106 protein-coding genes and 1 tRNA gene (2 of these 107 running past the window's edge) are annotated in these 111930 nt (G+C 67.4%); 56 read left to right on the top strand and 51 right to left on the bottom strand.

Going from position 1 to position 111930, the window contains the following annotated elements; all coding sequences use genetic code 11:
• A protein-coding gene (azu, locus tag VVD47_RS14930) for an azurin (protein ID WP_327604282.1) crosses the window boundary here: on the bottom strand, positions 1-210 show its start. Its footprint begins 246 nt before the window's first position; 210 of the gene's 456 nt are visible here — the first part of the coding sequence; its start codon is at positions 208-210; its stop codon lies beyond the left edge, outside the window.
• A 204-nt stretch (positions 211-414) separates the two neighbouring features.
• On the opposite strand from azu, the gene VVD47_RS14935 reads away from it, so the two are divergent.
• Positions 415-1578: a pyridoxal phosphate-dependent aminotransferase gene (locus tag VVD47_RS14935; protein WP_327604283.1), complete on the top strand. Its 1164-nt coding sequence runs from the start codon at positions 415-417 to the stop codon at positions 1576-1578.
• Positions 1579-1807: 229 nt separating this feature from the next.
• Here the strand turns inward: VVD47_RS14935 and VVD47_RS14940 are convergent, their stop codons facing one another.
• On the bottom strand, positions 1808-3730 hold the full coding sequence (locus tag VVD47_RS14940; RefSeq protein WP_327604284.1) for an ATP-binding cassette domain-containing protein: 1923 nt from the start codon (positions 3728-3730) through the stop codon (positions 1808-1810).
• 222 nt (positions 3731-3952) lie between these two features.
• Here VVD47_RS14940 and VVD47_RS14945 point away from each other — a divergent pair, with 222 nt between their 5' ends.
• The 5 genes from VVD47_RS14945 (at position 3953) to VVD47_RS14965 (ending at position 11484) form a co-directional block, all read left to right on the top strand.
• Positions 3953-4681: a hypothetical protein gene (locus VVD47_RS14945; protein ID WP_327604285.1), complete on the top strand. Its 729-nt coding sequence runs from the start codon at positions 3953-3955 to the stop codon at positions 4679-4681.
• 89 nt (positions 4682-4770) lie between these two features.
• A complete protein-coding gene (locus VVD47_RS14950) occupies positions 4771-5886 on the top strand; it encodes an efflux RND transporter periplasmic adaptor subunit (RefSeq protein WP_327604286.1) in 1116 nt (371 codons plus the stop codon).
• Positions 5887-5901: 15 nt separating this feature from the next.
• On the top strand, positions 5902-9030 hold the full coding sequence (locus tag VVD47_RS14955) for an efflux RND transporter permease subunit (RefSeq protein ID WP_327604287.1): 3129 nt from the start codon (positions 5902-5904) through the stop codon (positions 9028-9030).
• A gap of 4 nt (positions 9031-9034) precedes the next feature.
• Complete coding sequence (locus VVD47_RS14960; RefSeq protein WP_327604288.1) at positions 9035-9673, top strand: LysE family translocator; 639 nt, start codon at positions 9035-9037, stop codon at positions 9671-9673.
• A 194-nt stretch (positions 9674-9867) separates the two neighbouring features.
• On the top strand, positions 9868-11484 hold the full coding sequence (locus tag VVD47_RS14965) for an SGNH/GDSL hydrolase family protein (RefSeq protein WP_327604289.1): 1617 nt from the start codon (positions 9868-9870) through the stop codon (positions 11482-11484).
• An 87-nt stretch (positions 11485-11571) separates the two neighbouring features.
• Here the strand turns inward: VVD47_RS14965 and VVD47_RS14970 are convergent, their stop codons facing one another.
• The 5 genes from VVD47_RS14970 to VVD47_RS14990 form a co-directional block, all read right to left on the bottom strand.
• Entirely contained in the window at positions 11572-12606 is a 1035-nt protein-coding gene (locus VVD47_RS14970) for an alpha/beta hydrolase (protein WP_327604290.1), read from the bottom strand.
• Between the two features lie 62 nt (positions 12607-12668).
• Complete coding sequence (locus VVD47_RS14975; RefSeq protein ID WP_327604291.1) at positions 12669-13199, bottom strand: hypothetical protein; 531 nt, start codon at positions 13197-13199, stop codon at positions 12669-12671.
• Between the two features lie 189 nt (positions 13200-13388).
• On the bottom strand, positions 13389-14405 hold the full coding sequence (locus VVD47_RS14980; protein WP_327604292.1) for a helix-turn-helix transcriptional regulator: 1017 nt from the start codon (positions 14403-14405) through the stop codon (positions 13389-13391).
• A gap of 238 nt (positions 14406-14643) precedes the next feature.
• Positions 14644-16167, bottom strand: a complete 1524-nt coding sequence (locus VVD47_RS14985; RefSeq protein WP_327604293.1) for a pectate lyase family protein — start codon at positions 16165-16167, stop codon at positions 14644-14646.
• A gap of 418 nt (positions 16168-16585) precedes the next feature.
• Complete coding sequence (locus VVD47_RS14990; protein WP_327604294.1) at positions 16586-16987, bottom strand: YgiW/YdeI family stress tolerance OB fold protein; 402 nt, start codon at positions 16985-16987, stop codon at positions 16586-16588.
• Between the two features lie 653 nt (positions 16988-17640).
• Between VVD47_RS14990 and VVD47_RS14995 the strand changes: the two genes are divergently transcribed.
• The 3 genes from VVD47_RS14995 to VVD47_RS15005 all read left to right on the top strand — a co-directional run bounded on the left by VVD47_RS14995 (position 17641) and on the right by VVD47_RS15005 (position 22162).
• On the top strand, positions 17641-18915 hold the full coding sequence (locus tag VVD47_RS14995; RefSeq protein WP_327604295.1) for a hypothetical protein: 1275 nt from the start codon (positions 17641-17643) through the stop codon (positions 18913-18915).
• A 75-nt stretch (positions 18916-18990) separates the two neighbouring features.
• A complete protein-coding gene (locus VVD47_RS15000) occupies positions 18991-20631 on the top strand; it encodes a tetratricopeptide repeat protein (protein WP_327604296.1) in 1641 nt (546 codons plus the stop codon).
• Positions 20632-20695: 64 nt separating this feature from the next.
• Complete coding sequence (locus VVD47_RS15005) at positions 20696-22162, top strand: hypothetical protein (RefSeq protein ID WP_327604297.1); 1467 nt, start codon at positions 20696-20698, stop codon at positions 22160-22162.
• A 22-nt stretch (positions 22163-22184) separates the two neighbouring features.
• On the opposite strand, the gene VVD47_RS15010 is transcribed toward VVD47_RS15005, so the two are convergent.
• Both VVD47_RS15010 and VVD47_RS15015 read right to left on the bottom strand, forming a co-directional pair.
• Entirely contained in the window at positions 22185-23456 is a 1272-nt protein-coding gene (locus VVD47_RS15010) for an amidohydrolase family protein (RefSeq protein ID WP_327604298.1), read from the bottom strand.
• A gap of 153 nt (positions 23457-23609) precedes the next feature.
• Positions 23610-24317, bottom strand: coding sequence for a GntR family transcriptional regulator (locus VVD47_RS15015; RefSeq protein ID WP_327604299.1), 708 nt, complete (start codon positions 24315-24317; stop codon positions 23610-23612).
• A 141-nt stretch (positions 24318-24458) separates the two neighbouring features.
• Between VVD47_RS15015 and VVD47_RS15020 the strand changes: the two genes are divergently transcribed.
• From VVD47_RS15020 to VVD47_RS15045, 6 genes are read left to right on the top strand one after another with little or no spacing between them, the layout of a single operon-like run.
• Entirely contained in the window at positions 24459-25496 is a 1038-nt protein-coding gene (locus tag VVD47_RS15020; RefSeq protein ID WP_327604300.1) for an ABC transporter substrate-binding protein, read from the top strand.
• Between the two features lie 43 nt (positions 25497-25539).
• Positions 25540-26370 carry an ABC transporter permease gene (locus VVD47_RS15025; protein ID WP_327604301.1) on the top strand — a complete coding sequence of 277 codons (831 nt, stop codon included), beginning with the start codon at positions 25540-25542 and terminating at the stop codon, positions 26368-26370.
• Positions 26367-27827: a dihydropyrimidinase gene (gene hydA, locus VVD47_RS15030; RefSeq protein ID WP_327604302.1), complete on the top strand. Its 1461-nt coding sequence runs from the start codon at positions 26367-26369 to the stop codon at positions 27825-27827. The genes VVD47_RS15025 and hydA overlap by 4 nt, the downstream gene beginning before the upstream one ends.
• Positions 27818-28606 carry an SDR family oxidoreductase gene (locus VVD47_RS15035; protein ID WP_327604303.1) on the top strand — a complete coding sequence of 263 codons (789 nt, stop codon included), beginning with the start codon at positions 27818-27820 and terminating at the stop codon, positions 28604-28606. The genes hydA and VVD47_RS15035 overlap by 10 nt, the downstream gene beginning before the upstream one ends.
• Positions 28607-28620: 14 nt before the next feature.
• Positions 28621-29406, top strand: coding sequence for a D-glutamate cyclase family protein (locus VVD47_RS15040; protein WP_327604304.1), 786 nt, complete (start codon positions 28621-28623; stop codon positions 29404-29406).
• Positions 29403-29834, top strand: coding sequence for a GlcG/HbpS family heme-binding protein (locus VVD47_RS15045; protein ID WP_327604305.1), 432 nt, complete (start codon positions 29403-29405; stop codon positions 29832-29834). The genes VVD47_RS15040 and VVD47_RS15045 overlap by 4 nt, the downstream gene beginning before the upstream one ends.
• Before the next feature lie 7 nt (positions 29835-29841).
• Here VVD47_RS15045 and VVD47_RS15050 read toward each other — a convergent pair whose 3' ends face one another.
• The 11 genes from VVD47_RS15050 to VVD47_RS15100 all read right to left on the bottom strand — a co-directional run bounded on the left by VVD47_RS15050 (position 29842) and on the right by VVD47_RS15100 (position 42034).
• Positions 29842-31296 (bottom strand): GntP family permease, encoded by a 1455-nt coding sequence (locus VVD47_RS15050; RefSeq protein ID WP_327604306.1) that lies wholly within the window; start codon positions 31294-31296, stop codon positions 29842-29844.
• A gap of 21 nt (positions 31297-31317) precedes the next feature.
• The gene (locus tag VVD47_RS15055) at positions 31318-32358 is read right to left on the bottom strand and encodes a patatin-like phospholipase family protein (RefSeq protein ID WP_327604307.1); all 1041 of its coding nucleotides are present in this window, start codon (positions 32356-32358) and stop codon (positions 31318-31320) included.
• Between the two features lie 90 nt (positions 32359-32448).
• The gene (locus VVD47_RS15060) at positions 32449-33396 is read right to left on the bottom strand and encodes an ABC transporter permease (RefSeq protein WP_327604308.1); all 948 of its coding nucleotides are present in this window, start codon (positions 33394-33396) and stop codon (positions 32449-32451) included.
• A gap of 283 nt (positions 33397-33679) precedes the next feature.
• The gene (locus VVD47_RS15065; protein WP_327604309.1) at positions 33680-34747 is read right to left on the bottom strand and encodes an ABC transporter permease; all 1068 of its coding nucleotides are present in this window, start codon (positions 34745-34747) and stop codon (positions 33680-33682) included.
• Positions 34737-36284, bottom strand: coding sequence for an ABC transporter ATP-binding protein (locus tag VVD47_RS15070; RefSeq protein WP_327604310.1), 1548 nt, complete (start codon positions 36282-36284; stop codon positions 34737-34739). The genes VVD47_RS15065 and VVD47_RS15070 overlap by 11 nt, the downstream gene beginning before the upstream one ends.
• Before the next feature lie 10 nt (positions 36285-36294).
• The gene (locus VVD47_RS15075; RefSeq protein WP_327604311.1) at positions 36295-36864 is read right to left on the bottom strand and encodes a DJ-1/PfpI family protein; all 570 of its coding nucleotides are present in this window, start codon (positions 36862-36864) and stop codon (positions 36295-36297) included.
• A 76-nt stretch (positions 36865-36940) separates the two neighbouring features.
• Complete coding sequence (locus VVD47_RS15080) at positions 36941-37933, bottom strand: BMP family protein (protein ID WP_327604312.1); 993 nt, start codon at positions 37931-37933, stop codon at positions 36941-36943.
• Between the two features lie 187 nt (positions 37934-38120).
• Positions 38121-38783, bottom strand: a complete 663-nt coding sequence (locus VVD47_RS15085) for a TetR/AcrR family transcriptional regulator (protein ID WP_327604313.1) — start codon at positions 38781-38783, stop codon at positions 38121-38123.
• The gene (gene upp / locus VVD47_RS15090) at positions 38783-39427 is read right to left on the bottom strand and encodes a uracil phosphoribosyltransferase (protein WP_327604314.1); all 645 of its coding nucleotides are present in this window, start codon (positions 39425-39427) and stop codon (positions 38783-38785) included. The genes VVD47_RS15085 and upp overlap by 1 nt, the downstream gene beginning before the upstream one ends.
• A gap of 106 nt (positions 39428-39533) precedes the next feature.
• Entirely contained in the window at positions 39534-40796 is a 1263-nt protein-coding gene (locus VVD47_RS15095; protein WP_327604315.1) for a URC4/urg3 family protein, read from the bottom strand.
• Positions 40793-42034 carry a GTP cyclohydrolase II gene (locus VVD47_RS15100; RefSeq protein ID WP_327604316.1) on the bottom strand — a complete coding sequence of 414 codons (1242 nt, stop codon included), beginning with the start codon at positions 42032-42034 and terminating at the stop codon, positions 40793-40795. Before VVD47_RS15100 ends, VVD47_RS15095 begins: the two co-directional genes overlap by 4 nt.
• On the opposite strand from VVD47_RS15100, the gene VVD47_RS15105 reads away from it, so the two are divergent.
• Positions 42023-42424, top strand: coding sequence for a hypothetical protein (locus VVD47_RS15105; RefSeq protein ID WP_327604317.1), 402 nt, complete (start codon positions 42023-42025; stop codon positions 42422-42424). The genes VVD47_RS15100 and VVD47_RS15105 overlap by 12 nt on opposite strands.
• Positions 42425-42454: 30 nt before the next feature.
• Here VVD47_RS15105 and VVD47_RS15110 read toward each other — a convergent pair whose 3' ends face one another.
• Positions 42455-43150, bottom strand: coding sequence for an aspartate/glutamate racemase family protein (locus tag VVD47_RS15110; protein ID WP_327604318.1), 696 nt, complete (start codon positions 43148-43150; stop codon positions 42455-42457).
• A 100-nt stretch (positions 43151-43250) separates the two neighbouring features.
• Positions 43251-43871, bottom strand: a complete 621-nt coding sequence (locus tag VVD47_RS15115; protein ID WP_327604319.1) for an LON peptidase substrate-binding domain-containing protein — start codon at positions 43869-43871, stop codon at positions 43251-43253.
• 64 nt (positions 43872-43935) lie between these two features.
• On the opposite strand from VVD47_RS15115, the gene VVD47_RS15120 reads away from it, so the two are divergent.
• The 3 genes from VVD47_RS15120 to VVD47_RS15130 all read left to right on the top strand — a co-directional run bounded on the left by VVD47_RS15120 (position 43936) and on the right by VVD47_RS15130 (position 47031).
• A complete protein-coding gene (locus VVD47_RS15120; RefSeq protein WP_327604320.1) occupies positions 43936-45120 on the top strand; it encodes a class I SAM-dependent methyltransferase in 1185 nt (394 codons plus the stop codon).
• A 209-nt stretch (positions 45121-45329) separates the two neighbouring features.
• Positions 45330-46115: a hypothetical protein gene (locus VVD47_RS15125; protein ID WP_327604321.1), complete on the top strand. Its 786-nt coding sequence runs from the start codon at positions 45330-45332 to the stop codon at positions 46113-46115.
• A gap of 97 nt (positions 46116-46212) precedes the next feature.
• Positions 46213-47031: a hypothetical protein gene (locus tag VVD47_RS15130; protein ID WP_327604322.1), complete on the top strand. Its 819-nt coding sequence runs from the start codon at positions 46213-46215 to the stop codon at positions 47029-47031.
• A gap of 165 nt (positions 47032-47196) precedes the next feature.
• Here VVD47_RS15130 and VVD47_RS15135 read toward each other — a convergent pair whose 3' ends face one another.
• From VVD47_RS15135 to pyrE, 5 genes are all read right to left on the bottom strand, one after another.
• Positions 47197-47394, bottom strand: coding sequence for a hypothetical protein (locus tag VVD47_RS15135; protein WP_327604323.1), 198 nt, complete (start codon positions 47392-47394; stop codon positions 47197-47199).
• A gap of 364 nt (positions 47395-47758) precedes the next feature.
• Positions 47759-48829, bottom strand: coding sequence for a M48 family metallopeptidase (locus VVD47_RS15140; protein WP_327604324.1), 1071 nt, complete (start codon positions 48827-48829; stop codon positions 47759-47761).
• 135 nt (positions 48830-48964) lie between these two features.
• Entirely contained in the window at positions 48965-49753 is a 789-nt protein-coding gene (locus VVD47_RS15145; protein WP_327604325.1) for a TIGR00266 family protein, read from the bottom strand.
• A gap of 271 nt (positions 49754-50024) precedes the next feature.
• The gene (locus VVD47_RS15150; RefSeq protein ID WP_327604326.1) at positions 50025-50645 is read right to left on the bottom strand and encodes a hypothetical protein; all 621 of its coding nucleotides are present in this window, start codon (positions 50643-50645) and stop codon (positions 50025-50027) included.
• Positions 50646-50649: 4 nt separating this feature from the next.
• Positions 50650-51285, bottom strand: coding sequence for an orotate phosphoribosyltransferase (gene pyrE / locus VVD47_RS15155; protein ID WP_327604327.1), 636 nt, complete (start codon positions 51283-51285; stop codon positions 50650-50652).
• Positions 51286-51318: 33 nt separating this feature from the next.
• Between pyrE and VVD47_RS15160 the strand changes: the two genes are divergently transcribed.
• Both VVD47_RS15160 and VVD47_RS15165 read left to right on the top strand, forming a co-directional pair.
• Entirely contained in the window at positions 51319-52092 is a 774-nt protein-coding gene (locus VVD47_RS15160; protein WP_327604328.1) for an exodeoxyribonuclease III, read from the top strand.
• Positions 52093-52153: 61 nt separating this feature from the next.
• On the top strand, positions 52154-52711 hold the full coding sequence (locus tag VVD47_RS15165) for a hypoxanthine-guanine phosphoribosyltransferase (protein ID WP_327604329.1): 558 nt from the start codon (positions 52154-52156) through the stop codon (positions 52709-52711).
• A 25-nt stretch (positions 52712-52736) separates the two neighbouring features.
• Here the strand turns inward: VVD47_RS15165 and VVD47_RS15170 are convergent, their stop codons facing one another.
• The 6 genes from VVD47_RS15170 to VVD47_RS15195 form a co-directional block, all read right to left on the bottom strand.
• The gene (locus tag VVD47_RS15170; protein WP_327604330.1) at positions 52737-56039 is read right to left on the bottom strand and encodes an EAL domain-containing protein; all 3303 of its coding nucleotides are present in this window, start codon (positions 56037-56039) and stop codon (positions 52737-52739) included.
• 150 nt (positions 56040-56189) lie between these two features.
• Positions 56190-56909, bottom strand: a complete 720-nt coding sequence (locus tag VVD47_RS15175) for a uracil-DNA glycosylase family protein (protein ID WP_327604331.1) — start codon at positions 56907-56909, stop codon at positions 56190-56192.
• 7 nt (positions 56910-56916) lie between these two features.
• Entirely contained in the window at positions 56917-58401 is a 1485-nt protein-coding gene (locus tag VVD47_RS15180; protein ID WP_327604332.1) for an AmpG family muropeptide MFS transporter, read from the bottom strand.
• Between the two features lie 29 nt (positions 58402-58430).
• Positions 58431-59033, bottom strand: a complete 603-nt coding sequence (metW, locus tag VVD47_RS15185; protein WP_327604333.1) for a methionine biosynthesis protein MetW — start codon at positions 59031-59033, stop codon at positions 58431-58433.
• A gap of 2 nt (positions 59034-59035) precedes the next feature.
• Positions 59036-60163: a homoserine O-succinyltransferase MetX gene (gene metX, locus VVD47_RS15190; RefSeq protein ID WP_327604334.1), complete on the bottom strand. Its 1128-nt coding sequence runs from the start codon at positions 60161-60163 to the stop codon at positions 59036-59038.
• A 457-nt stretch (positions 60164-60620) separates the two neighbouring features.
• Positions 60621-61346, bottom strand: a complete 726-nt coding sequence (locus VVD47_RS15195) for a GntR family transcriptional regulator (RefSeq protein WP_327604335.1) — start codon at positions 61344-61346, stop codon at positions 60621-60623.
• A 238-nt stretch (positions 61347-61584) separates the two neighbouring features.
• Between VVD47_RS15195 and mtgA the strand changes: the two genes are divergently transcribed.
• Together mtgA and mgtE are read left to right on the top strand one after the other, a co-directional pair.
• Positions 61585-62277, top strand: a complete 693-nt coding sequence (mtgA, locus tag VVD47_RS15200; RefSeq protein ID WP_327604336.1) for a monofunctional biosynthetic peptidoglycan transglycosylase — start codon at positions 61585-61587, stop codon at positions 62275-62277.
• Positions 62278-62450: 173 nt separating this feature from the next.
• Positions 62451-63893, top strand: a complete 1443-nt coding sequence (gene mgtE, locus VVD47_RS15205; RefSeq protein WP_327604337.1) for a magnesium transporter — start codon at positions 62451-62453, stop codon at positions 63891-63893.
• Positions 63894-64514: 621 nt separating this feature from the next.
• Here mgtE and VVD47_RS15210 read toward each other — a convergent pair.
• Together VVD47_RS15210 and lgt are read right to left on the bottom strand one after the other, a co-directional pair.
• Positions 64515-65423: a dienelactone hydrolase family protein gene (locus VVD47_RS15210; protein WP_327604338.1), complete on the bottom strand. Its 909-nt coding sequence runs from the start codon at positions 65421-65423 to the stop codon at positions 64515-64517.
• Entirely contained in the window at positions 65420-66229 is an 810-nt protein-coding gene (lgt, locus tag VVD47_RS15215) for a prolipoprotein diacylglyceryl transferase (protein WP_327604651.1), read from the bottom strand. Before lgt ends, VVD47_RS15210 begins: the two co-directional genes overlap by 4 nt.
• Positions 66230-66499: 270 nt before the next feature.
• Between lgt and VVD47_RS15220 the strand changes: the two genes are divergently transcribed.
• The 4 genes from VVD47_RS15220 (at position 66500) to VVD47_RS15235 (ending at position 70221) form a co-directional block, all read left to right on the top strand.
• Entirely contained in the window at positions 66500-67681 is a 1182-nt protein-coding gene (locus tag VVD47_RS15220; RefSeq protein ID WP_327604339.1) for an HPP family protein, read from the top strand.
• 303 nt (positions 67682-67984) lie between these two features.
• On the top strand, positions 67985-69085 hold the full coding sequence (locus VVD47_RS15225; protein ID WP_327604340.1) for a ParA family protein: 1101 nt from the start codon (positions 67985-67987) through the stop codon (positions 69083-69085).
• A gap of 2 nt (positions 69086-69087) precedes the next feature.
• Positions 69088-69771, top strand: coding sequence for a RelA/SpoT domain-containing protein (locus VVD47_RS15230; RefSeq protein ID WP_327604341.1), 684 nt, complete (start codon positions 69088-69090; stop codon positions 69769-69771).
• 102 nt (positions 69772-69873) lie between these two features.
• The gene (locus tag VVD47_RS15235) at positions 69874-70221 is read left to right on the top strand and encodes an iron chaperone (protein WP_327604342.1); all 348 of its coding nucleotides are present in this window, start codon (positions 69874-69876) and stop codon (positions 70219-70221) included.
• Here VVD47_RS15235 and VVD47_RS15240 read toward each other — a convergent pair whose 3' ends face one another.
• Positions 70222-71094: a spermidine synthase-like protein gene (locus VVD47_RS15240; RefSeq protein WP_327604343.1), complete on the bottom strand. Its 873-nt coding sequence runs from the start codon at positions 71092-71094 to the stop codon at positions 70222-70224.
• A 131-nt stretch (positions 71095-71225) separates the two neighbouring features.
• Here VVD47_RS15240 and VVD47_RS15245 point away from each other — a divergent pair, with 131 nt between their 5' ends.
• Positions 71226-71852, top strand: a complete 627-nt coding sequence (locus VVD47_RS15245) for a putative glycolipid-binding domain-containing protein (RefSeq protein ID WP_327604344.1) — start codon at positions 71226-71228, stop codon at positions 71850-71852.
• A 48-nt stretch (positions 71853-71900) separates the two neighbouring features.
• Here VVD47_RS15245 and VVD47_RS15250 read toward each other — a convergent pair whose 3' ends face one another.
• From VVD47_RS15250 to VVD47_RS15260, 3 genes are all read right to left on the bottom strand, one after another.
• Complete coding sequence (locus VVD47_RS15250) at positions 71901-72701, bottom strand: DODA-type extradiol aromatic ring-opening family dioxygenase (RefSeq protein ID WP_327604345.1); 801 nt, start codon at positions 72699-72701, stop codon at positions 71901-71903.
• Between the two features lie 55 nt (positions 72702-72756).
• Positions 72757-73365: a glutathione transferase GstA gene (gene gstA / locus VVD47_RS15255; RefSeq protein WP_327604346.1), complete on the bottom strand. Its 609-nt coding sequence runs from the start codon at positions 73363-73365 to the stop codon at positions 72757-72759.
• A gap of 115 nt (positions 73366-73480) precedes the next feature.
• Positions 73481-73954 (bottom strand): DoxX family protein, encoded by a 474-nt coding sequence (locus VVD47_RS15260; protein ID WP_327604347.1) that lies wholly within the window; start codon positions 73952-73954, stop codon positions 73481-73483.
• A gap of 189 nt (positions 73955-74143) precedes the next feature.
• Here VVD47_RS15260 and VVD47_RS15265 point away from each other — a divergent pair, with 189 nt between their 5' ends.
• Positions 74144-75088: a LysR family transcriptional regulator gene (locus VVD47_RS15265; RefSeq protein WP_327604348.1), complete on the top strand. Its 945-nt coding sequence runs from the start codon at positions 74144-74146 to the stop codon at positions 75086-75088.
• 22 nt (positions 75089-75110) lie between these two features.
• Here the strand turns inward: VVD47_RS15265 and VVD47_RS15270 are convergent, their stop codons facing one another.
• A complete protein-coding gene (locus tag VVD47_RS15270) occupies positions 75111-75407 on the bottom strand; it encodes a YciI family protein (protein WP_327604349.1) in 297 nt (98 codons plus the stop codon).
• Between the two features lie 204 nt (positions 75408-75611).
• Between VVD47_RS15270 and VVD47_RS15275 the strand changes: the two genes are divergently transcribed.
• From VVD47_RS15275 to VVD47_RS15285, 3 genes are read left to right on the top strand one after another with little or no spacing between them, the layout of a single operon-like run.
• Positions 75612-76367 carry a sulfite exporter TauE/SafE family protein gene (locus VVD47_RS15275; RefSeq protein WP_327604350.1) on the top strand — a complete coding sequence of 252 codons (756 nt, stop codon included), beginning with the start codon at positions 75612-75614 and terminating at the stop codon, positions 76365-76367.
• A 10-nt stretch (positions 76368-76377) separates the two neighbouring features.
• Positions 76378-77298: a DMT family transporter gene (locus VVD47_RS15280; protein WP_327604351.1), complete on the top strand. Its 921-nt coding sequence runs from the start codon at positions 76378-76380 to the stop codon at positions 77296-77298.
• 53 nt (positions 77299-77351) lie between these two features.
• Positions 77352-77771 carry an MEKHLA domain-containing protein gene (locus VVD47_RS15285; RefSeq protein WP_327604652.1) on the top strand — a complete coding sequence of 140 codons (420 nt, stop codon included), beginning with the start codon at positions 77352-77354 and terminating at the stop codon, positions 77769-77771.
• 48 nt (positions 77772-77819) lie between these two features.
• On the opposite strand, the gene VVD47_RS15290 is transcribed toward VVD47_RS15285, so the two are convergent.
• A complete protein-coding gene (locus VVD47_RS15290) occupies positions 77820-78023 on the bottom strand; it encodes a CsbD family protein (RefSeq protein ID WP_327604352.1) in 204 nt (67 codons plus the stop codon).
• A gap of 295 nt (positions 78024-78318) precedes the next feature.
• On the opposite strand from VVD47_RS15290, the gene VVD47_RS15295 reads away from it, so the two are divergent.
• On the top strand, positions 78319-79836 hold the full coding sequence (locus VVD47_RS15295) for a phospholipase D-like domain-containing protein (RefSeq protein WP_327604353.1): 1518 nt from the start codon (positions 78319-78321) through the stop codon (positions 79834-79836).
• A gap of 148 nt (positions 79837-79984) precedes the next feature.
• Here the strand turns inward: VVD47_RS15295 and ftsY are convergent, their stop codons facing one another.
• Positions 79985-81091, bottom strand: coding sequence for a signal recognition particle-docking protein FtsY (ftsY, locus tag VVD47_RS15300; protein ID WP_327604354.1), 1107 nt, complete (start codon positions 81089-81091; stop codon positions 79985-79987).
• Positions 81092-81337: 246 nt separating this feature from the next.
• Between ftsY and rsmD the strand changes: the two genes are divergently transcribed.
• The 3 genes from rsmD (at position 81338) to VVD47_RS15315 (ending at position 82709) form a co-directional block, all read left to right on the top strand.
• On the top strand, positions 81338-81880 hold the full coding sequence (gene rsmD, locus VVD47_RS15305; protein WP_327604355.1) for a 16S rRNA (guanine(966)-N(2))-methyltransferase RsmD: 543 nt from the start codon (positions 81338-81340) through the stop codon (positions 81878-81880).
• Between the two features lie 67 nt (positions 81881-81947).
• Positions 81948-82439 (top strand): pantetheine-phosphate adenylyltransferase, encoded by a 492-nt coding sequence (gene coaD / locus VVD47_RS15310; RefSeq protein ID WP_327604356.1) that lies wholly within the window; start codon positions 81948-81950, stop codon positions 82437-82439.
• An 18-nt stretch (positions 82440-82457) separates the two neighbouring features.
• Positions 82458-82709, top strand: a complete 252-nt coding sequence (locus VVD47_RS15315; RefSeq protein WP_327604357.1) for a YfhL family 4Fe-4S dicluster ferredoxin — start codon at positions 82458-82460, stop codon at positions 82707-82709.
• 79 nt (positions 82710-82788) lie between these two features.
• Here VVD47_RS15315 and VVD47_RS15320 read toward each other — a convergent pair whose 3' ends face one another.
• Entirely contained in the window at positions 82789-84753 is a 1965-nt protein-coding gene (locus VVD47_RS15320) for a dynamin family protein (protein WP_327604358.1), read from the bottom strand.
• Between the two features lie 154 nt (positions 84754-84907).
• On the bottom strand, positions 84908-85723 hold the full coding sequence (gene mutM, locus VVD47_RS15325; protein WP_327604359.1) for a bifunctional DNA-formamidopyrimidine glycosylase/DNA-(apurinic or apyrimidinic site) lyase: 816 nt from the start codon (positions 85721-85723) through the stop codon (positions 84908-84910).
• Between the two features lie 144 nt (positions 85724-85867).
• Between mutM and VVD47_RS15330 the strand changes: the two genes are divergently transcribed.
• From VVD47_RS15330 to ychF, 8 genes are all read left to right on the top strand, one after another.
• Complete coding sequence (locus VVD47_RS15330) at positions 85868-87580, top strand: tetratricopeptide repeat protein (protein WP_327604360.1); 1713 nt, start codon at positions 85868-85870, stop codon at positions 87578-87580.
• A complete protein-coding gene (gene lolB / locus VVD47_RS15335; RefSeq protein ID WP_327604361.1) occupies positions 87580-88173 on the top strand; it encodes a lipoprotein insertase outer membrane protein LolB in 594 nt (197 codons plus the stop codon). Before VVD47_RS15330 ends, lolB begins: the two co-directional genes overlap by 1 nt.
• Before the next feature lie 7 nt (positions 88174-88180).
• Positions 88181-89062 (top strand): 4-(cytidine 5'-diphospho)-2-C-methyl-D-erythritol kinase, encoded by an 882-nt coding sequence (gene ispE, locus VVD47_RS15340; RefSeq protein ID WP_327604362.1) that lies wholly within the window; start codon positions 88181-88183, stop codon positions 89060-89062.
• A 22-nt stretch (positions 89063-89084) separates the two neighbouring features.
• Positions 89085-89161, top strand: a tRNA-Gln gene (locus VVD47_RS15345).
• A gap of 108 nt (positions 89162-89269) precedes the next feature.
• Positions 89270-90226: a ribose-phosphate pyrophosphokinase gene (locus tag VVD47_RS15350; protein ID WP_327604363.1), complete on the top strand. Its 957-nt coding sequence runs from the start codon at positions 89270-89272 to the stop codon at positions 90224-90226.
• Between the two features lie 90 nt (positions 90227-90316).
• Complete coding sequence (locus VVD47_RS15355) at positions 90317-90928, top strand: 50S ribosomal protein L25/general stress protein Ctc (RefSeq protein WP_327604364.1); 612 nt, start codon at positions 90317-90319, stop codon at positions 90926-90928.
• 47 nt (positions 90929-90975) lie between these two features.
• Positions 90976-91569 carry an aminoacyl-tRNA hydrolase gene (pth, locus tag VVD47_RS15360; protein WP_327604365.1) on the top strand — a complete coding sequence of 198 codons (594 nt, stop codon included), beginning with the start codon at positions 90976-90978 and terminating at the stop codon, positions 91567-91569.
• On the top strand, positions 91566-92657 hold the full coding sequence (gene ychF, locus VVD47_RS15365) for a redox-regulated ATPase YchF (RefSeq protein WP_327604366.1): 1092 nt from the start codon (positions 91566-91568) through the stop codon (positions 92655-92657). Before pth ends, ychF begins: the two co-directional genes overlap by 4 nt.
• Before the next feature lie 74 nt (positions 92658-92731).
• On the opposite strand, the gene VVD47_RS15370 is transcribed toward ychF, so the two are convergent.
• Complete coding sequence (locus VVD47_RS15370) at positions 92732-94639, bottom strand: diguanylate cyclase domain-containing protein (RefSeq protein WP_327604367.1); 1908 nt, start codon at positions 94637-94639, stop codon at positions 92732-92734.
• 115 nt (positions 94640-94754) lie between these two features.
• On the opposite strand from VVD47_RS15370, the gene gluQRS reads away from it, so the two are divergent.
• Positions 94755-95687 carry a tRNA glutamyl-Q(34) synthetase GluQRS gene (gene gluQRS, locus VVD47_RS15375; protein ID WP_327604653.1) on the top strand — a complete coding sequence of 311 codons (933 nt, stop codon included), beginning with the start codon at positions 94755-94757 and terminating at the stop codon, positions 95685-95687.
• Positions 95688-95699: 12 nt separating this feature from the next.
• Here gluQRS and clsB read toward each other — a convergent pair whose 3' ends face one another.
• Both clsB and VVD47_RS15385 read right to left on the bottom strand, forming a co-directional pair.
• Complete coding sequence (clsB, locus tag VVD47_RS15380; protein WP_327604654.1) at positions 95700-96863, bottom strand: cardiolipin synthase ClsB; 1164 nt, start codon at positions 96861-96863, stop codon at positions 95700-95702.
• Between the two features lie 2 nt (positions 96864-96865).
• On the bottom strand, positions 96866-97609 hold the full coding sequence (locus tag VVD47_RS15385; RefSeq protein ID WP_327604368.1) for an endonuclease/exonuclease/phosphatase family protein: 744 nt from the start codon (positions 97607-97609) through the stop codon (positions 96866-96868).
• 93 nt (positions 97610-97702) lie between these two features.
• Here VVD47_RS15385 and VVD47_RS15390 point away from each other — a divergent pair, with 93 nt between their 5' ends.
• Together VVD47_RS15390 and VVD47_RS15395 are read left to right on the top strand one after the other, a co-directional pair.
• The gene (locus VVD47_RS15390; protein WP_327604369.1) at positions 97703-99778 is read left to right on the top strand and encodes a protein-disulfide reductase DsbD family protein; all 2076 of its coding nucleotides are present in this window, start codon (positions 97703-97705) and stop codon (positions 99776-99778) included.
• The gene (locus VVD47_RS15395; RefSeq protein ID WP_327604370.1) at positions 99775-100389 is read left to right on the top strand and encodes a thioredoxin family protein; all 615 of its coding nucleotides are present in this window, start codon (positions 99775-99777) and stop codon (positions 100387-100389) included. Before VVD47_RS15390 ends, VVD47_RS15395 begins: the two co-directional genes overlap by 4 nt.
• 71 nt (positions 100390-100460) lie before the next feature.
• Here VVD47_RS15395 and nadA read toward each other — a convergent pair whose 3' ends face one another.
• Positions 100461-101564, bottom strand: coding sequence for a quinolinate synthase NadA (nadA, locus tag VVD47_RS15400; RefSeq protein WP_327604371.1), 1104 nt, complete (start codon positions 101562-101564; stop codon positions 100461-100463).
• 91 nt (positions 101565-101655) lie between these two features.
• Positions 101656-102108, bottom strand: a complete 453-nt coding sequence (locus tag VVD47_RS15405) for a rhodanese-like domain-containing protein (RefSeq protein ID WP_327604372.1) — start codon at positions 102106-102108, stop codon at positions 101656-101658.
• Between the two features lie 408 nt (positions 102109-102516).
• On the opposite strand from VVD47_RS15405, the gene glnA reads away from it, so the two are divergent.
• From glnA to zapD, 9 genes are all read left to right on the top strand, one after another.
• Positions 102517-103926: a type I glutamate--ammonia ligase gene (gene glnA / locus VVD47_RS15410; protein WP_327604373.1), complete on the top strand. Its 1410-nt coding sequence runs from the start codon at positions 102517-102519 to the stop codon at positions 103924-103926.
• Positions 103927-104091: 165 nt separating this feature from the next.
• On the top strand, positions 104092-104568 hold the full coding sequence (locus VVD47_RS15415; protein ID WP_327604374.1) for a DUF4124 domain-containing protein: 477 nt from the start codon (positions 104092-104094) through the stop codon (positions 104566-104568).
• Positions 104569-104630: 62 nt separating this feature from the next.
• Entirely contained in the window at positions 104631-105755 is a 1125-nt protein-coding gene (gene glnL, locus VVD47_RS15420; protein ID WP_327604375.1) for a nitrogen regulation protein NR(II), read from the top strand.
• A 47-nt stretch (positions 105756-105802) separates the two neighbouring features.
• Positions 105803-107227: a nitrogen regulation protein NR(I) gene (gene ntrC, locus VVD47_RS15425; RefSeq protein ID WP_327604376.1), complete on the top strand. Its 1425-nt coding sequence runs from the start codon at positions 105803-105805 to the stop codon at positions 107225-107227.
• A gap of 87 nt (positions 107228-107314) precedes the next feature.
• Positions 107315-108106, top strand: a complete 792-nt coding sequence (locus VVD47_RS15430) for a biotin--[acetyl-CoA-carboxylase] ligase (RefSeq protein WP_327604377.1) — start codon at positions 107315-107317, stop codon at positions 108104-108106.
• A complete protein-coding gene (locus VVD47_RS15435) occupies positions 108094-108822 on the top strand; it encodes a type III pantothenate kinase (protein WP_327604378.1) in 729 nt (242 codons plus the stop codon). Before VVD47_RS15430 ends, VVD47_RS15435 begins: the two co-directional genes overlap by 13 nt.
• A complete protein-coding gene (locus VVD47_RS15440; RefSeq protein WP_327604379.1) occupies positions 108819-109577 on the top strand; it encodes an SPOR domain-containing protein in 759 nt (252 codons plus the stop codon). The genes VVD47_RS15435 and VVD47_RS15440 overlap by 4 nt, the downstream gene beginning before the upstream one ends.
• Positions 109577-110185, top strand: a complete 609-nt coding sequence (gene coaE, locus VVD47_RS15445; RefSeq protein WP_327604380.1) for a dephospho-CoA kinase — start codon at positions 109577-109579, stop codon at positions 110183-110185. The genes VVD47_RS15440 and coaE overlap by 1 nt, the downstream gene beginning before the upstream one ends.
• Positions 110186-110261: 76 nt before the next feature.
• Positions 110262-111017, top strand: a complete 756-nt coding sequence (gene zapD / locus VVD47_RS15450) for a cell division protein ZapD (RefSeq protein WP_327604381.1) — start codon at positions 110262-110264, stop codon at positions 111015-111017.
• A 3-nt stretch (positions 111018-111020) separates the two neighbouring features.
• Here zapD and VVD47_RS15455 read toward each other — a convergent pair whose 3' ends face one another.
• Positions 111021-111377: a nucleotide pyrophosphohydrolase gene (locus tag VVD47_RS15455; RefSeq protein ID WP_327604382.1), complete on the bottom strand. Its 357-nt coding sequence runs from the start codon at positions 111375-111377 to the stop codon at positions 111021-111023.
• Positions 111361-111930, bottom strand: the 3' portion of a protein-coding gene (locus VVD47_RS15460) for an aminoglycoside phosphotransferase family protein (protein ID WP_327604383.1). 438 nt of this gene lie beyond the right edge of the window; 570 of the gene's 1008 nt are visible here — the last part of the coding sequence; its start codon lies off the right edge, out of view; the stop codon is at positions 111361-111363. Before VVD47_RS15460 ends, VVD47_RS15455 begins: the two co-directional genes overlap by 17 nt.

Below are 111930 nucleotides of genomic sequence, written 5' to 3' on the forward strand. Positions count from 1 at the left end.
CCAGTTGTGGCCCATGGCGTTGCGCGGCAGCTTGCCGGTATGCACCAGCTCCACGGTGAACTGCTTGCAGGCCTTCGGCACGGTGATGGCCTTGGTGTTGAACTGCATGGCGTCGTTGCTCTCGACGGTCAGGTTGCATTGCTGGGCCCACAGCGGTGCGGCGGCACTGGCGCACACGGCGGCAATCATCAGCTTGCGGATGGAAGACATGGCATTTCTCCTTGTGGGTGTGGGGCGATGATGACTACGACTACGACACCCGAGTCTGGCCGACGATCCCGGGCTCGCACCTTGTCGGACATCAACTCTCTGGCGGATCATCGGTCGGGAGCCGGTGCGCCAGGCCCGGGCCGGCCCCTGCGCACCGCCGCGGGCTGCGCGACAATGGGCGCATTGCCCTGCCCTGCCGCGACCATGCCTCACTTTCCTGCTGCCATCGAATCCCGCCTGCCGGACGTCGGCACCACCATCTTCACCGTGATGTCGCGGCTGGCCGCCGAACATGGCGCGATCAACCTGTCGCAAGGCTTCCCGGACTTCTCGCCGCCGGCCTCGCTGGTGGAGCGGGTGGCGCACCATATGCGTGCCGGTGCCAACCAGTATCCACCGATGGCCGGGGTCCTGCCGTTGCGCGAGGCCCTCGCCGCGAAGATGGCGGCGCTGTACGGCACGGCCTACGACCCGGAGCACGAGATCACCGTCACCGCCGGTGGCACCCAGGCGCTGTACACGGCCGTGGCCTGCATGGTGCGGCCGGGCGACGAGGTGATCGTGTTCCAGCCGGTGTACGACAGCTACATCCCGGCCATCGAGCTGAACGGCGGCAAGACGGTGGTCGCCACGCTGCAGTACCCGGACTACCGGCCGGACTGGGCCGCGGTGCGTGCGCTGGTGACGCCGCGCACGCGGCTCATCATGCTGAACACGCCGCACAACCCCAGCGGCAGCGTGTGGACGGCGGACGACATGGCGCAGCTGGCCGACGTCGTGCGCGGCACACGCATCGCCATTGTCAGCGACGAGGTGTACGAGCACATGGTGTATGACGGCGCGCGCCACGAGAGCTGTGCGCGTCACCCGGAACTGGCGTCACGCAGCTTCGTGTGCAGCTCCTTCGGCAAGACGGTGCACGCCACCGGCTGGAAGGTCGGCCACGTGGCCGCGCCACGTGAGCTGATGGCGGAGTTCCGCAAGGCCCACCAGTTCACCGTATTCACGGTGAACACGCCGATGCAGCTGGCGCTGGCCGACTGGATGCAGGACGCGTCCGGCTACCTGGAGCTGGCGGACTTCTACCAGCGCAAGCGCGACTTCTTCCGCGACGCGCTGGCGTCGTCCCGCCTGCAGTTGCTGCCCTGTCGCGGCACCTACTTCCAGCTCGCCAGCTACGCGGCGATCAGCGACGAGGACGACGCCACGCTGGCGCGCCGCTGGACGCAGGAGATCGGCGTGGCGAGCATTCCGGTGTCGGCTTTCTATACCGATCCGGTACAGGGGCAGCACAAAGTCTTGCGCTTCTGCTTTGCCAAGAACGAGGACACGCTGGCGCGGGCCTGCGACAAGCTGGTGGGGCTGTAGCGACGACTGAAGGTGATCGTGTTGGGCTTGCTTCGGCAAGCTCAGCACAAGTCGCTGCGCTCAACCCAACCTACGCCCACTATCGCCCATGTTTCGCTTTGCAAGGCACGAGAAGGCACGGCGTCGAGGGTCTGCAGGCTGCGGGGCTGGCTAGGCGCGCCGACGAAGACAGTACGGTTGGTACGGCAAGGAGGCGCAACAACGCCAGCCCCGCTGCCTGCAGACCCCTCTAGACCTCGCCGATTTCTTCCAGCTCGGTCTGAATCTCCAGCCAGCGCATCTCCGCCTCGTCGATGCCATTGGCCAGTTCGCCCTGACGCTTCAGCAGGGACTGCACTTCGCCGCTGTCCTTGCCGGCGTACAGCGCCGGGTCGGCGAGGCGCTCGTCCAGCGTCTTTTTCTCGGCCTGCCAGGCCGCGAGTTTCCGGTCGAGCTGCTCCACTTCCTTCAACAGCGGGCGACGGCGTTGCAGTTTCTGCTGGCGTTCGGCGGCGGCGTTCTCGCGCGCGGCGATGCGGGCGGCCTTGTCCTGTGCGGCGTCGGTGTTCTGCAGCGCCGCCTGTTCCTGGCTGCGGCGGGCGTCCAGCCATTGCAGGTAGTCGTCCACGTCGCCGTCGAAGGCCTGCGCGCGGCCGTCGGCGACCAGCAGGAAGTCGTTGCAGACGGTGCGCAGCAGCGCGCGGTCGTGGCTCACCAGCACCAGGCTGCCCTCGTATTCCGACAGCGCCAGCGTCAGCGCGTGGCGCATTTCCAGGTCGAGGTGGTTGGTCGGTTCGTCGAGCAGCAACAGGTTGGGACGGCGGCGGATCAGCAGGGCCAGGGCGAGGCGTGACTTCTCGCCGCCGGAGAACGGGGCGATGTTCGCGTCGGCCATGGCGCCGCGGAAGTCGAAGCCGCCCAGGTAGTCGCGCAGGTCCTGCTCGCGGGTCTGCGGCTCCTGCCGGACCAGGTGCTGCAGCGGGCTCTCGTCCGGGCGCAGCTGTTCGAGCTGGTGCTGGGCGAAGTAGCCGATGGCCACGCCCTTGCCGACCAGCGAGGTGCCGCCCTGCGCGCCGATCTCGCCGGCCAGATGACGGATGAGTGTGGACTTACCGGCGCCGTTGGGGCCCAGCAGGCCGATGCGCGCGCCGGGGCGGACGGTCAGCGTCAGGCCCTGCACGATGCGCCGCTCGCCATAGCCCAGCGCCACGTCGTCCAGCGTCAGCAAGGGGTCGGGCGCGCGGTCCGGCTCGGCGAAGGTGAAGCTGAACGGCGTGTCGACGTGGGCGGCGGCAATGCGCTCCATGCGGTCCAGCGCCTTGATGCGGCTCTGCGCCTGGCGGGCCTTGGTGGCCTGGGCGCGGAAGCGGTCGATGTACTTCTGCAGGTGGGCCACCTCGCGTTGCTGGCGCTCGAACATCGCCTGCTGCTGCGCCAGTTGCGCCGCATGCTGGTCCTCGAAGCCGGAGTAGTTGCCGCTGTAGAAGTTGAGGCGGTTGTTCTCCAGGTGTGCGATGTGCGTCGCCACGCCGTCCAGGAAGTCGCGGTCGTGGGAGATCAGCAGCAAGGTGCCGCGATAACCGGACAGCCACTTTTCCAGCCACACCACCGCGTCGAGGTCGAGGTGGTTGGTCGGCTCGTCGAGCAGCAGCAGGTCGCTGCGGCACATCAGCGCCTGCGCGAGGTTCAGGCGCATGCGCCAGCCGCCGGAGAACTCGGACACCGCGCGGCGCAGGTCTGCCTCGGCGAAGCCCAGGCCGTGCAGCAGCGTGCTGGCGCGGGCCTGCGCCGAATAACCGTCGATGTCCTGCAGGCGGGTGTGCAGCTCCGCGACTCTCAGTCCTCCGTGCTCACCGTCGTGCGCGGTCTCAGCGTCGGCCAGCGCGCGCTGCACGCGGCGCAGCTCGGCGTCTCCGTCGATCGCGTAGTCCAGCGCGGAGGTCTGCAGGGCCGGCGTTTCCTGCGCCACGTGGGCGATGGTCCAGGCGGCGGGCATCTCCAGGTCGCCGGCGTCCTGGTGCAGCTCGCCGCGCAGCAGGGCGAACAGGCTGGACTTGCCGCTGCCGTTGGCCCCGACGACACCGACCCGCATGCCGGGGTGGATCTGCAGGCTGAGGTCTTCGATGAGGCGGCGTACGCCGCGGGACAGGCTGAGCTGACGGAACTGGATCACGATGGCGAGGCCTGAAGCAGGCAGGGAAAGTGGGCGGCTGGGAGCGGCGGCTTGTAACAGCGCCAGGGCAAGGTGGGCAGGACAGTGACGTAAGACAGTGAGGTAGGACAGCGCCGACAGGAATATCCGCCACGGCAGGATGGCGGTCCCACCCCAAAACCGGGGACAATACCTGCCTCCGCGCGCAGGCGCGGTCACGCGCCCCGCATTGTAGACAAGTCGATGAAACGAAGTCCGATTCGAGTCCCGCTCCACGCTCTTCTCCGCGCAGCACTGCTGCTGCAACTGGGTACCTGTCTTGCACAGGGCAGCGAGCCGCTCGCCACGCCCAAGGGCATGGAGGCCGAGTACCAGCGCGCCACCGCCATGCGCCGCCAGGCCTCCGGCATGCAGGAGGCCGCCCTGCAGGCACGTACCCGCGAAGAGTACGAATGCCAGTCGCGTTTCCTGGTGAACCGCTGTCGCGAGAAGGCCCGTGACCGCTACCTCGAAGTGGTGGAGGAGGCCCGCAAGCTGACCGCCGAAGCCGCCAGCATCGAGACCGCGGCGCGCCAGGCGGAAGTGGCCGAGCGCGATCGCGAGCTGGAGCGCCGTCGCGCGGAAATGAGCGCGCCTGCCAGTGCGCCCATCACCGACACCCCCCGCGTACCCCTGCCCAGCGCAGCGCCGTTGCCGCCACCGGCAGCCCCTCGCCAGGCCGAACCCACCGTCGCTCCCTTACCGTCCGCCGCGGAGCAGAAGCAGCGCGAAGCCCAGCGCCAGGCCGAACGCGCAGCGCAGGAAAAGGCCGCGGCCGAACGTGCCGCCGCCGCTCGCGAAAGCGCGGCCGACTACGATCGCCGCAAGGCGGAGGCAGCCAAGCGCAAGGCTGACAACGAGGCCCGCGCCGCCCGCAAGGCGGCCGAGAAGAAAGCGGCGGCCGACCGTGCCGCGACGCCCTCGGCCCGCTGAGCGCTGCCGAGTACGCCGCCCGTTCACACAGACTTCCCGAACCGATGGCCCGCAACCGCAAGGGCCACCCAATGACCGGATAACCCCCCATGAAGCGATTGCTGTCGCGCAAGTTGTGGATCGTGCTGGCCGTGCTGCTGGTCCTCGTCGTTGTCGTCATGCTGGTTGTGCGCGGGCGCCCGGGGCCTGCACCGGAGGCCGCTCCCGCCCAGGTCGTCCCGGAGATCGCCGCGGTGGATCTCGCCACCGTCAGCGACAAGCCGCTGTCCAGCAGCGTGCCGCTCACCGGCCTGCTCAAACCGGTGCAGCAGAGCCAGCTTACCGCCGAAGTCGAGGGCCGCATCCAGGAAGTGCTGGTGCGTGCCGGCCAGAAAGTGACGAAGGGCCAGGTGCTGGCGCGCATGGACACACGCGACCTGGAGAGCCGCGCTGCCGAAGGGCGGGCCAATCTCGCCAACGCACGCGCGCAGGTGGACCTCGCCGAAAGCACGCACCGCCGCAACGAGCAGTTGCTGGCGCGCAACTACATTTCCGAAAGCGGCCTGGACACCAGCCGCAGCAACCTGGACGCGGCCCGCCAGAGCCTGCGCGCACGCGAGGCCCAGCTCTCGCTGCTGCAACAGGCCCAGGGCAAGGCGGTCGTCCGCTCGCCGTTCGCCGGCGTGGTGTCGGAGCGCAAGGTCGATCCGGGCCAGCACGTGGGCGTCAATGCGCCGATGTTCTCGGTGGTCGACCTGTCCGTGCTGGAGTTCGAGGCCAAGATGCCGGTCACCGAGGTCGGTTCGGTGCGCCCGGGCCTCAACGTCACCCTGAATGTCGATGGCATCGACGACAGCTTCGCCGGCCAGGTGGAACGCATCTCGCCGGTGGCTGACGAAGCCTCGCGCATGATCCCGCTGTACGTACGCGTGCCCAACCCGCAGGAAGTCCTCAAAGGCGGCATGGTGGCGCAAGGGCGGCTGGCGCTGGCGGAATCGCGCAAGGGCCTCAGCCTGCCGCTGCAGGCCATCCGCGAGGAAGGCGGGCGCGCCTACGTGCTGGCCGTGGTCGGCAGCAAGCTGGAGCGGCGCGAGGTACAGCTCGGGCTGGAGGACGAGTCCGGTGGCCAGGTGGAGGTGCGTGGCGGCGTGGCGGCGGGCGACCGCGTCGTGCTGGCCAGCGTCGGCGGCGTGAGCGCCGGCCAGACCATCAAGCTGATGCCCTGACCGGGAGCCGCCGCCATGTGGTTCACCCGCGTCAGCATCAACAACCCCGTCTTCGCATCGATGATGATGCTGGCCCTGCTCGTGCTGGGCCTGTTCTCCTACAACCGCCTCGCGGTCGAGGAGTTTCCCGATGTGAAGTTTCCGATCGTCGTGGTGGTCACCGCCTACCCGGGCGCTTCGTCCGAGGTGGTGGAGACCGACGTGTCGCGGCGCATCGAGGAGGGCCTGTCATCCATCAACGGGATGAAGAACCTCTTCTCGCATTCCTACCAGGGCAGCTCGGTGGTGATCGCCGAGTTCGAGCTGACGGTGGACCCGGAGTCCGCGGTGCAGGACGTGCGCGAGAAGGTCGCCGCGGTGCGCGCCACCTTCCGTCGCGAGATCGAAGAGCCGACGATCAGCCGCTTCAGCCCGGATGACCGTCCCATCGTCACCGTGTCGCTCACCTCCGACACGCTGGACCTTCGCGCGCTCACCACGCGGGCCGAGCAGTTCGTGCGCAAGCAGTACCAGACGCTGACCGGCATCGGCCAGGTGAACGTCATCGGCGGTGCCAAGCGCGAGATACAGATCCTGCTGAACCCGGCCGCGATGCGCAGCGCCGGCGTGGGGGCAGACCAGATCGTCAATACCTTGCGCGCGGAAAACCAGGAGTTGCCCGCCGGCAGCATCGTGGTGCGCGCCGAGGAATACCAGGTGCAGTTGAAGGGCCGCCTCGGCACGCCGAAGGATTTCGAGCGCCTGGTGGTCGGCAAGCGTGGCGATACCACCATCACCCTCGGTCAGGTTGCGCAGGTGATCGACGGCGAGGCGGAGCGTGAGTCGGCCTCGATGATCAACGGCAAGACCGCGCTGACCCTGGACATCGTGAAGGTGCAGGGCGGCAACACCATCGCGGTGGCCGACCTGGTGCGCAAGCGCACCGCCGAGCTGGCGCGCGAGCTGGAACCGGAAGGCATCAAGCTGGCCGTGCTGAACGATAGTTCGGAAGGCGTGCGCAACTCGCTGTCCGGCGTGCGCGACAACCTGCTGGAAGGCGCGCTGCTCACCATCATCATCGTCTTCCTGTTCCTCGGCTCCTGGCGCAGCACGGTGATCACCGGCCTGACGCTGCCGGTGGCGCTGCTGGGCAGCTTCTTCATGATCTACCTGTTCGGCTTCACGCTGAACGTGATGACGCTGATGGCGCTGTCATTGTGCGTGGGCCTGCTGATCGACGACGCCATCGTGGTGCGCGAGAACATCGTGCGCCACGCCGCGATGGGCAAAAACGCCTACGACTCGGCCATGGACGGCACCCGCGAGATCGGCCTCGCGGTGCTGGCCACCACGCTGTCCATCGTCGCGGTGTTCCTGCCGGTGGGCTTCATGGGCGGCATCATCGGGCGCTTCTTCTTCGCCTTCGGCATCACCGTCGTCGCGGCGGTGATGATCTCGATGTTCGTCAGCTTCACGCTGGACCCGATGATGTCCTCCGTGTGGCCGGACCCGGACGCGCACAGCCATACCCGGCGCGGCATCCTCGGCCGGGTGCTGAACCGCTTCGAGGCCTTCCTGGAATGGCTGGCCGACCGCTACGGTCATCTCATCGCCTGGAGCCTCGGGCATCGCAAGACCGTGCTGGCGGTGGCGTTGGGTTCGCTGGTCGGTGCCTTCGCGCTGGTCGGCGTGGTGGGTGCGGAGTTCGTGCCGACGCCCGACCTGTCCCGCCTGCAGGTGCGCATCGACGCACCGGACGGCGCCTCGCTGGAGTACACCGAAGCGAAGGCACGCCAGGTGGAATCCGCGCTGCGTGAGTTCCCGGAAGTCATCGAGACCTATGCCAGCGTCAACGTCGGCGGCGCGATGGGCAAGAACGCCGCCAACATCGAAGTGCGCTTCAAGCCACGCGCCGACCGCGAGCGCAGCCTGGCCGTGCTGACGCCACTGGTGCGCGAGCGCATCCAGCGCATCGCCGGCGTGCGCCTCAAGAGCATCCTCGTCGCCGAAGGCCCGGGCGGCGACCAGAAGCCGATCTACCTGTCGATCCAGGGTGGCGACTTCCGCGAGCTGAAGCGCATCTCGGACGAAGTCACCTCGCGCATGGCGAAGATCCGCGGCGTGGTGGAACTCGACACCAGCCTCGCCGCCTCCCGCCCGACGCTGGACGTGTCGCTCAACCGCGAGCTCGCCAGCCAGGTCGGCCTGTCGCTGAACAGTGTCGGCGCCGCGCTGCGTCCGCTGATCGCCGGCGAGGCCGCCACCAGCTGGCTGGCCCCCGACGGCGAGACCTACGACGTGAAGGTGCGTCTGCCGCGCGACGAGCGCAGCTCCATCGGTCACCTTGCCGAGATCCCGCTGGCCAGCTCGCAGATCGACAGCACGGGACGCCCGGTGATGATCCCCTTGTCGCAGGTCGCCTACGTCACCGAAACGACGACGCCGGCGCAGATCAACCGCCGCTCGCTGCAGCGCGAGATCGCCATCACCGCCAACCTCGACGGCCGTCCGCTCGGCGAGGTGAGCGCGGAGATCAAGCAGATCACCGACAGCGTGAAACTGCCGCCGGGCTACCGCTTCGACGTACAGGGTTCGTCGCGCGACATGGAGGAGTCCGCCGGCTTCGCACTGTCCGCGCTGCTGCTCGCCATCCTGTTCATCTACATGGTGCTGGCCAGCCAGTTCGGCAGCTTCATCCAGCCCTTCGGCATCATGAGCTCGCTGCCGCTGTCGCTGATCGGCGTGATGCTGGCGCTGCTGCTGTCGGGCAGCACGCTGAACATCTTCTCCATCATCGGCGTCATCATGCTGATGGGCCTGGTGACCAAGAACGCGATCCTGCTGATCGACTTCGTGAACCAGGCACGCCACGAGGGAAAGCGCCGTAGCGAGGCCATCATCGAGGCCGGACGGGTGCGCTTGCGCCCCATCCTGATGACGACCTTCGCGATGGTCTTCGGCATGCTGCCGATCGCGCTGGCCGTCGGCGAAGGCTCGGAGCAGCGCGCGCCGATGGCCCACGCCATCATCGGCGGCGTCATCACCTCCACGCTGCTGACGCTGATCGTCGTGCCGGTGGTGTTCACCTACCTCGACGACCTGTCGCACAAGTTGCGCCGCAAGCCGGTGGACCCTGTGGCGGCGGACAACGCGCCGCCGGTGTAGACGCATGGTGCCCCTCGCCGACCTGCTGCTGTTCGCTGGCGCTGCGCTGCTGATCGCGCTGACGCCGGGACCGAACATGCTGTACCTGCTGTCGCGTTCCCTGTGCCAGGGGCGGCGTGCGGGCTTCATCTCGCTGCTCGGCGTGGTAGCCGGCTTCATCGTGCACATGCTGTCGGCCACGCTGGGCATGACGGCGCTGTTCCTCGCCGTCCCCTTCGCCTACGAAGTGCTGCGCTGGGCCGGCGCGGCCTACCTGATGTGGCTGGCCTGGCAGGCGCTGAAGCCCGGTGCGCGCTCGCCCTTCGAGACCCGCGAACTGCCGCACGATTCGACGCGCCGCCTGTTCGCGATGGGCTTCCTCACCAATCTGCTGAACCCGAAGATCGCAGTGTTCTACCTGTCGATCTTCCCGCAGTTCGTGTCGCCCGCGCACGGCCCGGTGTTCGCGCAGAGCATCGTGCTCGGCTGCACGCAGATCGTCCTGAGCTTCGGCGTGAACATGCTGGTGGTACTCGGTGCCGCACGGCTGGCCGCATGGTTCACGCAGCGACCACGCTGGCTGGCCACGCAACGCTACGTGATGGGCGGCGTGCTGGGTGCCCTCGCGGTGCGCATGGCGCTGGAGCCGCGCAGGGCGGTCTGAGCCCCGGGCGCCGTCGTCCGCATCGCATCGCCGTGTCGCAACGGTGATGACCGCCCGCCCACGCCGGCGAATAGCAATCCCCATCAGGACATCGCTCCGGCACTGGTTCATCGTGTGACGCCCCGCGCGGCTGTCCCGATGCTGCATGCCGTTTGCATCCGCAGGCCCGCGCACACAGCAAGGAGGAGATGCGCATGAAGGGTCTGTACCTTTTCGGACTGATCGAGGCCGTGACGCTGGTGGTCGCGCTGGCGGCCTGTGGGGGTGGCAGTGAGGCCGCGGCGGACACCACACTGGGTGGCGTCGTCGCGCAGGGCGCCGCGATGGCCGGGGCGCAGGTCACCGTGGTGGACAGCCAGGGCGTGCGCAGGCAGGCATCGACCGACGCCGCGGGGCGCTACGCCGTCAATGCCGACGGCCTGCGCGTGCCCCTGCTGGTCTCCAGCATTCCTGCGGGCGGCAACACGAACTGCCGCTACAACGACCGTCCCCGCGCGGCCTGCATGGCCGCCTACGTGGTGACATTGCGCGAAGGCAGCAACGTCGCCAACGTCAATCCGCTGACCGACCGGATTGCTTCGGACATCGCCGTGGCGCTGAAGTACATCGGCCCGCAGCAGCTGGTGGACAGCGGCAAGGCGCCTGCAGTTGACGCAGCCGTGCTGCAGACAGCCATCACCGAGATGCGGGCCGGCTTCTCCGCCGCGCTGACGGCGGCCGGCGTGACGGAGGTCGCCGGCTTCGATCCGGTATCCACGCCGATGAACGCGGATGGCCGCGGCGTGGACGCCGTGCTGGACCTCATCAACCACACGCGCAACTACGACAACAACAGCGGCGAGTCGGCGCATGCCGTGCTCACCGACATCAGCTTCCGGCCCATCGTCGGCCTGCTGGGCAACGGCGCCTACGAGCCGCTCGACTTCGCACGCGCGCAGCGGGAGCTGGCGGAGATCCGCAACGCCAGCGTGCGGGTGCTGGTGGTGGGGGATTCCACCGCCGCCACCTACGAGCTGGGCCGCCTGCCGCGCATGGGCTGGGGCCAGGTGTTCGAAGGCCGCTTCAAGGCAGGCAGCAGGGTGAAGGTGCTCAACGGCGCGCGCGCCGGCCGCGCATCGCGCGATTTCTACAACAGCGGCTGGTATGGGCAGATGGCGCGCTTCATGAAGCCGGGTGACTACGTGATCATCAACCACGGCCACAACGACCAGAACTGCGACGCCAGCAAGGCCCTGCGCGGGGCCGCCGACGTGGCCAACCTGTGCAGCTATCCGAACGATGCCGGCGGCCACCGCCAGCACCCGGCGGGTGCGTCCGACATGTCGTTCCAGACCGCGCTGGAGCGCTACGTCACGCTGGCGAGGATGGCCGGCGCGACACCCCTGCTGATGACGCCGACCACACGCTACTGGAACGTAGATCGCAACACCGCCTACCAGGGGAGCGACACGCGCCCGGTGGTGCCGAACCACGTCACGCGGCAGAACGCCGCGAACGGCTTCGCTTTCGTCGGCGACTACAGCCAGACCATCCGCGACACGGCGAACGCCCGCGGTGTGCCGCTCATCGACCTGGAGGCGAAGACCATCGTCTTCGCCAATGCGCATGCGGCCGACTGGAAGGGCTACTGGCTGGCGGTGGACCCGGCCGACCCGCGCTACCCGTACTACCGCACGCAGACCACCGGTACGCTCGCCAGCCCGGACACGACGCACTTCCAGCAGGCGGGGGCGGAGGCGGTCGCGGACATGGTGGTGCAGGGCATCAAGGAGACGCCGGCGCTGGCGTCCATGGCAAACCTGTTGCAGTGATGCCACTGAAGTGAAGAAGCCCGCGTCCCCGGCAGAAGCCGGGCGGCGCGGGCTTGCCTGCAACAGCCAGCGCGAGGCTGGCCGCCGTCAGTGCAGATTGCGCTTGAACGCTTCGTTCAGGCGTTCCGCCGCGAATTGCTGCGCTTCGCGGGCACGGCTCACCACGTCGCCCATGCCGAAGAACTCGTGGGTCACGCCGTCGAAGTTGCGCAGTACGCTGCGCGGGCTTTCGGCCTGCAGGCGGATCGCGAGCGTCTCGCCTTCGGAGCGCAGGGGGTCGACCTGCGCGGTGATGATCGTGGCCGCGGGCAGGCGCGACAGGTCGGCATCCACCACATTCAGCAGGGGGCTGTCCTTGCCCACTTCGCCCGCCACCACCTTGTCGGCAAACCACTGCATGCCGGCCTTGTCGAGCGGCTTGGCGTTGCGGTGCTCATGGTAGGACGGCGTCTCCATGTCGGTGGACACGAAGGGGTACACCAGCACCTGGTGCACCGGCATCTGGATGCCGGCATCGCGCGCGCGGATCGAGGTGTTGATGGCCAGGTTGCCCCCGGCGCTCTCGCCCATGATCGCCACGTTGGCCGGATCGCCGCCCAGTTGCGTGGCATTAGCGAGCACCCACTGCCAAGCGGCGAAGGCGTCGTCGTGCGCCGCAGGCAGCGGATGCTCCGGAGCCTGGCGGTAGTGGACGGAAATGACGATCGCGTTGGCGAGATGGGCCATCGCCCGCGGCGTCGCGTCGTAGGTTTCGAGGTCGGCGATCACGAAACCGCCGCCGTGGAAATAGACGACGACCGGCAGTGCGGCGCCGTCCTTCGCGTCAGCCGGCTGGTACAGCCGCGCCGGGATGGAGCCGCTGGCGCCGGCGATCATGAAGTCGCGGACTTCCAGTTGCGGACGCACGGCAAAGGCGGCGTCCAGCGCGCGGATCTTGTCCACCGCGTCGGCCAGCGAAGGCTGCGTGCGTGCCTCTTCCACGGACAGTTGCGACAGCGGCTTCGCGCCGAGATCGGCATGTGCGTCCAGCACGCGCTTCATGTCGGCATCCAGGTCGCTGTCGTCGCGGTCGGCGATGCCCATGGCGGATTTGATGTTGCCCAGCAGTTGCGAGATTTGCATGATGCGTTCTCCTTGGTTCTCGTCGATCAAGGGCTAGAGCCCCGTGGTGGGTGCGGCGCGTTTCAGAAGGAACGGATCGGCGTGGCGCCGGCGATGCGCAACGTGCGCATGCTCGCGCGGGTCTGCTCGGTGTCTTCCGGGTGGATGACCACCGCCCAGCGGCCGCTGCGGTTGGCGTGCGTCACGCGGTCGATGACGAAGGTGTGGTCCGGCCGCAGCGACAGCAGGCCGCCGAGCATCAGGCCGGCGAGCATGCCGAAGGCGGCGATCACCAGCGTGCTGATCAGGGGCGCACTCAGCGACCCAGGCCAGCCCGAGGCCACCAGCCACATGCCGGCGGCCAGGCCGACCAGCATGCCGACCAGGCCGAGAAGGGCATGGGTACGCAGCAGGGTGCGGGCGATGCCGGCTTCCTCCGGCTCCAGCTTGCGGCTCAAGGCCGGTTCGCCGGGGCCGGTGATGGCCACCTGCCAGGTTGCCAGCGGGCAGCGCTGGCGTACCAGGGTGGCGGCCATGCGTGCCGAATCGCGGTTGTCGAACGTGGCGGCGACGAGGGTCAGCGATCGTTCGCCGAAGAGGTGCAGGCTATCCATGAGCGGCTCCTTCCGAACGGTTGGCCTGCTGCGCTCATCGAAGCGGGCCTTCAGTTCATTGAACACCGCCCGGGGCATGAGGTCGCCTGAAGATCTCCGAAATGCCTGTGGGTTCTCTCCTACATCGTCTTAAAATATGCAATACGGCTAATGGGTGACGCGGCGGGCACGCTGCGCGCGAGGCCCGTCTCAGAGCGCGCCCACCTGCATGCCGGCGGCCGCCAGGCGGCTGGCCAGGGCGCCGCTGTCACGCACTTCCAGCCGCTCGTAGATGCGGCGCACATGGTCGATCACGGTGCTCTCCTTCACGCTCAGGCTGCGGGCGATGTCGCGCTGGGTCATGCCGTGGGCCAGGCGCAGGCCGACGATCTGCTGCTGGGCGCTGAGCCCGAGTTCGTGGGCGCCGCGCGCCACGACGATCTGGCGCGCTTGCTGGTGATGGACGTGCAGCATGAACTGGCTTGCATCGCCATCGGCGGGCGCGATGACGGGATAGCCACGCCACACGAAGCGGCCCCAGCGGTTGCTGATGTCGATGCGTGCTTCCGCGGCCGGCGCACCACTGCCGATGCGTCGCAGGCGTTCCAGCAGCGGCTGCAGCGGGAGGGGCAACAGGCTGGCCGGCCCGCGTGCGGGCAGCGTGTCGTCCTGGGCGAAGCGCAGCAGGCGCTGCGCCAGCGGGCTGCACTGCTGCAGGCGGCCCTGGCGGTCCACCAGCATCGCCGCACCCTGCTCGCTGTCCACGTATTCACCGGCGACCTGCTGTGGCGGACGCAGCGCATGCATCAGGTGGCTGCGGAAGCTGTCGAGCAGGGCCTGCTCCGTATCGCTGAAGGCCGGGCGGCCGGGGCCACGCGTGAGCATCACCGCGCCCCAGCCACGCCGGCCGTCATGGACGACCGACACGATGACGTGGCGGCAGCGACAGGGCCTCATCACCTCCCAGTAGAACGCGCTGTCGGCAAAGGCCGGTTCGAGGTGGGCGGAGTTGCGGAACTGGCGCTCGCCCCGCATCCAGTCGCTGAAGTCACCGTGCAGTCGCCTCAGGTGGCCATTCGCCCGCAGGGCAGCGTAGGCCGGGTAGCTGGCATACACCTCCTCTTTTTGTGCATAGACGGCCGAGATGTCGTGATCCTCGCCGGCCCAGAAGAAGCTGCCGGAGTCCGCGTTCACCATCTGGCGCAGGGCGTCGACGATGTCTGGCATCACCGTGGCGTCAGCCACACCCAGGGAGCATAGATGACGCACATAGGCGTGCGTGCGCGGAGACTTTGCCAGGCCCATGACGATGGTGTACCGGAAGCGGGAGAGACCCGATGCGGTTCAGCGTGGTTGGCGGGTGTCGCCTCCGCAAGGCGACCTTGGGGCAGGCGGCCGTGAACGGGAAACGGGAGCGTCCGTTGCCGGACGCTCCCGTTCAGGGTGCTACGTGCTGCTCAGCGACTCAGTTCTGGTAGGCGCACTTGTTGGGCGAGCCACCGGGGTCGCTGCCGAAGGAGGCCACGGTGCAGGCGATGCTGTTGCCGACGCCGACATACTTCGGTGCGGTCCACTTGCCCTTGCGACCGAATGCCACCCAGCCGCCGCCCTTGCTCACCGAGCAGGTTGCGCCTTCGTCGGAGCACTTGGAGAAGCCGGTCGGGTAGTCACCCGTACCGCTCAGCACCGGCGCCATGCCGCCACCCGACGAGGACGAACCACTGCCGGACGAAGAGCTGGAAGAGCTGCTGGAGGAACTGGAGCTGCTCGACGAGGAGCTGGAAGAAGAACTGCTGCTGGAAGAACTCGACGACGAGCTGGAGCTGCTGGAAGAGCCCGTGCCGGACGAGGAGCCCGCACCGGACGAAGAGCTGCTCGACGACGACGAACCGGAGCTGGAGCCGCCACCCGGGCACGAGCCGCTCGACTCGGCCAGGTTCTTGCCCGCACCCGCGGTGGCTTCCACGATGGCCTTCACGCAGGCCGCACCGTCCAGCGCGTAGCTGTAGCCGGGGGCGCTCATGGCCTTCGAGGTGGTCCAGTTGGTCGCATTCACGTAGGGCTTGCTGGTGGATTCCGGCACGTCCCAGGTGATGCTGCCCGTCGCGAAGTTGTTGCGCAGGTCCCAGTAACCGATGGCTTCGCTGTCACGCGAGGTCACGGGGTTCTTCACGTTCTCGAAGTAGTTGTTCTCGATCAGCGACTGGCCGCCCATGCGCACGTTGATGCCCGAGGTGCCGACATCGCCGAAGTAGTTGTTGTAGATGTGGGTCACGCCACGACGCTGCAGCGGCAGGCGCGACTTCACGTTCACGAAGCGGTTGTGGTGATAGGTGGCGCGCATCGCGTCGTGCGCGGTGTCGCTGTCGCTGAAGCCGTTGAGGCTGACCTTCTGGTAGTCGTACACATAGTTGTACGAGATGGTGACGTTGGTGACACCCTTCTTCATGTCGATGCCGCCGTCGAAGCTGGCGTCGCCGGCTCCCGGGCAGTCGATGTTCTTGGCGAAGATGGTGTTGTGGTCGATCCAGATGTTCTTCGGCACACCGCTGGACACGCCTTCCATCGAGATGGAGTCGGCCGACTCACCGCCCTGCAGCAGGCCGATGGTCATGTTGCGGATGATGATGTTGCTGGATGCGCCGACGATCTTGATGCCGAAGTTGGCCGACGAGCCATGCGCACCGATGATCGAGATGTTGCCCTTGTTCTTGATCTCCAGCGTCTGCGCCGACTTCTGCCACTGGGCGCACACGTCGGTGATGGTCGCGAAGTTGAAGCTGCCGGTGTAGTTCAGCACCAGGCCGCCGCTGCCGGAGTAGGAATCGATGGCAGCCTGCGCGGCCGACAGCGAGCTGACGTTGACCGCCGTGGCGCTGCCGCCACCGGTGGTGCTGGCGCCGTAGCCGATCGGGCCGGCGATGCTGGCGCCCGCGGCAAGGGTCGTGGCGCAGGCGATGACGAGTTGCTTGAGTTGCAGGTTCTTCATTGTTGTGGTCTCCCGGTTCCGTGTCGTCCAACTGTGGGTACTGCCGTGGATCGCAAATTAATCGTTTTTGACGAATCCACGCGTGCAGTCTTTAACGTTTGTTGTTTGGTCGAACTTGGGGAAAGCACCTATTCAGGACGGCCTCGTCAGCAAGCGGCACGTCTGTTTGGATCCGCAGGAATGCGCCCGGAATACCCGCCATATCGGGCTTTCCGCCTTGCGTGACGCGGGCCGGAGGGAAGTGGACGGGATGTGCAGGCAGGGCGGCCGCGCCGGTCATCGCGCCTGGCGGGCGGCGCGGCGGCGGACGGCCATCGACCCGGCGGCCGACGGACGGCGCGGGTATGTTCGGGGCGAACGAAAATGAAAAGGGCAGCAGGCGCTGCCCTTGCCGGGGTTTGCTGGACGTCGCTGGCGTTCAGCCCGCGGTCTTCTGGATCGTCCTCACGTCGATCTCGAATTCCCGCCAGTCCTTGTCGACCTCGCCTTCGATGCGCAACTCGTCCTGCGGCGTCACCGTCAGGCCGCTCCAGCGCTTGTCGTCGATCTTCAGGGTGATGCTGCCCGTCGCGTCGCGGAACTCGTAGCGTTCCTTGCCCAGGCTTTGCGTGATGCGTCCGTGCAGCACCACCCAGGTGTCATCGGCGAGCTTCTGGGCTTGCGCCACCGTCGTGGCCGCGGCCGCCGGGCCGACGAAGCCACCGCGGGTCGCGGCGGCCGGCGCACTGGCAGCCGGGCCGGTGAAACCGCCGGGCTGGGCGGCCGCCAGCGTGGCGGTGGAAACGAGAACGGCGGCAATCAGGGGTTTGATGCTGGGCATGAGTGGCTCCTCTTGTCAGAACGTCGGGTCTGAAGGTGGGATCGATCCCTGCCGCCCGTGTTCCGCCAGAGGAGGTGAAACTTGATGTCGCACAAGCGCAGGGCTGGCCGCAGCCACGCCTCCTGGCCACAGGGCGAAGCCGCCTGCGAGTAGCGCCCGCACCGGCGGCTCCGGCGTCCCGTCGCGTCCTCGACATGAGGGCAGCGGCACCTTGCTACCGCGCCCCGCGCCCGCCTGCGTATCGCAACTCGATCCGTCGCACCGCAGGGCGCCGTGGTGGGCGCGAAAATTCCATCCACCGCCCGAGGCGGCACCGCCAGAACGACGGCATGTGCCCCGGAGCACGCCCCGCCCCGAAGGAATGAATACCCGTCACCCGGCCGGGTGATGGCGGAAACCGGCCGCCACGGGACCGGATGCCGTCCCGCGGCCACCGGATCGCACGGCATGCGTCCCGACCCGGCATCGTCCTTCAAGCCGTGCCCGGCGTGGACATGCCTGCACACGCTTCATGTTCACCATGCACCGCCGTTATAGCCACCAGACGCGCACACGAGTGTTGCCGATGTCACGCCAGGCCCGGTGGGCGGGAGCGTGCCGCAAGGAAGGACGACGTAAGCTCACCGCCTATGCAGCACCCGGGAATCCGTTCCATGCCCTCTCTTCATCCCATGCGCATCGCCCCTGCGCTGGCCGCGCTCCTGTTCCTCATCCTGCCCACCGCCCGCGCCGACGACATGCTGGAGATGAGCGAGAAGCTCGACCAGCTGGACCGCCTGGAACTGGAAGAGGCACTCGGCAAGGCCGACCGCTGCACCCGCGCACGCAACTTCAGCTGCACCGAGACCGAGTTGCGCCAGGCCCGCAAGTACGCCCACAGCGCCAGGGACCGCAACGACATCCAGCGCGTCACCCTGGCCCTCGCCGCCGAACGCAAGCGCGTCCAGGACGAGGAGGACGAGCTGGCCGAACAGGAACGCCAGCTCGCCCTGGCCGAAGCCCGGGCCCAGCGCGACATGGAGCGTGCCCAGGCCGAGGCCGAACAGAATGCCGGGCCGAGCCTGGGTGAGGCTTTCGTCATCGCGGGCATGCACGGCCTGCAGACCTACCAGCAGAACCGCGCCGCCCAGCGCAGCGCCGAGCTGGCCGCCAACCAGCGCTACGCCCAGATGCAGGCCGACCTGCGCGCCGCCAACCAGCGGCAGCAGGAGCGTTTCGCGGCGGAACGGGAGCGCATCGCGGCTGCACGCTCCGGCATGCAGCGGCCGGTCACCGAGACGCCACGCAGCACGCCGCCGACCCGTAGCGCAGCGGCGCCCACGACCGGCACCGGCAGCGCTCCCGGTACCACGGCTTCCACCGGCTCCAGCAGCCCGTACACCACCGCCGCCAGCGCCGGCGCCACCAACGACGAAGCATTGCGCCGAGGCCTGCAGCTCGCCGGCATTCCGCCCGGCGCCCTGACCCGTGACACGCCAGCCCAGACCGGCACGACACAACGCGACGCTGCGGCACCGCGGGCGGCGCAGCCCGCCGACCCGGCCAGACGCGACGCTGCCGCTACGCCGCCACAGGATGCGGCACCAGCCGCCCGCACCGAAGCGCCGCGATACGTATTCCAGTGGCCGGGCAGCCTCAACTCCGACCCCCTGCATGCCACCGAGGCGGACGCCCGCGCCGAAGTCGCACTGCTGGCCGAGCGGGCGCGCCGCGGCGAGACAGAACCGCTGAAGATCCATCGCGGCCTGATCCTCGCTGCCGTGTCCTACGAATGGGTGAAGACCGGCCCGACCTCGTGCAAGGAAAGCCAGTACGGTGCAAAGACGGTCTGGCGCTGCTGGGCGGAGACCGAATACCGGGTCGTCTCGCTGCAGCCGCGCCCTGTCGACAGCGGCCCGGTTACCTCTGCCGGCGGCGTCACGCGCTGAACGCTTCCTGCACCGGGGAAAACCGGTTCCGCTGCCGACGTAGTTGAATCATTCCTTGCAGATCAAACGATGCCCATGACGAATGCAAACCTCCGCGCGCTTGTGCTGGTTCTTCCTGTCGCTCTCGGTTCACTGCTGATAGACATTCCCGCCGCCTTCGCGCAGTCCGCCGGTAACGCCACCTTGCGCCTGAGCTGCGACGATGACAGCCAGGGTGCGGAGGTCAGCATCAACGGCAAGTTCCGCGGCGAGTGCCCGTTCGATGCCGTGGTGCCGGAAGGCGTGCTCACCATCCGCGCCGTGAAGGCCGTGAGCTCCGACCAGGAGCGCGTCTTCGAACAGCAGCTGCGCATTGGCGCCGGCACCGCGGTGCGCCGCGAGATCGTGCTCGGCCCGCCTCAGCCCAGCGCGGCCGCACGCCAGCGCGAAGCCGACGCCCTGCGGGCGCGGGAGGAGGCACAGCGGCGCGAACAGATGGCTGCGCAGGCTGAGCAGCAAGCCGCGGATCGCGGCGACATCAAGGCCATGCTTGCACTGGCGGATCGCTACACGCGAGGGCGAGGCGTGGCGGCCAGTCCCGAGCAGGCCCGCCACTGGTTGACCCGGGCCGCGGCCGGTGGCGACGCCGAAGCCATGTTCCGCCTGGGCGAGGCCTACGAGATCCGCTGGTACCCGTTCGACTACGCGCAGGCGCTGCAGTGGTACACGAAGGCAGCCGCCAGCGGCCATGCCGGTGCGATTGCAGGACTGGGGGCGCTGTATTCGAATGGCGAAGGTGTTGCGCAGGACGAAGTGCGGGCGCGTGCGCTCTTCGAACAGGCTGCCCACGCCGGCAATGGCCGTGGCATGAACGGCCTGGGAGCGCTTTATGAAGAGGGCGCAGGGGGTCTGCCGAAGGATCCGGCCCTGTCGCTGTCGTGGCGCGAAAAAGCTGCCGCCGCCGGTGAGCCGCGCGCGATGCTCTTCATCGCCGACCTGGTGGCGTCCGGCCAGCGCAGTGGGCGCGAAACACCGGCGCAGGCGCTGGTGCTGGTCCATCAGGCCATCGACCTCGGCTTCCCGCGAGCGATGAACTACCTGGGCTGGCTGTACGAAAACGGCGGCCTGGGGTTGGCGAAGGACGGGCGCCTGGCGATGGACTGGTATCGCAGGGCTGCCGAACTCGGCGAGGGACGCGCCATGAGCAACATCGGCCTGTCCTACCAGAACGGCACCAACGGCCTGTCCAGGGACAGCCGCATGGCGATGGAATGGTTTGTCAAGGCGGCGGCACAAGGCGAGCCCAGGGCGATGCTGGAGATCGGCTTCATGTACTACACCGGCTCGGTGGGCGCCGACAGCACGCCCGCGCCGAATTCCGGCCACCCGCTGCAGGCCCTCGGCGCGGCCGCGCAGGGCGCTGGCGGCAAAGCCACTGCGCTGGATTGGTTCCGCAAGGCGGCAGACCTGGGCGACTCACACGCCATGCTCAACATTGGCATCATGAACAGCAACGGTGAAGGCGGGCTGGCCAAAAGCAGCGCGCAGGCACTGGAGTGGTACCGGAAGGCTGCCGCGAAAGGCAACTCGGATGCCATGAACAACATCGGCGCCGTCTATGAAGACGGCGGCCCCGGCGTGGCGAAGAATCCGGCATTGGCGCTGGAGTGGTACAGCAAGGCCGCCGCCTACGGCAACGCAAAGGCGCGCGCGAACCTGAAGAGACTGGGTCATTGAGACCTGCAATCCCTGCTGCGTCGGGCCGCCACCAGGCCCCACGAGGCATCTCCCGATCGACTCCATGACAAACCTCCTGCCACTGCCCATGACGCTGATTGCACGGATCGCGTCGTCATTCTGCGCGGCACTGCTATGCCTGGGCGCCGCACAGGCCCAGCAGGCCCCGGCGCGTACCACTACCACCGGCGAGCGCGCCACCCTGCGCATTGCTTGCGAGGGCGATGCCATGGATGCCGAGGTCATCGTCAACGGCGAGTTCAAGGGTGAGTGCCCGCTGGACTTCAGCACGCCCGCCGGCACCATCGAGCTGCGCGTCGTCAAGAAGCTGGGCAGCACGCAGGTGCGCAGCTTCGAGAAAAGCCTGCGCATGGGCGGTGGCACCGCGCGACGTATCGACGTGGAACTGGGCCCGCCGACCCTGACCGAGGAAGGGCGTCGCATCGAGGAGGCGCGTCGCCAGCGCGAACAGGTCGAAGCCGCGCGCCTGGCTATCGAGAAAGCCGAGGCCGCGCGCCGCGAGCGCGCACAGGAACGCGCACGCATCGACGCCGAGGTGGACCAGATGCTGGCCAGCGCACGCGCGCGCAACGGCATCTCGCCCATCGAAGGCTGCCCCGACTGCCCGCCGACCTTGCGGCCCGCCAGCCGCCCGAAGGTGGAGATGCCCGCGACGAGCGAGCCGACGCTGGCCGTCTGGTTGCCGCAGGCGCGCGCCGAGGTCCAGGCCTACCTGGCCGACGATGGCGCCAGCTTCCGCCCGCCGGCGCAGGCCCAGCCATTGCCCTGCGAGTCCGCAGCCTTCGCGATGCGCAAGCTCGCCGGCCTGCTCGACCCCGAGGAGCGCACGCCCGAAGAGCAGCACGAGTGGCGTGAGCGCATCAAGCCGCTGCAGCTCAAGCGCTACGTGGAGTACCTGCGGGACGTGAAGCTGTGGCTGGTGCAGGCGCAGTGCGAGCAGGGCAGGTTGAGCGGCCCGCTCAGTTTCTGGGCGTCCGGCCTGCTGGTCACCGACACAGAGGTGTACTCGAGCGTCGAACCGCGCCTGGTGCGCGTTGACGCGAACATGGTGGCCGGCGAGGCCGAGGGCCTCGTCCGGCAGGTCACGCGCCGGAGCGGTGCCCTCAGCCGCTTTGCGGGCCGGCCCGACGCGGGCTCGACCAACCCGCCCGGCACGCGCCACGAATGGATCAACCTGACCTACCGCCATGCGAATCCGGGACTGGCCCCGCAGGCGCTGACGATCACCTTCTTCCTTGGCGAGAAGGCGGACGTGAGCAGGTTCTTCGAGCACACCCGCACGATCTTCAGTGTGCCGCAGGGCAACGGTCGCAGCGAGAACCTGGAGTACGACGGCCTGCGCCCCGCCGCGCGCAGCTTCAGCCGCAACGGATTCCTGCATGGCGAGATGACGATCTTCGCCTTCTCCCAGCCCACCGGTCTGCTGACTCCGGACATCAAGTATCCGGGGCAGACCGTGTGCTACCGCAACGGTGCGGCGGTCGTGATGAATCCCTGCCGCGTGGACTGAGCCGGCGGCAAGTCTGCGGGGCTCAGGTCATGAAGCTCGTCCTGTCCGGACGCCCCGGCAGGTCGAGCGTTGCCGTCGCCGCCGGCGTGCTCGCCACCAGCCTGCCCGTGCGCCACACCTTGAGCCGCGTCGCGCGCAGGCGGATCGCTTCCACCGGGTTGCGGGCCTGCAGCAGCACCAGGTCGGCATTGCAGCCGACATCCAGCCCGTAGCCTTCCAGGCCGAGGATCTTCGCGGGCGTTGCGGTCACCGCGTGGAAGCACTGGCGCATCGCGTCCTGGCCGGTCATCTGGCCCACGTGCAGCCCCATGTGCGACACCTCCAGCATGTCGCCGCTGCCCATCGGGTACCACGGGTCCATCACGCAGTCGTGGCCGAAGGCGACCGGCACGCCGGCGGCGAGCAGCTCCGGCACGCGGGTCATGCCGCGACGCTTGGGGTAGGTGTCGTGACGGCCCTGCAGCGTGATGTTGATCAGCGGATTGGCGATGGCCGCGACGCCGGCCTCGCGCATCAGCGGGATGAGTTTGGACACGTAGTAGTTGTCCATCGAGTGCATAGACGTGAGATGCGAGCCGGCGACGCGGCCATGCAGGCCGAGGCGCTGCGCGTGGTACGCCAGCGTCTCGATGTGGCGTGACAGCGGGTCGTCGCTCTCGTCGCAATGCATGTCCACACGCAGGCCACGCTCAGCGGCCAGTTCGCACAGGATGCGTACCGACTCGGCTCCGTCGTTCATCGTGCGTTCGAAGTGCGGAATGCCACCGATGACGTCCACGCCCATGTCGAGCGCACGGCACAAATTGTCCAGCGCGCCCGGGCTGCGCAGCACGCCGTCCTGCGGAAAGGCGACGAGCTGCAGGTCCAGGTAAGGCTTCACCTTCTGCTTCACGTGCAGCAGCGCTTCCACCGCCAGCAGGCGCGGGTCGCAGATGTCGACGTGTGAGCGGATCGCCAGCAGGCCCTTCGCCACCGCCCAGTCGCAGTAGGCCAGGGCGCGCTCTACGATGGCCTCCTGCGTGAGTTGCGGCTTCAGTTCGCCCCACAGCGCGATGCCTTCCAGCAAGGTGCCGGACTGGTTCACACGCGGCAGGCCGTAGCTCAGCGTGGAGTCCATGTGGAAATGCGCATCCACGAACGGCGGACTCACCAGCAGGCCGCCGGCGTCCACCGTCTCGCCCGCCTGTGCGGCGAGTGCCGGGCCGATGGCGGCGATCTTTCCGCCGGCGATACCGATGTCGATGCCGCTGCGGCCGTCGGGCAGTGTGGCGTTACGGAGGATGAGATCGAGCATCGGAAGCTCCGCCCAGGAATTGTCGGATGGCAGGGATCATGACACAGCGGATCGGTGTGCCCTTGTCTGGCACCGAATGAGTGCCATGCGATCCGTCACAGGCGGCTCTGCACCGCGCGCGGGCATCATCGGTGGTCTGTCCGGTGCGCCGGGCTAGCGCTCGCCGCGCCGGAAAATTGTGCGCAAATCGGTACTGGTGTCGGCCTGCGGGGTGAAAACCAGGCTCTCTTCCAGATGGTCCAGGTGGCGCTGCATGAGGCTCATCGCCGGGCGCGCCTTGTGCGCCCGCAGGTGCTTCAGCAGGGTCGCGTGGTCACCATGCCAGCATGACAATCCGTTGGGGTTCTCGTACAGGCTGACCACCAGCGAGGTGCGCGCCACCAGCTGCTTCATCAGGTCGCAGAGGATCGGGTTGCCGGTGATTTCCGCCAGCAGGATGTGGAACTCGCCGGAGTGCTTGATCGCCTCGCGGATGCGGCCGGCATGCCGGCATTCGTCCTCGCGCGCGATGTTCTGCTCCAGCCGCTTGAAGTCCGCGCCGCTGGCACGCAGCGCTACCGCCTCCACGATGCCGGCCTCCACCGTCTTGCGCGCCGACAGGATCGCGCGTGCCTCGTTCGCGTCGGAACTGGCGACGAAGGCTCCGCGATTCGGGATCAGGGTCACCAGGCCATTGAAGCTGAGCCGCAACAGCACCTTCTCCATCTCGCGGCGCGACACCTTGAATACTCCGCACAGGGCGAGCTCGTTGAGACGCGTGCCGGGCAGGATGCGCTGGTCCACCAGCGCGTCGACGATCTGCTCGTAGATGTCGCCCTGGCTGGGCGGGCTGTCCGTCTTTCCGGCGGGCCGACGTGGCATGGCTGAAGTCCTCTGGAATTGCGCGCAATTTATAAGATGAATGTCGCGCAAATCAGTTTATCTGTTCTGCGCAATATTCACGATGGCGTGGCATGCCGGTTGCTATGAAGGGTCGGTCACTTACACCGCAGGGAGATTGGCATGAACGCAGTAACAGGATGGGTAGGAGGATGGGTCGGGCGCATCGCTGCCCTCATAGCAGGAAGCGTGCTGGCCATCGGCACGAGCGCGGCGGCCACGCCGGTGAAGGTCACGCTGAACGCGCCGTTCGACGGTTCCAATGCAGCGTTCTTCCTGGCGCAGCAGAGGGGTTACTACGCGGCCGAGGGGCTGGATGTGCAGTTCGACCCATCGGGTGGCTCGGGCGAGGTCGCCACGCGTATCGGCAGCGGGGCCTACGACTTCGGCTTCGGCGATATCAACGTACTGATGGAGTTCAACGCCAAGAACCCGAGCGCGGCGGGCAAGGCGGTGTACATGCTGTACTACCGCTCACCGCTGTCGGTGGCCAGCTTCGCGAAGACAGGCATCAACAAGCCCGCGGACCTCAACGGCCGCAAGCTGGGCGGCGCGTTGACCGATGGCGCCTTCAAGCTCTTCCCTGCCTACGCGGAACTGGCGGGCGTGAAGCCGGAGACGGTGAAGTGGGAGTACGGTGACCTGCGCCTGCGCGAGGTCATGCTGCTCAAGGGCGACGTCGATGCCGTGCTGGGTTTCGACTCCACCATGTACTTCAGCTTCGTACGCCAGGGCATCAAGCCGGAGGACATCAAGTTCCTCTACTACGCGGACATCGGCCTGGACATCTACGGCAACGGCATCGTCGTGTCGAAGAAGATGCTCGACAGCAACCCGGCTGCGGTGAAAGGCTTCGTGGCAGCCACGGCGAAAGGATGGCGCGACGCGATTGCCAACCCCGGTGCCGCCATCGCCGCGCTGAAGGGCAAATCGGCCCTGGTCGACGAGAAGCTGGAGATGGCCAAGCTGGAGTGGCTGATCAAGAACCAGATCGTCACCGCCGAGTCGCGCGCCGACGGCATGGGTGGCGTGCGCACGGACCGCATGAACAAGGCCATCGACACGCTGACCAAGGCCTTCGCCCTGCCCGTGAAGCCGAAGCTGGACGAGGTGTTCAGCAGCGCCTTCCTGCCGCCGGCCGACATCCGCAAGCTGCCCTGACATGCCCACCACCAGCCAGACACACCCGCCCGGACATCCGCCCGTGGCAGCTGATGTCGCAACCAAGGCCGCAACCGACGCCACCGGCGGAGCAAGGAAGGGGCTGAGCACGCGGCAGCAGGAAGCCCTGCTGCCGTGGCTGTTCATCGGCAGCATGGTCCTGCTGTGGCAGTTCGCCTGCATGGCGCTCGATCTGCCCGCCTTCGTGCTGCCCAGCCCGGTGGCGGTTGGCGCGTCGATCCAGAAGTGGGCGCTGCCGATCCTGCAGAACGCCGCCTTCACGCTGCTGGCCACGCTGTGCGGCTTTGCCATCGCGGTGGTGCTGGGTGGTGCGCTGGGCGTGGCGATCGGCTCGTCGCGCTTCATCTACCGCGGCATGTACCCGGTGCTGATCGGTTTCAACAGCATTCCGAAGGTGGCGGTGGTGCCGCTGTTCGTCATCTGGTTCGGCGCCGGCACAGTGCCGGCGATCCTCACCGCCTTCCTCGTGTCCTTCTTCCCGATCGCGGTGAATGTGTCGGCCGGTCTCGCCAACGTGGAGCCGGAACTGCTGGACGTGCTGCGCGCCCTGGGCGCGTCGCGCAGCGACATCCTGCGCAAGGTGGGCCTGCCGCGCACGCTGCCGTATTTCTTCGCGTCGCTGAAGGTATCGGTGACGCTGGCCTTCGTCGGCGCGATCATCGCGGAGACGGTGGCGGGGCGTGACGGCATCGGCTACCTGATGATGGCGGCCACCGCCAACTTCGATACCGCGCTGGTGTTCGCCGGCCTCACCATCATCTCGCTGATGGGCATCATGATGTACGCCATCTTCGCGTTCATCGAGAACCGCATGACCCGCTGGGCGCAGCGCGACGGGGGGATGATGTCATGAGCACCGCCACACCCGTGTTCGACACCATCATCCGCAACGGCACGGTGGCCACCGCTGCCGACGTGTTCCGCAGCGACGTCGGCATCCGTGGCGGGCGCATCGTCGCGCTCGGCGAAGGCTTGCGCGGTGCTACGCGCGAGATCGACGCCACCGGCATGTATGTGCTGCCCGGTGGCATCGACGCGCATTGCCATCTCGACCAGCCGAAGGCCGAAGGCCTCGCCGCGGCGGGATCGGTGATGGCCGACGATTTCCTGTCCGGTTCGCGCTCCGCGATCTTCGGCGGTACCACCACCATCGTGCCCTTCGCGGTCCAGCACCGCGGCCAGTCGGTTGTCGCGGCGGTCGAGGACTATCACCGGCGCGCCGCAGGCAAGGCCTACTGCGACTACGCCTTCCACCTCATCGTGTCCGACCCGAGCGAGAAGGTGCTGCGCGAAGAACTGCCGCAGCTCATCGCCGGCGGCTACACCTCGGTCAAGGTGTACATGACCTACGAGGCGATGCGGATCTCCGACCGCCAGATCCTCGACGTGCTGGACGTGACCCGCGAGCACGGTGCGCTGGCGATGATCCATGCCGAGAACTTCGAGTGCATCAGCTGGCTGACGGAAAAGCTGGAGGCGGCCGGCAAGACGGCACCGCGTTACCACGCGACTTCCCGTCCGCAGGCGGTGGAGCGCGAGGCCACCCATCGCGCGATTGCGCTGTCCGAGGTGGTCAGCGCGCGCCTGCTGATCGTGCATGTGTCGGGTGGCGAGGCCATCACGGAAATCCGTCGCGGCCGCGAGCGCGGCGTGCCGATCTTCGCGGAGACCTGCCCGCAGTACCTGTTCCTGTCGGAGGACGATCTCGACCAGCCGGGCTTCCACGGTGCCAAGTGCGTGTGCAGCCCGCCGCCGCGCGACAAGGGTAACCAGGAGGTGGTGTGGCGCGGCATCGAGGATGGCCTCTTCGACATCTTCTCCTCCGACCACGCACCTTACCGCTTCGACGAGAACGGCAAGCTGCGCCATGGCCCCGACGCGCCGTTCCGGAAAGTTGCCAACGGCATTCCCGGCCTGGAGACGCGCGCACCGCTGCTGTTCTCCGAAGGCTTCATGGCCGGTCGCATCGACCTGTGCCGCTTCGTCGCGCTCAACTCTGCCAACGCGGCCAAGCTGTACGGCATGTATCCGCGCAAGGGTACGATCGCGGTGGGGGCGGATGCCGACATCACCATCTGGGATCCGCACAGGCAGGTCACGATCCGCAACGAGATGCTCCACCACAACGTGGACTTCACGCCCTACGAAGGGCGCACGCTGCAGGGCTGGCCGGTCACGGTCATGGTGCGTGGCGAACTGGTGTGCCAGGACGGCGAGCTGCTGGGCCGGCCGGGCTACGGTGAATTCATCGCACGTCGCAGCAGCGCGCGCGATATCCAGGACAGGTCTGCGGAGGCAGCATGGATCTAGGCATTGCAGGAAAGCGGGCGCTGGTGCTCGGCGGCAACCGCGGCATCGGCCTCGGCATTGCCCGGGCACTCGTGCAGGAAGGCGTGGACGTGGCAATCGCGGCACGCGATGCACAGCGTCTGCAGGCGGCCAGCGCGGAGTTGTGTGCCCTCGGGCCCGGCAAGGCGGCCGGTTTCGCGCTGGATCTCGGCGAGCCGGACGGACTGGCGGCATTCGTCGAACACGTCACACAAGCCTTCGGTCCCATCGACATCCTGGTGAACAACACCGGTGGTCCGGAGTACGGCGGCGCCAGCAACCGTGGCACGACGGCATGGCGTGACAGCTTCGAGCAGATGGTGATGTCGGTCATCGCGCTGACCGATGCGGTGCTGCCGGGCATGCGTGAGCGCCGCTGGGGCCGCGTGCTGACGGTGGTTTCCTCTGGCGTGGTGCAGCCCATTCCGGTGCTGGGTATTTCCAACAGCCTGCGCGGCGCCTTGCTGGGCTGGTCGAAGACGCTGTCGAGCGAGGTCGCGGCCGATGGCGTGACCGTCAACGTGCTGGTGCCCGGCCGCATCGACACCGAGCGCGTGCGCCTGACCGACGAGGCGGTGGCGGAGCGGGAGGGCATCAGCGTCGAGGAGGCGCGGCGTCGCTCCACCGGCATCATCCCGCTGCAGCGCTACGGCAAGGTGGAGGAGTTCGCCGCAGTCGCGGCCTTCATCGCCAGCGAGCGCGCGAGCTACGTCACCGGCAGCATGGTCCGTTGTGATGGCGGCATCATCCGCAGCGTATGACGCATGAGGGCGTTGTGAGCGATGCTCAACGCTTTCGCCAGGCCGTTCGCAGCGGCGCGCACGACGGGCTCACCACCGGTTGCGCGCCGGGCTTCGTGCAGGCGAACCTGGTGCTGCTGCCACAGCGACACGCGCATGACTTCCTCGGCTTCTGCGCCGCCAACGCGGCGGCCTGTCCGGTGCTCGCCGTCGGCCAGCCGGGTGATGCCGCGTTGCCCGAGCTCGGTGAGGACATCGACCTGCGACGCGACCTGCCGGGCTACCACGTGTATCGCGGTGGTCGCTTCAGCGAGGCGCGACGCGATGTGCGGGACCTGTGGCAGGACGACCTGGTCGGCGTGGCCATCGGCTGCTGGTTCTCGATGGAGGACGCGTTGCGCGAAGCCGGCGTGCGCCTGCGTCATGTCGAGCTCGGCATCCAGGGGCCCCTGTTCCGTACCAACGTCCCGGCGCGTAGCTTCGGGCGGATGCAGGGGGCACTGGTGGTCTCCATGCGGCCCTTCCGGCTCACCGACCTCAGCCGCGCACGCGCCGTGACTGCCCGCTTTCCGCGTGTGCATGGCGCGCCCATCCACGAGGGCGACCCTGCCGTGCTGGGCATCACCGACCTGCAGGCGCCAGACTTCGGCGAGGTGCTGCTACCGTTGCCGGGTGAGCAAGCGCTGTACTGGGGCTGCGGCCTCACTGCGGTGTGCGCACTGCAGGCCCTGCAGACCGACTTCATCACTCACGCGCCTGGCAGGATGCTGGTCACCGACCTGCTCAACCAGTCAATCGCCGAAACCGAGGAATCGCCATGACGATCACTGTCCCCCGTCTCAAGCTGACCCACGAGGGTGCCTTGCTGCTGTTGAACGCTGCTGTTGCCAAGGCGCTGGAGATGAACACGCCGCAATGCATCGCGGTGGTGGACGACGGCTGCAACCTGCTGGCCTACCTGCGCATGGACGGCGCCAAGGTGTTGTCCATGGAGTCGACGCTCAGCAAGGCGATGACCGCGGCATCCGACCGCAAGCCGACGGGCGAGATGGATCACGAACTCGGCACCAAGCTGGCGCTCGCCACGCGTGGGCGCAAGACCCACCTCAAGGGTGGCCTGCCTGTCATCGTGGACGGCCAGGTCATCGGTGGCATCGCGGCTGGCTCGGGCACGGGCGAGCAGGACCGCATCGTCGCCAATGCCGGACTGGCGGCCTTTCCCGGCGCGCAGGTGTTCGACTACGTCTGAGTGGAGCTCAGAACGACCCGAGCAGCGTGCCCAGCACGATGACGGTCGCCAGCGCGAGGATCGCACTCACCACTGCCGCCATCACGATGTCGAAGTAGCTGTCCTTGTGCGTGCAGCCGCATACCGCCAGCAGCGTCACCACCGCGCCGTTGTGCGGCAGGCTGTCCAGCGTGCCGGCGCCGATCACCGCCACGCGGTGCATCAGGCCGGGGTCGATGCCCGTGCTGTGCGCGATCTGCATGTAGGTGCTGCCCAGTGCATCCAGCGCGATGGACAGGCCGCCGCTGGCCGAGCCGGTCAGTGCGGCGAGGATGTTGGTGGCCACCGCCAGCGACACCAGTGGCCCGCCGTCGATGCCCAGCACCCATTCGCGCACCGTGGCGAAGGCCGGCAGCGCCGCGACGACTGCACCGAAGCCGACCAGGCTGGCGACCGACATTACCGGCAGCACCGCCGCGTTGGCGCCGGCGTCCATGCTCTCGCGCAGGGCCGTGATGCGGCTGTGGTTCAGCACCACCAGCACGGCGATGGCGGCCAGCAGGGCGACGATAACCGACCATACCCCGCCCACCGCGGCCATGCTGGTGTTGCCCCAGGCCGGCGTGGCGAGATAACTCGTGTCCAGGCGCGGCAGTACGACGAAGCTCATCAGCAGGTTGACGCCGACCACCACCCCCAGCGGCAGCACGGCGATGCCGAAGGAGGGTGGATCGCTGCAGCGTGCCCCGCCGTCGATCTCGCCGGGATCGAACTCGCGCGCGGTGGTGATGCGCTCGCGCAGCAGCGGGTCGTCGGCGACTTCCTGTGGCGTGCGCGCAATGGCGCCACCGTAGCCTTCGTGGCTGCGTCGCGCCGAGGCCGCGCGCCACTGCAGCCACCACATGCCGAAGCCGAACATCACGCCGGCAGAGATGATGCCGAGGCCCGGCGCAGCGAAGGGCGTGGTGCCGAAGAAAGGCATCGGGATGGCGTTCTGGATCGCTGGCGTGCCCGGCAGCGCGGACATGGTGAAGGTGGTGGTGCCCAGCGCGATGGCCGCCGGCATCAACCGCGCGGGAATGTCGGCGGCGCGGAACAAGGCCTGCGCCATCGGCGCCAGCACGAAGAAAGCGACGAACAGGCTGACGCCGCCATAGGTGACGAGGCCGCCGGCGAGCACCACCGCGAGGATTGCGCGACGCGTGCCGAGCTTCTCCGTCATCGTGCGTGCGATGGCCTGCACCGAACCGCTGTCGTCCATCAGCTTGCCGAACAGCGCACCGAGCAGGAACAGCGGGAAGAACTGCGCGACGAAACCGGCCGCGCCCTGCATGAAGGTCAGCGTCCAGTGCGCCAGCAGCGGCTGGCCGGACAGGCCGGCGGCGATCAGCGCGGCCAGTGGCGCCAGCAGCAAGACGCTCCAACCGCGGTAGGCCAGCCAGATCAGCAGGCCGAGGGCGATGAGGATGCCGGCGAGTCCCATGTCGATCTCCTGCGGTGGGGGCTACAGCACCGCGTCCAGGTCGACGCTGCACTGGCGGCCGAGATTCGGCGCCTGCTCCGTCAGGAAGGTCTCGGCGCTGCGCCGGCCTTCGTCACGCAGCATGCACAGGAAATCCCATTCGGCATTCAGCTTGGACGAGTAGCCGAGCTGGCCCATCGTCTCGGTGGCGATGCGGTGGATGCGCGTGCGCGCCCACAGTGCACCCTCGCAGTTGCCGGGGTTGGCCACCTGGCGCAGCACGGCGATCATGCGCAGCTCCTTCAGCAGGGTGGCGTTGAAGGACACCTCGTTCACGCGGTTGGCGATCTCCTGCGCGGTGCGTGGGGTGCCGGCGCGTTCCACCGGATTGATCTGCACCAGCACGATGTCATCTGACGCGCATTCGCGCACCAGCGGGGTGATCGTCGGGTTGCCGGCGAAGCCGCCGTCCCAGTAGGGCTCACCGTCGATCTCCACGGCCTGGAACATGGTCGGCAGACAGGCCGAGGCGAGCAGTACCTCGGGGGTGATCTCCGCATTGCGGAACACCCGGCCGCTGCCAGTGCGCACATTGGTGGCGGTGACGAAGAGCCTGACCGGCGCGTGGTGGAGGCGATCGAAATCGATGCAGGCATCCAGCACTTCGGTGAGTGGATTGCGTCCCTGCGGATTGAGGTCGTAGGGCGAGAACAGGCGCGCGGCGAGGTCGAAGGCGATGAACATCGGCGAGGTGTCCAGCGTCCACCTGCCCAACAGCACGTCCAGCGGGCTGCGGCGGAAGGGGCTCAGCAGCGCAGCCTGCGACACGCGCCGCCAGAAGTCCTCGAGCGCGGCCTTCGCCGTGTCGACGCCACCACGCGCGAGGCCATCGGCCAGCACCGCAGCGTTCATCGCCCCGGCAGAAGTGCCGGAGATGCCTTCGATGCGCAGCCAGGGTTCTTCCAGCAGGCGATCCAGCACGCCCCAGGTGAAGGCGCCGTGGGCGCCACCACCCTGCAGGGCAAGATCGATCGGCATCGCCCCGGTTGCGGTGTCTGCCTTGCTGCGCCTCTGCTTCGCCATGCCTGCTCCTGCTGGTGATTCACTGTTGCCCGCCACCGATTGTGCCGTAGCGGGCCGCCCTTCTTCATGACAAGTCGATGAAGCGCAGGTTCAACGCTCGCCCTTGCGGTAGGGTTTCATCAATGCCTGCGGATACGAGGCGCGACGCGCCATCACGATCAGCGCGAGGATGGACAGCAGGTAGGGCAGCATCAAGTAAAGCTGGTAGGGCAGCGCGCCACCGCCGGCCTGTTGCAGGCGCAGCTGCGCCGCGTCGAAAGCCGCGAACAGCAGCGCGCCCAGCAAGGCCTTGCCCGGCCGCCAGGACGCGAACACCACCAGCGCCACGCAGATCCAGCCGCGCCCATTGATCATGTTGAAGAAGAAGGCGTTGAAGGCCGACAGCGTCAGGAAGGCGCCGGCCAGGCCCATCAGCGCCGAGCCGGCGACGATGGCCGCGGTGCGCACCGCCACCACGTTCATCCCCTGTCCCTCTGCCGCAGCCGGGTTCTCGCCGACCATGCGCAGCGCGAGGCCTGCCGGCGTGCGCTGGATGAACCAGCCCACCAGCGGCACCAGCGCGATGGCCAGCAGCGTGAGCGCCGTCTGGCTCGCCAGCACCGGCCCGATCCACGGCACGGCAGCCAGTGCCTGCAGCGGCGCGAAGGGTTCGATGGTGGGCGGCGTCGTCACCTTGGGAAAGCTCACCCGATAGGCGAAGTAGGACAGGCTGGTCGCGAACATCGTCAGCCCCAGGCCGGCGACGTGCTGCGACACCGTGAGCCACACCGTCAGCACCGCGTGGAGCAGCCCGCAGGCCGCACCGGTCGCCATCGCCACCAGCACGCCGGTCCACAGGCCGGCGCCCTGGTACACCGCCAGCCAGCCGGTGAAGGCGCCGGCGACCATGATGCCTTCGATACCCAGATTGAGTACGCCTGCGCGTTCACAGATCAGCACGCCCAGCGTGCCGAGGATCAACGGCGTGGCGACCCGCAGCGTGGCGATCCAGAAGGCGGAGCTGCCGAGCATGTCGATGAGGGTAGAGAGGAGTTCCATCACGCGAACTCTCCATTCGCCGTCATTCCTGGGTAGGCAGGAATCCAGGGACTTTGCAGTTGCGGCGTAACGACACTGGATTCCTGCCTACCCAGGAATGACGGTGCGTGAGCGTGGTGCCCGTGGCGATAGCGGCGGTAGGTTGGGTTGAGCATAGCGAAGCCCAACACCCCAACCGTGGCATGCCGCGCTGCCAGCGAGGACGACGAAAGATTGTGGTGCGCTGCATGTTGGGCTTCGCTGCGCTCAACCCAACCTACGTCCACCACGAAGGACTCGCGTCTCACGCCCGCCCCCAACGCACGCGGTAACGCGTCAGCAAGGTGGCGACCAGCATCGCCAGCAGGGCGGTGGCGACGATCACGTCGGCGATGTAGTTCGGTACGCCGATGGCGCGGCTCATGCTGTCGGCGCCGACCAGCACGGCGGCGATGAATACCGCCGACACCACCACGCCCAGCGGATGCAGGCCGGCCAGCATGGCGATGACGATGCCGGCGTAGCCGTAGCCCGGCGACATGTCGAGCGTGACGTAGCCCGCACGACCCGCCACCTCGCCGACGCCGGCGAGCCCTGCGAGCGCGCCGGAGATCAGCGCGCAGACCAGCATCGTGCGTTGCACCGGCAGGCCGGCGAAGGCGGCGGCACGCGCGTTCGCGCCCACCGCACGCAGCGCGAATCCGAAGGTCGTGAAGCGCTCCACCCCCCACACGACGACCGCCAGTCCGCAGGCGAGCAGCAGGCCGCTGTGCACCCGCGAGCGCTCCATCAGGCGCGAGAATTCCAGCTCCGGATTGATGGTGACGGACTGTGGCCAGCCCATCGCCATCGGGTCCTTCATCGCGCCGTCCAGCATCAGCGATACGCACAGCAGGGCGACGAAGTTGAGCAGCAGGGTAGTGACCACTTCATCCACACCCAGCTTCGTCTTCAGCCAGGCCGGGCCGAGCAGCCACAGCGCGCCCGCCGCGGCGCCGGCCAGCAGCATCAGCGGGAAGAGCAATACCGGCGACAGGTCCCAGCCCGTGCCACCGTGCAGGCCGCCGACCGCCACCGCCGCCAGCGCACCGAGGTAGAGCTGGCCTTCGGCCCCGATGTTGTACAGGCGCGCGCGGAATGCGACCGCCGCGGCAAGGCCGGTGAGGATCAGCGGCGTGGCGCGGGTCAGCGTCTCCGACAGCGCGAAGCGCGACCCGAACGCGCCTTCGAACAGCAGCGCATACGTCTGCCCGATCGGCGCGCCGGCCCAGGCCACCAGCAGCGCGCACACCGCCAGCGTGAACAGCACGGCGGCGAAGGGCGCCAGCAACAGGGCGATGCGCGAACTGCCGGCGCGTGCCTCAAGCCGCATGCGGCACCTCCGCCGGTGTACTGCCGCCCGCCATGGCGAGACCGATGTCGGCCAGCGTCCAGTCCTCGGTCGCGCGCGGTGTGCCGAGATGTCCTTTGAACATCACCGCGACGCGATCGGCGATGGCGAACAGTTCGTCGAGGTCTTCGGAGATCAGCAGCACTGCAGCACCCGCGGCAGCCGCATCCAGCAGGCAGCGATGCACGTAGGCCACCGCGCCGATGTCCAGGCCCCAGGTCGGCTGGTTGGCGACGATGAGTGAAGGCGTGACGCCATCGCCTGCTACCGACAGCGCGCGGCCGAGGATCAGCTTCTGCATGTTGCCGCCGGACAGTACGCGGGTGTTCGCGTCGATGCCGGACAGGCGCACGTCGAAGCGTTCGACGAGCTGTCGCGTGAAGGCGCGCGCTGCCTTGCGGCGTACCACGCCCCAGCGGGAGAACGCCGGCGTGTGCAGGCGCTCCGACACCGTGTTCTCCCACACCGGCAGGTCGCCGACGATGCCGACCGCGTGGCGGTCCTCGGGAATCCGTGCGACGCCGCGGGCCAGCCAGGTGCGCGCCTGCGCCGGCATGGGCTCGTTCTTCAGATGCACGCTGCCTTCGTCGGCGGCCAGCGTGCCGCACAGCAGCTGCGCCAGCGCGAGCTGGCCGTTGCCGGACACGCCGGCGATACCGACGATCTCGCCGGCATGCACGTCGAGATTCACGCCGTCCAGCGCGGCTACGCCACGTTGCAGCGCGCGCACGCCTTCCAGTTTCAGCACGGCATCGCCGCGCGGTCGGCGTTCACGCCGTGGCAGGCTCACCTCGCGGCCGACCATCAGCGCGGCCAGTTCGGCCTTGTCGGTGTCGCGCGTCGAGCGGGTGGCGACCAGCTTGCCGGCACGCAGCACCGCGACGCGCTGCGACACGCGCAGCACCTCGTCCAGCTTGTGGCTGATGAAGATGATGGACAGGCCCTGCGCCACCAGTTGCGCCAGCGTGGCGAACAAGGACTCGCTTTCCTGTGGGGTCAGCACGGCAGTGGGCTCGTCGAGGATCAGGATGCGCGCGCCGCGGTACAGCGCTTTGAGGATCTCCACGCGCTGCCGCTCGCCCACCGACAGCGTGCCGACACGTGCATCCGGATTCACCGACAGGCCGAAGCGCTGCGCCGTCGCCACCAGCTTCGCGCGCGCTGCGCGGCGGCGTGAGAAAAGCTGCCACAGTGGTTCGGTGCCGAGCATCACGTTGTCCAGCACCGTCAGGTTATCGGCCAGCGCGAAATGCTGGTGCACCATGCCGACGCCAGCCGCCAGCGCAGCCTTCGGGTCCCCGGCCGGCAGCGGCTGGCCGGCGACTTCGATGTCGCCGGCATCCGCGACGTAGTGGCCGAACAGGATGCTGACCAGCGTGCTCTTGCCCGCGCCGTTTTCGCCCAGCAGGGCGAGCACTTCACCGGAGGCGAGCTCCAGCGAGATGTCGTCGTTGGCGACGAGGCTGCCGAAACGCTTGGTGATGCGCGACAGGCGCAGGGCGGGTGGGGTCTGGGTCATGGGTGGGGGCTCATCCGCGGATGTCCTGCCACAGCGTCTGCGCATCCCGCGGGTCGGCGTAGATGCCCAATGCATCGAACAAGGCCATGGAGAAGTCGACGAAGGCACGCCCCTTGGCGGTGATGAGCTGGCCGTCGCGCACGACGCGTTCCGCCTCCAGGTAGTTTGCGCGCGGAAACGGATCGGGGGTGGCGAGCCGCGCCGCGGCCTGGATGCTGCAGGTCGTGGTGTAGCGATGCGTGTCGAGCAGACCCGCGCGCGCCAGGTAGTGCGGGCCGTTGCAGATGGCGGCGATGAGCACGCCGCGTGCATGCAGGCTGCGGATGAGGGTCAGCATCGCATCCGGCGCCGGCTGGACGGGACCGCCGGGAATCAGCAGGGCGTCTACATCCGTGAAGTCCATCGCTTGCGCGAGCGTTGCGTCCGGCAGGTAGCGCAGGCCGGACTCGCTGGTCACCGGCGCCAGCGCGTCCGCGACGCCCACGATCTCGCGCTTGCCCACCTGTCTGAGTTTGTGACAGGCCAGCGTGATCTCGAAGTCCGCGAAGTCCGGGTAGTAGAAGCAGAGGATCTTGCTCATGAAGGGCATGAAAGCACAGGACAGCGTCGCGCGCCCGGTCGCCGTGAAAGGGCCGGGTGCGCGACGCTGGCGTGCATCAGTTCGACTTCGGCTCGCTGTCGTTCACCTTCACCGTGAACTTGCCGTCGAGGATGGCCTTCTCCTTCGCCTTCACCTTGGCGACCACGTCGGCCGGCACCTTCTTCTCGAAGGTTCCCAGCGGCGCGAGTTCGCTGCCCTTGTACTTCATCGTCGAGTACTGGCCGTAGTCCTCGGCGGCGAACTTGCCGTCCTTCACCTTCTTCAGCGCGACGCCGATGGTCGGCTCCATGTTCCACAGTGCGGAGGCCACCACGGTGTCCGGGTACTGCGGCTGGGTGTCGATGACGTTGCCGATGGCAAGTTTGCCCTTTTCCTTGGCGGCGTCCGACACACCGAAGCGCTCGGCGTAGAGCACGTCCGCGCCCTTGTCGATCATCGCGAAGGCTGCCTCCTTGGCCTTGGGCGGATCGAACCAGGAGCCGATGAAGCTCACCGTGAACTTGGCCTTCGGGTTGATCTCCTTCGCGCCTTCCATGAAGGCGTGCATCAGCCGGTTCACTTCCGGAATCGGGTAGCCGCCCACCATGCCGATGTGGCCGCTCTTGCTCATGCCGGCGGCGATCATGCCGGTGAGGTAGGCCGGTTCCTGGATGTAGTTGTCGAACACCGAGAAGTTGGGCGCCTGCGGCTTGCCGGAGGAACCGAGCAGGAAGGCGGTCTTCGGGTAGTCCTTGGCGACCTTGCGCGCGGCGGCTTCCACCGCGAAGGCCTCACCGACGATCAGGCCGTTGCCCTGCTCGGCGTACTGGCGCATCACCCGCTCGTAGTCGGCGTTGGTGACGTTCTCCGAGAACACGTAGTCGATCTCGCCACGCGTCTTGGCGGCGTTCAGTGCCTTGTGGATGCGCGACACCCATTGCTGCTCCACCGGCACGGTGTAGATCGCGGCGACCTTGAGTTTCTGCTGCGCGAAGCCTGCGGGCGACATGAGCGCGACGGCGGTGGCGAATGCGGCACACAGCAGGCCGCGACGGGTGAGGGAGCTCATCGACAATCCTTTCCTGGCAGATCAGTGAAACGTACGGAACAGGGTGAAACGCGCCATGAGATGCGCGGGTGGAGCGCGTGAATTGCGGAATGCATGGAGAGCTTAGACGCCGCGTGACCGGCCCGCCATCGCCGGACACGCATGTCCATCAGCGGCTGGACGCATGATGCCGAAGGCATGGCGGTACTCAGTCCGACAGGCCGCAGGCACGCAGGACGAAGCCTTCGACATGCGTCGTCGCGCGGGCCACCAGCTTCGGTCCCATCGGGGCGCCGACCACTGCACTGACCTGCGGCTCGAAATCGGCGTAGGTCTGGGTCATCGCCCACAGCGTGAAGAACAGGTGCACCGGGTCCACCGGCGCCATGCGGCCTTCGGCGATCCATGTCTCGACGATGCGCGCCTTGCGGCGCACCAGCAGGCGCAGCTCGCTACGCAGGATGTCGCCGATCTGCGGCGCGCCGTGCAGCAGTTCGTTGGCGAACACGCGGGAGGCATCCGGCCGCTCGGCGGTGAGGCGCATCTTGTGGCGGATGTAGCGCGACAAGGCCTCGCGCGGCTCGGCGCCGGCCTGGATGGCGTCCGTGCCCTCCAGCCACAGCTGCAGGATGTTGGCGAGTACCGCGCGATGCAGCGCCTGCTTGGTGCCGAAGTAGTAGTGCAGCGTGGCCTTGGGCAGGCCGGCCGCGAGCGCGATCTCGTTCATCGTCGCGCCCGCGAAACCGGCGCGCGCGAACACCTGCTCGGCCGCCTGCAGGATCGCGCTCTCCTGCGCCTGGCGGATGCGGCCGGTCCGGGCGCGGGGGGCGTCCGGCTCCGCGCCTTCCGTGATGCGCGCGGCACGCGCCATCACTTCGTTCCGAAGATGCGGTCGCCGGCGTCGCCGAGACCCGGCACGATGTAGCCGTGGTCGTTGAGGTGCGAGTCGATGGAGGCCAGTGTCACCGGCACGTCCGGATGCGCGGCGGTGAGGTTCCGCAGGCCTTCCGGCGCGGCCAGCAGGCAGGCCAGCTTGATGCTGGTGACGCCGACTTCCTTCAGCCGGTCCAGCGCGGCGATGGCCGAGTGGCCGGTGGCGAGCATCGGGTCCAGCACGATCACCAGGCGGTCCTGGATGTCGTCCGGCACCTTGAAGTAGTACTCGATGGCTTCCAGCGTGTCCGGGTCGCGGTACAGGCCGATGTGGCCGACGCGCGCGCCCGGCAGCAGGTCGATCATGCCGTCCAGCATGCCGGTGCCGGCGCGCAGGATGGACACCAGGCACAGCTTCTTGCCGCTGATGACGGGCGAATCGAAGGTGGTCAGCGGCGTGGTGATGGAGACCTTCTCGGTCGGCAGATCGCGGGTGATCTCGTAGGCCATCATCTGCGCGATCTCGCGCACCAGCCGGCGGAAGTTGTCGGTTGTCGTGTCCTCCCGCCGGATGAAAGTCAGCTTGTGCTGCAGCAGCGGGTGGTCGATGACGGTGACATTGGGAAAGTCGGTAGCAGGCATGGTGGATTCTCCGGTCATCGTGGGTCGGGATCGTCAGGATCGGTCGGGGTCAGCGCGCAACGACGTGCGCACGGTGCGCAATGAGCGGAGCGGCGCAAGCATGCACTCAGAACACCGTGCCGTCGCTGACAAGGGTCAAGGGTGGCCCGCCACCGGGCCGTTTTTCCGCGGCGATGCGCCGGCCCGCGGCCCAGGTGCCGCCTTCCAGCACGCGCGCCAGCGGGAATTGCGCTTCGCTGAGTTTCAGGCGCTGGCGTACCGCGGCGGCGATGCGATCCAGCGCCACCACGGTGACGGCGCGCCATTCGACGATGGGCTCCGCGCTCACTTCCCAGGCGGTGCCGAAGAAGGCCGGGTCGCGTGGCTCCAGCAGGCCGATGTCGATCAGCAGGCCGCCGTTGCGGTACTCGGGCAGGCCGGTCAGCGCGTCCAGTCCTTCCACGCGCAGGCCGGCTTCCTCCAGCGGCTCCAGCAGCGAGTAGGTGAGCCACTGGGTCAGCTTGTGGAAGGGCACGTAGCCGTCGGCCAGCGCCGGGTGCTCCCAGCAGTCGCCCAGCGGCACGCCTTCCAGCGTCATGCGGCCGGGCCACACCGGGCCGAGCGCGCGCAGCAGGGTGCCGAGGATGAAGGCGGCATTCACGCGCCCGTCGCGCGCATGCGCCAGCAGGTAGTCGTAGAGGTTGCCCAGGCGCGCCGGGCTGCCGAACACCGCGGGCGTCCTGGCGATGACATGGCCGAGCGAACGCAGCAGGGCCGCACGCCCCTGGATGCCCACCAGCGGGCTGCCGCCACCGGCCTGGAAGGCCTTGGTGATGTGCGCCGGGCCGATGGCCTGCAGGCCCGTGGCGTCGCTGCGCAGCGGATGCTTCGCGTCCGCCGAGAAAGCACCGGCCTCGAACATGCGCAGGCTGGCGACGCCCAGGCCTTCGGAGCGTTTCAGGGTCTGGCCGGTCGGTGCGTCGAAGAACCGCCAGGCCGCACCGGCGCCGGCGTCCAGCAGCACGCTGGGAATCACAAGGTCGATGGCGACGCGTGCACGCTCTGCCACGTCTCCCGCCAGGCCGTGCTTGTCCACCAGTTGCGCCCAGCGGTCGACCTCGCCGGATTCGAAGTGGCGCCAGCGGCTGTGGTAGGGCACGTCCAGGTCCGGGTAGCGCTCGTGGATGGTGTTGGCGACGTAGAGCGACGCTGCCTCCATGCGGTCCGGGTGCCAGGTGAAGTGCGGCGAGCCGCCCTGTTCCACCCAGCCCATCACCGCCTCGCAGCGCATGCGCACCGCGCTGGCCGACAGCAGCATGGCCGCGGGGTGCGTGCGCGACACCGGCGTGTGCCAGCCCTCGCCGCTGCCGTCCGAGATGCCGGCCTTCATTCTTCCAGCCCCCGCCCCTTGGCGACGGCAAGCTCGGCCGTCGCCGGCACGCTGTCGCTGAAGTAGCCGGCGGCCTTCTTGGCATCCATCTCCACCTTGGCGTCGGCGGGAATCAGTTCGTCCGGGATCGGCACGCGCTCCACCACCTCGATGCCCTGCGCGGTGAGCGCGCCGTGCTTCATGTTGCTCATCGAGGCCCAGCGGTCGATGCGGGTGATGCCCAGCCAGTGGAAGACGTCGGGCATCAGTTCCTGGAAGCGCATGTCCTGCACGCCGGCCACGCACTCGGTGCGTTCGAAATAGGTCTCGGCGCGGTCGCCACCGACCTGCCGCTTGCGTGCGTTGTAGACCAGGAACTTGGTGACTTCGCCCAGCGCGCGGCCTTCCTTGCGGTTGTACACCACGAGGCCGACGCCGCCCTGCTGCGCCATCTCGATGCACACCTCGATGCCGTGCGCGAGGTAGGGCCGGCAGGTGCAGATGTCGGAGCCGAACACGTCGGAGCCGTTGCATTCGTCATGCAGGCGGCAGGCCACTCTGGTTTCCGGCTGGCCGAGCTTCTCGATGTCGCCGAAGAAGTAGAGCGTCATGCCACCGATGGGCGGCAGGAAGACCTTCAGGTCGGGCCGCGTCACCAGTTCCGGGAACATGCCGCCGGTCTGCTCGAACAAGGCGCGCCGCAACGCGCTCTCCTTGATCTTGAAGCGCTCGGCGACGCCGGGCAGGTACCACACCGGATCGATCGCAGCCTTGGTGACGCGTACGTCGCCGTTGGCGGAGAGGATCTGCCCGTCTGGCTTCAGGCGCCCGGCCGCGATGGCCGCGCACAGCTCCGGCATGTTGATGTGGGCACGCGTGATGGCGATGGTGGGGCGCACGTCGATGCCAGCCGCGATCTGTTCGGCGAAGGCCTCGGCCACGCGGTGGCCCCAGGGGTCCAGCGAGATGATCTTCGCCGGGTCTGCCCATTGCGGATGCGGACCAATGCTGGTGACGGGCGAGGTATTGGTGAGGTCGGGCTTGTGGTCGCGCTGCAGGTGGCCGGCCGCCACCGCGAGTGCGCGATACACCGAGTAGGCGCCCGAGTGCGTGCCGATGACGTTGCGCAGCGCCGGCTGCGCCAGGCCGCCGATGAGCGGGCCGCGTTCCTGTGGCGTGCTGGCGCCCCAGTGGATGCCCGTGGCGTGCGGGGTCTTGCTGGCACGCGGGTGGGAGGTGAGCACGATGTGATCGGGCATCTGCAATCTCCAGAAAAACCTGACCGGTTGGTCAGCTTTTGCAAAAGTAGAAGCCAGTTCCATGCCACGCGGAAATGGCGGTTTACCGCAGGAAAACCATTTGCCGGGGCGTTCCGATGCACCGTGCGCAGGCAGCGCGGCATCAAGCCGGCGCCGCGCTGGTGCGCCGCCTACAATCCAGCCATGGAAGAAAAGCCCTTCAGCAAGCCGGCCACCGCCACGTCGCCCTCGACCGAGGGCAAGGATGAGGACAAGGACGGGGGCGCCGCCGCTCCCGCCATCCCTGCACCCGCCAGCACGCCCGGCCTCGACAAGGCTGACGCCGAACTGTTGCGCAAGGATTGCCGGCCGGATTCGGCGCGCCTGCGCCGCCTGCTGCAGCGGTGCTGAGGCCACCCGTCCGTCCCCCTGCCGGAGGGCTCAGCTCGTCATCGCCCAATGCGCCGCCTGCGCAGCGTGCAGCGCGGTGGTGTCGAACAGCGGTACCGGCGAATCGGCCTCGGCCACCAGCATCGAGATTTCCGTGCAGCCGAGGATGACCCCTTGCGCGCCCTGTGCGACGAGGCCGCCGATGATGCGCCGGTAGGCCTCGCGTGAAGCGTCCAGTACGCGGCCCAGGCACAGCTCCTCGTAGATCACGCGGTGCACGCTCTGGCGGTCGGCCTCCGGCGGCACGATGACCTCCAGCCCGTGGTGTTCGCACAGGCGGCCGACGTAGAAGTCCTGCTCCATGGTGAAGCGCGTGCCGAGCAGGCCGATGCGGCGCAGGCCCTGCGCGCGGATGGCCGCTGCGGTCGGGTCGGCGATATGCAGCAGGGGCAGGTCCACCGCTGCCTGGATGGCCGGTGCCACCCGGTGCATGGTGTTCGTGCACAACACCAGCATGTCGGCACCGGCGAGCTGCAGCCGTCGACCGGCATCGGCGAGCATCCTGCCCGCTGCCTCCCAGTCGCCCGTGCGTTGCATCGCCTCGATGTCGTGGAAGTCGACGCTGTACATCAGCAGCCGTGCCGAATGCAGGCCGCCCAGCTGCGCTTTCACGGCCTCGTTGATGAGGCGGTAGTAGTGCGCGGAGGATTCCCAGCTCATGCCACCGATGAGGCCCAGCGTCTTCATGTCAGCTCCAACGCAGCCTCACGACTGCTCTACGAACGTGGGCGGCATTGGAGCAGCCGGCCTGCGACGGGCACAAGTGCCCGGAAGACGTGTGTCGCGCTCAGCCGGCCGGTTTCAGCAGGCCGCGATCGCCGAGGAACTGCTGGATGATGTCCAGCCGCATCACCGGGTCGTCCAGCTCCAGCAGGCGCTGGCGGGCGAGCGGCGGGATCGGCAGGATCTCGGCGTAGCGATAGCCGATCCATGAGGGGTCGTCGAAGTGGTGCGGCGGCGGCATCACCTTGGCACCGCCGTCGGCGGCCACCGCCTGCAGCAGCGGCACCAGTTGCTGGTGGGTCGCGGACAGCGCCGTGGCGGGCGCTTCGTCCAGCCAGCGCACGGCGGCGCGTACCAGCCCCTGCGTGTCCGCGCGGTGCTCGACGATGCGGAAACGCCGCATGCCGCGCACGGTGATGCCGAGCAGGCCGGGCTGGCTCATGTCCCAGTCCACCACCCGGGCGGACACGCCCACCTTGTGCGGCACGGCCGGCGTGCCGACTTCCTGCCCCTCGACGATCAGGCACACGCCGAACTCGCTTTCCTCGCGCATGCAGGTGGCCACCATGTCCATGTAGCGCGCCTCGAAGATGCGCAGGCTGAGGCGGCTGGCGGGGAACAGGACGATCTGCAGCGGGAAGATCGGCAGTGTCTGCGGCAGGCTGTTGGCCGGGGTGTCGGACATGGATGCGGGGACGAGGCGGGTCGGACGGGCAGGACGATTGTACGCGGCCGGTAGAATGCGGCCCATGCAGTCCATCCATCAGCTTCCCGCGCCCGGCGCCGACGCCCTGGCGCATTCCGACGTCCTGCTCGCAGAGATCCGCAGCCACATTGCCAGCGAAGGCGGCTGGATCAGCTTCGCCCGCTACATGGAGCTTGCGCTGTATACGCCCGGCCTGGGCTACTACAGCGGCGGCTCGCAGAAATTCGGCGCCGACGGCGATTTCATCACCGCGCCGGAAATCACCCCGCTGTTCGGCCAGGCGCTGGCGCGCCAGGTCGCGCAGGTGATGGCGGCATCCCGTGCCGAAGTCATCGAGGTGGGAGCGGGCAGCGGCGTGCTGGCCGTGGACCTGCTGCGCGCCCTGGCGGAGCTGGAGGCGCTGCCGACCCGCTACGCCATCCTGGAACTGTCCGGCGAGTTGCGCGCCCGCCAGCACGCGACGCTGGAGCGCGAGGCGCCGCAGTTCCTCGACCGGGTGGAATGGCTGGACCGATTGCCCGAGCAGTTCAGTGGCTGCGTGGTGGCCAACGAGGTGCTGGACGTGATGCCGGTGCACCAGCTGGTGTGGCGTGCCGAGGGCATCTTCGAGCGTGGCGTGGTGGCGCCGGTGGAAGGCGGGCTCGCGCATGCGGACCGTCCGGCCACGGGCGCCGTGCTGGCGGCGGCGCAGGCGCTTGCCGTGCAGGTGCCCTCGGAGGGCGAGTATGAATACGTCAGCGAACTCTGCCTCGCCTCGCGTGCCTGGGTGTCGGAGTGGGCGCAGCGCCTGCAGACCGGTGCGCTGTTGCTGATCGACTACGGCTACCCGCAGGCCGAGTACTACCTGCCTTCGCGCAGCACCGGCACCCTGCAGTGCTACTACCGCCATCGCACGCACACGGCGCTGCTGCACTGGCCGGGTCTGAACGACATCACTTCGTTCGTGGACTTCACTGCCACCGCCGACGCGGCCTTTGCCGCCGGCCTGCAGGTGCTGGGCTACACCAGCCAGGCGAGTTTCCTGCAGAACTGCGGCTTGCTGGAACTGTTGCTGCGGCGGGGCGAAGGCCGCAGCGAGTCGCCCGACTACATCCGCGCCGCGCGTGCGGCGCAACGCCTGATCGCGCCGCACGAGATGGGCGAGCTGTTCAAGGTCATGGCGCTGGGGCGCGGCATGCCATCCGCGCTGCTCGGCTTCGGACGCGGCGATCGCCTGCATGTCCTGTAGGCATTGCGCCTACACCCCGGCCACGGCGGCATGGCTACGACTTTAGTCATACTAATTCCGTAGCGTCTACATATTAGGCGGTGAGCGGTGAACGCCACCGCCTGTCGGCTGTTGCAGCGCAGCACCCTCTTTCCCCCGGGGGTTATGCCGTAGAAAGGCCTGCAGCACCGAAGCACCGTCACAAGAATCCGAAACGCCGGGGGATCACCATGACTTTCGCCAAGTTGCTGCTGGCCTGTAGCCTTGCAGCCATCCAGTTGTTCGCCGCGCCTGCCCAGGCGCAATCCGCAGCCGTCACCGCTACGCTGAGCGCCAACGAGGCCGCCAGCCGCCTGCGCGTGGTGCCGCAACGACTCTCCAAGCTCTACCTGCAGACGCGCCTGAACATCGACCGCGAGCTGTCCACGGTGCGCATCGAGGATGGCATCAAGCAGTTCGACGGCCTGCTCGCCGTCGTCCAGCGCAGCCAGCCCGGTGGCAAGGCGCAGGCCACGCTGCTCACCATCGAGCAGAAGTGGGCCAAGATGCGCGTCGACCTCACCGAGTTGCCTAACGACGCTGTGGCCCAGCGCCTCAGTGCCGATGCAGAGCAACTCGCCGCCGCCGCCCAGTTGCTGACCACCCAGCTGGACGCCGACCCCTCGCCGATCGCACGCCTCGCCGACATGGCCTTGCGCAACGACATGCTGGCGCAGCGGATGGCGCGCCTGTACATGCAGGTGAAGGCCGGCGCGGGCGGCAACCAGAGCGCCGACATCGAGAAGATCCGCAAGGAATTCGCAGAAGCGCTCACCGCGCTGTCGGAAGCGCCGCAGACCTCCAACACCATCCGCAGCAACATCGACCTGGCGCGCCTGCAATGGGGCTTCTTCGAGGCCGCCGTCGGCACCAAGGGCTGGGACGAAGCCAACGTGCGCAACGTGGCCACCACCAGCGAACGGATCAGCCAGGTGCTCAGCGACATCGCCATCAGCTACCGGAAGATGCGCGCCTGAAAACTGCGCCGCATCCGTTCGCAAAACCCCCGGCTGGTCCGGGGGTTTTGCTTTCCGGTAGTCCGCTTTAATCAATCCGTAACGCCAGGGCGCCACCATGAAACGTTTTCGTTACACCTGCCGCACGATGATCCGCAACACCCTGCTCGCCTTCAGCCTCGTCGGCGCGCTGTGCCTTACCCCTGCAGTCGCCCAGTCCGTCACCACCGCTGCCCCGATCAGCGGTTTCGAAGCCGCCAGCCGCCTGCGCGCGATGCCGCAGCGCCTGTCCAAGCTGTACCTGCAGACCCGTCTCAACGTCGATCGCGAAACCTCGCAGCTGCGGCTGGAGGAGGGCATCCGCCAGTTCGACACCATGCTGGCCCAGTTGCAGCGCAACCGGCTGGAAGGTAGCGCGCGGCGCAACCTGGAGCGCCTGGAGGGCCAGTGGGCCGACATGCGCAACACCTTGCGCCAGCCACCCAGCGATGCCCTGAGCCAGCGGCTGGGCAGCGAGGCCGAGCAACTGGCGCTGGGCGCCCAGCGCCTCACCCTGCAACTCGAATCACCGGACGAGAGCAGCGCCAACCGGCTGGCCGAACTGGCGCTGCGCAACGACATGCTGGCGCAGCGCCTGGCGCGGCTGTACATGCAGTTGAAGGCGGGCGTGAACACCACCAGCCACTACGTGGACATGGAGCAGACGCGCAAGGAATTCCTGACCACCCTGCGCGAGCTGGGCAGCGCGCCGCAGAGTGCCGGCAGCGCCAGCCGCAACCTGGAACTCGTGCGCCAGCAGTGGAGCTTCTTCGAGCAGGCGGTGATGGAGCGCAACTGGGACGAGCGCGCCGTGCGCAACGTGGCCACCACCAGCGAACGCATCAGCCAGGTCATGAACGAACTGGCCCAGAGCTACCGCCGCGCACCGGGCGCCTGAGACGCGTCCGGCTGAGCCGGGAAGAGCGCACCGGAAAAACGCACCGGGAAAAACAAAGGCCGCGCACTTGCGCGGCCCCAGCACCAACGGCTCCTCCGCCTTGTCAGGCGAGGAGCCTCGTCGTCCGGTGCGACCCGCAACGGGTCGCAGACCTTACGGAACGGATCATTCCTGCGACAGGTACAGTCGCTTCAGGAAGGAATCGGGATCGGCCAGCATCGCCGCACTGAGCGTCGCGCGCGTGCTGCTCACGGCGCTCTGCAAACCGGCTTCCAGCATCGGTTGCGGCAACCAGCTTGCGTTCAGCACTTCGTCGCCGTAGCGGTCGAACTGGTTGAGGGCCTCGCCTGTCGTCATGTCCATGATCGTCACCATCTCGTTGACTCCCGGTGTTGGGGTGCTGCGGTGAGCAACGCTGCTGCTCACACTCTTCATAACGGACTATGCGACCGAAGGTTAAAAGCCCTGACGACAAAGCCGTGTCAAAAGAATCACGCTTGACAACCGGAACTACATTCCCGGAAAGCCGCGCCAGCACTGGCTTTGACAAAAGTCACACTGCCTTGCTGGACATGGGTGGAACACCGCTACGCACTTTCCGTAGCCGTATTTTCCAACGCCGGGATGACATGAATTGCAGCAGGCGTGTTTGTTCAATACAAGCTGGCGGAAAGGGCAAAACGCCAAAAACGCCAGGCTTTGCCCGAACGTCCGCCGCACCCGGTCGTCATGGCGCCGGTGGCCACGGGCGATAGGGCAGGGGCTCGAAGCGCTGGCCAGCAACGGCCGTGAGGCGGCTGGCGAGCGCATCGCTGCGTGCCCCGGACGCCGGGTGGGTGGAGAGCAGCTCCGGCGCGCTGCCGGCCTGCTTTGCCAGCGTGTCGAAGAACGCCGGCATGCCGGCCGGATCGATGCCGGCGCGCAACAGCGCATCGAAGCCCGCGCTGTCCGCTTCGCGCTCGGCATCGCGCGAGAAGCCCAGGCTCATCATGCGCTGCGCGGCCTCGCCGGCCAGCGCGCCGCCGAGGTCGCCGGTGGCGAGCGCCCACAGTGCGGAGAGCCCCGTCTGCTTGATGAGCGCCTTCAGGCTGTGGCGCAACTCGATGTGCTGCACTTCGTGCGCGAGCACGCCGGCCAGTTCCTCCGGCGTACGCGTGGCGGCGATCAGGCCGCTGTGCACGACGACGATGCCGCCCGGCATCGCGAAGGCGTTGATCGCCGCATCGTCGACGACGTGGAAGCGATAGCGGTAGCTGGAACCTGTCGTCAGCCTGCCGCCGATCTCGCGCACGATGCGCGCCGACTCCCCATCGTCGCGTAGTTTCAGCGTGGCCTGCATGGCCTTGAAGCTGGCGTCGCCCAGCGTTTCCTCCTGCGCCTGCGGCACGCGGCTGGCCACCCAGCCGGCGATGTCGTCGGCGAACACGAAGAAGGCCGCCAGCATCAACAGCGGGGCGGCGATGAACAGTGCCAGCGCCGACCAGCCGATGGCCCGCCCGCCGCGATGACGCCGCGTCGTGCCGGCGAGCTGTGCGAAGGCGGCCTGCCAGCCCGCGGGCGGTGCTGCGCGCACCTGGGACGCATCGGCGGCGTCCAGCACCTGCAGTGCCCAGCCCCCGGCGTCGTCGGCCCAGGACAGCTCCAGTCCCTGCAGGTCGAACCCCGCGATGCGCACACCGCCGGCGACGGCCGGCAGGCGGGTTTCACCCGTGGGCCAGGTGATGAGGCCGGTGTCGGGCTGCCAGTCGCAGGCCTGGCCGGCAGCGGCCAGGCCGGGTCCGAAAAGTCGTGCTTGCATGGAAGAAAACAGGGGGCTGGAAAGGGTCAGGACGGCGAAGAGGGCCGTGGAGCGATGCCGGGTCGGACGCCGCCAGCGGAGACGCCCGACCCGTTCTGCGTGCCTCCGCCGGACGGAGGCCGCACGTGGCGTGACTTATTCGTTGTCGCCGTCGAACAGCCCGCCCAGCAGCGAGCCCTCGCCGCGGCTCTGGCCACCTGCTGCCGGCGCGGCCATGACGATGCGGTTGGCCAGGCGTGACAGCGGCAGCGACTGCAGCCACACGCGACCGGGGCCGCGCAGCGTGGCGAAGAACAGGCCTTCGCCACTGAACAGCGCACTCTTCAACTTGCCGACGTACTGGATGTCGAAATCCACGCTGGGCTGGAAGGCCACCACGCAGCCGGTATCCACGCGCAGCACTTCGCCGGGCGCCAGGTCCTTCACCGCCAGCGTGCCGCCGGCATGCACGAAGGCCATGCCGTCGCCTTCCAGCTTCTGCATGATGAAGCCCTCGCCGCCGAACAGGCCGGTGCCCAGCTTGCGGTTGAAGGCGATGCCCAGCGACACGCCGCGCGCGGCGCACAGGAAGGAATCCTTCTGGCAGATCAGCGTGCCGCCCACGGTGGTGAGGTCCACCGGCACGATCTTGCCCGGGTAGGGCGCGGCAAAGGCCACGCGCGACTTGTCGCGACCCTCGTTGTGGAAGATGGTGGTGAACAGCGACTCGCCTGTCAGCAGGCGCTTGCCGGCGCCCATCAGCTTGCCGAACAGGCCGCCCTGCTGTGCCGAGCCGTCACCGAAGATGGTGTCCATCTCGATGCCGTTGCCCATCATCATCATGGCGCCGGCTTCGCCGATGGCCGCCTCACCCGGATCGAGCTCGACCTCCACGTACTGCATCTCGTTGCCAAAAATCTCGTAGTCGACGACGTCCATCGCCATGGCGGTGCTCCTGCTGGATCAAGGGAAAGGGGATCGGATTCTGGCGCCAATCGCGTGACGGATGTAAGAGCCCTGACAAAATGATTCCGGCCTCGATGTACCGCCTTGCCGTACCAGGCGTGCTGTCCGGGGCGGCACACCTGGCCACCCGTTTGCAGCACGGCCTTACTTCATTCTGTCGGGGCTTCCAGGCGTCCCGCGTGGCGCCAGCGACTGGGAATGAAAAAAGGCGCGGAGGTTCCCGCGCCTTCTGGTTTGCCGACCAGCGTGTTCAGCGGCGGCCGTTGGGCTTGGTCGTCAGCTCGATGTAGCGCGTGCGGTCGGCGTCGAAGCGGGCGCGCAGGATCTCGATGTCGCGCTGCTTGCTGGCGATCACGCTGCGCGTCGCGGACAGTTCCGAACCGATCGTGTCGAGGTCTTCCACCAGGTCGCGCGGGATCGGGCCGGATGCCGGCTTCAACTTCTCCAGCTTGGCGCGGTCGGCCAGCAGCGACGATTCGCGCGACTGGGCGCGCTTGAGGTCGCCGTCCACGTTGGCGACCTCGCGGTCGCGACGTTTGTCGATCTCGTCGACGCTGGCGTACGAGTCCACCAGCACGCGGTCGCGGCGCTTGGCCTCGGCTTCGCGGGCGGCGCGTTCGCGCTGGGCGCGGATTTCGGCTTCGCGGGCGGCGCGTTGCTCCGGCGTCATCGGGGCTTCCACTTCACGCAGGGTGCGCCCGCTCGGCGTCACTTCCTTGTAGGCCTTGTCGAAGCAGGCCTGCGGCAGGGTGTCGCCGCACATGCGCTGGCCGCTGGCATCGTTGCAGCAATACACCCGCGACGACTGGGCCTGCGCGGCACCCGCGGACAGGAGGAGAAGCGACAGGGGCAACAGCGTGCGCAGCATCAAGGCATCACACTCCGTAGGTGTCGCGATAGCGCTGTACGGCCGGCAGGTGGGTTGCCAGTTCCGGGCTATCGGCAATGAAAGCCATCAGGTCGCGCAGGTTAGCCACCGCCACGACCGGCACGTCGAACTGCGCCTGTACTTCCTGCACCGCGCTCAGTGCGCCGGTGCCGCGTTCCATGCGGTCCAGCGCAATCAGCACGCCAGCCACTTCGGCGCCCTGGCCGCGGATGATCTCCACCGATTCGCGTACCGAGGTGCCCGCCGAGATGACGTCGTCGAGGATCAGCACGCGGCCCTTCAGCGGTGCGCCTACCAGGGTGCCGCCTTCGCCGTGGTCCTTGGCTTCCTTGCGGTTGAAGCAGAACGGCGTGTTGCGGCCGGCGGCGGCCAGCTGCATGGAGGTGCCGGCCACCAGCGGGATGCCCTTGTAGGCCGGCCCGAACAGCATGTCGAAGCCGATGCCGGAGGCCTCGATCGCCTGGGCGTAGTAACCGCAAAGCTCGCCGAAGGACGAACCATCGTCGAAAAGCGCCGTGTTGAAGAAGTACGGCGACAGACGACCGGCCTTGGTCTTGAACTCACCGAAACGGAGCACACCCTTGCGCACCGAGAGTGCGAGAAAATCGCGGCTAAAATCCACGTTCCTGTCATTCCTCTGGACGAAACCCGGCCGATGTTACGCGTCATCACGTTGAACCTCAACGGCATCCGATCTGCCGCCAATAAGGGCTTTTTCGAATGGCTGGCACAGCAGAACGCCGATGTCGTCTGCCTGCAGGAGGTCAAGGCGCAGGAGGCCGATCTCGCTGCGCACATGCTGGCTCCGGCCGGTTTCCATGGCTATTTCCACTGCGCCGAGAAGAAGGGCTACAGCGGCGTGGCCGTCTACTCGAAGCAGAAACCGCTGGCCGTGAAGAGCGGGGTCGGGGTGCCGGAGTTCGATGCCGAGGGGCGCTACATCCAGGCCGATTTTGACGATTTCAGCCTAGTCTCCCTCTACCTGCCTTCCGGCTCCAGCTCCGAGGAGCGTCAGCAGGCCAAGTTCCGCTTCATGGAAATCTTCCTGCCCTTGCTCGCCACGCTGGCGGCCAGCGGGCGCGAAACCATCGTGTGCGGCGACTGGAATATCGCCCACAAACAGATCGACCTGAAGAACTGGCGCAGCAACCAGAAGAACTCCGGCTTCCTGCCCGAGGAGCGCGCCTGGCTGTCGCGCGTGCTGGAGGAGCTGGGCTGGGTGGACGTCTATCGCCGCCTGCACCCGGACACCACCAGCGAGTGCTACACCTGGTGGAGCAACCGCGGCCAGGCCTGGGCCAACAACGTGGGCTGGCGGCTGGACTACCAGCTGGCCACGTCCGGCATCGCGGAGCGTGCGCAAGCGGCCAGCATCTACAAGACGCAGCGGTTTTCCGACCACGCACCGCTGATCATCGACTACGCATGATGCGTATCAGGTTTCCAACCGACCCACGCCGTATCCTTCCGCCATGAACAAGGAGCCCGCCATGCCCAGCCCCCTCGACGATGCACGCCAGGCCATGGCCGAAGCCGACTGCCTGGTGCCCGATCGCGAAGTCGAGACCGCGCTGGACACGATGGCCGCGGCCATCACCGTCCGCCTGAAAGACAGTAATCCCCTGGCCTTCGTGGTGATGAACGGCGGCCTCGTGCTGGCAGGCCGCCTGTTGCCGAAGCTGCCTTTCCCGCTGGAAGTCGCCTACCTGCATGCCACCCGCTATGGCCACGCGCTCAACGGCAACCTGCTGGACTGGCGCGTGCGTCCCACCCAGGACCTGCGTGGCCGCAGCGTGCTGATCCTCGACGACATCCTCGATGAAGGTCACACGCTGAAGGCCATCGTCGAGCACCTGCAGAAGGAAGGCGCGGCCGAGGTGCTGACCGCCGTGCTGGTGCACAAACAGCACGAGCGCAAGGCGGTGCCCGGCATGCGCGCGGACTTCACCGGCGTGGACGTGGCCGACCGTTTCCTGTTCGGCTGCGGCATGGACTACAAGGGCTACTGGCGCAATGCTCCCGGCATCTACGCGCTGAAGGGGCACTGAGCGGCCCTGCGCGTCTGGGGACGGCTCAGCCTTTGGCGGCGATGCTGCGCGCCCGGTACCAGCCTACGAACTCCTCCGCCGGCATCGGCCTGGCCAGCAGGTAGCCCTGGATGCTCTGGCAGCCGCCGCGCTTCAGGTAGTCGCACTGGGCCTCGGATTCGACCCCTTCGGCCACCACCTGCAGGCCGAGGTCGCGCGCCATCGACAGCGTGGCGGTGGTGATCGCCGCGTCTTCCACGTCGCCCGGCAGATCCATCACGAACGAGCGGTCGAGCTTCAGGCGCTCGATCGGCAGGCGCTTGAGGTAGGCCAGGCTGGAGTAGCCGGTGCCGAAGTCGTCCAGGGCCAGGCCGATGCAGGCGGCGCCCAGGCGATGCAGGTTGCTCATCAGCTCGTCGGTGGGCGCCATCAGCGCGCTCTCGGTGATCTCCAGTTCGATCATGCGCGGATCCGCCGCGGTCTCGGCGAGGATCTGTTCCACCCTGTCGACGAAGTTGGCCTGCGCGAACTGCAGGGCCGAGATGTTGATGCCCACCCGCATGCGCAGGCCGGCCTGGGCCCAGCGCACCTGCTGGCGGCAGGCCTCTTCCATGACCCAGTCACCCAGCGGCACGATCATGCCGCTGTCCTCGGCCAGCGGGATGAACTCCATCGGCGGCACCAGGCCGCGTTCCGGATGGCGCCAGCGCAGCAACGCCTCGCAGGCGGTGACCTGCTGCGTGGCGAGATCGAGCTGCGGCTGGTAGTAGAGCGTCAGCTCATGGCGCTCGATGGCACGGCGTAGCGCGGATTCGGTCTGCAGGCGGTCGACCGCGCGCTGGTTCATCTCGGGAATGAAGAAGCGGTAGGTGTTGCGGCCCGCCTGCTTGGCGCCGTACATCGCGACGTCGGCATGCTTGAGCAGGGTGTCGACGTCGTTGCCGTCGTCCGGGAAGGCCGCGATGCCGATGCTCACCGCCACGTTCAGCTCGATCTGGTCGATCAGCACCGGGGCGCGCAGGCTCTCGATGAGCTTGTTGGCGACGATGGCGACGTCCTCGGCGCGGCCGATGCGTGGCAGCAGCACCACGAACTCGTCGCCCCCCAGCCGCGCCAGCACGTCGTAGTCGCGCAGGCACTTGCCGAAGCGGTCGGCCACTTCCGTCAGCAGGCGGTCGCCCACCGGGTGGCCGAGCGAGTCGTTCACCATCTTGAAGCGGTCGAGGTCGAGGAACAGCACGGCGCAACGGTCACCGTGGCGCTGCGCCACCAGCAGGCTGGCGCGCGTGCGCTCGGTCCAGTCCATGCGGTTGGGTAGGCCGGTGAGTGCGTCGTAACGGGCGAGGTACTGGATGTGCGCCTCGGCCTCGCGGGCGGCGGTGACGTTCTGCACCGTGCCGCGCAGGTGCAGGCTGCCGTCGGCGGCCGGCGCGCTCTCGATCTGGAAATGCAGCACCAGCGTTTCGCCGCGCGCGTTGCGCACGGTGCCGTCCAGCGCGGCGGAGCCGGCCTCGTTACGCAGGTGCACCACGGCCAGGTCCAGCGGCGTCTGGTCCTGCGCGGCCACCATCGCCACCAGGTCGGGCCAGTGCAGCAGGCCGCTGTCCGGCAGGCCGAACATGCGCCGCAATTCGTCGGAGCCGTCGATCTGGTCGCCGCTGCCGACCTGCACCCAGCTGCCCATGCGCGCGAGTCGCTGCGCCTCGGCCAGCGTGGCCTGCTGGTCGTGCAGGCGTTCGCCGGCCAGCGCCAGCTCGGAGGTACGGATGCGCACCTGCTCTTCCACGCGGCGGGTGTAGCCGGTGGTGACCAGCAGGAAGATGCCCAGCATGGCGACGATGCCGACGCCGACGGCCAGCGTGGACCACACGGCCCAGCTCGTCACGGCGCTCATGTACTGGTCGTTGGCGCGCAGCACCAGGCTCCAGGGACGGTCGGCGAAGGTGATGGGCACGAACTGCTGCAGGCGCGTGCCGCGGGCGTCCGGTTCGTCGCAGCCTTCCTCGCCGTAGAGGCGCCGGTTGCCGGGCTTGCCCACCATGTCGACGATGCACAGGTCGATGCCGCTGACCGGCATGCCCATCAGCACCGCCGACATTGCGTCGCCCATGCGGAAGGCGCCGGTCACCATGCCCTTGAGCTTGCGGCTGCGGCCCTGGTTGCCGTTGCCCGGGCGTTCGAAGACCGCGAGGTACACCACCACGCCGCGTTGCGAACCCTCTTCCTGGACCAGGCGGATCGCCGCGCTGGCCGCGGGCTGGCCGGTCACCCGGGTCACCGCGATGCCCTCGGTGGCCGCGGGCAGCGACAGCGGGTTCATGCCGACCGCACGTTCGTTGCCGCGCATGGGCTCGACGTAGGTGATCGGCAGGTATTCGTCGGCCTCGCGGGCCGGGAACAACTGGCCGGCATCGTCGCGGTCGAGGACGCGGAAGTCCTGCAGGCCGGCCGCGCGCACCGCACGCTCGAAGCGCTCGCGGTCGGTGGCGGTGACGTAGGTGTTCCACGAGAAGTTCTGGGTGCCCGGGTAGCGCTCCAGCAGGGGCATCACGAAGTCGTGCCACTGCTCGCGGGTCACGTTGTCGCTGACGCTCATCAGGCGCTGCAGGGCGATCAGCATGTCGAGCTGCGCTTCCAGGCGCCGGCTCACCAGGCTGGCGAGGTTCTCGGTGTCGCGCCGGAACTGTGTTTCCACCCGTACCTGTTCCCACTCGCGCACCTGCACGAACGAGAAGGCCAGCACCGCCAGCGCCACCAGCAGGGGCAGGGCCACCACGTTGCGGCGCGGCCGCCATTTTTCGGCCGGTTCGCCGATGAAGGCCAGCACCAGCGGCGCGAAGACCATCACCCCGAGCGTGTCGCCCAGCCACCAGTTCCACCAGCTGAACAGCGCCTCACCGGGATGCAGGGCGCCGCTGAGCACCAGCGTGGGCACCGCCAGGCTGGCGCAGACCAGGCAGCCCAGCGGCGCGACGACGCAGAAGAACAGGACGATGGAGCGGTGGGTGTCCAGCGCGTCGCGCAGGCCCACCAGGCGACGCGCCAGCCAGGTGCCGGCGAGGGCCTGCAGGGTGGCGAACGGGGCCACCAGCAGTGGCCCCCACCAGGCCGGGCCGCTGACGTGGGTGTTGACGCCGGCGGCCAGTTGCACGATCAGCGAGCCCACCAGCACGGCCGGCCACAGGCGGTAGCCATACACCAGCAGGGCCGCCAGGGCGATGCCGGCGGGGGGAAACACCGGCGCGGCGTAGCCGGGCGGCACGGCGATCTGCAGCGACAGCCAGCCCGTCACGGCATAGATCGCCGCGAGCAGGGCGCCCGTCATGCCGGGAAGACGCAGGAGCTTCATCGACGCAGTCGGCAGGTCCGGCTCCTTGGCCGCGTGGTTGGAGGGAGCGACCGGTCGTGTCGCGCAGCCGCGCGTCACCCGGTGCCTTCACTGGTGTTATCGGTCACTCTAACGGACCGGTCACCTCAAAACATGAGTCGGGATCAAGCTTCAGGCGTGCCAGATGCCCTGTTCCACGAGTTGTTTCGTCGCGGCGGCCGACCAGCCGCGATTGGCCGCCGGGCTGGCCGGGCTGGGGTGCAGCACGCGGCCGAACCTGACCGACAGGCCGGCGCAGGCGGCGCGGGCGCGGGTTTCGCTCCAGGCGCCGACCCCGATCACCCACTCCGCCTGCAGCGCCTCGACAAGCGTGCGCAGGTGGGCGTCGCAGGCTGCCAGCAGGGGCACCTGCTCGGCGGCCGGCAACTTGTCGGGCGTGGCATTGCGGCCGCCCTCGAAGAACGCCAGCGGACAATAGTTGGCCACGAAATGATCGGCGAAGAAATCGTCCGCCGCGCCGAAGCGTTCGGCGAACAGGCCCCACAGGCGGCGCCCGCTGACTTCGGAGCGCGGGCAGGCGAAGCCCTCGATCGGGCGGGCGGGGTTCTCCACCGGCGGCTTCGTCACCGCGGCTTCGATGCCCATCCAGTCGCGCACCGCGGCGATCTCGCCGAAGGGCACGCCGGTCTGCACCATGCCGAAGGGGCCCGGGTTCATGCCGAGGAACACCACCCGCCGCGGCGCGTTGCCGAAGCGGCGCAGGTAGAGCTCGTGCGGCGCCCAGGCGTAGGTCAGCGGGTCATACACGTGGGTGATGGGCGCGGCGAAGCGCATCGGCGCCAGTGCTTCGGAAAGCGTGCGGGCTGCGGCGATCAGGGTGTCGGCAATCATGGACGGATCAGTCGTCGGCGGGGCCGCTGGTGGCGGGCGCGGTGAGCGCGCGGATGGCCGCACGCATCCACCACACCATGACCACGCCGGGCACCGCGATCAGGATGGAGAACAGGAAGAACACCGGCCAGCCCAGGCTGGCCGACAGCACGCCGGACAGCGGGCTGACGTAGATGCGGCCGACCGCGGCGAAGGCCGACAGCAGCGCGTAATGGGTGGCGGTGAAGCGGCTGTTGCACAGCCCCATCAGCAGGCCGACGAAGGCCACCGTGCCCATGCCGCCGGTGATGTTCTCGCCGGCGATCACCGTCATCAGCAGCCAGTCCAGCGCCGCCGGTTCGGTCAGCGCCATGAAGCCCCAGTCGAAGGGCTGCACCATCACCGAGCCCCAGGCGCCGCGGCCCAGCGAGGCCAGCACGTAGAAGCCGAGGTTGGAGACGAGCTGCAGCACGCCGAACAGCAGCAGTGCGCGGTACAGCTTGAGGCGCAGCATCAGCAGGCCGCCGAGGATGCCGCCGAGGATGGTCAGCCAGAGGCCGATGAGCTTGTTGGCGATGCCGACTTCCGCCTGCGTGAAGGCCATGCCCTTGATGAGGAAAGGCGTCGTCAGGCTGCCGGCGAAGGCGTCACCCAGCTTGTAGAGGATGATCAGCAGCAGGAAGGCGCCGGCCCCGCTCTGCGCGAAGTAGCTGGTGAGCGAGGCGTTGAGCGTTTCGAAGCGCGCCTTCTTCGCCGCCCACCAGGCCATCGGCAACGCCACCGCGATCTCGGTGACGACGAACAGCAGCTGCACCCAGCGGTTCCTGTCGTCGATGTCGAAGCCCAGCCCCTGCAGCGCCAGGCGGGCGATCCAGTAGCCGGCCAACACGCCCAGCAGCATGGCGAGAAAGCCGCGCAGGTCGTTGCCGGCGTCGGTCTTCAGCGGCGCGTTGCCGGCGATGCGCGGGGTCGCCAGCGCGGTGACGAGCGCCAGCCCCAGCATGATGGCGGCCATGGTGCGATACACCGTAGGCCAGTCCCACTGGTCGGCCCAGATCAGCGCGATGCCGCCGGACACGATCATCGCCAGGCGGTAGCCGAAGACGTGCACCGAGGCACCGAGGCCGTGTTCCGACTTGTCGGCGAGCAGGTCGGTTCGGTAGGCGTCTACCACCACGTCCTGCGAGGCCGACAGGAAGGCCACCAGCACGGCCGCCGCCGCGAACAGCGCCGGCTGCGCCGCCGGTGCGACGCCCGCCATGAAGAACAGCGTCGCCGCCAGGCCCAGTTGCGACAGGGCCACCCAGCCGCGCCGCCGGCCGAGCCAGGGCGGCTCGAAGCGGTCCATCAGCGGGGCCCACAGGAACTTGAAGGTGTAGGGCAGGCCGACCAGGCCGAGGAAACCGATGGTGACGATGTCGACGCCGTCCACCGTCAGCCAAGCCTGCATGGCCTGCCCGGTCAGCGCCAGCGGCAGGCCGGACGCAAAGCCCAGCAACAGGATGGCGGCCATGCGCCACCCGCGCTGGAGCCGTGCGGCGTTCAAGCGGCTGCCCGCCCCAGGCGGTAGATCGCCACGCTGGCGAAGTTGTTCGGGTCGATGGTGATCTCGCGATCCTCGTCGAAGGCGAAGCGCTCGCGCACCACGATGCCGCGCTGCGCGCACAGCTCCTCGAAGTCCGACATGGTGAAGAAACGGACGTTGGGCGTGTTGTACCACTGGTAGGGCAGGCTGCGGCTCACCGGCATGTGCCCTTCCGCCAGCGAATCGCGGTGCGGCCAGTAGCCGAAGTTCGGGAAGCTGACGATGGCCTCGCGGCCGACGCGCAGCATCTCGGCGAGGATGCCTTCGGTATTGCGCACCGCCTGCAGCGACTGGCTCATCACCACCGCGTCGAACTGCGCGTCCTCGAAGCCGGCCAGGCCCTGCTCCAGGTCGATCTGCAGTACCGGCACGTCGTTGCGGATGCACTCCACCACGTGTGCCGTGTCGCGCTCGATGCCGTAGCCGCTGACGCCGCGTACGGTCATCAGGTGGCGCAGCAGCGTGCCGTCACCGCAGCCCAGGTCCAGCACGCGGGCGCCCTGCGGCACCCAGCGGGCAATCACGTCATGGTCGAAGCGGACGTCCTGAAGATGCACCATCGTCACACCTCGATGTTCTGGAAGTAGGCCCGCAGCGCCGCGTGGTAGTGCGCGTCGTCGAGCAGGAAGGAGTCGTGGCCGGCGTCGCTGTCCAGCTCCGCGTAGGTCACGCGGCGGCGGTTGTGCAGCAGCGCGAACACCAGCTCGCGCGAGCGTTGCGGCGAGAAGCGCCAGTCGGTGCTGAAGCTGGCGATGAAGAAGTCGGCCTGCGCCCGCGCCAGCGCCGCCTGCAGGTCGCCGTCGTAGGCGAAGGCCGGATCGAAGTAGTCCAGCGCCTTGGTGGTCAGCAGGTAGGTGTTGGCGTCGAAGAAACCGGCGAACTTGTCACCCTGGTAGCGCAGGTAGGACTCGATCTCGAAGTCGATGTCGTAGTGGTACTTGTGCTCGCCGTGGCGCAGGCGCCGGCCGAATTTCTCGGCCATCGCGTCGTCGGACAGGTAGGTGATGTGGCCGATCATGCGTGCCAGGCGCAGGCCGTTGGTGGGCACCGTGCCCTGCGCGTAGTAGTCGCCGCCGTAGAACTCCGGGTCGGTCAGGATGGCCTGCCGCGCCACTTCGTTGAAGGCGATGTTCTCGGCCGACAGCTTGGGCGCGGCGGCGATGACCATGCCGTGGCGCACGCGCTTCGGATAGCGCAGCGTCCAGTCCAGCGCCTGCATGCCGCCCAGGCTGCCGCCGAGTACCGCGGCCCAGGTCTGGATGCCCAGCTGGTCGGCCAGGCGCGCTTGCGCGTCCACCCAGTCTTCCACCGTCACGAAGGGAAAGGCGGCGCCCCAGGGCTTGCCGGTCGCCGGGTTGAGCGACATCGGGCCGGTGCTGCCGTAGCAGCCGCCCAGGTTGTTCACGCCGACGACGAAGAACTTGTCGGTGTCCAGCGGCTTGCCGGGGCCGACGAGGTTGTCCCACCAGCCCAGCGATTTCGCGTCATGCGCATAGGTGCCGGCGACGTGGTGCGAGCCGGACAGCGCATGGCACACCAGCACCGCGTTGTTCGCACTGGCGTTGAGCGTGCCGTAGGTTTCGAAGACGAGGTCGAAGGCCGGCAGCACGCCGCCGCTTCTGAGCGTGAGCGGGGCATCGAAGTGCGCGCGCTGCGGGGTGACGGTGCCGACCGATCCGGGTGCAGTCATGAGGGGAGCGAATGAAACGCGGGTACCAATGAAAAAACCCGGTGCGAGTCAGGAGGCTCGGACCGGGTATGTCCTCGATTTAGCTGGATTTGTTACGCGCCCGCAATCTGAGCCAAATCGGCGCGATGACGGGAAGCTACCCCCGCAGGGTGGCGCTTGTCAAACCGGAGGCGTCGGTGGAAGGGCGGCCGGAAGGAGGCGGTGCGCGCCGCAAAAAGAACGGGATGACGATCGCCATCCCGTGCTGAACCGCGAGGGGTCGCGGTCTGGAGCCAACAAAAAAAGCCATCGCGACGAGCAGGTCGCCATGGCTGGGAGCGAAGCTACCAAAGGAGTCCGGCGCCAGATCGTGCGCGGGGAAATATATGTTTGGCCGCGCATGGGCGGCCTCTCGTGGCGCGTGACGGCCAGCGTGTTGTGGCCCCGGGGTTGTCGATCTTCCCGGCGCGCTGCGACTTCAGTCGGCGCTGACCACGATGCCGTTCACCACCACGTGGTTGGCGTTGCCGAAGCGCGCTTCCAGCAGCATCAGGGTGCGGCTGAAATGCTCGCGCAGCAGGCGGCTGGCCAAGGCGGCATCGCGCCCGATCGCGGCCTCCATGATGGTGCGGTGCTCGTCCGGCGTGTTGCGCTGGGACTCGCTGTGCACGTCACCGAGAAAGCGGTAGCGGCCGGCCTGGAACATGAGCTCGTCGGACAGTCGCATCAGCCAGGCCGAACCGGCCGCGCCGATCAGGGCGCGGTGGAAATCACAGTGCAGCGACTCCCAGTGGCGACCGGCTTCGTCCAGGCCGGTGCCGCGTTCGGCGGCCAGCAGGGCGGCGTGCGCCGCCACCAGCGCCGCTTCCCACCTGGGGTTGGCATTCGCCACGGCCTGTTCCAGCGCCTGGCAGTCCACCAGGCAACGCGCCTGCACCAGCTCGCGGAACTCCCGCAGGCTGGCGGGGCGCACGTAGAAGCCGCGCTGCTCGCGGTGCTCCACGAAGTTCTCGCTGGACAGGCGGTTGAGCGCCTCGCGCACCGGATTCACGCCGATGCGGTAGCGCGCCGCCATTTCGTCGATGGCCAGCTTCTCGCCCGGCGCCAGCAGGCTGTGGATGATGTCGCTGCGCAGGCGGTCGTAGACGGCCTTCACGGCGGTGGGCTTGGCGGTGACGCTGGCGGGGGAGATGGCGATATGCATGCTGCGGCTCGGCTGTGTCGGTCCTGTCCGTGGCCGGCGGAATGACATTGCCGCGACGAACAGCGCGCATTTTGCCAACCAGCGAACAATTAAGGCACAACTCTGTCACGCCGTCCGGCGGGAACCGCATCAGGGCTTAGCCTTACATGCGACGGCAGCCTGCCGTCGCACAGGCTTGAAGACGCCCGCGCCGTCTGCCAAGCTCGCGGCCTCGCCACCGCATCGCCAACCCGCGCACATGAAGAAAGCCGGCCACTGGGTCCGCCGCATCCTCCTCGGCCTCGTCCTCCTCGTGCTCGTCTACCACTTGTGGCTGCTCGGCCACGTGCTGTGGTGGAAGTGGATGCCGCCGGGCGAAACCAGCTTCATGGACATCCGCCTGTCCGAGCTGCGCGAGAAGGACCCCAAGGCCGAGCTGCGCTACACCTGGGTGGCCTACGAGCGCATCTCGCCGCACCTGAAGCGCGCCGTCATCGCGGCGGAGGACGACAAGTTCGTCGACCACGAGGGCTTCGACTGGGAGGGCATCCAGAAAGCCATCGAGAAGAACCAGAAGAAGGGCAAGCCGGTGCGCGGCGGCTCCACCATCAGCCAGCAACTGGCCAAGAACCTGTTCCTCACGCCGGCGCGCAGCTACGTGCGCAAGGCCGAGGAAGCGATCATCACCCTGATGATCGAGGCCCTGTGGGACAAGCGCCGCATCCTCGAGGTGTATCTCAACGTGGTGGAGTGGGGCAACGGCGTGTTCGGCGCGGAGGCGGCGGCCCGGCGTTACTACAACACCTCCGCCGCCCAGCTCGGCCCCGGCCAGGCCGCGCGCCTCGCGGTGATGCTGCCCAACCCCCGGCGCTACGAGAAGAGCTTCGGCCCCCGCCTGGCCGCCCATGCCGCTCGCATCGAATCGCGCATGCGGTACTCCGAGATTCCCTGAGCCGCGTTAGTCGCCGGGCGCGGGCAGCCGGCTCGCGCACCAGGTGCCGGGCCGCAGGCCGTGCGTCACGCCACGCGTCACGTGCCCGGCCTTGCTACTCCTGACTGTCACAACTTTGCAGCTACACTCGGGCCTTGCACCGCAGCAAGCCCGACGAAGGGAATCGCCTCCTCATGGCCCAGGTCGAACCACTCCAGCACAGCGACGACGTCCAGCACACCCTGCGTGAAGTGCAGGCCCTGCTCGGCCGCCAGAAGCTGGAGGAGGAGCTGGTCCATCGCCAGAGCGGGCCGAAGCACGACCTCGTCGAAGGCCTGGTGCACAAGCAGAATATCGCGCGCATGAGCAAGAAGCTCGGCTCGCTGCACCCGGCCGACATCGCCTACATCCTCGAAGCGCTGCCGCTGGACGACCGCCTGTTCATCTGGGACCTGGTGCGCGGCGAGAACGACGGCGAGATCCTGCTCGAAGTCTCCGACGCGGTGCGCGAGACGCTCATCGAGACGATGAACAACGCCGAGCTGGTGGCCGCCGCCGAACAGCTCGACGCCGACGAACTGGCCGACCTCGCGCCCGACCTGCCGAAGGACGTCATCGAGGACGTGTACCTCGGCATGGACGCCGAGGAGCGCGAGCAGCTGCGCGCCGCCATGTCCTACCCCGACGACGCCGTCGGCGCGCTGATGGACTTCGAGATGGTGACGGTGCGCGAGGACGTCACGCTGGAAGTGGTGATGCGCTACCTGCGCCGCTTCGACGAGCTGCCGGACCACACCGACCAGCTCTTCGTGATCGACCGCGAGGAGCGCCTGCGCGGCGTGCTGCCGCTGGGCACCCTGCTGATCAACGACCTGGAGGCCACGGTGGGCGACGTGATGCTCACCGACATGCTGAGCCTGCACCCCGCCGACAACGCCGAGGACGCCGCGCGCGCCTTCGAGCGCTACGACCTGGTGTCGGCGCCGGTCATCAACCGCGACCGTTCGCTGGTGGGCCGCGTGACGGTGGCCGCGGTGGTGGACTTTATCCGCGAGCAGTCGGAAGTCGAGCTGCTCAACCAGGCCGGCCTGAAGGAAGAGGAAGACATCTTCGCGCCGGTGATCGACTCGGTGCGCAACCGCTGGCGCTGGCTGGCGATCAACCTCGTCACCGCCTTCGTCGCCTCGCGGGTCATCGGCCTCTTCGAAGGCTCCATCGAGAAGCTGGTCGCGCTGGCCACGCTGATGCCCATCATCGCTGGCATCGGTGGCAACTCCGGCAACCAGACCATCACCATGATCGTGCGTGCCATCGCCATGGACGCCGTGCGCCCCGACATGCTCAAGCAGCTGCTGCGCAAGGAGATGGGCGTGGCGATGATCAACGGCGTGGTGTGGGGCGGCGTGCTCGGCGTGGCCGCCTGGCTGCTCTATGGCAACTGGGAGCTGGGCGCGGTGATGACGGTGGCCACCACGCTGAACCTGATGCTCGCCGCATCGATGGGGGTGCTGATCCCCTTCGCCATGATGCGCGCCGGCCGCGACCCGGCGCTGGGCTCGTCGGTGCTGATCACGGCCTGCACCGATTCCGGTGGCTTCTTCATCTTCCTGGGGCTGGCGGCGCTGCTGCTGATGTGAGGTCGTCGCCCACGTTGTCGGTGCGCAGAACGTGGGTGCCCAGCGCCACTGGATATTGCAGGAGAGGTGGTTGCGACCGCTGCGTCACGCGGCTGTGTCCGGCGCCTGTCGCGGGGCAGTCACCCCTGTCATCTCGAACCCCGTCATTCCTGCGGAGGCAGGAATCCAGCGACGCTGGTTTTCGTCTTTGGTTTTGTTCTGCCGGCTCGCGCCATGGGGAGTTGGTTGATCCTGAAGCTGATGCCGGGACTCGCCCCGGCGGGCGAGGTACTTTCTTTGTGCGGACAAAGAAAGTACCCAAAGAAAGCCGCCCCGCTTCCGCCGCCCCTTCGGGGTCCCCTGCGCTGCGCGCCATGACGAGCGGCTGCGCAACTCGCCCTCGCTGCGCTCGCAGCTCAGACATGCTCGCCGTCGCGCTGCGCGCGATCCCTCGTCACGGCTGTGCTGCTCGGCGGCTGCAGAGGGGGAGGGGGGCGTGCCCATAGCGCCGCGTCGGGTGTCAGTGGCAGTAGGTTGGTGCTGAGCGTTGCTAAGCCCAATAGGCGGGCAGGGTGCCGGCGATTTTCATCAAGGGCGAGCGACGCAGGAGTGGCGGATCCGGAAGAACCGACCTGCAGCGCCTTATAGCTGGCGCTGCAGAAACTCCATGACGGTACGGCGCATCGCTGTGGTCTCCACATGCGCGCAGTCGAAGCGCGCGAGCTGCCAGCCCTCCGGCGCGCCGGCCCGGGCATACACCTCGCGCACGTGGGCGTCGACGTGCGCAACGCCTTCCAGCGGTGCCTTCGGGTCCTGTTCGCCGACACAGGCGAGGTGCGCGCGCGGGGCGATCAGGCCGACGATGTCGGCGGTGTTGAACTGCTTCAGCAGCCTGGGCACGTAGCAGTAGAAGTTGTGCTCGCTGAGCTTGCCGGCATCCACCAGGGTGGCGTAGTCGACCAGGCAGCACATCTCGGCGCACACCTTGATGCGTGGTTCCAGCGCCGCCAGCCACCAGCTCGCCAGGCTGCCCATGGAAAAGCCCGTCGTGGCGATGCGCGCGGTGTCCACGTCGTCGCGCGTGTGCAGGTAATCCACCGCACGCAGCGCGTCGAAGACCATCATTCCCCACAGCACCTGGCCGCGTAGCAGCATGGCCTTGAAGGTGTCGTGCTCCGAGCTGTGGTTGCGCTGGCCGAAGCACCAGGCGTCGATGCACAGCGCGGCGTAGCCGGCCTGTGTCAGCGTGCGGGCATAGGGCTCGTCGAGCAGTACGCCGGCATGGCTTTCCAGCAGCTCGTTCTTGCCCAGCGCGTGATTGCCGCCATGCGCGTGGTGATAGATCACCGTCGGCAGGCGGCCTTCCGCCTCCAGGGGCCGCACGAAGAAGGCGGGCACCTTCTCGATGCCGTTGAGATCGAGCTCCAGCTTTTCCAGCCAGTAGCCGTCGTGTTCGCCGGCCTCGACCACCCGCGCCTTCACCGCGGCGTCGCGCGGCGGCAGGTCGCCCAGCAGGGCCAGCAGCGCGTCGCGCCGGGATGCCGCGCTCATCGTGCCGGGCGGGTGGTGCCGGAATAGTCGGCGCGGCGGTAGGCCCACACCATCATGAGGATGCCGGCGATGATCATCGGCAGCGACAGCCACTGGCCCATCGACAGGCCGAAGCCAAGCAGGCCCAGGAAGTCGTCGGGCTGGCGACCGAACTCGGCGAGGAAGCGGAACACGCCGTAGCCGGTGAGGAAGAAGCCGGACACCGCCGCGCGCGGCCGTGCCTTGCCGGAGAACCACCACAGCAGCGCGAACAGCAGCAGCCCCTCGCCGAAGAACTGGTAGAGCTGCGAGGGGTGGCGCGGCAGGTTGTCCACCTGCGGAAAGATCATCGCCCAGGGCACGTCGGTCACGCGGCCCACCAGCTCGCCGTTGATGAAGTTGCCCATGCGCCCGGCCGCCAGCCCGGTCGGCACCAGCGGCGCGACGAAGTCGCCCACCTGCAGGAAGCTCCGGTTGGTCTTGCGGCCGAACAGCCACAGCGCCACCAGCACGCCCAGCAGGCCGCCATGGAACGCCATGCCACCCTGCCATACGTAGAGGATCTCCAGCGGGTGCTGCAGGTAGTACATCGGCTTGTAGAACAGCACGTAGCCCAGGCGCCCGCCCAGCACCACGCCCAGCACACCGTAGAACAGCAGGTTGTCGAGGTCCTCCGCCGTCCAGCCCCGCTCCGGGCCGCTGCGGGCGCGGTAGCGGCCCAGCACGATGAACAGCACGAAGGCCACCAGGTACATCAGCCCGTACCAGCGGATCGCCAGCGGGCCGACGGACAAGGCAATGGGGTCGAATTGCGGGTGCACCAGCATGGGCGTGACCGGTTCCATGAAAGAGGCGCCGATTGTCGCACACCCCCCGCGGACGCCCTGCGCGCGGCCCTGCCGGCGGGCGGGCAGGTAAGTAGGCAGCTAAGTAGGCAGGTAAGATGCGCGCCTACCCGACGGTGCCGTCGCCGGCGGGTGCCTGCTGCGTCAATGTTGCCGCTGCGCGTTGAATGGTTGAATGGGCTGTGTGCGTGCTTTCCGCGCGTGCGTGCCCGTCGTTCGCCCACTGTTCCCCATACCCGCCAGGCACCGCCCATGACCTTCCAGGCATCCGACGACGCCGTCCGCCAGCCGGACATTCCCCCGCCCTCCTTGCGCCGCCGCCTGCAGGCCTGGCTGCGAGCCTTCCTGCCCGCACCGGTGCGCATCGACGCCCGCGAACGCTGGCGTGCCTGTGGCGGTGCCGCGCTGGGCATCCTCGTCGCCGGCCTGCTCAGCCACTGGCTGGCCGGCCCCGCCGCCAATGCCTGGCTGGTCGCGCCGCTGGGGGCCAGCGCCGTGCTGGTCTTCGCCGTGCCGGCCAGCCCGCTGGCCCAGCCCTGGTCGGTCATCGGCGGCAACACGCTGTCGGCGGCCATCGGCGTGGCCTGCGCGCTGTGCGTGCCGGACACCGATCTCGCCGCCGCGCTGGCCGTCAGCCTGGCCGTCGGCCTGATGTTCGCCGCGCGTTGCCTGCATCCTCCCGGCGGCGCCTCGGCGCTGCTCGCGGTGCTGAGCCAGCAAAACAGCTTCGAGTTCGCGCTGTTCCCGGTGCTGCTGAACTCCGCCCTGCTGGTGCTGGCCGGCGTGCTCTACAACAGCGCCACCGGCCGCCGCTACCCGCATACGCAGCAGACGCCCGGCACCACGCCCACGCGCTTCAGCAGCGCGGATCTCGACGCCGCGCTGGCCCACTACAACCAGGTGCTCGACGTCAGCCGCGACGACCTGCAGGCCCTGCTGCACCACGCCGAGACCGCCGCCTTCCAGCGCAAGCTGGGCGACCTGTCCTGCGCGGACATCATGGCGCAGCCGGTGTTGTCGGTAGAGTTCGGCACGCCCCTGCGCGACGCCTGGGCGCTGATGCGCGAACGTCGCATCAAGGCCCTGCCGGTGATCGACCGCGTGCAGCGCATCGTCGGCATCGTGACCGTGGCCGACTTCATGCGCCACGCCGACCTCGACGCCCCGCACGACGGTATCGCCGCCCGCCTGCGCGCGCTACTGCGTCCCACCGGCACCACGCACTCCGACAAGCCCGAAGTCGTCGGCCAGATCATGACCCGCCAAGTCCGCGTCGCCAGCGCCCACCGCCCGGTGATGGAACTGGTGCCGCTGTTCTCCGAGGGCGGCCACCACCACATCCCGATCATCAACGACGAACGCAGGCTGGTGGGGATCATCACGCAGTCGGACCTGGTGCGGGCGCTGTATGGCGCTGTGGAGGTGGGGCGGTGAGGTTGTGCCGGGTTGCGAGAGTCGTGTGGCGCGTCAGCAGCCTTCTCTGAGCTGTTCACTGCATACCCGATTGGCATGCGTCGTGAGTAGTGGTTACACTCGCCACGCCTTTTGCGGGCTTACACCTGCCACCACAGCGCTCTTTGCGTGAAGCACTTCCTTGGCGATGGTTGTGGGCCATAGGTATCCAGAAGGCACCGGGTTATTCGGTCGCTGTGTGGAACTAATCCACAGCTAAGCCGCGCGGTCCATGAACGAAACTCATCCGATGCATGCTGACTCAGCTTCCCTCCGGAGCTCAACTTGAAAATCATCTCTGTGTTCAATAACAAGGGTGGCGTTGGTAAGTCCACCTTGAGTTTCCATCTCGCGCATGCCCTTGCAGAGCAAGGCATCAAGACACTGATGGTAGATCTTGATCCGCAGTCAAACTTGACGGTTCAGTGCATAGATGCCAGTGCTTTGGAGGCTCTTTGGACAGAAGAAGAGCCATATATCGAGGACTTTCAGGACGCCCAAGAGAACAGCAGCAAGACGTTCGCTGAATTCATTGCCACGCCACGCTCAATTCACTGCCTCTTGAAACCTGTGGAAGACGGCGTTTTCGATTCATTCGGGCTGGGAGAGGTACACAAGCTATCCCCGAAGCTTGGATTAATTCCTGGTCGATTGAGTTTGCATATGTTTGAGGACAAGTTGGCCAAGTCTTGGAGCGATGCATTTTTGGGTGATCCTCAGTCGCTTAGATTGTTGACTGCGATCAGGACAATTTGTCTTGAAGCACAGAAGAAGCACGGCTACGAGGTAGCCATCCTCGACACATCGCCGAGTCTGGGCATGCTCAATCGGGTCATTATTTCGATGTCGACGGGGTTTTTTGTGCCATGCATGCCAGACATGTTCTCTACTTTTGGGCTTACCAACATTGGGCTCGCTCTGAAAACATGGCGCTCGCAATTCGCAACCATGTACAGCGTACTTTCAGACAAAAAACGTGGCGCGTTTCCTGCCCACTTTGTCAAGTTTCTTGGTTATACGCTCTACAATGCTCGGAAACTGGCTGGCCAAAACGAATACGATATTGCAACGGCGCACTACGGCTACGCCAAAAATCTGCCAAAAGTAATTGCGGCGCGCATTCCGGAAGAGTGCTATTCGCACCTAAAGCTAGGCGTCATTGGTAATCCAATTGGCGGCACGTCAATTATCCACTCGCACAACACGCTCCCCGCGATGGCGCAGAAATACCGCTCTCCAATGTGGAAGGTTCCAGCACACCCAGGGCTTCAGCACGAAGACAAGAGCACCGTATCAGGAAATCGTGCGATCTATGAGGAGAAGAAGGCGATGTACCACGCTTTCGCTACCGATCTGATGGCGCGCCTCGAAAACCTGGAGGACTGAGCGTGGAGAAAAATGAACTTCGCGAAAAGTACAAATGCGTTCTCGAAAAATACGAAACGAATCTCGAAGCATTTGAGTTATTTCACAAGCACGTTCGAAATTTTTTTGAAGGTAGGAGTCTGACCAAACACGTGCACTCTGTTAGGCACCGCATGAAGGACATAGACCACTTACTCGAAAAAATAGAACGAAAGAACATTGAGGATGCCGAACTTCCGGACGAGCAGCAGAAGGGGGCTATTGATCAAGATAACGTGTTCTCCCGCATCACGGATGTTGCTGGCGTCAGAGTTCTGCACCTTCATAGATCTCAATTTGGCGCAATTCATCAGGCGCTCATGGCGAAGGTCTCTGATGGCGAGTTCACGTTGTTCGAGGAACCAAAGGCGTACACCTGGGATCCCGAATCGGGGCACTACTTTCAGGGACTTGGACTTCAGAAGGAACTTAAAGATAGCTACTACACCAGCATTCACTATGTACTACGGCCTAACTCAAAGTCCTTGGCTACATGCGAAGTTCAGGTCCGTACATTGCTAGAAGAGGTTTGGGGGGAGGTGGATCACACGATGAACTACCCTGCGCCGACGGCGGACGAGCATTGCCGGGAACAGATTCGAATTCTTGCTCGGCTGGTTGGCGCAGGTACGCATCTCGCTGATTCGATCATGCGACGGTATGGGTAAGCAGGTTCAGTGCGGCCTGATCCGTTCTCACAGCGGCTGCTTTCAGCTCCCAAGGAAATCAGACAACCGAGCGGCAGCCTTGGAAACGTGCGAGCCATAACCATGATCACCCAGCACGATACGTACATCGTCGCGCCCGGGCCCTCTCGGCCCTCGCTGGAACACTTGCGCGAACTGCTGGCCCGCACCCTGCCCGAAGCGGAGGAGGTCGTGGCCTACAACATGCCGGGCTTCCGCATCGGCGGCACGGTGTTCGCGGGCTATGCGGCGTTCAGCAAGCGGTGCGGGCTGTATCTCCTGCCGGGCGCCGTCGCCGCGCATGCCGAAGAGATCGCGGCGGCTGGGCTGAAGGCGACGAAGACCGGCATCACCTTCACGCCCCGCAAGCCGATCCCGGACGATCTCGTGGAACGGCTGGCGCGGGCGTCGCGTCAGGAAGCCGGGAGCTGATCAGCGCCGCCGCCGATCCCGCTGCACGCTGCGCTCCAGGTCCCGCAGCAGGCGCATGAAATCGCAGGGGTGGGCGTCGCTGAGCATGCGGGCGGCGCGGGTGAGGCGTTTCCAGTCGGGGGGGAAGGTGGGGTCGTTGAAGGCGTAGACGATGCGGTTGCCGTCGGTGCTGACATCGGCGATGGCGATGCGGCCGTTGAAGGCTTCGCGCATCAGCGCGATGTGCGTCTCGGCGGTCTGGCTGTGGCCGGAGATATTGGCGACCAGCACGCCGCGCGGCTTGAGGTGGGCGCGTGCATCGGCGTAGAAGGCGGCGGTGCACAGCTGGGGGGCGACGCCGTCCTCGTCGTAGGCGTCCAGCAGGATGACGTCGGCACCGTCGGGCGGGCCGGCGAAGTAGTCGGCGGCGTCCTGCTGGCGGATGCGCAGGCGTTCGTCGTCAGGCGGCAGCAGGAACCAGTCGCGGCAGGCGATGACGCCTTCGCTCACTTCCACGGTGGTGATGCGGCTGCGCGGGCAGTGGCGGTGGCAGTACTTGGTGAGCGAGCCGCCGCCGAGGCCGACGATGACGATGTGCTTCGGTGCGGGCTGGAACAGCAGGAAGCCGAGCATGGCCTGCGTGTAGGCGACCGCGAGTTCCCACGGCGCGGCTATGCGCATCTCGCTCTGCACCAGGCGTAGCGTGAAGTGCAGGCGGCGCACCTTGCCGTCGTCCAGCACGAAGGGGTGTGGGTAGATGCCGTCCAGCAACTGGCGCACCAGCAACTGGCGGTTGCGCTCGGGGCTCTCGCGCAGGCGCACGACGCCGGCTTCGTTCAGCAGGCTGGCGGGGAGGCTGATCCAGCCGGGAGGATCTGGGGACTCGTCATTCATCGCAGGGGCTGCACGCTAGCGCAAGGCGGGCGGCGCGGCAAACGGCCGCTGTGGCGGGGGGGGCTTGCCGTGGGCCGCGGGCGGTCTCAGCATCCGCCTTGCCTGTCTTCGCTTTCCATGGAGGAGCTTCGATGCCGGATCGATCCTGTCGCGCCATCTGCTGGACGCCGCTGTGGCATGCCCGCCTGCCGGGCGTGGGCCTGGAGCAACTGCTGCTGGGCGAGGGCTGGGCCGATGGTTGCATCCTCGCCTTCGACGAGGCCGAAGGTGAAGGCAGCGGAGGAGAGAGCGGGGAGCCGCCATTCCGCCTGGACTACCGGCTCGACTGGGATGCGGGCTGGCGCCTGCGCAAGGCGCAGTTGGGCCTGCGGCGCGTGGAAGCGGCGCACGGCCTCGTCGAACGCAGCCTCGTGCTGCACACCGATGGCGCGGGGCGCTGGTGGGGGGATGACGATGCGCTGGACGCGCTGGCGGGTTGTGTCGACATCGACATCTGGCCGACGCCGTTCACGAACAGCTTCCCGATCCGCCGCGTGCCGCTGGCGGTGGGCGAGCGCCGGGAGTTCCGCATGGCCTGGGTCAATGCGCCGGCGCTGACGGTGGCCCCGCAGGCGCAGGCCTACACGCGCCTGGCGCAGCACCGCTACCTGTTCGAGAGCCTGGACGGCAGCGGCTTCCGCGTCGTGCTGGAGGTGGATGACGAAGGCATCGTGGTCGACTACCCGGGTTTCTTCCGGCGTGCGCCGGCACAGGCCTGAGCCGGCGGGCGCTCAGGTGGCGGGTCGGGCGGCGGTCGGGCGGCGGGGTCAGGCCGCCTGGGCGAAGCGGTAGGCATCCATCGCCAGCACGTCGCCGGTGTAGCCCTGCACCAGCAGCTGGCTGTCGTAGTGTGCACCGGCGGCACCGAGGGCCACGAACAGCGGCATGAAGTGCTCCGTCGTCGGATGCGCGCCGCGCGCATAAGGTGCCTGCGCCTCCCAGGCGGTGAGTGCGTCGAGGTCGTGGGCGGCAATGTGCGCGTCCACCCAGTCGCGGAAGTCGCGGTTCTGCTGCACGGCGCTGCGGTCGCGGTGGAAGTACTGGCGCAGGTTGTGGGTCATGTGGCCGCTGGCGACGATGAGCACGCCTTCGCTCGCCAGTGGCGCGATGGCACGACCGAGCGCGACGTGGTGCGCCGCGCCCAGCGAGGGTTGCACCGACAGCTGCAGCACCGGGATGTCCGCTTGCGGGTACATGTGCAGCAGTGGCACCCAGGCGCCGTGGTCGAGGCCGCGGGTGCCGTCGATGCCGGCGCAGAAGTCCGCCTCGCGCAGCAGGGCCTGCGCGCGTTGCGCGATGTCCGGTGCGCCGGGGGCGGGGTAGCGCAGGCGGTACAGCTCCGGCGGAAAGCCGCCGAAGTCATGGATGGTCTCGGGCTGCGGGCTGCCGGTAAGCAGCGGGACGCCGCTCTCCCAGTGGGCGGAGACCATCAGGACCGCGCGCGGCCGTGGCAGGGTGCGGGCCTCGGCGGCCCATGCCTGGCTGACGGCGTCGTCCTGCACTGCCTGCATGGGCGAGCCATGCGACAGGAAGAGGACGGGAAGGGTGTCGCGGGGTGCTGCGGTCATGATGATCTCCGGGTGATGCAGGGGCACGCATGCCCCGCGTGTATCGCGTGTCGCCTTACTTCAGCAGGCCTTCGGCACGCAGGGCTTCCTGCACCTTGGGGCGCTGGGCGACGCGTGCCATGTAGTCGGTGAGCACCGGCCAGCGGCTCATGTCGATCTTCAGCGGGCGGGTCCAGCTGAGGATGGTGAACAGGTAGGCATCGGCGGCGGTGAAGGTGTCGCCGGTGAGGTACTGCCTGCCGTCCAGTTGCGTCACCAGCCAGTCGAAGCGGGTGGCCAGCTGGTTGCGGCTGATCTCCTTGTATTCCTCCGGCGTGGTCGGCTTCCACAGCGGGCCGAAAACCTTGTGCAGCTCGGAGTTGATGAAGCCCAGCCATTCCTGCTGGTGGTAGCGCGCCATCGTGCCGGGCGGCGGTACCAGTTGCGAGGCCGGGGCCTGGTCGGCGATGTACTGCACGATGGTCGGGCCTTCGGTCAGGCGCTCGCCGTTGTCGAGTTCCAGCACCGGCACGTAGCCCTTGGGGTTGATGGCGTTGAAGTCGCTGCCGTCTTCCAGCTTGTGGGCGCGGATGTCGGCCTTGACCAGTTCGAAGTCCAGGCCGGCCTCGCGCAGCACGATGTGCGGGGACAGGGAGCAGACGCCGGGTGCGTAGTAGAGCTTCATGGGTGTGGTTCTCCTCGTTGTTGGAGCGGGCACCTGTGGGGCAGGGCCGCGGGGACTTGCAAAGGCGGACGTGCAAGCGCGCGGCAACCCGCTGTCACGGGTTGCCGCGCGGTACTCAGGCTGCGGCGAACTTGACGTTGCTGCGACCACTCTGGCGGACGTTGTCGATGGCATACGCGCCACTACCGAGCAGGGCTTGTGCAGCAGCCAGCACCACGAGGTAGACCGGGAATTCCCAGCCGCCGTTCGGTGCGCTGAACACCCAGCCGTTGCCGGCGTGTGCCCAGGCGGCGCCGAGCAGGATCGGCAGCGACAGCAGCGACACCAGGCGGGTCTGGAAGCCGGCGATCAGCGCGATGCCGCCGAGGACTTCGCCGAACACCACCGGGTAGGCCAGGAAGCCGGGCAGGCCGATGGAGGCGAAGAAGCCGGCAGTGCCGGGCAGGGTGAAGACGACCAGCTTCAGCAGGCCGTGGGCCAGCAGCAGGGTGCCCAGCGCCACGCGCAGGACGAAGATGCCGTTTGCCACCGAGGCGGCGGAGGCCACTGAAGCCACTGAGGCCACCGATTGGTTCGATTGATTGCTCATGATGTTTCTCCTGATTTCGGGTCGGGCGGGATTGCCCGGTGTCTGGTTGCATCGCCCCGCAGACAGAAGCCAACGGGCGGTAGCGATGGAGCGGATTCTGCTCATCCCTTCTTTGGAGATAAACTGGCGTCCGGACAAATGTTTGTTGCTTTTTCCGGGATAGTTCCCGGTCGGATGCAAGGAGCTGTGATGGATCGCTTTGACGCCATGAACGTGTTCAGCAAGGTGGTGGAGCTGGGCAGCTTTGCCGCTGCGGCGGACCGGCTGGGCATGTCGACTTCCGCCGTGTCGCGCCAGGTCGCGCAACTGGAAGGGCTGCTGGATGCGCGCCTGCTCAACCGCACGACGCGGCGCATCAGCCTTACCGACAACGGCCGCGCCTACTACGAACGCTGCCTGCAACTGCTGTCGGACCTCGAAGAGATGGAGGAACAGGTCGCGCACAGCACCGCACGCCTGCGCGGCACGCTGCGCTTCACCGCGCCGACCAGCTTCGGCATCCACCGCCTGCCGCCCGCCTTGGGCGAGTTCTCTGCGCGGCATCCGGAGCTGGGCTACGACCTGGCGTTGTCCGATCACGCGGTGGACCTCATCGAGGCCGGCCTCGACCTCGCCATCCGGGTCGGCAACGTGGGCACGCAGAACGTGGTGGCACGCCCCATCGGCCATGCCCGCATGCTGGTCTGCGCCGGCGAGGCCTACCTGAAGCAGCGCGGCGAACCGAAGCATCCGCGCGACCTGCTGCAGCACGAATGCATGATGTACGCGTACTCCTCGACGCCGGAGTGGGTGTTCCAGCGCAAGGCGAAAGCCAGGGAGAAAGGGAAGAAGGCCGGCGAGGACGAGAAGGAAGGTGCGCGCGAGGCCGTACGCGTGGCGGGCCGCATCCAGGGCAACAACGGCCTGCTGCTGGGCGCGCTCGCGGCGCAGGGCCTGGGCATCACCGCGGCGCCCGACTTCATCCTGCAGCACATGGTGGACGAGGGTTCGCTACGACGCATCCTCACCGACTGGGACGCGCCGCTGCTGACCATCTACGCGGTGTATCCGACGCGGCGCCACCTGTCCGCCAAGGTGCGCGCCTTCGTGGATTTCATGGAGCAGTGGCTGAAGGCGCACCACCCGGTGAGCTGAGTGAATCGCCGTGCGCGTCGCTTCAGGCCTGCGGTTCGAGGAAGTGCGCGAGGTCCGGCGCCGAGCGGTTGGGCAGGAACTCGATGATCCGGTAGTCGGCGATTTCCTCGCGGTGGAAGGGGTCGTCGCGGATCAGTGCTTCCAGCGCGTCGCGGGTGCAGCCACGCGCGATGATCACGCCGCCGGTGCGCGGTTGCTGCGGGCCGGACACCACGAAGGTGCCGGCCTCGTAGTGGCGTGCCAGGAAGGCGCGGTGCTCGGGAACGAAGCGGTCCACTTCGCTGAGCGGCTTCTTGTAATTCACCAGGACGACGAACATGGGCGGCCTCGACGTGGTTGAAAGACGGGGCTGCGAGTCTGCCACGGCAGCGCCGCGGTCGGCACCCCTGCGCCCACGCGCTACACTCTCACCCCCGGCACCACGGCCGGGCGGCCATCCGGGCTCCTGACCGGCGCCATCCGTTTCACTGACCGGGCGCCGCCGCGGTGTCCGGCCACCTGCATCCCCTTCCGGCTTCACATCATGTTCGAAACCTTCGGCCCCACAGCCTGGGCCATTGCTGTCACTGCGGTGTTGCTCACCGGTATCTCCAAGGGTGGTTTCGGCAGCGCGCTGGGTGGCGTGGCGGTGCCGCTGCTGGCGCTGTTCATGCCGGCCAGCACGGCCGCCGCGCTGATGCTGCCCATCCTCTGCCTGATGGATGCCTCCGGCATACGCGCCTACTGGGGCAAGTGGTCGAAGGAAGACCTGTGGGCCACCGTGCCGGGCGCGCTGTGCGGCATCGTACTGGGCACGCTGGCCTTCGGCCTGCTGTCGGACCGCGCGCTGAAAGGCGTCATCGGCACGATTGCCATCGTCTTTGTGGCAGATCGCCTGTTCGGCCTGCGTGCGAAGTTGAAGATGAACCATGCACCCGGCCGCGTGGCGGGCGGCATATGGGGCGGCATTTCCGGGGTGACCAGCACGCTGGCGCATGCCGGCGGGCCGCCGGTGCTGGTGTACCTGCTGGGCCGCAACCTGCCCAAGCAGACCTTCGTGGCCACCACGGTGGTGTTTTTCGGCTTCATCAACCTCGCCAAGCTGCTGCCCTACGCGGCGCTGGGCCTGTTCACACCGGACGTGCTGCTGACCGCCGCCATCCTCGCGCCGCTGGCACCGCTGGGGGTGTGGCTGGGCGTGCATGTGCAACGCCTGGTGCCGGAGCGGCCGTTCTTCTTCATCGCTACCGCGGGGCTGGGGCTGTCGGGCCTGAAGCTGCTGTGGGATGCCTTCAAGTGAGCGTGCGGGTATGAGTGCCACCCCGTCTGCGCACAGCGCCCGCAACGCCTCCATCGGCATGACCTGCGCCGTGTTCGGCGCACTGGGTTTCGCGATGAAGGCGATCTTCATCAAGCTCGCCTACGCCCACGGCGTGGATGCGGAAACCCTGCTGGCGCTGCGCATGGGCTACGCGCTGCCTTTCTTCATCGGCATGGGCGTGGCGGTCGCACTCAGGAATCCCATCACGCTGAGCCGGCGCGACATCGGCATGCTGTTCCTGCTGGGCGTGCTGGGTTACTACCTCGCCAGCTATCTGGATTTCCTCGGCCTGAAGTACATCACGGCGGCGCTGGAGCGCATCACGCTGTTCATCTACCCGACGCTGGTGGTGGTGCTGTCCGCCATCTTCCTGCGCAAGCCGCTGACCCGACCGGCCGTTGTGGCGCTCGCCATCTGCTATGCCGGCGCCATCCTCGCCTTCGCGCACGACCTGGGTCAGCCGCATGGCGACGAAGTGATGAAGGGCACGCTGCTGGTGCTGGGCAGCGCACTGTCGTACGCGCTGTACATCATGCTGTCCGGCGAGGAGGTGGGCCGGCTGGGCAGCACGCGGGTGGCGGCCTGGGCCACCGGTTTCGCCTGCCTGCTGAGCCTGACCCAGTTCGTCGCCATCCGGCCGCTCGTCTCCATCGTCGAGCAGCCCTGGCAGGTGCACGCGCTGTCGCTGGCCATGGCGGTGTTCTCCACGGTGCTGCCGATCTGGCTGACCTCGGAGGCGATCCGCCGTCTCGGTGCCGGCCCGGCCTCCATGGTCGGCACGCTGGGGCCGGTCATCACCATCCTGCTCGGCTGGCTGATCCTCGGCGAGTCGCTGGGGGCATTGCAGATCGTGGGGGCGGCGCTGGTGATCTACGGTGTCAGCCGCATTCCGAAGGCGGGCAAGGCTTGAGCCGGCCGGTGGCGGACCCGGCAACACCCTGGCACGCGGAGCAGGTCGCCTTGATGCTGTCGTCGTACCGGCGCCTGCTCGGCGAGCCGCTGCTCGACGCATCCCTCGCGCTGGCGGATGCCGCGCGATGGCTGTACCGGGAAGCGCCTTACTGCCTGCTGGCGCATGACACGCAGGCCAGCCCCTGCTTCACCTATGCCAATCTCGCCGCGCAGCGCTGTTTCGGCTACGCCTGGAACGAGTTCGTCGGCATGCCCTCGCGCCTGTCGGCGGAGGCGCCTGACCGCGCGGAGCGTGACGCCCTGCTGGCAGCGGTGGCACGCGACGGCTTCGCCACCGGATACCGCGGCCTGCGCATCGCCAAGGATGGCCGCCGCTTCTGGATCGAGGACGTGACGGTCTGGAACCTCGTGGACGAGGCCGGGCGCGTCCACGGGCAGGCGGCTGCCTACCTGCGGACGCGCCCGGCCTGAGCGCGGGGTGATGCCGGCCTGGCCGGCATCACGGGCGCAGCAAACCGCTCAGTGGCGGATGCTGTCTTCCCATTCCTTCACGCGCTTTTCGGCCTCGTCGCGGCTGACGCCGTAGCGTTCCTGGATCTTGCCGGCCAGTTCCTCGCGGCGACCTTGAATGACGTCGAGGTCATCGTCGGTGAGCTTGCCCCATTGTTGTTTCGCCTTGCCGACGAGTTGCTTCCAGTTGCCTTCGATGATGTCGCGGTTCATGACGCTCTCCTTGTCGATTCGTGGAATGCGTGCCTTGGTGGCAGCGCATGGCTCCACTTTAGGGAGCCGGCGCCGTGCGCGGTCTCGGTGCAGGCTGATTGGGCTGTGAGATTTGTCCGATCAGGTTTGCCCCAACACAGATCGGACGGAAATCCCTGCTGCCCCTGCCTCGCAGCCTGACGCCTCCGCCACGTAGGAGGCAACCGATAGGCGAATAGGTTGGCGCTGACCGTCGCCGCTCGCGCGCCCCGGCACAGTTCGGCCATGGCTGCGCTGAAGACCGGCCGGAGGAGACATGGAACAAGGCATTTCCACGACCGTCGTGCGGCAACTGCGCCTGGGCGTCGCAAGCCTGGGGGCACGGCTTGCATGGCTGCTGCGCTGCGGGCTGCTGTTCATCCTCAGCCTGTCCGGCGCCGCCTGCCAGACCTTGCCGGAGGTGCCGCTGCAAGCTGCGCAGGCCAGCACGGGCGCTGCCACGGGAGGCGCTGCACATCCGCCCGTGCTGGTGGCGGATCGCCAGGCCTCGGCCGGGCAGGCGCAGCGCGTCGTCAGCCAGCTGAAGGTGGAAGGCCGGCCGCGCTTGCTCGAACGCCAGCTGCAGGCGATGGCCGACTCGCCCAATCCCCTCATCGCCGGCAACGCGGTGGACCTGCTGATCGATGGCCCGGCGACCTACAAGGCGATGTTCGCGGCGGTGGAGAAGGCCCGCCGCAGCATCGTCCTGGAAAGCTACATCATCGAGGACGCGGAAATCTCGCAACGCCTGGCGGACCTGCTGCTGCGCAAGCGGCAGCAGGGGGTGCGGGTCAACATCATCTATGACGGCATCGGCTCGCTCACGACCTCCGCCGAGTTCTTCCAGCGCTTGCGCGACGGCGGCGTGGCCGTCTGCGAATTCAACCCGGTGCATCCGGCGCGGCCGCTCCACCTGCTGAAGGTCAACCATCGCGACCACCGCAAGATCCTGGTGGTGGATGGCAGCACGGCGTTCACCGGTGGCATCAACATCAGCAGCGTGTACAGCTCCGGCTCGTCGTCCATCGGACGTCGCAACCGCGGCAGCAGCGGCTTGGGCAGCGGTGGCAGTGGTGACAAGGAAGGCCGCGAACCGACCAAGGACGATGGCTGGCGTGACACGCAGGTGGCCGTGCGCGGCCCTGCCGCCACCGCCTTCAACAACATGTTCGCCGAGACCTGGCGCCAGCAGAAGTGCGCCGGCGCCGCGCCGCTATCGGAGGCGGTGGCCGCCCCGGCCGGCGACAAGGTGGTGCAGGTGATCGCCAGCGGGCCGAGCGAGCAGGAGGTGGCGGCGATCTACAAGGCCTACATCGGCGCCATCGACGCCTCGCTGGAAAGCGTGCTGATCACCATGGCCTACTTCGCGCCCGACGACCGCACCATGGCCGCGCTGAAGACCGCAGCCCAGCGCGGCGTGAAGGTGCGCATGATCCTGCCCGGCTTCAGCGATTCCGGCCTGATCCTGCACGCCGGCCGCGCCCACTACAGCGCGCTGCTGGAGGCTGGCGTCGAGATCTACGAACGCCACGATGCCCTGCTGCACGCCAAGACGGCGGTGGTCGACGGCGTATGGTCCACCGTCGGCTCCACCAACCTCGACTGGCGCAGCTTCCTGCACAACAACGAGGTGAACGCGGTGGTCATGGGCGAGGAGTTCGGCAGTGCGATGCGCGCCCAGTTCGAGCGCGACCTCGACGGTGCGAAGCGCATCACGCTGGACGCCTGGCGTGATCGTGGCGTGATGCCGCGGATGAAGGAGACCTTCTCCCGCATGTGGGAGTACCTGCTGTAACGGAGCTTCCTTCTTCACCACGCAGGGCGGGAGGTTGCACAAAGAGCTGAACAGGGCTGAACAAAGGGCCACGAAGAGAACCCCTTGCGGATTTCTTCGTGGCCCTTCGCTTTTCTTTACGCCCTTCGTGTGAAGAACGCGATTGCTCTCAAGCCGCCGGCTTGCTCTCCATGTCCAGCAGCGCCTCGACGAACTCGCGGGCATCGAAAGCCTGCAGGTCCTCGATGCCTTCGCCGACGCCGATGAAGCGCAGCGGCCGCGGATGCTGGCGGGCGATCGCCGCGATGACGCCGCCCTTGGCGGTGCCGTCCAGCTTGGTGACGATCAGGCCGGTGACGCCCAGCGCGGCGTCGAAGGCCTTGAGCTGGGTCAGCGCGTTCTGGCCGATGTTGGCGTCCAGCACGAGGATGACTTCATGCGGACCGCTGGCGTCGGCCTTGCCGATGACGCGCTTCACCTTGGCGATTTCGTCCATCAGGTTGAGCTGGGTCGGCAGGCGGCCGGCGGTGTCGATCATCACCACGTCGATGCCGCGCGCCCGCGCGGCGTTGATCGCATCGAACGCCACCGCGGCCGGATCGCCGCCATCCTGGGAGACGACCGTCACGTCGTTGCGGCGGCCCCACTCCTGCAGCTGCTCGCGCGCGGCGGCGCGGAAGGTGTCGCCGGCGGCCAGCAGCACGCTGCGTCCCTGTTGCTGGAAATGGCGCGCCAGCTTGCCGATGGAGGTGGTCTTGCCGGCGCCGTTCACGCCCGCCAGCATCACGATGTAGGGCTTCTGGCCCTCGATCTTCAGCGGTTGCTGCAGGGGCGACAGCAGTTTGTACAGCGCATCCGCCAGCGCCTCCTGCAGCTGTTCGCCGGTCTCCAGCTTGTCGCGCTTCCAGCGCTGGCGCAGCTCGGTGAGCAGGGCGGTGGTGGCCTCGACGCCGCAATCGGCCATCAGCAGCGTGGACTCCAGCTCTTCCAGCAGGTCTTCGTCGATCTTGCGACGCGAGAAGATGCTGCCCAGCGAACCGATCTGGTCGCGGGTACGCGACAGGCCGGCCTTGAGGCGGTCCATCCACGAGCTGCGGGCGGGGGCCGCGGCAACCGCAGGCGCTGCCGGGGTGGCAACGGCGGGTGTGGGCGCAGGGGGCGGGGCAACCGGCGCCGGCGCGGCGGGTGCCTGGTCGGCGGCGGGCGCGGCCGGGGCAGGGCTTGCGGCCGCTTCAGGCGCAGGGGTGGCGGCCTTCTTCTTGAAGAAACTGAACATGGGGTCTGCGGATCGGGGGAGATCGGTGATGTGGCCCGGGACCGTCTGGCGCGGCGAGGGCGGTTTGCGTCTATGATGCTGCGCCCCGCCTGCCTTGCGGCCGTTCATTGCGGGGCCGCACGAACGGAAACGAGTCTAGCAGATGCCTCCCTTGCCCCCGCCCCGACTGCCATTGCGCCGCTCGTTGCGTCGCCTTGTGTGCGGCCACGGGACGGCTGCCTGGGTGGCCGGCACGAGGGCAGGGCAATGAACCAGTTGCGCATCATCGGCGGCCAGTGGCGCTCGCGCCGCCTGCCGATCGCCGACCTGCCCGGCCTGCGGCCGACGCCTGACCGGGTGCGCGAGACGCTGTTCAACTGGCTGGGGCAGGACCTGGCCGGCTTGCGCTGCCTGGACCTGTTTGCCGGTAGCGGGGCGCTGGGCTTCGAGGCGGCATCCCGTGGCGCGGCCGAGGTGGTGATGGTGGAATACAGCCCGGTGGCCGCCGCCGTGCTGCAGAAAGGCGCCGCCACGCTGGGCGCGCGCAATGTCAGGGTGGTGAAAGCCGATGCGCTAAACTTCCTGCGCACGCCCGGCAACTGTTTTGATGTGGTGTTCCTCGACCCGCCGTACCGGCAGGACTGGCTGTCCCGTGTGGAGCCGCTGCTGTTGCCCTGGCTGGCTGAGGATGCGCAGGTCTATGTGGAGGCCGAGCAGCCGATGTCGGCCTTTGCCGGCCTGGCGCCGACCCGCGAAGGCAAGGCCGGGCAGGTGTGCTACCAGTTGTTCCGTCGGGATGACGGGGCCTGACACGATTCGCGATCTTTCCACCCGAACCGACGCCTGCGTCCACCATCGAACCCAGACGGAACTGCCCATGACTCATCGCCTTGCGGTATATCCCGGCACTTTCGACCCGCTGACCCGCGGCCACGAGGACATTGCCCGCCGCGCTGCCGGCCTGTTCGATCGTCTCGTGGTGGGGGTGGCGGCCAGTACCGGCAAGCGCCCCTTCTTCACGCTGGAAGAGCGGGTGGAAATGGCGCAGACGGTGCTGGCCGACCTGCCGAACGTGCAGGTGGTGGATTTTTCCGGCCTGTTGATGGATTTCATCCGTGAGCAGGGCGCCCGGGTCATCGTGCGCGGCCTGCGCGCGGTGTCCGACTTCGAGTACGAATTCCAGATGGCGGGGATGAACCGCCGTCTGCACCCGGACGTGGAAACCATCTTCCTGACGCCGGGCGAGGAATACATGTTCGTGTCCGCGACGATGGTGCGCGAGATCGGACAACTGGGTGGCGACGTCGGCACCTTCGTGCGGCCCGTCGTCGCCGAGCGCATCCGCGCCAAGGTGGCCGGTGCGGCGTAGCAAGAGAGAGCAGCAATCATGTCCCTGATCATTACCGACGAATGCATCAACTGCGATGTCTGCGAGCCTGAGTGCCCCAACGAGGCCATCTCGCAGGGCGCGGAGATCTATGAGATCGACCCGTCGAAATGCACCGAGTGCGTCGGCCATTTCGATGAACCGCAATGCCAGCAGGTCTGCCCGGTGGACTGCATCCCGCTCGACAAGGACAACGTCGAGACCAAGGACCAGCTGATGGCGAAGTACATCCGGCTCACCACTGCGCCCTGAACCAGCGGCTGAGGTGGCTGAAAGCACAAGGGCCGGGGCGCATGCGCGCCACCGGCCCTTGTCATTGCGGCGGAAGGTGTCAGGCCGCCAGCGAGTGTTCGTCCTGGTCGGTGCCGTTGAGCGACTGGCCCAGCGAGGCTTCCAGGCCGCGGCGGATCGCACCGAGCTCCTCCAGCTGGCGTAGCAGCGCCGTCTCGGCCTGCTGCAGTTCGCCCAGGCGCTCTTCCAGCGTGCCGGTGGCCTCATGCACCCGCTTCACGCTTTCCAGGCGGCGCTTCAGTTGCAGCTGGTACTCACGCACCTGCGTTTCCAGCGGCGCCATGACGGCACGCAGCCAGTGCTCGACGTCGCGGTTGGCGGTCTCGAAGGTCTTGCGGGCCTCGACGGCGATGGTCTCGAAGAAGCGCTGCGTCACCGTGCCTTTCCACTGCGTGATCATCGCGCCCAGCGTGTTGAGCTGGTCTTCGAAGGCGCGCTCCAGACGGGCGATGTCGCGCTCGTAACGCCAGGTGGAGAAGCTGGCCGGCGCAGCCAGCTTGAGGCCGTGCTCGACGCTGAACTTCTTGTACATCGCGTCCAGCATCTCGGTGATCTCGGTGATCTCGTTGCCGGAGCGCTTGAGGTTGTTGCGCAGGTTGCCGAAGTATTCGCGCATCGCGTCGCGCAGGCCGCGCGAGAAGTTGGAGTCCACCATCGCTTCGCGGGTCCGGCGCGTCTCGCTGCGCAGGGTGTCCATGCCCAGGTGCGCGAACAGGCGGTTCTGCAGGTTGGTGAACACGCTGCGGGTGGCGTGGTACTTGGCCAGGCCCTGTTCGAACTCGTCCTTCTCGGCGCGCACCTTGCGCATCATGTACTCGATGACGCTCTGGTTCTTGCCGCGCAGGTCGCCCATTTCCTTGAGCTGTTCGCGCAGGTTCTTGTGGCGGGCCACCAGCAGCTCGGTCGCACGGCGCAGGATGTCGCCGGCCTCGGCCGTGGCGTTCTCGCGGATGATGGACTGGCGGGTCGGCAGCAGCTCGGTGGACAGCGCCTGCTCCAGTTCGGCGATGCGCGAACGGGCCAGCAGGGTGACATCGCTGTTCACCTTGGCGAGCAGCGCCTTCTGCGCCGACACGGGGAACACCAGCGCGGGCTCGATCGACAGGGTCTGCGCCACGGTGGCGACCTGCCGCTCGATCTCGCTCTCGATTTCCTCTTCGCTGCGTAGGCCGTCCCACAGGCCGTCGATCTTGTTGAGCACGACCACGCGACCGCTGCGCTGGCCGCGACCGATATTCACGTGCTTCTCCCACACCGCGAGGTCGCTCTGGGTCACGCCGGTGTCGGCGGCCAGGATGAACAGCACCGCGTGCGCGTTCGGCAGCAGGGACAGGGTCAGCTCGGGTTCGGAGCCGATGGCGTTCAGTCCCGGGGTGTCAACGATGACCAGGCCTTGTTCCAGCAGCGGATGCGGAAACTGGATGACGGCGTGGCGCCAGGCGGCCACCTCCACCATGCCGTTGGCGTCCGGCTTGGCGCCATCCAGGCCGGTCTCGTCAACCGGGAAGCCCATCGCATCGGCGTCGGCGCGCGTTACCAGGCGGGTCTCGGAGACGCGCGCCAGGGCGGTCTGCAGGCTCTTCGCGTCATCGACATCGACCGGCTCGAAGACCCATTCGGCGGGCTTGCGGCGCAGGTCGGCGACGCTTTCGTTGTTGCGACGGGTGTCGATCGGCAGCAGGCGCACGCCCGGGGTCTGGCCGGCTTCCCACTGCAGCTCGGTCGGGCACATCGTGGTGCGGCCGGCGCTGGAGGGCAGGATGCGGCTGCCGTACTGCGAGAAGAACACCGCGTTGATGAGTTCGGACTTGCCGCGTGAGAACTCCGCGACGAAGGCCACCACCAGCTTGTCCTCGCGCATGCGCTCCAGCAGGTGCTGCAGGCGCAGGTCGGACTGGGCGTCGCCGATATCGTTGTGGGTCAGCCAGTTACGCAGTCCCATCACCGAGCCGGCGACTTCGGTACGCCACTGGGTGTAGGCAGAAAACTGATCGGTCAGGACCATCCTGGACTCCGGGTGGGAGGTTCGTGGGGCCTCCGCGCGCTGCTGTGGCGGATGTCACGAACGAAAGTCAAACAAATGCCAGCAAGCATAACGGTTGTCTCCCGGGGCGCAAGCCGCCCTGAAAGCCAGCCGACAGCCGGCCTGTGGGAGTTATCTACGGCTTCTGGCAGCCCGGACAGTAGAAGGTCGCCCGCTGGCCCATCACGCTGCGCTGCACGACGCCACCGCAACGCGGGCAGGGCAGGCCATCGCGGCCATACACGGCGTACTGCTGCTGGAAATAGCCCGGCTTGCCGTCGCTATGGAGGAAGTCGCGCAGGCTGCTGCCACCGGCCGCTAGCGCGTCGGTCAGGGTTTCCTTGATGGCAGAGGCCAGCCGTTCGCAGCGCGGGCGGGACAACCGCCCGGCCGGCGTGCGGGGCAGGATGGCGGCGCGGAACAGGCTTTCGGATGCGTAGATGTTGCCCACCCCGACCACCTGGGCGGCATCCATGATGAACAGCTTGATTGGCGTGTTGCGCCCCCGGCTGGCCGCGTACAGCCAGGCGCCGTCGAACGCGTCGGACAGGGGCTCCGGGCCGAGACGGGCCAGCAGCGGGTGGGCGTCGACCTGCCCCGGCACCCACAGCGCAGCGCCGAACCGACGCGGATCGCGCAGGCGCAGGGCGACTTCGTCGAACACCAGGTCGAGGTGGTCGTGCTTCTCCGGCAGGGTGGTGGCCGGCAGCACCCGCAGGCTGCCGGACATGCCCAGGTGCAGCAGCAGGGCGCCCTGGGCGAAATCCAGCAGCAGGTACTTGGCACGGCGATCCACCTTTTCCAGGCGGAGACCCTGCAGCAGTCCGGGCAAGCCGGCATCCACCGGGTAGCGCAGGCGAGGCTGGCGCACGATGACCTGGCTGACCGTGCGCCCCAGCAGCGGGGGCGCGATGCCCCGGCGGGTGGTTTCGACCTCTGGAAGTTCCGGCATGGGCTCTCGGGTATGATGGCCGCAACGGCGCGAACCAAGCCTCGGCGGCTTGTTCAAAGCCTGCTGGAGTCCGGCAAGCCCGCCTGCTGCGCACCGTGGTGCGTGGTGACAAATCAGCCGCAAATCTTCGCACGAGTCACGTACATGCTGCCTCCGCTCGTCAAAAACCTGGCCCTCGTGCTGGCACTCGCCAGTACTGGCGTACATGCCCAGGACGTCCTGCCCGATTTCGACAGCCCGCCGCCCGCCAACCTGCCCGCGCAGGAGTTGAGCGGTGCGGTGCTGTTCGAGGCGGTACTCGCGGAGCTGGCGGCCTTGCGGCGCGACCTGCCGACCGCGACGGCCATCTACCTCGATCTGGCGCGCAAGACCCGCGACCCGCGCTATTCGCGGCGCGCCACCGAACTGGCCCTGGTCGCGCGTGACTTCAAGTCGGCCGGCGACGGCGCCCGCCTGTGGCTGGCGCAGGAGCCCGGCAATATCGATGCGGCGCGCATCCTGGCGGGTGTGGTGGCGAGTTCCCGCGGCCGCATCGAGGAGCTGGAGTCGGCCCTCGTGCGCGTGCTGGCCGGTGACAGCGCCAAGCGCGGCGCGCTGCTGGTCGAACTGCCCAGCGTGTATGCCGGCTTTACCGACAAGGCCGCAGCGCTGGCCTCCGTCGAACGCCTGACGGCGCCCTACCTGAACACGCCCGAGGCGCAATTCGCGCGCGCCAGCGCCTACGCCGACGCCAAGCGCAATGACGCGGCCGGGGCGGCGGCCGGCGAGGCCCTGAAGCTCAAGCCGGATTTCGAACAGGCCGCCATCCTGCGCGCCCAGGCTGCGCCCTCGGTGCGCCGCGCGGCGGCGATGGAACAGCTGGGCGAGTTCGGCAAGCAGTACCCGCAAGCGCGCGAAGCCCGCATGAGCTACGGCCGCTGGCTGGTCAGCGAGCGCCGCAACCAGGAAGCCGCCGAGGTCTATCGCAAGCTGCTGGCGGACTTTCCGGACAATCGCGAGTTCGCATTTGCCGTGGCCCTGTTGTCGGCCGAGGTTGGCGACAACGCTACCGCCGAGGCACAGCTGCGCCGCCTGATCGCCGAGGGTTACCGCCCCGACCTGCTGCACCTGCAGCTCGGCCGGCTGCTCGCGAGCACCAATCGCGACGATGCGGCCGTCATCGAGCTCAGCCAGGTCGGCGTCGGCGAGCACTACGCAGCGGCCCGCATGGGGCTTGCGCAGATCGAAGTGAAACGCGGCCGCATGGATGCAGCGCGTGCGCTGTTGCGTGCCGCCTCGGAGCAGGACACCGGCAACTTCGAGAACTACCTGCTGGCCGAAGCCCAGCTGTTGCGCCAGAGCCAGCGCGACGCGGATTCGCTCAAGGTGCTCGATGAACTGCTGGCCCGCCGGCCGGACAACCAGGATGCGCTGTACGAGTCCGCGCTGACGTCCGATCGCCTGCAGAAGTACGACGTCATGGAGTCGCGCCTTCGTCGCCTCATCGTGCTGCGTCCCGATGGCGCCCATGCCTACAACGCGCTGGGCTATTCCTTCGCCGATCGAAACGTACGCCTGGACGAAGCGGAAAAGCTGATCGCGCAGGCCCTGAAGCTGCAGCCGGAGGACCCGGCCATCCTCGACAGCATGGGCTGGGTGAAATACCGGCGTGGTGATTTCAAGGGCGCGCTCGACTACCTGCAGCGGGCACATGCGATCAACCAGGATGCCGAGATCACGGCCCATCTTGGCGAAGTGCTGTGGGCGCTCGGTCGTCGTGACGAGGCGCGCAAGACCTGGCAGAACTCACTGAAGGACAACCCCGAAAGTACCGTGCTGCGCACGACCATGTTGCGCCTGACCGGCGAAAAGCCCTGATGCACCCATCCACCTTCGTTTCCTGGCGCGCCCGCCTGTTGCTGGTCGGCGCAGCCCTGCTCATGTGTGCCTGTGCCGGCACGCCGCAGAAGAAGACCGACATTCCGCCGCGCCCGGCCCGCGAAACCATCAATGCCTTCCAGTTCGACGCCCGCGCCGCCATCCGCTACGGCCAGCGCGCCGAGAACGTGCGCATCATGTGGCAGCACGCGCCGGAGGCCGATGCCATCGGTTTCGCGAACCCGCTGGGTTCGGTGCTGGCCGAATTGCAGCGCGACGCCCAGGGCGCCCGCTGGATCACCGATTCCGGCGAGCGCTATGACGCACGTACGCCGGATGTGCTGATCGCGCGGATGACCGAGGTGCCGGTGCCGATCGCGTCGCTGGCGCTGTGGGTGGTGGGGCGTGCCGGCCCATCGGCCCAGGTGCTGAACCGCGACCCCCAAGGACGTCCGCTCAGCCTGCAGGACAAGGAGTGGACGATCAGCTACCTCGGCTACGAGAGCGAGCAGCCCAACGCCTTACCCAGCCTGATCGAAGCCGAGAACGGTCCCTTGCGCATCCGCCTCGCCATTGAAGAATGGCTGTTGTGAGGGTGTCTTGAGCGAGCGCGTGTTGCGCGGGCTGGCGCCTGCGAAGATCAACCTGTTCCTGCACATCACCGGCCGCCGCGAGGACGGCTACCACACGCTGCAGACCGCCTTCCGCATGCTCGACCACGGCGACATGCTGAGCTTCGTCTTGCGCGAGGACGGCGAGGTGCGACGCGTGAGCGAGCTGGCGGGTGTCGAACCGGAGCACGACCTCGTCGTGCGTGCCGCGCGCCTGTTGCAGGCACGCACCGGCTGCAGGCTCGGCGTGGAAATCGGGGTCGAGAAGCGCCTGCCGATGGGCGGTGGCCTGGGCGGGGGCAGTTCGGATGCCGCGACGACCTTGCTGGCGCTGAACCGTCTATGGGGGCTCGGCCTGCCGCGCCAGACCCTGCAGGAATGGGCGCTGACCCTGGGTGCGGACGTGCCTTTCTTCGTCTTCGGACGCAGCGCCTTCGCCGAGGGCGTGGGCGAAGCCCTGCGTCCGCTGCGTATTCCGCCGGCCTGGTATGTCGTCGTCGAGCCCCCCGTCAGCGTTCCCACCGTGGAGATTTTCGCGGCGAAGGATTTGACGCGTGACACCAAACCCATCATAATCGCTGGCTCCTTGGCTGAGGGGTCGCCAAGCTTGTTCGACAGCGGGTTGTGGAATGCAACGCGCAACGACATGGAAGCCGTGGCCTCTCGTCGCTACCCGCAAGTGGCAGCAGCGCTGGAAGCGCTGAAACCCTTCGGGACGCCGCGAATGAGTGGTTCAGGCGCCTGCGTGTTCCTGCCCTGCCCGGATGAGGCAAAGGCAAGACAGGTAGTCGAAGCACTGGATCATGACTGGCGGGTGTGGGCAGCAGCGGGGCTCGATGAGCATCCCTTGCTGACCTGGGCGGAAGACTGAGGAAAAGGTTTTAAAGGTTAATTGGGGAGTCGCCAAGTTGGCTAAGGCTCCGGATTTTGATTCCGGCATTCGAGGGTTCGAGTCCTTCCTCCCCAGCCAATCGATCGGGCAGACCCTTCAGGGGTCTGCCCGTGTGTTTTTGGGCGCCGATGGCGTCGGCATACTGAGTCAAAACGTGCTTCGCCGCGCGTGTTCGAGAGGCTAGTCATGGCTTACCGCAGCCTGATGGTGTTCACCGGCAACTCCAATCCCAAGTTGGCAGCCGATGTCGTCAAGCGTTTGGGCATCCCGCTCGGCGCTGCCACCGTAGGCCGTTTCTCGGACGGTGAAGTCAACGTCGAGTTGCTGGAGAACGTGCGCGGTCGCGACGTGTTCATCCTGCAGCCGACCTGCATGCCGACCAACGAGAACCTCATCGAGCTGCTCGTGATGGTCGACGCGCTGAAGCGTGCGTCCGCCGGCCGGATCACCGCCGCCATCCCGTATTTCGGCTACGCCCGCCAGGATCGCCGCCCTCGCTCGGCGCGCGTCGCGATCACCGCCAAGGTGGTGGCCAACATGCTGCAGGCCGCCGGCGTGCAGCGCGTGCTGACGGTCGATCTGCATGCCGACCAGATCCAGGGTTTCTTCGACATCCCGGTCGACAACATCTATGCGACGCCGATCCTGCTGGATCACCTGCGCAAGACCGAGCCGCTGGAAGACCTGATGGTGGTGTCGCCGGACGTCGGCGGCGTGGTGCGTGCCCGCGCGGTCGCCAAGCACCTGGAAACCGATCTGGCGATCATCGACAAGCGTCGTCCCAAAGCCAACGTGTCCGAGGTGATGAACATCATCGGTGACATCCAGGGCCGCACCTGCGTGATCGTCGACGACATCGTCGACACCGCCGGCACCCTGTGCAAGGCGGCCCAGGCACTGAAGGAACATGGCGCGAAGCGCGTCGTCGCCTATATCACCCACGCGGTGCTGTCGGGCGCGGCGATCAGCCGCATCAACGATTCGGAACTGGACCAACTGGTGGTGACCGACACCATCCCGCTGCGCGACGACGCGCGCGCCAGTTCGCGGATCAAGCAGATTTCCATCGGTGCGATGCTGGCGGACACCATGCTGCGCATCAGCAACGAAGAGTCGGTGAGCTCGCTGTTCACCGACGAGTAAGCAGAAACAGTTTTTGCGGCGGACATGTCGTCCGCCGTTTTGTGTAACGCAAACCTGGTCGCGGGTGCGCGTTTAATCTGGAGAAAGACCATGCAATTCAACATCACAGCCGCCAAGCGCGACGACAAGGGTACGGGTGCGAGCCGCCGCCTGCGTCGCGCCGGTTCGGTGCCCGGCATCATCTACGGTGGCGCTGCCGACCCGGTCCAGATCTCGCTGGATCACAACGACCTGTTCCACGCGCTGCGCAAGGAAGCCTTCCATGCGTCCGTGCTGAACATCGACGTTGCCGGCAGCAAGGAAACCGTGGTGCTGCGTACCACCCAATGGCACCCGTACAAGCAGCAAGTGCTGCACATCGACTTCCAGCGCGTCGACGCCAGCAAGAAGATGCACATCAAGGTGCCGCTGCACTTCATCAACGCCGACATCGCCCCGGGCGTCAAGCTGGAAGGCGGCATCGTGTCGCACGTGCTGAACGAAGTGGACGTCGAGTGCCTGCCGGGCAACCTGCCGGAGTTCATCGAAGTCGATCTGAAGGATCTGACGATCGGCCACTCCCTGCATGCTTCCCAACTGCAGCTGCCGGCTGGCGTGTCGCTGGTGCAACACGGTGAAGGCGACCCGGTCGTGGCGACCGTCCTGCAGGTGCGTGGCTCCGTCGCCGACACCGAAGGCGACGCCGCTGCCCCGGCAGCCTGATCGCACGGGCGCGTGCCGCGCAGATTGCACGGTTGCACTGACGCTGCATGACGCAAGCCGCGCCCAAGCTGATCGTCGGCCTCGGAAACCCCGGGGCCGAGTATTCCGAAACCCGGCACAACGCCGGGTTTTGGTTTTGTGAGCGGCTGGCGCGCGAACTCGGCGCGCCGCTGAACCACGAGTCGCGGTATCACGGCTTCGTCGGCCGTGCCGGCAATGTGTGGATCCTGCTGCCGCAGACCTACATGAACCGCTCGGGCCAGGCCGTGCAGCCGCTGGCGCATTTCTACCGTATCGCACCGGCTGAAATGCTGGTGGTGCATGATGAGCTGGACATTCCGCCCGGCCAGTTGCGCCTGAAGTTCGGTGGCGGCCTCGGCGGTCACAACGGACTCAAGGACATCACCGCGCGCCTGGCTACCCAGGATTACTGGCGCCTGCGGATCGGCATCGGTCACCCCGGCGACAAGGCCGAAGTGGCGAACTACGTACTCAACCGCGCGCGACGCGAAGAGCAGGAAGACATCGACGCGGCGGTGGATCGCGCACTGCTCGCCTGGCCGAAGATCGCCAAAGGCGAATGGAACGCGGCGATCCAGACCCTCAATACGCGCCCTGCGGCGCCCAAGGACAAAGCATGAGCCTCAAATGCGGCATCGTCGGCCTGCCCAACGTCGGCAAGTCCACCCTCTTCAACGCGCTGACCAAATCGGGCATCGCGGCCGAGAACTATCCGTTCTGCACCATCGAGCCCAACGTGGGCATCGTGGAAGTGCCGGACGCACGCATGCAGCAACTGGCCGAGATCGTGAAGCCGCAGAAGATCCAGCCGGCGATCGTCGAGTTCGTCGACATCGCGGGCCTGGTGGCGGGTGCGTCCAAGGGCGAAGGCCTGGGCAACCAGTTCCTCGCTAACATCCGCGAGACGGACGCCATCGTGAACGTGGTGCGCTGCTTCGATGACGACAACGTCGTGCACGTGTCCGGCAAGGTCGATCCGCTGGCCGACATCGACACCATCCTGACCGAACTGGCGCTGGCCGACATGAGTGCGGTCGAGAAGGCCGTCCAGCGCGAGAGCAAGAAGGCGCGCGCCGGTGACAAGGACGCGCAGAAGCTCGTCGCACTGCTGGAGGGCATGCTGCCGCACCTCAACGAAGGCAAGCCGGCACGTACGCTGAAGCTGTCCAGCGACGACGTCGCGCTGCTCAAGCCGCTGTGCCTGATGACGCTGAAGCCCGCGATGTACGTGGGCAACGTGATGGAGGACGGCTTCGAGAACAACCCGCACCTGGACCGCCTGCGCGAACATGCGGCCAAGGAAGGTGCGCCGGTCGTGGCGCTGTGCGCCAAGATCGAGCAGGAGCTCGCCGACCTGGAAGACGAGGACAAGATGGCCTTCCTCGCCGACCTGGGCCTGTCCGAGCCCGGCCTCAACCGCCTGATCCGCGCCGGCTACGACCTCCTGGGCCTGCAGACCTACTTCACCGCGGGTGTGAAGGAGGTGCGCGCCTGGACCATCCACAAGGGCGATACCGCGCCGCAGGCCGCCGGCGTGATCCACACCGATTTCGAGAAGGGTTTCATCCGCGCTCAGACCATCGCCTTCGATGATTTCATCCAGTACAAGGGTGAGGCCGGCGCCAAGGAAGCGGGCAAGATGCGCGCGGAAGGCAAGGAATACGTCGTGAAGGATGGCGACGTCCTGAACTTCCTGTTCAACGTCTGAGGTTTGCCCCCTGCAGAAAAGAGAAGGGCCGCGACAAGCGGCCCTTCTCTTTTCTGGCGTCCCAACGCCTGCGTTCAGGCGTCGAGGTGGCGCTTGCCCGGCTCGGTGGGGAAGTTGAGCGGCAGCTGCTGCCCGTCCGGCACGGGCGCGATCTGGACGCTCGCGCCGCCCTCGCTCTTCGAGCGGTACATGGCCTTGTCGGCCAGCGCCAGCAACTGCACCGGCGTGTCGCCATGGTCGGGATACATCGCGATGCCGATGCTGACCCCCAGCCGGTATTCGCAGCCATCCACGAAGACCGGTTCGCGCACCGCGTCGATGATCTTGTCGGCGACGGGGCAGGTGTCCAGGCGTTCGTCGGCCTCGTTGAGCACCACCACGAACTCATCGCCCCCCAGGCGCGCGATGGTGTCGCTCTCGCGCACCGTGCGGCGCAGGCGTTCCGCCACCGTGCGCAGTGCGCGGTCGCCTGCCGCATGGCCGGCGCTGTCGTTGATGAGCTTGAAGTCGTCCAGGTCCAGCAGCATCACCACCACCCGCTGACCCCAGCGCCGCGCCTGGGCGATCGCCTGCTCCAGCCTGTCGTCGAGCAGGCGGCGGTTGGGCAGCCCGGTCAGGGTGTCGTGGTGGGCGAGGTGGCGGAAGCGCGCGGCATTGTCCATGCGCTCGGTGATGTCGGTGCCGACGCCGTGGTAGCCGCAGAAGCGCCCGTGCTCGTCGAACATCGGGTGCCCGCTGCTCGACACCCAGCGCAACTCGCCTGCGCGCGAAGGCATCTGGTAGACGAAGTCGGCAAAGGGCTCGTGTGCATCGAGCTGGGTCCTGTGGGCGGACCACTGTTCCTCGCTCACGCCGGCGATGCCGGGCAACTCCCAGCGTCGCCGGCCGAGGGCGTGATGGCTGGGGGTCAGCAGGGCGTCGAGGTGGGCACCGTTCAACTGGGTGTAGCGGAACTCCGCGTCCTGCTCCCAGTACCAGTCCGAGGACAGCGCGGCGAGGTGGCGGAAGCGACGCTCGCTGGCGCGCAGTTGCGATTCGGCGTAGAGCCGCTCCGAGATGTCGGACACCAGCCACACCACGCCGCGCGCCAGGTCGCCGGGCTGCAGGGCGCGTGCCGACAGTTCGGCCCAGAAGCGACGGCCATCGCGACGCAGCAGGCAGGCGGTGTAGTCCAGGCTGCCGTCGGGGCGCTGTTGCAGCGCGGTGTCGCGCTCGGCCCATTCCCCCGGGTTCTCGTGCAGCGCGCCGAGCATGCTGCCGATGAAGCTGTCGTACGGACACGCGAACAACTCCGCCGCGCGGCGGTTGCATTTGACGACGCGTCCCTCGCGCACCAGCAGCACGCCTTCGGCGACGGCATCCAGGATCAGGGCCTGCTCACGATTCGTGGCTTCGCTGCGCTCACGCAGTTCGATCAGCGCGACGGCGCGACGATGCAGCGCACGGTGCGAAAGTGCGAGCACCAGCGTGGCGGCAAGGATTCCCCAGGCGGACAGCCGCATCGCGCTGCCTTCGGAGGCAAGCCGCCAGGCCAGCGGCAGCATCATGGGCAGCAGGAAACACAGGTAGGCATGGCGGAACAAGGCCATCAGCAGACCCGCCATGGTTGCCGAGGTCAGCAGGATGATGACCAGGGCCAGCAGGTAGCCGTCCGGCACCGGGCGTTGTGCGAGGAGCGGCAGGGCGCCCCAGCACTGGCCGGCAATCAGGCACTTGGCCGCGTAGAATCGTTCCGCCTGCGCCAGCCGCAGCCGGTCGTTGCCGGCGGCCTGCATCAGGCGGGCGATGAACAGCGAGCACAACGAGAGGCCCAGCAGGACCAGGCCCCACGTCCAGAGGGCCGGTGCCGTGGCTACGCCGGCCAGCCAGGCGAGGCCGATCGGCGCGGCCAGCGCCACGCCCGACAGGCCGATGCGTACGCTGGCGACCATCAGGAGATGACGTTCGCATGAATCGGGCAGGATGCGGGGCAGGCGGTTCATCGCTTCAGGGATGCGCCCTGCGCCCACGAATGGCGCGAGAAAATATGGAATGTCGACAGCATCTGCCGTGCCCCCGTCACCTCTGCCCGTCGGAGCCGTGGATCGCGCCACCCACATGACGAATCCGGCTTCCGATCATTCTGTCTCTTGCCGCGACTACGTTGGTCGCTTCGCCCCGTCGCCTACCGGCCCCCTGCATTTCGGGTCGCTGGTGGCGGCGTTGGGCTCCTGTCTGGACGCCCGCCATGCCGGTGGCCGCTGGTTGCTGCGCATGGAAGATGTCGATGCGCCGCGCTGCGTGCCGGGGGCCGCAGACACCATCCTGCTGCAACTGGAAGCCCTCGGCTTCGAGTGGGATGGCGAACTGCTATGGCAGAGTCGTCGGGAACGACATTACCACGCAGCGCTGACACGCTTGCGTGACAAATCTGCGGTTTATCCATGTGCCTGCACGCGCCGCGAGATGGCCGATTCGGCACTGGCCCGCGACGGTTCGCGGCGCTACCCCGGTACTTGCCGGTCCGGGCTGCCCGCGGGGCGCGAGGCGCGCGCCTGGCGGCTGCGCACGCAACCCGGCGTGTTGCGTTTCGTCGACCTGCTGCAGGGCGAGGTCAGCGAAGACCTCGAGCGCGATGTCGGCGACTTCGTGCTGCTGCGGGCCGATGGATTGTTTGCCTACCAGCTGGCGGTCGTCGTGGACGATGCGGAGCAGGGCGTGACGCATGTGGTCCGCGGTGCCGACCTGCTGGACTCCACGCTGCGCCAGATCTACCTGCAGCAGCAACTGGACTACCCGACGCCGCAGTACCTGCATCTTCCCGTCGCGACCAACATGCAGGGGGAGAAGCTGTCCAAGCAGACCCTCGCCCGCGCCCTGGACGTCACCGCGCCGGCGCGGACACTCGCCGGCGCACTGCGCTTCCTGGGCCAGCCCCTGCCGGCCGACTGGGCCGATGCCAGCCTTGCCGAACTGTGGCGCTGGGCGATCGCCCACTGGGACAGGGCGCGCATTCCACGCATGCGCGCGGTGGCCTGGCCAGAAGGCTGAGCAGCCCCGCTGTCAGCGCTCCGGGCGTTCCCGGGCATAGCCCGCCACGCCGATCAGCAGCCGCACCAGGCCATACGCGGCCCAGCTCAGCCCGCGCACGAAAAAGGGTTGGCGGCGCCAGCGCTTGCGGGTGAGATTCTCGCCCCCCTCGGCCATCGCGCGCTGCAGGCTGACCCGCAGTTCAGTGGTGAAGCCGATGTCGCGCACCACCACGTTGGCCTCGCGCGCCAGCATCAGGCTGAACGGGTCGATGTTGCTGGACCCGACGGTGGCCCAGTCCTGGTCCACAACCGCCACCTTGGCATGCAGAAAGCTCAGGCGGTATTCGATGATGCGCACGCCGGCGTCCAGCAGCGTCGGGTAGAGGGCGCGGCAGGCATGGTGCAGCAGCCAGTATTCGACGCGGCCCTGCAGCAGGAGCGTGACCTTCACGCCGCGCGCTGCGGCATCCATCAGCGCACGCCGGAAGCGCCAGCCGGGCAGGAAATAGGCGTTGGCGAGGATGACCTCGTGGCGGGCCTGCTCGATGGCGTCCAGGTAGGCGACCTCGATGTCGCGACGGTGACGCAGGTTGTCGCGCACCACGAATGCAGCCCGGCGCGTCCCGACGCTGCGCGTCACCGGCTGCAGCCGCGGCTGCTCGTCGGGGCGGTGGTGAAAGTCGGCCCAGCGCAGGCGCATCCACAGGCTCAGCGCCGCCTGGTGGATCTCCGACAGCAGAGGACCTTCTATCCGTACGGCATAGTCGAAGCGCGGCGGTATCTGCGCCGGGGTGTTCATGTCGTCGATGATGTTGATGCCGCCGACGAAAGCCAGGCGGGCATCCACCACCACCAGTTTGCGATGCAGGCGGCGCAGGCGGTGGCGGCGCATGTTCAGCGCGGCGATCTCGCGGCGGAAGATCATCACCTCCACGCCCGCATCCAGCAGGCGCAGCGCGGTGTCGCGCACAAAGCTGCGGCCACCGAAGCCGTCCACCATCACCCGCACCGCGATGCCACGCTTGACCGCGTCGATCAACGCGGCGGTGATGCGCTCGCCCGTCGCGTCGGCTTCGTAGATGTAGGTTTCCAGATGGACCTCGGAGCGTGCTTCGGCGATGGCTGCCAGCAAGGCCGGAAAGTACTGGGCCCCACTTTCCAGCAGCCGGATGTCATTACCGCCGAGCACCTCCATGCTCAAGCAACCAGCTCCAGTTCGGCAGTCAGTGGCGAGTGGTCGGACAGCTTTGCCCAGCGCGATCCGGAATGGACCTGTGCGTCGCGCACGCGCAGGCCGCGCAGGTAGATGCGGTCCAGCCGCAGTACCGGCATGCTGCTGGGAAAGCTGCGCGCGGGCTGCTCGTCGAACTCGGTGAAGGCCTCGTGCAGGCTGAGCCGTTCGGCCAGCCAGTCGCTGGCGTGCACCCGCCAGTCATTGAAGTCACCGGCGATGATCAGCGGCGCATCGTGCGGGATGTTGTGCTCCACGTGCTCGGCCAGTAGCTCCAGCTGGCGCCGGCGCTGGTACTCGGTCAGCGACAGGTGCACGCAGATGCCATGTACGGTGCGCTTGCCCAGTTCCAGCTCGCAATGCAGCAACCCGCGCCGCTCCAGACGTGTCAGGCTGACGTCATGGTTGGCGGCTGCCGTGATCGGGAAACGCGACAGCACGGCATTGCCATGGTGGCCATGACCATACACGGCGTTGTGTCCGTAGGCGGCCTGCCAGTTGTCCTCCGCCAGGAACTCATGCTGGCCGTGTGCGGGCCAGTCGTTGTGGCGCAGGGCATGGCGGCTGTGCTGTCCCTGGACTTCCTGCAGGAAGAGGATGTCGGGGTTGAGTCCGCGCAAGCGCTCCCGCAATTCGTGCACCATGAGGCGGCGGTTGAACTGCGAGAAACCCTTGTGGATGTTGTAGGTGCAAACGCTCAGTGTCTGCATGGATTGCCTGTGCGGCCGCGATGGCGAAACTTTGCCATCATCTTGTAGTCTCCGGCTACATCGTCGTGTAGTCGTCCTGCGTCGGGAAAGTGCATGTCCATCCGTCTCTGGCTGTTGGTCTGTTTGCTTGGCCTGACCCGTGCAGCGTGGGCGCAGGATGCGCACGTGCTGCAGACGCCGCATGTGCGTGCCAGCCTCGTCACCTTGCAGCAGGCCGTCGTGCCGGGCCAGCCCCTGCGTGCGGGGCTGCGTATCGAGCATGCGCCCGGCTGGCATACCTACTGGCGCAACCCCGGTGATTCGGGCGAGCCTCCAACGTTGACATGGAATCTGCCCGAGGGGTTCTCGGCGGGCGAGATCGAGTGGCCGGCGCCGCATGCGCTGCCTGTGGGGCCGCTCACCAATTACGGGTATGAGGGCGACCACCTCCTGCCTGTCAGCATCGCGGTGCCTGCCGGCCTGACGGCACCCGGGGTCACGTTGCGACTGGCTGCGACCTGGCTGGTGTGCCAGGTCAAGTGCATTCCGGAAGAGGGCGAATTCGAACTGCGGATGCCCGTTGCGGCACAGGCCGCAGCGGGGCCCTTGCAGCCTTTGTTCGCGGGCGTGGATGCGCGGCGTCCACAGGCCGTTGCCGGCTGGACGCTGTCGGCCAACCGGCATGAAGGCCACGCCCGGCTCGTGGTCCGCACGCCGGGCGAGGCCGGCGTGAGCCAGGCGCAGTACTTCCCCTATGGCGAAGGCTTGGTCGAGGCGTCCGGCCGGCAGGTGCTGCAGGTCGATGCCGCTGGTTTCACGCTGGATGTCCCGCCCGCCGTGCAGCCTGTCGGCCCGCTGGATCGGCTGCACGGCTTGCTGGTTGTCGAGGACGCTGACGGGCGGGCGCGGGTGCTGGAGGTCGATGCATCGGTCGATGCACCGGTCAGCGCGGCACCAGTGGTGTCGCCGGCACCGTCTGGTGGCCTGTGGGGCGCCCTGCTGCTGGCGTTTCTCGGCGGCGCCATCCTGAACCTGATGCCCTGCGTCTTCCCGGTGCTGTCCATCAAGCTCCTCGCACTGGCGAAGGATGAACAGCCCCGGCAGGCGCGCATGCATGCGGCCGCCTACGCGGTGGGCGTGGTGGCGAGCTTCCTGCTGCTGGCATTGTTGCTCATCGGCCTGCGCGCGGCGGGGCATCAACTGGGCTGGGGCTTCCAGCTGCAGTCGCCGGCCTTCGTGGTGGCCCTCGCCATGCTGTTCTTCGTGATGGGCCTGAATCTCTCCGGCGTGTTCGAGTTCGGGCAGGCCGCGTCGGTGGGTGCAGGTAAGCATCAAGGGGCCGCGCAGGCTTTCGGCACCGGCGTGCTGGCGGTGTTTGCCGCCTCGCCCTGCACGGCGCCGTTCATGGGCGCGGCGCTGGGGTATGCGATCGGCCAGTCCGCGTGGCAGGCGCTGTGGGTGTTCGCGTTCCTCGGCCTGGGCATGGCCCTGCCATTCGTCGCACTGGCCTGCTGGTCCCGGGCCCGGCGCTGGTTGCCGAAGCCCGGCGCCTGGATGCAGCGCTTCAAGCAGGCGCTGGCCTTTCCGCTGTATGCCACGACGGTCTGGCTGGCCTGGGTGCTGGGCGAGCAGCGCGGGGCCGGCGCGATGGCCTGGCTGGGCATGGCGCTGGTGCTGGTGGCGTGCGCCGCATGGGCCTGGCGACAACGGCAGGGCGGCGGTGGGCGGGCCTGGCAGTTCGTCAGCGTCGCGGTGCTGGCCTGCACGCTGGCCGTGCTGCTGCAGGCTGCGCGCGACGACGAAGGCGGCGAGCGTGGCGCGACGGCGTCGGCCCGTGGCGCCGCAGACAGCTGGGCGGTCTGGTCGCCGCAAGCGGTGCAGGAACACCTGGCGGCCGGTCGTGGCGTGTTCGTGGATTTCACCGCGGCCTGGTGCGTGACCTGCCAGGTCAACAAACGCCTGGTCCTGCATCGTGAGGACGTCCGTGATGCCTTTGCCCGTGCTGGTTTCGTACCGCTGCGGGCGGACTGGACACGCTATGACCCGGCCATCACGCAGGCCCTCGACGCACTGGGCCGCAAGGGCGTGCCGGTCTATGTTGTACAGAGACCCGGCCAGGCGCCGGTGCTGTTGCCCGAGATACTCACCCCCGACATCGTGCTGGATGCACTCACGGAGACCTCACCATGAAGAATCGTACGAAGGTGGCGATGAAGCCCCTGCTTGTCTGCCTGCTGTTGAGCGCCGTGCCCGCCTGGGCGGTGAGCGTCGGCCAGCCCGCGCCGGATTTCACCCTCAGCAGCACTGACGGCAAGCCGGTGAAGCTGTCGGACTATCGCGGCAAGTACGTGGTGCTCGAATGGAACAACCCGCATTGTCCGTACGTGCAGAAGCACTACGACAGCCAGAACATGCAGAGCCTGCAGAAGACCTACACCGGCAAGGGCGTGGTGTGGCTGGCGGTCAATTCCACCAACACCGTATCCAGCGAATACATCAAGCCGGCGGACCTCGGCAAATGGGCGAAGGACAAGAATGCGGCGATGACCGCGCTGCTGATGGATGGCAAGAGCGAAGTCGCGCGTGCCTACAACTCGCAGAACACGCCGGCGATGTACATCGTGGACCCGCAGGGCAAGGTGGCCTACTACGGCGCGATCGATGATCGCCGCAGCGCCAACCCCGACCATGTGAAGACCTCGAAGAACTACGTCAGCGCGGCGCTGGATGAATCGCTGGCGGGCAAGCCGATCACGGTGGCGACGACGCGTGCCTATGGGTGCTCGATCAAGTACGACTGAGCCCGCCGGGCGAACGCTGCAAACGACGAGGGCCAGCATCTGCTGGCCCTCGTCGTTTGCGCTGCGATGCTTCAGGACACGGCCAGCATGCGCTCCAGCGACAGCCTGGCCAGCGCGGCCTCGTGTTCCGGCACCGTGATGCGGTTGACCACCTTGCCCTCGGCGAGATTCTCCAGCGTCCAGGCGAGATGCTGGGGGTCGATGCGCTGCATGGTGGAGCACATGCACACCATGGGCGCCATGAACTCGACGATCTTGCCTTCGTGCTTCACTTCCTCGGCCAGCCGGCTGACCAGGTTCAGCTCGGTGCCCACCAGCCAGCGCGTGTTCGGCGCAGCATCCTTCACGGTCTTCAGGATGTACTCGGTGGAGCCGACGTAGTCGGATTGCTTGCAGACTTCGAACGCGCTTTCCGGGTGCGAGATGACGATGCCATCCGGATACTTGTTGCGCCACTTGATGATGTGCGAAGGCTGGAACATCTGGTGCACCGAGCAGTGCCCCTTCCATAGCAGCATCTTCGCGCGCTTGATGTCGGCCGGCTCCAGGCCGCCATGCGGCAGGTCCGGGTCCCACACCAGCATGTCTTCCAGCGGAATGCCCTTCTTGTAGCCGCTCCAGCGGCCCAGGTGCTGGTCCGGGAAGAACAGGATCTTCTCGCGCTGCGCGAAGCTCCAGTCGAGGATGGTCGGCGCGTTGCTGGAAGTGCACACGATGCCGCCATGCTCGCCGCAGAACGCCTTCAGGTCTGCCGCGGAGTTGATGTAGGTGACGGGCGTGACGAGCTTGTCGGGATCTTCGCCCAGCACCTCGGCGAGTTCGCGCCAGCTGCGCTCGACCTTCGCGAGGTTGGCCATGTCGGCCATCGAACAACCGGCGGCGAGGTCGGGCAGGATGGAAATCTGCTCGGGCTTCGACAGGATGTCCGCGACTTCCGCCATGAAATGCACGCCGCAGAAGACGATGAATTCGGCGTCGGTCTGCGAGGCCAGCCGCGACAGCTTCAACGAGTCGCCGGTCAGGTCGTGATGCTGATAGACGTCGGCGCGCTGGTAGTGGTGCACCAGCAGCACGACGCGCTTGCCGAGTTTGGCCTTGGCGGCGCGGATGCGCTCGTGGGCCTCCTCGTCGCGAAGCGTGTTGAAGCGGTCAAAACTGATGGTGGCGACTTGCATGACGACTCGATGGCGAAGTGGCGGCCTGGGTGTCGGCCGCTCAGGCCCGCGATTCTACTCCTGAGCGCTACGACGCACCTTGCCTTGGGTCTCAGCTCTGTGCCCACGGCAGCCCGGCGTAGCGCCAGCCGCCCAGCTGGCCGCGATGGCCCTGCGGGTCGCGATCGCCCTCGAAGCCTTCCAGCACGTTGAAGCTGCTGGCGAAGCCGGCGGCACTCGCCGCCACCGCTGCAGCGTGCGAGCGTGCGCCGCTGCGGCAGATGAACAGCACCGGCACTTCCGGCTCGATCTGGCGACGAAGCTCGCCGACGAAATTCGGATTGGGAACGCTGCCGGGCCAGGAGTTCCATTCGATCTCGATTGCGCCGGGAATCCGGCCCACCCAGTCCAGTTCGGCGCGGGTGCGCACATCCACCAGCTTCGCACCGGGCTGCCCCTGCAGCAGGGCATGGGCCTCCGCAGGCCTCACGCAGCCGGCATAGGGAACACGCAACTGAGTGGCGCGCGATCTGGCTTGTTCAAGGATTTCGGACAAGGCGGTCATGGGCGGTGATTCCAGCGTCTGAAGGGATGATTGAGGAATGTAGGGATGGCACCGACGCTGTGCAAGGCACCGGAATTCATGACGGCATGCCTGATGCGAGGCAGGCGACGCAAGCCCAAAACGCACCAAACTGGAGCGTCTTGCGATTGATCGCACCAATGAGGTGCATTCTGTGAGTCGCAACTGTAGGAATTTGCTTATGGCACAATGGGCAGATCGCGGCTTGCTGTGGCATGGTAAGTGCTTCCTCTGCTGCGGTCGCCTGCCGCCGCAGCTTCATCGCAAGACGAAGCCATCGTAGTTCCGGCGCAACGGTTGTCGCATCCCCGCTTCGGTTTTGCTGCAGTCGTACCCCGCGTGCGGCTGCGGACAAGTTTTCGGAAATCTGGCTTAACTCTAGGAGTGATTATGACCCCTCAAGACGTGATCAATCTGGTCAAGGAAAACGACGTCAAGTTCGTCGATTTCCGTTTCACCGACACCCGTGGCAAGGAACAGCACGTCGGTGTGCCCATCAGCGCTTTCGGTGAAGACAAGTTCACCGACGGCCATGCTTTCGACGGTTCGTCGATCGCCGGCTGGAAGGGCATCCAGGCTTCCGACATGCTGCTGATGCCGGATCCGGCCACCGCCTACATTGATCCGTTCTTCGACGAAACCACCGTCGTCATCACCTGCGACGTCGTCGAGCCGTCCGACGGCAAGGGCTACGACCGCGACCCGCGCTCGATCGCCAAGCGTGCCGAGGCCTACCTGAAGAGCACCGGCCTGGGCGACACCGCCTATTTCGGTCCGGAACCCGAATTCTTCATCTTCGACTCCGTGGAGTGGAAGGTGGACATGTCCGGCGCGTACCACAAGATCTTCGCTGAAGAAGCAGCCTGGTCCTCCGGCGAGAAGTTCGAAGGTGGCAACACCGGTCACCGTCCGGGCGTGAAGGGTGGTTACTTCCCGGTTCCCCCGATCGACTCCGCCAACGACATCCGTGCCGCCATGGTGCTGGCACTGGAAGCCATCGGCATTCCGGTCGAAGTGCACCACCACGAAGTGGCGACCGCCGGTCAGAACGAAATCGGCACCAAGTTCAACACGCTGGTGCGTCGCGCCGACTGGACCCAGGTCCTGAAGTACGTCGTGCACAACGTTGCACACCAGTACGGCAAGACCGCCACCTTCATGCCGAAGCCCATCGTCGGCGACAACGGTTCCGGCATGCACGTTCACCAGTCGATCTGGAAGGACGGCAAGAACCTGTTCGCAGGCAACGGCTACGCCGGCATGTCCGAGTTCGCGCTGTACTACATCGGCGGCATCATCAAGCACGCCCGCGCGCTGAACGCCATCACCAACCCGCTGACCAACTCCTACAAGCGTCTGGTCCCGGGCTACGAAGCGCCGGTGAAGCTGGCCTACTCGGCCAAGAACCGTTCGGCCTCGATCCGCATCCCGTTCGTGAACAGCGACAAGGCCCGCCGTATCGAGACCCGCTTCCCGGATCCGGGCGCGAACCCGTACCTGTGCTTCGCCGCCCTGATGATGGCCGGCCTGGACGGCGTGCAGAACAAGATCCACCCGGGCGACCCGGCCGACAAGAACCTGTACGACCTGCCGCCGGAAGAAGACGCGAAGATCCCGACCGTCTGCTCCAGCCTGGAACAGGCTCTGGAGTACCTGGAGAAGGATCACGAGTTCCTGACCCGTGGCGGCGTGTTCTCGGAAGAGATGATCGGTGCCTACATCGACCTGAAGTACGAGGAAGTGCAGCGTTTCCGCATGACCACGCACCCGGTCGAGTTCGACATGTACTACTCGGTCTGATCGCAGGTCGATCACTGCGCCGTGGGGCTTCTGCTCCGCGGTGGCGGGCCGGAAAGGACGGGCCTTGTGCCCGTCCTTTTTCATTCGTCGGCCGGCAGGCCGCGCAGGCTTTGCGTTTCCGGGTGGCGGGCCTACACTCCGAGGATCGGCATCCCAAGGTTGAACATGAACCGATTGCATGTACTGATCCTGCTGGGCCTGTTCATGGCCGGCACTGCGCAGGCGGACATCTACAAATGCACGGACGACGCCGGCCATGTCACCTATACCAACGACAAGCCGGGTCCCGGGCAGAAGAACTGCACGCTGATGTCACGCGAGCAATCGGTCAGCACGGTGACCATGCCCAAGCGCGCACCGGCAGCCAGCACCCCCACGCCGTCGAGCTTCCCGAAGGTGGATGGCGATACCCAGCGTGCCCGCGACAACGACCGTCGCAAGATTCTCGAAACCGAGTTGTCCAACGAAGAGAAGTTGCTGGACGAAGCGAAGAAGGCGCTGGCCGAGCAGGAGTCGATCCGCAACGGCGACGAGAAGAACTACCAGCGCGTGCTCGACCGCCTGCAGCCCTTCAAGGACAAGGTGGCGCTTCACGAGCGCAATACCGAAGCCATCCGCAAGGAAATCGGCAACCTTCGCTAGTGCCCCGCGCGCACCGGGGGCTCGTGCCCCATGATGGCGCGCTTCTTGCTCGAAATGCCCTCATGACCGAGTCGAGCATGCACCCGCATAGCGCCAACGCGCCGGCAGACGTAGCGCCGGCGCAGGCCCCCCAGCCCACTGAGTTTGCACGCGCGACAGCCGGCCTCGAACTGCTGTCGTCGGCCGTGGTGCTGATCGACGCGGCCGGCGCTGTCTGCTACCTGAATCCGTCGGCCGAGAACCTCTTCGCCGTCAGCACCCGCCAGCAGATCGGCCGCCCGCTGTCGGCCATCCTTGGTGACCCGCCGGGCCTGCGCCCCGCGCTCGACAATGCGATGTCCAACAACTGGAGCTACACCGGCCAGAACGTGACGGTCCGTCGCAACAACCAGTCGCAGATCCAGCTCGATTGCACGGTGACGCCGGTGAATGTCGCGCCCGCCCGCCTGTTGCTGGAGTTCCGGCCGATCGATGCGCAGCTGCGCGTTGCACGCGAAGAGCAGTTGGCGCAGCAGCAGCAGGCCAACCGCGAACTGGTGCGCAACCTGGCGCATGAGATCAAGAATCCCCTCGGGGGCATCCGTGGCTCCGCCCAGTTGCTGGAGCGCGAGCTCGACGACCCGCAGTGGCGTGAGTACACCCAGGTCATCATCGCCGAGGCGGACCGCCTGCAGGACCTGATGAACCGGCTGCTGAATTCGCATCGCATGATGCATCCGGCGCCGCTCAACATCCATGATGTGCTGGAGCGGGTGCTGAAGCTCATCCAGGCAGAATTCCCCGACATGCGCATGCGTCGCGATTATGACGTCAGCTTGCCCAAGCTGACGGCCGACCGTGAACAGCTGATCCAGTCAGTGCTGAACATTGCGCGCAATGCCGCGCAGGCCATGGATGGCGACGGCGAAGTCACGCTACGCACGCGTGCCGTGCGGCAGGTGACACTGGCCAAGCGCCGCCACAAGCTGGCACTGGAATTGCAAGTGATCGACAACGGCCCCGGTATCCCCGAGGACATCCGCGACAAGATCTTCTACCCCCTGGTGTCGGGGCGCGAAGGCGGTAGCGGACTGGGCTTGTCGATTGCGCAGAGCTTCATCGAGCAGCATCAAGGCACGATCGACGTCGACAGCGTTCCGGGGCGTACCCGTTTCACCATCCTGCTGCCCATATCGCAGGGTGTCTGAAGCACAATAATGCCAAGTGAATTGGCTGCAACGAACTGGATGACCCCATGAATCCTGTCTGGATTGTCGACGACGATCGCTCCATCCGCTGGGTGCTGGAAAAGGCACTCGCTCGCGAGAACATCGCTTACCGAAGTTTCCAGGCTGCCACCGAGGCGCTGGCCGTTCTCGACTCCGGCGCGCCGGGCCCGCAGGTGCTGATCTCCGATATCCACATGCCGGGCGAGTCCGGACTGGTCCTGCTGCACAAGGCCAAGGAGCGCATGCCGACCCTGCCGGTCATCATCATGACCGCCTACTCAGACCTGGACAGCGCCGTGGCCGCTTTCCAGGGGGGCGCTTTCGAGTACCTGCCGAAGCCTTTCGACGTGGATCAGGCGCTGGACCTGTTGCGGCGTGCGCTCGAGCAGAGCATGCACCGCGCTGGTGCAGAGGAGGCCACCACGGCGGTGCCGGAAATCCTCGGCCAGGCCGGTTCGATGCAAGAGGTCTTCCGCGCCATCGGGCGTCTGTCGCAATCGCATGCCACCGTGCTCATCAACGGCGAGTCCGGCACCGGCAAGGAACTGGTGGCGCGTGCGCTGCATCGCCACAGCCCGCGCCGCGAAGGTCCGTTCATCGCGATCAACACGGCGGCGATTCCGCGCGACCTGCTTGAATCCGAGTTGTTTGGCCACGAGCGTGGCGCGTTCACCGGCGCGACCAACCAGCGTCGCGGCCGTTTCGAACAGGCGGAGGGTGGCACGCTGTTCCTCGACGAGATCGGCGACATGCCGGCCGAATTGCAGACCCGGCTGCTGCGCGTGTTGTCCGACGGGCATTTCTATCGCGTCGGTGGCCACACGCCGGTGAAGGCCAATGTGCGGGTCATCGCGGCCACTCACCAGAACCTGGAGCACCGGGTGCGCGACGGCCTGTTTCGCGAGGACTTGTTCCATCGCCTCAACGTCATCCGCCTGCGCCTGCCTCCGCTGCGCGAGCGTCGTGAGGACATCCCGCTGCTGGCGCGCCACTTCCTGGCCAAGAGTGCGCAGGACCTGGGTGTCGAGCCCAAGCGCCTGTCGGAGGCCGCACTGAAGTTCCTGCAGCAGCAGGACTTTGCGGGCAACGTGCGCCAGCTGGAAAACCTGTGCCATTGGCTGACCGTCATGGCGCCCGGGCAGCTGGTAGATGTGGCGGACCTGCCGTCCGACATGCGCGAGAGTGCACCGGCTGCCGCGGCGGCGCTGGGCGGCGACTGGCTGTCCGCGCTGAATGGCGAGGCTGACCGCCTGCTGACGGCGGATCCTGGTCATGTCTTCGATCGCCTCAACCGCGATTTCGAGAAAGCCCTGATCCTGCGGGCGCTGGCCGCTACCGGCGGACGTCGTGTCGAGGCTGCGCAGTTGCTGGGCATCGGTCGCAACACCATTACCCGCAAGATCCAGGAGCTGGGTATCGATGGTGGCCACGCGGATACCGCGGGCGAGTGAGCGCATGAGCGCTTCGCGCCGCTGAGCCGGCGCGCATGGCGGCGGCTGGCGTAAACTGCGGGTGTTCCCGCCCGTACCCGCCGCCCCGTGACTGTTGCCTTCGACTACGATCAGCTGCGCCTTGCCCTTGGCCCGCTGGCAACGCGCTTCGATGTCGATCATCTCGACGCCTGTGCTTCCACCAATACCGAACTGCTGTCCCGTGCCCAGGCCGGGGCGGGGTCCGGCACGGTCGTCGTGGCGGCTACCCAGAGTGCCGGCCGTGGGCGGCGCGGACGGACCTGGGTCAGTACGCCGGGTGACAGCCTGACCTTCTCCCTGTTGTGGCGTTTCGATGATGCGCGGGCGCTTGCCGGCCTCAGTCTCGGCATCGGCATCGCGATCGCGCGGGCGCTCACCTCTCTGGGTGTCGCTGACGTCTGGCTGAAGTGGCCCAACGACATCTGGCTGGCTGGTCGCAAGCTTGGCGGCGTGCTGGTGGAGAGCTCGCTCACCGGTGAGCGCGCCGCCGTCGTCATCGGCATCGGCCTCAACCTGCGCCGTAGCGCAGCGCTGGACGCTGTCGACCAGCCCGTGGCGGCGCTTGATGATGCGGGGTCTCCGCCATCGCGGGAGGTGCTGCTGGCGGTCTTGCTGTCTCAGCTTGCGCTTGTGCTCGACCTGTTCGAGCGGCACGGCTTCGCGCCGTTCCACGAGGAATGGCAGGACCTGCATGCCTTGCAGGAGCGGCCGGTGCGCCTGGTGGACGACGAGCGCGTGCTGCGCGGTATCTGTCGTGGCGTGGACGAGCACGGCGCCTTGCTGCTCGATACCGAGGCCGGCATGTTGCGCTTGCTGGGCGGAGAACTGAGCCTGCGCGAGGACCCATGTACCTCCTGATCGACGCCGGCAATTCACGGCTCAAGTACGGCTGCCACGACGGCACGCGCTGGCTCGTGCAACAGGCCCAGCCACATGGCGCGCCGCTGTCGCTGCCAACCGGTTTCGCGCCGCAGCGTGTACTGGTGGCCAACGTGGCGGGCGAGGCCGCGGCCGGGCATTTGCGTGACGCCCTGGCCGGCTACGAGATCGACTGGTTGCAGAGCAGCGAACGATGCGCAGGCCTGCAAAATGGCTATGCCCGTCCGGCGCAGCTGGGGGTCGATCGCTGGGCGGCGGCCATCGGCGCCTGGCAAAGGATCGGGGATTCCTGCCTGGTGGTGGGTGCGGGAACTGCAACGACAATCGATGTGATCAGGCGGCAGCAGGACGGCAGCGGGCGCTTCGTGGGCGGCCTGATCCTGCCCGGCCTGGCCATGATGCGGGCGGCACTGTCGCAGGGTACCGCCGACCTGCCGCTGGTCGAGGAGTTGGGTCGCGCCGCGTCGGCCATTCCGGACAACACCGCCGATGCCATCTCGGGTGGTTGCCTGCAGGCCACGCTGGGTGCCATCGAGCGCATGGCTGCCCAGGTGCCCGGTGCGCCGATCGTGCTGCACGGAGGCGCTGCCGCAGCGCTGGGGGGCCACATGCCCGCAGGAACGATGGCCGAGCCGGCGCTCGTGCTGGAAGGTTTGCTGTGCGCCGCCCGCTCGCGGGATAATCCGCCGCGATGAATGCTGTGACGCGCTTCTTCTTCTTTCTGCTGCTGGCTGTCAACCTGGTGATCGGAGGCATGGTCCTGGCGCCGGCCTTCGGGCTCGATCTGTTCGGTGCAAAAGGAGGCGAGTCCGAGCGCCTGCGGAACCAGCTGCATCCGGACAAGATCCGGGTGGAGAATCCGCCGGCCGTTGCCCAGGGCGCGGCTCCCGCTCCCGTCCCCACTGAGCCTGCTTTGGCGCAAGCGCCCCAGGCATCCGTTTCCGAGCCGGCCGTGGAGCCCGCCAGTGCGCCCGCTGTCGTCAACGCGAATTCGGCGGCGCTGTGCCTGCAATACACCGGCATGACTTCGACGCAGGCGCAGGGCGTGTTGCAGGCTGCCCGTGGCGTGACAGCCTTGCGGGTCAGGACCAGTGGCGGTGCGCCGGGCGCGTGGTGGGTCCACCTGCCGCCGCAAGGCGATGCGGCGGCGGCCGAGCGGCGCGCCGCAGAGCTGCGCGCGGCCGGCGTGCAGGAGCTGTTTGTCGTACAGGACGTCGGCCCGACCCAGAATGCCATCTCCCTGGGCTTGTTCCGTACGGAGGAGGCCGCCAAGCGCCAGGTCGACGCGCTGGGCAAGCGCGGCGTACAGGGCGTGCGCGTCACCGCGCGGGAAGGCCCCGGCGCGGCTCAGGTGGAGCTGAGCGGTCCGCCGGACGTGGTCGAGCGCTTTGTCCGCGATGCCGCGGCACGCCTGAAGGGCGCCGCCCGCAGCGATTGCGCGAGCGCCTGATGCCGGCGCTGCCCGTTGTCGGCCTCACCGGCGGCATCGGCAGCGGCAAGAGCGCTGCCGCCGACCGCTTTGCCGAACTGGGCATCACGGTGGTGGACACTGACCGCGTCGCCCACGGACTGACTGCTGTCAACGGCGCGGCCATGCCGGCGATCCGGGCAAGCTTCGGTGACGGGGTGCTGGGGTCAGACGGTGCGCTCGATCGCGCCGCGATGCGCCGCCTGGTGTTTGCCGACCCCGCACAGCGCTTGCGCCTGCAGGCCATCCTGCATCCGCTGATCCGCAGTGCCGCCGAGGCCGAGCTGTCGGTGGCGGGCGGCTCTTACGCGCTTCTCGTCGTGCCCTTGTTGGTCGATTCCGGCCCGCACTATCGCGAGCGTTGCGCCCGGATCGTCGTCGTCGATTGTCCTGAAGCGGTGCAGATCGCAAGGGTGATGCAGCGCAGCGGGTTGTCGGAGACTGAGGTCCGCGCCATCATGGACAGCCAGGCCAGTCGCGCCGAGAGGCTCGCCATTGCTGACGATGTCATTGACAACGGTGGCGATTTTGTTACCTTGCGGGCACAGGTGGATACATTGCACGCCGCATATGTCAAGACTTGGGGCTGAGCCCTGTCATCACGCATGCTATGATCGCCAGAAGACCATTTATCCAGAAAATCAATAGCACTATGGTCGGTACGCGGTGATCACCTACGAGTATCCCTTCAACGAGCGTATCCGTACGCTGCTGCGCCTTGAAGACCTTTTCGACAAGGTGCTGCATTTCTCGTTGTCGGATGGTGCGTACGAGCACCACACCGCGTTGCTCACTCTTTTCGAAGTCCTCGACGTTGCCGGCCGTGCCGACCTGAAGGTCGATCTGGTGCAGGAGCTGGAACGTCAACGCCAGATCCTCTGCGCCTTCCGCGACAACCCCCAGATTTCCGAGGAAGCCCTGTCCGGGGCGCTGTACGAAATCGAGAACGCTTCGGCGGCCTTGCTGGCGATGTCGGGCAAGATCGGCCAGTACCTGCGCGAGAGCGAATGGCTGATGAGCATCCGTTCGCGCTCGGCGATCCCGGGCGGCGTCTGCGAGTTCGACCTGCCGTCCTATCACCACTGGCTGAACAACGATGCGGAGACGCGTCGCCGCGCCTTGCAGGGCTGGGTGGCGCCGATGCTGCCGATCCGCGACGGCATCGTCATCGTGCTGCGCCTGCTGCGTGCCAGCGGCCGGCCGGAGGAGCAGGTGGCACGCCGCGGGGCCTTCCAGATGATGATGGGCGGTCGTTCGGCGCAGATGGTGCGGGTGCGCATTGCGCGCGGCGAGCCCTGGGTGCCCGAGATCAGCGCCAACAAGTACGCCTTCAACATCCGCTTCGTGGCGCCTGACGTCGCCGCCCGCGCTCGCCAGGCGGACAGCGACATCGCCTTCGAACTGACCTTCTGCAACCTGTAAAGGTTACGGCCCGGCCGTGCCTCGCGGGTACTTGGGAGGGTATTTCAGCGCGTTCAGCGCCATCTTGTCGCGCACCGCGGCATCCACGTCCACCCCCAGTACCATCGCCAGCCGCATCAGGTAGAGCAGCACGTCGGCGATCTCCTGCCGCACGTGTTCGGCCTCGCTGCCCCGCATGATGGCGGCGGACTCGGCTTCGGTCTTCCACTGGAAAATCTCGGCCAGTTCGCCGAGCTCGCCGGTCAGCGCCAGCAGCAGGTTGCGAGGGCTGTGATGAACGTCCCAGTCACGCTCGCGCGAGAATTCCGCGAGCGCGGCTTCCAGCGCGGAGGTGTCGATCAGCCTAGAAGCTGTAGCCACTTTGCGTCTCCTGTGGATCGAGGCGTTCCAGCAGTCGGGCGAGCGGGCGCAGTTCGTCGTAGCGCTGGCAGGTCCTGCGCAGATATTTCATCACCAGCGGCATGTCCTTGAGGTAGCCATCCTTGCCGTCGCGGTGATACAGCCGCGCGAAGATGCCCAGGACCTTGATGTGGCGCTGGGCGCCCATGAACTCGTAGTCACGGTGGAAGTCGGCGAAGCTCTCGCGCACCGGCAGGCCGATGGCGCGGGCGGCATCCCAGTAGCGCGCCAGCAGGTCCAGCGTGAAGTCTTCTTCCCACTCGATGTAGGCGTCCTTCAGCAGGGAGGCGAGGTCGTAGGTGAGCGGGCCGTAGACCGCGTCCTGGAAGTCCAGCACGCCGGGGTTGGGCGAGGTCAGCATCAGGTTGCGGGAGTGGTAGTCCCGGTGCACGAAGACTTTCGGCTCGGCCAGGTTCACCGCGAGGATGCGTTCGAACACGTCGTAGAGCTGGGTGGTCTCGGTGTCGCTCAGCGTCACCGCCTTGTGGCGGCCGACGTACCACACCGGGAAGAG

The organism is Uliginosibacterium sp. H1, assembly GCF_036017065.1.
In the GTDB taxonomy this organism is placed as follows: domain Bacteria; phylum Pseudomonadota; class Gammaproteobacteria; order Burkholderiales; family Rhodocyclaceae; genus Uliginosibacterium.

Bases quoted from the DNA above. Each gene is read 5' to 3' on its own strand.
- nadA (WP_327604371.1), bottom strand. From the start codon at position 101,564: ATGCAAGTCGCCACCATCAGTTTTGACCGCTTCAACACGCTTCGCGAC.
- VVD47_RS14975 (WP_327604291.1), bottom strand. From the start codon at position 13,199: ATGGATAGCCTGCACCTCTTCGGCGAACGATCGCTGACCCTCGTCGCC.
- VVD47_RS15220 (WP_327604339.1), top strand. From the start codon at position 66,500: ATGACCTTCCAGGCATCCGACGACGCCGTCCGCCAGCCGGACATTCCC.
- VVD47_RS15135 (WP_327604323.1), bottom strand. From the start codon at position 47,394: ATGGACATGACGACAGGCGAGGCCCTCAACCAGTTCGACCGCTACGGC.
- VVD47_RS15035 (WP_327604303.1), top strand. From the start codon at position 27,818: ATGGATCTAGGCATTGCAGGAAAGCGGGCGCTGGTGCTCGGCGGCAAC.
- VVD47_RS14965 (WP_327604289.1), top strand. From the start codon at position 9,868: ATGAAGGGTCTGTACCTTTTCGGACTGATCGAGGCCGTGACGCTGGTG.
- VVD47_RS15170 (WP_327604330.1), bottom strand. From the start codon at position 56,039: ATGAAGCTCCTGCGTCTTCCCGGCATGACGGGCGCCCTGCTCGCGGCG.
- VVD47_RS15390 (WP_327604369.1), top strand. From the start codon at position 97,703: ATGTCCATCCGTCTCTGGCTGTTGGTCTGTTTGCTTGGCCTGACCCGT.
- VVD47_RS15010 (WP_327604298.1), bottom strand. From the start codon at position 23,456: ATGCTCGATCTCATCCTCCGTAACGCCACACTGCCCGACGGCCGCAGC.
- VVD47_RS15180 (WP_327604332.1), bottom strand. From the start codon at position 58,401: ATGGCCGCCATCCTGTTGCTGGGCTTTGCGTCCGGCCTGCCGCTGGCG.
- VVD47_RS15060 (WP_327604308.1), bottom strand. From the start codon at position 33,396: ATGGAACTCCTCTCTACCCTCATCGACATGCTCGGCAGCTCCGCCTTC.
- VVD47_RS15240 (WP_327604343.1), bottom strand. From the start codon at position 71,094: ATGAATGACGAGTCCCCAGATCCTCCCGGCTGGATCAGCCTCCCCGCC.
- VVD47_RS15440 (WP_327604379.1), top strand. From the start codon at position 108,819: ATGAATGCTGTGACGCGCTTCTTCTTCTTTCTGCTGCTGGCTGTCAAC.
- VVD47_RS15065 (WP_327604309.1), bottom strand. From the start codon at position 34,747: ATGCGGCTTGAGGCACGCGCCGGCAGTTCGCGCATCGCCCTGTTGCTG.
- VVD47_RS15175 (WP_327604331.1), bottom strand. From the start codon at position 56,909: ATGATTGCCGACACCCTGATCGCCGCAGCCCGCACGCTTTCCGAAGCA.
- mutM (WP_327604359.1), bottom strand. From the start codon at position 85,723: ATGCCGGAACTTCCAGAGGTCGAAACCACCCGCCGGGGCATCGCGCCC.
- VVD47_RS15245 (WP_327604344.1), top strand. From the start codon at position 71,226: ATGCCGGATCGATCCTGTCGCGCCATCTGCTGGACGCCGCTGTGGCAT.
- VVD47_RS15250 (WP_327604345.1), bottom strand. From the start codon at position 72,701: ATGACCGCAGCACCCCGCGACACCCTTCCCGTCCTCTTCCTGTCGCAT.
- glnL (WP_327604375.1), top strand. From the start codon at position 104,631: ATGACCGAGTCGAGCATGCACCCGCATAGCGCCAACGCGCCGGCAGAC.
- pth (WP_327604365.1), top strand. From the start codon at position 90,976: ATGACGCAAGCCGCGCCCAAGCTGATCGTCGGCCTCGGAAACCCCGGG.
- VVD47_RS15125 (WP_327604321.1), top strand. From the start codon at position 45,330: ATGACTTTCGCCAAGTTGCTGCTGGCCTGTAGCCTTGCAGCCATCCAG.
- ntrC (WP_327604376.1), top strand. From the start codon at position 105,803: ATGAATCCTGTCTGGATTGTCGACGACGATCGCTCCATCCGCTGGGTG.
- VVD47_RS15415 (WP_327604374.1), top strand. From the start codon at position 104,092: ATGAACCGATTGCATGTACTGATCCTGCTGGGCCTGTTCATGGCCGGC.
- VVD47_RS15330 (WP_327604360.1), top strand. From the start codon at position 85,868: ATGCTGCCTCCGCTCGTCAAAAACCTGGCCCTCGTGCTGGCACTCGCC.
- VVD47_RS15385 (WP_327604368.1), bottom strand. From the start codon at position 97,609: ATGCAGACACTGAGCGTTTGCACCTACAACATCCACAAGGGTTTCTCG.
- VVD47_RS14935 (WP_327604283.1), top strand. From the start codon at position 415: ATGCCTCACTTTCCTGCTGCCATCGAATCCCGCCTGCCGGACGTCGGC.
- metX (WP_327604334.1), bottom strand. From the start codon at position 60,163: ATGACTGCACCCGGATCGGTCGGCACCGTCACCCCGCAGCGCGCGCAC.
- rsmD (WP_327604355.1), top strand. From the start codon at position 81,338: ATGAACCAGTTGCGCATCATCGGCGGCCAGTGGCGCTCGCGCCGCCTG.
- VVD47_RS15130 (WP_327604322.1), top strand. From the start codon at position 46,213: ATGAAACGTTTTCGTTACACCTGCCGCACGATGATCCGCAACACCCTG.
- glnA (WP_327604373.1), top strand. From the start codon at position 102,517: ATGACCCCTCAAGACGTGATCAATCTGGTCAAGGAAAACGACGTCAAG.
- VVD47_RS14950 (WP_327604286.1), top strand. From the start codon at position 4,771: ATGAAGCGATTGCTGTCGCGCAAGTTGTGGATCGTGCTGGCCGTGCTG.
- lolB (WP_327604361.1), top strand. From the start codon at position 87,580: ATGCACCCATCCACCTTCGTTTCCTGGCGCGCCCGCCTGTTGCTGGTC.
- VVD47_RS15290 (WP_327604352.1), bottom strand. From the start codon at position 78,023: ATGAACCGCGACATCATCGAAGGCAACTGGAAGCAACTCGTCGGCAAG.
- VVD47_RS15270 (WP_327604349.1), bottom strand. From the start codon at position 75,407: ATGTTCGTCGTCCTGGTGAATTACAAGAAGCCGCTCAGCGAAGTGGAC.
- VVD47_RS15350 (WP_327604363.1), top strand. From the start codon at position 89,270: ATGGCTTACCGCAGCCTGATGGTGTTCACCGGCAACTCCAATCCCAAG.
- VVD47_RS15095 (WP_327604315.1), bottom strand. From the start codon at position 40,796: ATGAAGGCCGGCATCTCGGACGGCAGCGGCGAGGGCTGGCACACGCCG.
- VVD47_RS14985 (WP_327604293.1), bottom strand. From the start codon at position 16,167: ATGAAGAACCTGCAACTCAAGCAACTCGTCATCGCCTGCGCCACGACC.
- VVD47_RS15055 (WP_327604307.1), bottom strand. From the start codon at position 32,358: ATGGCGAAGCAGAGGCGCAGCAAGGCAGACACCGCAACCGGGGCGATG.
- VVD47_RS15355 (WP_327604364.1), top strand. From the start codon at position 90,317: ATGCAATTCAACATCACAGCCGCCAAGCGCGACGACAAGGGTACGGGT.
- VVD47_RS15000 (WP_327604296.1), top strand. From the start codon at position 18,991: ATGACGAATGCAAACCTCCGCGCGCTTGTGCTGGTTCTTCCTGTCGCT.
- ftsY (WP_327604354.1), bottom strand. From the start codon at position 81,091: ATGTTCAGTTTCTTCAAGAAGAAGGCCGCCACCCCTGCGCCTGAAGCG.
- VVD47_RS15275 (WP_327604350.1), top strand. From the start codon at position 75,612: ATGTTCGAAACCTTCGGCCCCACAGCCTGGGCCATTGCTGTCACTGCG.
- VVD47_RS15020 (WP_327604300.1), top strand. From the start codon at position 24,459: ATGAACGCAGTAACAGGATGGGTAGGAGGATGGGTCGGGCGCATCGCT.
- coaE (WP_327604380.1), top strand. From the start codon at position 109,577: ATGCCGGCGCTGCCCGTTGTCGGCCTCACCGGCGGCATCGGCAGCGGC.
- VVD47_RS15280 (WP_327604351.1), top strand. From the start codon at position 76,378: ATGAGTGCCACCCCGTCTGCGCACAGCGCCCGCAACGCCTCCATCGGC.
- VVD47_RS15370 (WP_327604367.1), bottom strand. From the start codon at position 94,639: ATGAACCGCCTGCCCCGCATCCTGCCCGATTCATGCGAACGTCATCTC.
- VVD47_RS15295 (WP_327604353.1), top strand. From the start codon at position 78,319: ATGGAACAAGGCATTTCCACGACCGTCGTGCGGCAACTGCGCCTGGGC.
- VVD47_RS15160 (WP_327604328.1), top strand. From the start codon at position 51,319: ATGTTACGCGTCATCACGTTGAACCTCAACGGCATCCGATCTGCCGCC.
- VVD47_RS14995 (WP_327604295.1), top strand. From the start codon at position 17,641: ATGCCCTCTCTTCATCCCATGCGCATCGCCCCTGCGCTGGCCGCGCTC.
- VVD47_RS15045 (WP_327604305.1), top strand. From the start codon at position 29,403: ATGACGATCACTGTCCCCCGTCTCAAGCTGACCCACGAGGGTGCCTTG.
- VVD47_RS14960 (WP_327604288.1), top strand. From the start codon at position 9,035: ATGGTGCCCCTCGCCGACCTGCTGCTGTTCGCTGGCGCTGCGCTGCTG.
- hydA (WP_327604302.1), top strand. From the start codon at position 26,367: ATGAGCACCGCCACACCCGTGTTCGACACCATCATCCGCAACGGCACG.
- VVD47_RS15100 (WP_327604316.1), bottom strand. From the start codon at position 42,034: ATGCCCGATCACATCGTGCTCACCTCCCACCCGCGTGCCAGCAAGACC.
- clsB (WP_327604654.1), bottom strand. From the start codon at position 96,863: ATGGAGGTGCTCGGCGGTAATGACATCCGGCTGCTGGAAAGTGGGGCC.
- VVD47_RS15165 (WP_327604329.1), top strand. From the start codon at position 52,154: ATGCCCAGCCCCCTCGACGATGCACGCCAGGCCATGGCCGAAGCCGAC.
- coaD (WP_327604356.1), top strand. From the start codon at position 81,948: ATGACTCATCGCCTTGCGGTATATCCCGGCACTTTCGACCCGCTGACC.
- VVD47_RS15265 (WP_327604348.1), top strand. From the start codon at position 74,144: ATGGATCGCTTTGACGCCATGAACGTGTTCAGCAAGGTGGTGGAGCTG.
- VVD47_RS15435 (WP_327604378.1), top strand. From the start codon at position 108,094: ATGTACCTCCTGATCGACGCCGGCAATTCACGGCTCAAGTACGGCTGC.
- VVD47_RS15085 (WP_327604313.1), bottom strand. From the start codon at position 38,783: ATGGCGCGTGCCGCGCGCATCACGGAAGGCGCGGAGCCGGACGCCCCC.
- VVD47_RS15145 (WP_327604325.1), bottom strand. From the start codon at position 49,753: ATGGCGATGGACGTCGTCGACTACGAGATTTTTGGCAACGAGATGCAG.
- VVD47_RS15115 (WP_327604319.1), bottom strand. From the start codon at position 43,871: ATGTCCGACACCCCGGCCAACAGCCTGCCGCAGACACTGCCGATCTTC.
- VVD47_RS15195 (WP_327604335.1), bottom strand. From the start codon at position 61,346: ATGCATATCGCCATCTCCCCCGCCAGCGTCACCGCCAAGCCCACCGCC.
- gstA (WP_327604346.1), bottom strand. From the start codon at position 73,365: ATGAAGCTCTACTACGCACCCGGCGTCTGCTCCCTGTCCCCGCACATC.
- VVD47_RS15070 (WP_327604310.1), bottom strand. From the start codon at position 36,284: ATGACCCAGACCCCACCCGCCCTGCGCCTGTCGCGCATCACCAAGCGT.
- VVD47_RS15285 (WP_327604652.1), top strand. From the start codon at position 77,352: ATGCTGTCGTCGTACCGGCGCCTGCTCGGCGAGCCGCTGCTCGACGCA.
- VVD47_RS15075 (WP_327604311.1), bottom strand. From the start codon at position 36,864: ATGAGCAAGATCCTCTGCTTCTACTACCCGGACTTCGCGGACTTCGAG.
- VVD47_RS14970 (WP_327604290.1), bottom strand. From the start codon at position 12,606: ATGCAAATCTCGCAACTGCTGGGCAACATCAAATCCGCCATGGGCATC.
- VVD47_RS15015 (WP_327604299.1), bottom strand. From the start codon at position 24,317: ATGCCACGTCGGCCCGCCGGAAAGACGGACAGCCCGCCCAGCCAGGGC.
- VVD47_RS15120 (WP_327604320.1), top strand. From the start codon at position 43,936: ATGCAGTCCATCCATCAGCTTCCCGCGCCCGGCGCCGACGCCCTGGCG.
- VVD47_RS15315 (WP_327604357.1), top strand. From the start codon at position 82,458: ATGTCCCTGATCATTACCGACGAATGCATCAACTGCGATGTCTGCGAG.
- VVD47_RS15080 (WP_327604312.1), bottom strand. From the start codon at position 37,933: ATGAGCTCCCTCACCCGTCGCGGCCTGCTGTGTGCCGCATTCGCCACC.
- upp (WP_327604314.1), bottom strand. From the start codon at position 39,427: ATGCCTGCTACCGACTTTCCCAATGTCACCGTCATCGACCACCCGCTG.
- metW (WP_327604333.1), bottom strand. From the start codon at position 59,033: ATGGTGCATCTTCAGGACGTCCGCTTCGACCATGACGTGATTGCCCGC.
- VVD47_RS14990 (WP_327604294.1), bottom strand. From the start codon at position 16,987: ATGCCCAGCATCAAACCCCTGATTGCCGCCGTTCTCGTTTCCACCGCC.
- VVD47_RS15140 (WP_327604324.1), bottom strand. From the start codon at position 48,829: ATGCAAGCACGACTTTTCGGACCCGGCCTGGCCGCTGCCGGCCAGGCC.
- VVD47_RS15405 (WP_327604372.1), bottom strand. From the start codon at position 102,108: ATGACCGCCTTGTCCGAAATCCTTGAACAAGCCAGATCGCGCGCCACT.
- gluQRS (WP_327604653.1), top strand. From the start codon at position 94,755: ATGACGAATCCGGCTTCCGATCATTCTGTCTCTTGCCGCGACTACGTT.
- VVD47_RS15320 (WP_327604358.1), bottom strand. From the start codon at position 84,753: ATGGTCCTGACCGATCAGTTTTCTGCCTACACCCAGTGGCGTACCGAA.
- VVD47_RS15210 (WP_327604338.1), bottom strand. From the start codon at position 65,423: ATGAGCGCGGCATCCCGGCGCGACGCGCTGCTGGCCCTGCTGGGCGAC.
- VVD47_RS14955 (WP_327604287.1), top strand. From the start codon at position 5,902: ATGTGGTTCACCCGCGTCAGCATCAACAACCCCGTCTTCGCATCGATG.
- VVD47_RS15050 (WP_327604306.1), bottom strand. From the start codon at position 31,296: ATGGGACTCGCCGGCATCCTCATCGCCCTCGGCCTGCTGATCTGGCTG.
- mtgA (WP_327604336.1), top strand. From the start codon at position 61,585: ATGAAGAAAGCCGGCCACTGGGTCCGCCGCATCCTCCTCGGCCTCGTC.
- VVD47_RS15395 (WP_327604370.1), top strand. From the start codon at position 99,775: ATGAAGAATCGTACGAAGGTGGCGATGAAGCCCCTGCTTGTCTGCCTG.
- ychF (WP_327604366.1), top strand. From the start codon at position 91,566: ATGAGCCTCAAATGCGGCATCGTCGGCCTGCCCAACGTCGGCAAGTCC.
- VVD47_RS15235 (WP_327604342.1), top strand. From the start codon at position 69,874: ATGATCACCCAGCACGATACGTACATCGTCGCGCCCGGGCCCTCTCGG.
- mgtE (WP_327604337.1), top strand. From the start codon at position 62,451: ATGGCCCAGGTCGAACCACTCCAGCACAGCGACGACGTCCAGCACACC.
- VVD47_RS15110 (WP_327604318.1), bottom strand. From the start codon at position 43,150: ATGAAGACGCTGGGCCTCATCGGTGGCATGAGCTGGGAATCCTCCGCG.
- VVD47_RS14945 (WP_327604285.1), top strand. From the start codon at position 3,953: ATGAAACGAAGTCCGATTCGAGTCCCGCTCCACGCTCTTCTCCGCGCA.
- VVD47_RS15260 (WP_327604347.1), bottom strand. From the start codon at position 73,954: ATGAGCAATCAATCGAACCAATCGGTGGCCTCAGTGGCTTCAGTGGCC.
- lgt (WP_327604651.1), bottom strand. From the start codon at position 66,229: ATGCTGGTGCACCCGCAATTCGACCCCATTGCCTTGTCCGTCGGCCCG.
- VVD47_RS15005 (WP_327604297.1), top strand. From the start codon at position 20,696: ATGACAAACCTCCTGCCACTGCCCATGACGCTGATTGCACGGATCGCG.
- VVD47_RS14980 (WP_327604292.1), bottom strand. From the start codon at position 14,405: ATGCCAGACATCGTCGACGCCCTGCGCCAGATGGTGAACGCGGACTCC.